Annotated in this window: 116 protein-coding genes, 1 tRNA gene and 2 pseudogenes (2 of these 119 cut by a window edge); 65 read left to right on the top strand and 54 right to left on the bottom strand. The window is 65.9% G+C overall.

Annotated features, from left to right (window positions below; all coding sequences use genetic code 11):
- The 4 genes from OHB26_RS04295 to OHB26_RS04280 form a co-directional block, all read right to left on the bottom strand.
- Positions 1-1,820: the beginning of a type I polyketide synthase gene (locus OHB26_RS04295; RefSeq protein ID WP_330182938.1), read on the bottom strand. The gene continues 4,573 nt to the left of window position 1, outside the view; the window shows 1,820 of its 6,393 coding nt (coding positions 1-1,820); its start codon is at positions 1,818-1,820; the stop codon falls past the left edge of the window.
- A gap of 64 nt (positions 1,821-1,884) precedes the next feature.
- Positions 1,885-2,514 carry a GNAT family N-acetyltransferase gene (locus OHB26_RS04290; protein WP_330182937.1) on the bottom strand — a complete coding sequence of 210 codons (630 nt, stop codon included), beginning with the start codon at positions 2,512-2,514 and terminating at the stop codon, positions 1,885-1,887.
- Between the two features lie 193 nt (positions 2,515-2,707).
- A complete protein-coding gene (gene crcB, locus OHB26_RS04285) occupies positions 2,708-3,067 on the bottom strand; it encodes a fluoride efflux transporter CrcB (protein ID WP_330182936.1) in 360 nt (119 codons plus the stop codon).
- Positions 3,064-3,588, bottom strand: a complete 525-nt coding sequence (locus OHB26_RS04280) for a FluC/FEX family fluoride channel (RefSeq protein WP_330182935.1) — start codon at positions 3,586-3,588, stop codon at positions 3,064-3,066. Before OHB26_RS04280 ends, crcB begins: the two co-directional genes overlap by 4 nt.
- Before the next feature lie 107 nt (positions 3,589-3,695).
- Between OHB26_RS04280 and OHB26_RS04275 the strand changes: the two genes are divergently transcribed.
- Positions 3,696-4,829 carry an LLM class flavin-dependent oxidoreductase gene (locus OHB26_RS04275; RefSeq protein WP_330182934.1) on the top strand — a complete coding sequence of 378 codons (1,134 nt, stop codon included), beginning with the start codon at positions 3,696-3,698 and terminating at the stop codon, positions 4,827-4,829.
- An 8-nt stretch (positions 4,830-4,837) separates the two neighbouring features.
- Positions 4,838-5,503, top strand: coding sequence for an FMN reductase (locus tag OHB26_RS04270; RefSeq protein ID WP_330182933.1), 666 nt, complete (start codon positions 4,838-4,840; stop codon positions 5,501-5,503).
- A 41-nt stretch (positions 5,504-5,544) separates the two neighbouring features.
- On the opposite strand, the gene OHB26_RS04265 is transcribed toward OHB26_RS04270, so the two are convergent.
- The gene (locus OHB26_RS04265) at positions 5,545-6,441 is read right to left on the bottom strand and encodes an alpha/beta fold hydrolase (RefSeq protein ID WP_330182932.1); all 897 of its coding nucleotides are present in this window, start codon (positions 6,439-6,441) and stop codon (positions 5,545-5,547) included.
- Positions 6,442-6,613: 172 nt separating this feature from the next.
- Between OHB26_RS04265 and OHB26_RS04260 the strand changes: the two genes are divergently transcribed.
- Positions 6,614-7,876: a hypothetical protein gene (locus OHB26_RS04260; RefSeq protein ID WP_330182931.1), complete on the top strand. Its 1,263-nt coding sequence runs from the start codon at positions 6,614-6,616 to the stop codon at positions 7,874-7,876.
- Positions 7,877-7,886: 10 nt separating this feature from the next.
- On the opposite strand, the gene OHB26_RS04255 is transcribed toward OHB26_RS04260, so the two are convergent.
- Entirely contained in the window at positions 7,887-8,318 is a 432-nt protein-coding gene (locus tag OHB26_RS04255; RefSeq protein WP_330182930.1) for a hypothetical protein, read from the bottom strand.
- A 126-nt stretch (positions 8,319-8,444) separates the two neighbouring features.
- Between OHB26_RS04255 and OHB26_RS04250 the strand changes: the two genes are divergently transcribed.
- From OHB26_RS04250 to OHB26_RS04240, 3 genes are all read left to right on the top strand, one after another.
- Positions 8,445-9,185 carry a glutamine amidotransferase gene (locus tag OHB26_RS04250; RefSeq protein ID WP_330182929.1) on the top strand — a complete coding sequence of 247 codons (741 nt, stop codon included), beginning with the start codon at positions 8,445-8,447 and terminating at the stop codon, positions 9,183-9,185.
- Between the two features lie 44 nt (positions 9,186-9,229).
- Positions 9,230-10,765 carry a bifunctional phosphatase PAP2/diacylglycerol kinase family protein gene (locus OHB26_RS04245; RefSeq protein ID WP_330182928.1) on the top strand — a complete coding sequence of 512 codons (1,536 nt, stop codon included), beginning with the start codon at positions 9,230-9,232 and terminating at the stop codon, positions 10,763-10,765.
- Between the two features lie 176 nt (positions 10,766-10,941).
- Complete coding sequence (locus OHB26_RS04240) at positions 10,942-13,206, top strand: terpene synthase family protein (protein ID WP_330182927.1); 2,265 nt, start codon at positions 10,942-10,944, stop codon at positions 13,204-13,206.
- Positions 13,207-13,215: 9 nt separating this feature from the next.
- Here OHB26_RS04240 and OHB26_RS04235 read toward each other — a convergent pair whose 3' ends face one another.
- The 3 genes from OHB26_RS04235 to OHB26_RS04225 all read right to left on the bottom strand — a co-directional run bounded on the left by OHB26_RS04235 (position 13,216) and on the right by OHB26_RS04225 (position 15,580).
- Positions 13,216-13,560, bottom strand: coding sequence for a hypothetical protein (locus tag OHB26_RS04235; RefSeq protein ID WP_330182926.1), 345 nt, complete (start codon positions 13,558-13,560; stop codon positions 13,216-13,218).
- Between the two features lie 84 nt (positions 13,561-13,644).
- Positions 13,645-14,646 (bottom strand): LppU/SCO3897 family protein, encoded by a 1,002-nt coding sequence (locus tag OHB26_RS04230; RefSeq protein ID WP_330182925.1) that lies wholly within the window; start codon positions 14,644-14,646, stop codon positions 13,645-13,647.
- A gap of 322 nt (positions 14,647-14,968) precedes the next feature.
- A complete protein-coding gene (locus tag OHB26_RS04225) occupies positions 14,969-15,580 on the bottom strand; it encodes a dihydrofolate reductase family protein (protein WP_330182924.1) in 612 nt (203 codons plus the stop codon).
- Positions 15,581-15,673: 93 nt separating this feature from the next.
- Here OHB26_RS04225 and OHB26_RS04220 point away from each other — a divergent pair.
- A pseudogene (locus tag OHB26_RS04220) lies at positions 15,674-16,543 on the top strand (bile acid:sodium symporter family protein); the annotation flags it as partial.
- Here the strand turns inward: OHB26_RS04220 and OHB26_RS04215 are convergent.
- Complete coding sequence (locus OHB26_RS04215) at positions 16,506-17,501, bottom strand: polysaccharide deacetylase family protein (protein ID WP_330182923.1); 996 nt, start codon at positions 17,499-17,501, stop codon at positions 16,506-16,508. The pseudogene OHB26_RS04220 and the gene OHB26_RS04215 overlap by 38 nt on opposite strands.
- A 112-nt stretch (positions 17,502-17,613) precedes the next feature.
- On the opposite strand from OHB26_RS04215, the gene OHB26_RS04210 reads away from it, so the two are divergent.
- From OHB26_RS04210 to OHB26_RS04200, 3 genes are all read left to right on the top strand, one after another.
- The gene (locus tag OHB26_RS04210) at positions 17,614-18,936 is read left to right on the top strand and encodes a putative glycoside hydrolase (RefSeq protein WP_330182922.1); all 1,323 of its coding nucleotides are present in this window, start codon (positions 17,614-17,616) and stop codon (positions 18,934-18,936) included.
- A 103-nt stretch (positions 18,937-19,039) separates the two neighbouring features.
- Entirely contained in the window at positions 19,040-19,267 is a 228-nt protein-coding gene (locus OHB26_RS04205) for a hypothetical protein (protein ID WP_330182921.1), read from the top strand.
- 193 nt (positions 19,268-19,460) lie between these two features.
- Complete coding sequence (locus OHB26_RS04200; RefSeq protein WP_330182920.1) at positions 19,461-19,769, top strand: hypothetical protein; 309 nt, start codon at positions 19,461-19,463, stop codon at positions 19,767-19,769.
- A gap of 11 nt (positions 19,770-19,780) precedes the next feature.
- Here the strand turns inward: OHB26_RS04200 and OHB26_RS04195 are convergent, their stop codons facing one another.
- On the bottom strand, positions 19,781-20,422 hold the full coding sequence (locus OHB26_RS04195; protein ID WP_330182919.1) for a cysteine hydrolase family protein: 642 nt from the start codon (positions 20,420-20,422) through the stop codon (positions 19,781-19,783).
- Between the two features lie 6 nt (positions 20,423-20,428).
- A complete protein-coding gene (locus OHB26_RS04190; protein ID WP_330182918.1) occupies positions 20,429-20,755 on the bottom strand; it encodes a hypothetical protein in 327 nt (108 codons plus the stop codon).
- Positions 20,756-20,864: 109 nt separating this feature from the next.
- Between OHB26_RS04190 and OHB26_RS04185 the strand changes: the two genes are divergently transcribed.
- Positions 20,865-21,218 (top strand): winged helix-turn-helix transcriptional regulator, encoded by a 354-nt coding sequence (locus OHB26_RS04185; protein ID WP_330182917.1) that lies wholly within the window; start codon positions 20,865-20,867, stop codon positions 21,216-21,218.
- A gap of 36 nt (positions 21,219-21,254) precedes the next feature.
- Here OHB26_RS04185 and OHB26_RS04180 read toward each other — a convergent pair whose 3' ends face one another.
- The 4 genes from OHB26_RS04180 to OHB26_RS04165 form a co-directional block, all read right to left on the bottom strand.
- Positions 21,255-22,190, bottom strand: a complete 936-nt coding sequence (locus OHB26_RS04180) for a sigma-70 family RNA polymerase sigma factor (protein WP_330182916.1) — start codon at positions 22,188-22,190, stop codon at positions 21,255-21,257.
- 10 nt (positions 22,191-22,200) lie between these two features.
- Positions 22,201-23,391, bottom strand: coding sequence for an NAD(P)/FAD-dependent oxidoreductase (locus OHB26_RS04175; protein WP_330182915.1), 1,191 nt, complete (start codon positions 23,389-23,391; stop codon positions 22,201-22,203).
- 95 nt (positions 23,392-23,486) lie between these two features.
- Positions 23,487-24,860 carry a cutinase family protein gene (locus OHB26_RS04170; RefSeq protein WP_330182914.1) on the bottom strand — a complete coding sequence of 458 codons (1,374 nt, stop codon included), beginning with the start codon at positions 24,858-24,860 and terminating at the stop codon, positions 23,487-23,489.
- Between the two features lie 174 nt (positions 24,861-25,034).
- On the bottom strand, positions 25,035-25,838 hold the full coding sequence (locus tag OHB26_RS04165; RefSeq protein WP_330182913.1) for a DUF1460 domain-containing protein: 804 nt from the start codon (positions 25,836-25,838) through the stop codon (positions 25,035-25,037).
- Positions 25,839-25,954: 116 nt separating this feature from the next.
- Here OHB26_RS04165 and OHB26_RS04160 point away from each other — a divergent pair, with 116 nt between their 5' ends.
- The 8 genes from OHB26_RS04160 (at position 25,955) to OHB26_RS04125 (ending at position 34,241) form a co-directional block, all read left to right on the top strand.
- Positions 25,955-26,572: an NADPH-dependent F420 reductase gene (locus tag OHB26_RS04160; RefSeq protein ID WP_330182912.1), complete on the top strand. Its 618-nt coding sequence runs from the start codon at positions 25,955-25,957 to the stop codon at positions 26,570-26,572.
- A 54-nt stretch (positions 26,573-26,626) separates the two neighbouring features.
- Positions 26,627-27,379, top strand: coding sequence for a hypothetical protein (locus OHB26_RS04155; RefSeq protein WP_330182911.1), 753 nt, complete (start codon positions 26,627-26,629; stop codon positions 27,377-27,379).
- A gap of 47 nt (positions 27,380-27,426) precedes the next feature.
- Positions 27,427-28,617, top strand: coding sequence for a cytochrome P450 (locus OHB26_RS04150; RefSeq protein ID WP_330182910.1), 1,191 nt, complete (start codon positions 27,427-27,429; stop codon positions 28,615-28,617).
- A gap of 164 nt (positions 28,618-28,781) precedes the next feature.
- On the top strand, positions 28,782-29,237 hold the full coding sequence (locus OHB26_RS04145) for a hypothetical protein (RefSeq protein ID WP_330182909.1): 456 nt from the start codon (positions 28,782-28,784) through the stop codon (positions 29,235-29,237).
- Between the two features lie 3 nt (positions 29,238-29,240).
- Positions 29,241-29,798 carry a hypothetical protein gene (locus OHB26_RS04140; protein ID WP_330182908.1) on the top strand — a complete coding sequence of 186 codons (558 nt, stop codon included), beginning with the start codon at positions 29,241-29,243 and terminating at the stop codon, positions 29,796-29,798.
- A 4-nt stretch (positions 29,799-29,802) separates the two neighbouring features.
- Positions 29,803-31,041, top strand: coding sequence for an MAB_1171c family putative transporter (locus OHB26_RS04135; RefSeq protein WP_330182907.1), 1,239 nt, complete (start codon positions 29,803-29,805; stop codon positions 31,039-31,041).
- Positions 31,042-31,302: 261 nt separating this feature from the next.
- Positions 31,303-32,928, top strand: coding sequence for a hypothetical protein (locus OHB26_RS04130; protein WP_330182906.1), 1,626 nt, complete (start codon positions 31,303-31,305; stop codon positions 32,926-32,928).
- 287 nt (positions 32,929-33,215) lie between these two features.
- Positions 33,216-34,241: an alpha/beta hydrolase gene (locus OHB26_RS04125; protein ID WP_330182905.1), complete on the top strand. Its 1,026-nt coding sequence runs from the start codon at positions 33,216-33,218 to the stop codon at positions 34,239-34,241.
- On the opposite strand, the gene OHB26_RS04120 is transcribed toward OHB26_RS04125, so the two are convergent.
- Positions 34,181-35,581 (bottom strand): MFS transporter, encoded by a 1,401-nt coding sequence (locus OHB26_RS04120; protein WP_330182904.1) that lies wholly within the window; start codon positions 35,579-35,581, stop codon positions 34,181-34,183. The genes OHB26_RS04125 and OHB26_RS04120 overlap by 61 nt on opposite strands.
- A 96-nt stretch (positions 35,582-35,677) precedes the next feature.
- Here OHB26_RS04120 and OHB26_RS04115 point away from each other — a divergent pair, with 96 nt between their 5' ends.
- Positions 35,678-36,709, top strand: coding sequence for an Lrp/AsnC family transcriptional regulator (locus tag OHB26_RS04115; RefSeq protein WP_330182903.1), 1,032 nt, complete (start codon positions 35,678-35,680; stop codon positions 36,707-36,709).
- Between the two features lie 77 nt (positions 36,710-36,786).
- Positions 36,787-37,386, top strand: coding sequence for a TetR/AcrR family transcriptional regulator (locus OHB26_RS04110; protein ID WP_330182902.1), 600 nt, complete (start codon positions 36,787-36,789; stop codon positions 37,384-37,386).
- Positions 37,387-37,404: 18 nt separating this feature from the next.
- Here the strand turns inward: OHB26_RS04110 and OHB26_RS04105 are convergent, their stop codons facing one another.
- Entirely contained in the window at positions 37,405-37,566 is a 162-nt protein-coding gene (locus OHB26_RS04105) for a hypothetical protein (RefSeq protein ID WP_330182901.1), read from the bottom strand.
- Between the two features lie 108 nt (positions 37,567-37,674).
- Here OHB26_RS04105 and OHB26_RS04100 point away from each other — a divergent pair, with 108 nt between their 5' ends.
- Positions 37,675-38,487 carry an enoyl-CoA hydratase/isomerase family protein gene (locus tag OHB26_RS04100; protein ID WP_330182900.1) on the top strand — a complete coding sequence of 271 codons (813 nt, stop codon included), beginning with the start codon at positions 37,675-37,677 and terminating at the stop codon, positions 38,485-38,487.
- A gap of 226 nt (positions 38,488-38,713) precedes the next feature.
- On the opposite strand, the gene OHB26_RS04095 is transcribed toward OHB26_RS04100, so the two are convergent.
- Entirely contained in the window at positions 38,714-38,947 is a 234-nt protein-coding gene (locus OHB26_RS04095) for a hypothetical protein (RefSeq protein ID WP_330182899.1), read from the bottom strand.
- Between the two features lie 253 nt (positions 38,948-39,200).
- On the opposite strand from OHB26_RS04095, the gene OHB26_RS04090 reads away from it, so the two are divergent.
- From OHB26_RS04090 to OHB26_RS04080, 3 genes are read left to right on the top strand one after another with little or no spacing between them, the layout of a single operon-like run.
- The gene (locus OHB26_RS04090; protein ID WP_330182898.1) at positions 39,201-39,416 is read left to right on the top strand and encodes a hypothetical protein; all 216 of its coding nucleotides are present in this window, start codon (positions 39,201-39,203) and stop codon (positions 39,414-39,416) included.
- Positions 39,417-39,429: 13 nt separating this feature from the next.
- Positions 39,430-40,323, top strand: coding sequence for a helix-turn-helix domain-containing protein (locus OHB26_RS04085; protein WP_330182897.1), 894 nt, complete (start codon positions 39,430-39,432; stop codon positions 40,321-40,323).
- A complete protein-coding gene (locus tag OHB26_RS04080) occupies positions 40,320-40,511 on the top strand; it encodes a DUF397 domain-containing protein (protein WP_330182896.1) in 192 nt (63 codons plus the stop codon). Before OHB26_RS04085 ends, OHB26_RS04080 begins: the two co-directional genes overlap by 4 nt.
- 58 nt (positions 40,512-40,569) lie before the next feature.
- On the opposite strand, the gene OHB26_RS04075 is transcribed toward OHB26_RS04080, so the two are convergent.
- The 3 genes from OHB26_RS04075 to OHB26_RS04065 all read right to left on the bottom strand — a co-directional run bounded on the left by OHB26_RS04075 (position 40,570) and on the right by OHB26_RS04065 (position 43,119).
- The gene (locus tag OHB26_RS04075) at positions 40,570-41,844 is read right to left on the bottom strand and encodes a flavin monoamine oxidase family protein (protein ID WP_330182895.1); all 1,275 of its coding nucleotides are present in this window, start codon (positions 41,842-41,844) and stop codon (positions 40,570-40,572) included.
- A 108-nt stretch (positions 41,845-41,952) separates the two neighbouring features.
- Positions 41,953-42,489: a TetR/AcrR family transcriptional regulator gene (locus OHB26_RS04070; RefSeq protein ID WP_330185488.1), complete on the bottom strand. Its 537-nt coding sequence runs from the start codon at positions 42,487-42,489 to the stop codon at positions 41,953-41,955.
- A 96-nt stretch (positions 42,490-42,585) separates the two neighbouring features.
- Positions 42,586-43,119, bottom strand: coding sequence for a phenolic acid decarboxylase (locus tag OHB26_RS04065; RefSeq protein ID WP_330182894.1), 534 nt, complete (start codon positions 43,117-43,119; stop codon positions 42,586-42,588).
- 103 nt (positions 43,120-43,222) lie between these two features.
- Between OHB26_RS04065 and OHB26_RS04060 the strand changes: the two genes are divergently transcribed.
- Both OHB26_RS04060 and OHB26_RS04055 read left to right on the top strand, forming a co-directional pair.
- Positions 43,223-44,116 (top strand): MurR/RpiR family transcriptional regulator, encoded by an 894-nt coding sequence (locus OHB26_RS04060; protein ID WP_330182893.1) that lies wholly within the window; start codon positions 43,223-43,225, stop codon positions 44,114-44,116.
- A gap of 114 nt (positions 44,117-44,230) precedes the next feature.
- Positions 44,231-44,986 carry a tyrosine-protein phosphatase gene (locus tag OHB26_RS04055; RefSeq protein WP_330182892.1) on the top strand — a complete coding sequence of 252 codons (756 nt, stop codon included), beginning with the start codon at positions 44,231-44,233 and terminating at the stop codon, positions 44,984-44,986.
- A gap of 41 nt (positions 44,987-45,027) precedes the next feature.
- Here OHB26_RS04055 and OHB26_RS04050 read toward each other — a convergent pair whose 3' ends face one another.
- Complete coding sequence (locus tag OHB26_RS04050) at positions 45,028-45,618, bottom strand: phosphoribosylanthranilate isomerase (protein WP_330182891.1); 591 nt, start codon at positions 45,616-45,618, stop codon at positions 45,028-45,030.
- A 178-nt stretch (positions 45,619-45,796) separates the two neighbouring features.
- On the opposite strand from OHB26_RS04050, the gene OHB26_RS04045 reads away from it, so the two are divergent.
- The 5 genes from OHB26_RS04045 (at position 45,797) to OHB26_RS04025 (ending at position 49,995) form a co-directional block, all read left to right on the top strand.
- The gene (locus tag OHB26_RS04045) at positions 45,797-46,981 is read left to right on the top strand and encodes a lipid-transfer protein (protein ID WP_330182890.1); all 1,185 of its coding nucleotides are present in this window, start codon (positions 45,797-45,799) and stop codon (positions 46,979-46,981) included.
- A gap of 1 nt (position 46,982) precedes the next feature.
- Entirely contained in the window at positions 46,983-47,441 is a 459-nt protein-coding gene (locus OHB26_RS04040) for a MaoC family dehydratase N-terminal domain-containing protein (RefSeq protein WP_330182889.1), read from the top strand.
- On the top strand, positions 47,438-47,848 hold the full coding sequence (locus OHB26_RS04035; RefSeq protein ID WP_330182888.1) for a MaoC/PaaZ C-terminal domain-containing protein: 411 nt from the start codon (positions 47,438-47,440) through the stop codon (positions 47,846-47,848). The genes OHB26_RS04040 and OHB26_RS04035 overlap by 4 nt, the downstream gene beginning before the upstream one ends.
- Positions 47,849-47,884: 36 nt before the next feature.
- Positions 47,885-48,715 carry an SDR family NAD(P)-dependent oxidoreductase gene (locus OHB26_RS04030; RefSeq protein ID WP_330182887.1) on the top strand — a complete coding sequence of 277 codons (831 nt, stop codon included), beginning with the start codon at positions 47,885-47,887 and terminating at the stop codon, positions 48,713-48,715.
- A gap of 89 nt (positions 48,716-48,804) precedes the next feature.
- Positions 48,805-49,995: a TetR/AcrR family transcriptional regulator gene (locus tag OHB26_RS04025; protein WP_330182886.1), complete on the top strand. Its 1,191-nt coding sequence runs from the start codon at positions 48,805-48,807 to the stop codon at positions 49,993-49,995.
- 52 nt (positions 49,996-50,047) lie between these two features.
- Here the strand turns inward: OHB26_RS04025 and OHB26_RS04020 are convergent, their stop codons facing one another.
- From OHB26_RS04020 to OHB26_RS04010, 3 genes are read right to left on the bottom strand one after another with little or no spacing between them, the layout of a single operon-like run.
- Positions 50,048-50,707 (bottom strand): GntR family transcriptional regulator, encoded by a 660-nt coding sequence (locus OHB26_RS04020; RefSeq protein WP_330182885.1) that lies wholly within the window; start codon positions 50,705-50,707, stop codon positions 50,048-50,050.
- The gene (locus OHB26_RS04015; RefSeq protein WP_330182884.1) at positions 50,694-51,437 is read right to left on the bottom strand and encodes a maleate cis-trans isomerase family protein; all 744 of its coding nucleotides are present in this window, start codon (positions 51,435-51,437) and stop codon (positions 50,694-50,696) included. Before OHB26_RS04015 ends, OHB26_RS04020 begins: the two co-directional genes overlap by 14 nt.
- Positions 51,438-51,453: 16 nt before the next feature.
- Positions 51,454-52,194, bottom strand: coding sequence for a maleate cis-trans isomerase family protein (locus OHB26_RS04010; RefSeq protein WP_330182883.1), 741 nt, complete (start codon positions 52,192-52,194; stop codon positions 51,454-51,456).
- A gap of 133 nt (positions 52,195-52,327) precedes the next feature.
- Here OHB26_RS04010 and OHB26_RS04005 point away from each other — a divergent pair, with 133 nt between their 5' ends.
- Together OHB26_RS04005 and OHB26_RS04000 are read left to right on the top strand one after the other, a co-directional pair.
- Complete coding sequence (locus OHB26_RS04005; protein ID WP_330182882.1) at positions 52,328-53,293, top strand: D-2-hydroxyacid dehydrogenase; 966 nt, start codon at positions 52,328-52,330, stop codon at positions 53,291-53,293.
- Positions 53,294-53,305: 12 nt separating this feature from the next.
- Positions 53,306-54,700, top strand: coding sequence for an amidase (locus OHB26_RS04000; RefSeq protein ID WP_330182881.1), 1,395 nt, complete (start codon positions 53,306-53,308; stop codon positions 54,698-54,700).
- Between the two features lie 9 nt (positions 54,701-54,709).
- Here OHB26_RS04000 and OHB26_RS03995 read toward each other — a convergent pair whose 3' ends face one another.
- Entirely contained in the window at positions 54,710-55,207 is a 498-nt protein-coding gene (locus OHB26_RS03995; RefSeq protein WP_330182880.1) for a DUF3830 family protein, read from the bottom strand.
- Between the two features lie 34 nt (positions 55,208-55,241).
- Positions 55,242-56,483 carry an aspartate aminotransferase family protein gene (locus OHB26_RS03990; protein WP_330182879.1) on the bottom strand — a complete coding sequence of 414 codons (1,242 nt, stop codon included), beginning with the start codon at positions 56,481-56,483 and terminating at the stop codon, positions 55,242-55,244.
- A gap of 266 nt (positions 56,484-56,749) precedes the next feature.
- On the opposite strand from OHB26_RS03990, the gene OHB26_RS03985 reads away from it, so the two are divergent.
- The 6 genes from OHB26_RS03985 to OHB26_RS03960 all read left to right on the top strand — a co-directional run bounded on the left by OHB26_RS03985 (position 56,750) and on the right by OHB26_RS03960 (position 63,595).
- The gene (locus OHB26_RS03985) at positions 56,750-58,120 is read left to right on the top strand and encodes an NAD-dependent succinate-semialdehyde dehydrogenase (RefSeq protein WP_330185487.1); all 1,371 of its coding nucleotides are present in this window, start codon (positions 56,750-56,752) and stop codon (positions 58,118-58,120) included.
- 10 nt (positions 58,121-58,130) lie between these two features.
- Positions 58,131-59,210, top strand: a complete 1,080-nt coding sequence (locus OHB26_RS03980; RefSeq protein ID WP_330182878.1) for a tartrate dehydrogenase — start codon at positions 58,131-58,133, stop codon at positions 59,208-59,210.
- A 174-nt stretch (positions 59,211-59,384) separates the two neighbouring features.
- The gene (locus tag OHB26_RS03975; RefSeq protein ID WP_330182877.1) at positions 59,385-60,554 is read left to right on the top strand and encodes a glycosyltransferase family 4 protein; all 1,170 of its coding nucleotides are present in this window, start codon (positions 59,385-59,387) and stop codon (positions 60,552-60,554) included.
- 119 nt (positions 60,555-60,673) lie between these two features.
- Positions 60,674-62,425, top strand: a complete 1,752-nt coding sequence (locus OHB26_RS03970; RefSeq protein WP_330182876.1) for a hypothetical protein — start codon at positions 60,674-60,676, stop codon at positions 62,423-62,425.
- Positions 62,426-62,473: 48 nt separating this feature from the next.
- Complete coding sequence (locus OHB26_RS03965) at positions 62,474-62,740, top strand: hypothetical protein (RefSeq protein ID WP_330182875.1); 267 nt, start codon at positions 62,474-62,476, stop codon at positions 62,738-62,740.
- 12 nt (positions 62,741-62,752) lie between these two features.
- Positions 62,753-63,595 carry a class I SAM-dependent methyltransferase gene (locus OHB26_RS03960; protein ID WP_330182874.1) on the top strand — a complete coding sequence of 281 codons (843 nt, stop codon included), beginning with the start codon at positions 62,753-62,755 and terminating at the stop codon, positions 63,593-63,595.
- A gap of 10 nt (positions 63,596-63,605) precedes the next feature.
- On the opposite strand, the gene OHB26_RS03955 is transcribed toward OHB26_RS03960, so the two are convergent.
- The 4 genes from OHB26_RS03955 to OHB26_RS03940 form a co-directional block, all read right to left on the bottom strand.
- On the bottom strand, positions 63,606-64,562 hold the full coding sequence (locus tag OHB26_RS03955) for an acyl-ACP desaturase (protein ID WP_330182873.1): 957 nt from the start codon (positions 64,560-64,562) through the stop codon (positions 63,606-63,608).
- A gap of 137 nt (positions 64,563-64,699) precedes the next feature.
- The gene (locus OHB26_RS03950; RefSeq protein WP_330182872.1) at positions 64,700-65,089 is read right to left on the bottom strand and encodes a hypothetical protein; all 390 of its coding nucleotides are present in this window, start codon (positions 65,087-65,089) and stop codon (positions 64,700-64,702) included.
- A 343-nt stretch (positions 65,090-65,432) separates the two neighbouring features.
- Positions 65,433-65,678, bottom strand: coding sequence for a hypothetical protein (locus OHB26_RS03945; RefSeq protein WP_330182871.1), 246 nt, complete (start codon positions 65,676-65,678; stop codon positions 65,433-65,435).
- Between the two features lie 299 nt (positions 65,679-65,977).
- Positions 65,978-66,059 (bottom strand) — tRNA-Leu (locus tag OHB26_RS03940).
- Positions 66,060-66,448: 389 nt separating this feature from the next.
- On the opposite strand from OHB26_RS03940, the gene OHB26_RS03935 reads away from it, so the two are divergent.
- From OHB26_RS03935 to OHB26_RS03925, 3 genes are all read left to right on the top strand, one after another.
- Positions 66,449-75,778: a fatty acid synthase subunit beta domain-containing protein gene (locus OHB26_RS03935; protein ID WP_330182870.1), complete on the top strand. Its 9,330-nt coding sequence runs from the start codon at positions 66,449-66,451 to the stop codon at positions 75,776-75,778.
- A 116-nt stretch (positions 75,779-75,894) separates the two neighbouring features.
- On the top strand, positions 75,895-76,317 hold the full coding sequence (acpS, locus tag OHB26_RS03930) for a holo-ACP synthase AcpS (protein WP_330182869.1): 423 nt from the start codon (positions 75,895-75,897) through the stop codon (positions 76,315-76,317).
- A 168-nt stretch (positions 76,318-76,485) separates the two neighbouring features.
- Positions 76,486-77,802 (top strand): IS4 family transposase, encoded by a 1,317-nt coding sequence (locus OHB26_RS03925; protein WP_330182832.1) that lies wholly within the window; start codon positions 76,486-76,488, stop codon positions 77,800-77,802.
- Positions 77,803-77,914: 112 nt separating this feature from the next.
- Here the strand turns inward: OHB26_RS03925 and OHB26_RS03920 are convergent, their stop codons facing one another.
- On the bottom strand, positions 77,915-78,592 hold the full coding sequence (locus OHB26_RS03920) for a Uma2 family endonuclease (RefSeq protein WP_330182868.1): 678 nt from the start codon (positions 78,590-78,592) through the stop codon (positions 77,915-77,917).
- Positions 78,593-78,627: 35 nt separating this feature from the next.
- Complete coding sequence (locus OHB26_RS03915) at positions 78,628-79,272, bottom strand: TetR/AcrR family transcriptional regulator (protein ID WP_330185486.1); 645 nt, start codon at positions 79,270-79,272, stop codon at positions 78,628-78,630.
- Positions 79,273-79,599: 327 nt separating this feature from the next.
- On the opposite strand from OHB26_RS03915, the gene OHB26_RS03910 reads away from it, so the two are divergent.
- Entirely contained in the window at positions 79,600-80,889 is a 1,290-nt protein-coding gene (locus tag OHB26_RS03910) for a hypothetical protein (protein WP_330182867.1), read from the top strand.
- Between the two features lie 118 nt (positions 80,890-81,007).
- Here OHB26_RS03910 and OHB26_RS03905 read toward each other — a convergent pair.
- Positions 81,008-81,070: pseudogene (locus OHB26_RS03905) on the bottom strand (peroxiredoxin); the annotation flags it as partial.
- A 15-nt stretch (positions 81,071-81,085) separates the two neighbouring features.
- Here OHB26_RS03905 and OHB26_RS03900 point away from each other — a divergent pair.
- Complete coding sequence (locus OHB26_RS03900) at positions 81,086-82,639, top strand: recombinase family protein (RefSeq protein ID WP_330185485.1); 1,554 nt, start codon at positions 81,086-81,088, stop codon at positions 82,637-82,639.
- A 44-nt stretch (positions 82,640-82,683) separates the two neighbouring features.
- Positions 82,684-83,721, top strand: coding sequence for an AAA family ATPase (locus OHB26_RS03895; RefSeq protein ID WP_330182866.1), 1,038 nt, complete (start codon positions 82,684-82,686; stop codon positions 83,719-83,721).
- 669 nt (positions 83,722-84,390) lie between these two features.
- On the opposite strand, the gene OHB26_RS03890 is transcribed toward OHB26_RS03895, so the two are convergent.
- Complete coding sequence (locus OHB26_RS03890; protein WP_330182865.1) at positions 84,391-84,951, bottom strand: hypothetical protein; 561 nt, start codon at positions 84,949-84,951, stop codon at positions 84,391-84,393.
- Positions 84,952-85,054: 103 nt separating this feature from the next.
- Complete coding sequence (locus tag OHB26_RS03885; RefSeq protein ID WP_330182864.1) at positions 85,055-85,483, bottom strand: hypothetical protein; 429 nt, start codon at positions 85,481-85,483, stop codon at positions 85,055-85,057.
- A gap of 214 nt (positions 85,484-85,697) precedes the next feature.
- Here OHB26_RS03885 and OHB26_RS03880 point away from each other — a divergent pair, with 214 nt between their 5' ends.
- Genes OHB26_RS03880 through OHB26_RS03870 form a run of 3 tightly spaced genes read left to right on the top strand, consistent with a single transcriptional unit; the run spans position 85,698 to position 87,350 of the window.
- Entirely contained in the window at positions 85,698-86,024 is a 327-nt protein-coding gene (locus OHB26_RS03880) for a hypothetical protein (protein WP_330182863.1), read from the top strand.
- The gene (locus OHB26_RS03875; RefSeq protein WP_330182862.1) at positions 86,011-86,529 is read left to right on the top strand and encodes a DUF6879 family protein; all 519 of its coding nucleotides are present in this window, start codon (positions 86,011-86,013) and stop codon (positions 86,527-86,529) included. The genes OHB26_RS03880 and OHB26_RS03875 overlap by 14 nt, the downstream gene beginning before the upstream one ends.
- Positions 86,526-87,350 (top strand): helix-turn-helix domain-containing protein, encoded by an 825-nt coding sequence (locus tag OHB26_RS03870; protein ID WP_330182861.1) that lies wholly within the window; start codon positions 86,526-86,528, stop codon positions 87,348-87,350. Before OHB26_RS03875 ends, OHB26_RS03870 begins: the two co-directional genes overlap by 4 nt.
- 460 nt (positions 87,351-87,810) lie before the next feature.
- Here the strand turns inward: OHB26_RS03870 and OHB26_RS03865 are convergent, their stop codons facing one another.
- Complete coding sequence (locus tag OHB26_RS03865; protein WP_330182860.1) at positions 87,811-88,365, bottom strand: recombinase family protein; 555 nt, start codon at positions 88,363-88,365, stop codon at positions 87,811-87,813.
- A 187-nt stretch (positions 88,366-88,552) separates the two neighbouring features.
- On the opposite strand from OHB26_RS03865, the gene OHB26_RS03860 reads away from it, so the two are divergent.
- Complete coding sequence (locus tag OHB26_RS03860; protein ID WP_330182859.1) at positions 88,553-88,723, top strand: hypothetical protein; 171 nt, start codon at positions 88,553-88,555, stop codon at positions 88,721-88,723.
- Between the two features lie 112 nt (positions 88,724-88,835).
- On the opposite strand, the gene OHB26_RS03855 is transcribed toward OHB26_RS03860, so the two are convergent.
- Positions 88,836-89,135 (bottom strand): hypothetical protein, encoded by a 300-nt coding sequence (locus OHB26_RS03855; protein ID WP_330182858.1) that lies wholly within the window; start codon positions 89,133-89,135, stop codon positions 88,836-88,838.
- A 134-nt stretch (positions 89,136-89,269) separates the two neighbouring features.
- Positions 89,270-89,749 carry a thioredoxin-dependent thiol peroxidase gene (bcp, locus tag OHB26_RS03850; RefSeq protein ID WP_330182857.1) on the bottom strand — a complete coding sequence of 160 codons (480 nt, stop codon included), beginning with the start codon at positions 89,747-89,749 and terminating at the stop codon, positions 89,270-89,272.
- A 132-nt stretch (positions 89,750-89,881) separates the two neighbouring features.
- Here bcp and OHB26_RS03845 point away from each other — a divergent pair, with 132 nt between their 5' ends.
- Positions 89,882-90,103 carry a DUF3618 domain-containing protein gene (locus tag OHB26_RS03845; RefSeq protein WP_067574554.1) on the top strand — a complete coding sequence of 74 codons (222 nt, stop codon included), beginning with the start codon at positions 89,882-89,884 and terminating at the stop codon, positions 90,101-90,103.
- Positions 90,104-90,176: 73 nt separating this feature from the next.
- Here OHB26_RS03845 and OHB26_RS03840 read toward each other — a convergent pair whose 3' ends face one another.
- The gene (locus tag OHB26_RS03840; protein WP_330182856.1) at positions 90,177-90,479 is read right to left on the bottom strand and encodes an excalibur calcium-binding domain-containing protein; all 303 of its coding nucleotides are present in this window, start codon (positions 90,477-90,479) and stop codon (positions 90,177-90,179) included.
- Between the two features lie 449 nt (positions 90,480-90,928).
- On the opposite strand from OHB26_RS03840, the gene OHB26_RS03835 reads away from it, so the two are divergent.
- A complete protein-coding gene (locus OHB26_RS03835) occupies positions 90,929-91,393 on the top strand; it encodes a MarR family winged helix-turn-helix transcriptional regulator (protein ID WP_330182855.1) in 465 nt (154 codons plus the stop codon).
- 58 nt (positions 91,394-91,451) lie between these two features.
- Here the strand turns inward: OHB26_RS03835 and OHB26_RS03830 are convergent, their stop codons facing one another.
- Together OHB26_RS03830 and OHB26_RS03825 are read right to left on the bottom strand one after the other, a co-directional pair.
- Positions 91,452-92,507 carry a crotonase/enoyl-CoA hydratase family protein gene (locus OHB26_RS03830; RefSeq protein ID WP_330182854.1) on the bottom strand — a complete coding sequence of 352 codons (1,056 nt, stop codon included), beginning with the start codon at positions 92,505-92,507 and terminating at the stop codon, positions 91,452-91,454.
- A gap of 41 nt (positions 92,508-92,548) precedes the next feature.
- Complete coding sequence (locus tag OHB26_RS03825) at positions 92,549-92,866, bottom strand: hypothetical protein (protein ID WP_330182853.1); 318 nt, start codon at positions 92,864-92,866, stop codon at positions 92,549-92,551.
- A gap of 147 nt (positions 92,867-93,013) precedes the next feature.
- On the opposite strand from OHB26_RS03825, the gene OHB26_RS03820 reads away from it, so the two are divergent.
- The gene (locus OHB26_RS03820; protein ID WP_330182852.1) at positions 93,014-93,853 is read left to right on the top strand and encodes a GNAT family N-acetyltransferase; all 840 of its coding nucleotides are present in this window, start codon (positions 93,014-93,016) and stop codon (positions 93,851-93,853) included.
- Here OHB26_RS03820 and OHB26_RS03815 read toward each other — a convergent pair whose 3' ends face one another.
- Together OHB26_RS03815 and OHB26_RS03810 are read right to left on the bottom strand one after the other, a co-directional pair.
- A complete protein-coding gene (locus tag OHB26_RS03815) occupies positions 93,854-94,474 on the bottom strand; it encodes an APA family fibronectin-binding glycoprotein (RefSeq protein WP_330182851.1) in 621 nt (206 codons plus the stop codon).
- Positions 94,475-94,550: 76 nt separating this feature from the next.
- A complete protein-coding gene (locus tag OHB26_RS03810; RefSeq protein ID WP_330182850.1) occupies positions 94,551-94,997 on the bottom strand; it encodes a MarR family winged helix-turn-helix transcriptional regulator in 447 nt (148 codons plus the stop codon).
- Positions 94,998-95,076: 79 nt separating this feature from the next.
- Here OHB26_RS03810 and OHB26_RS03805 point away from each other — a divergent pair, with 79 nt between their 5' ends.
- Positions 95,077-95,451 (top strand): cupin domain-containing protein, encoded by a 375-nt coding sequence (locus OHB26_RS03805; protein WP_330182849.1) that lies wholly within the window; start codon positions 95,077-95,079, stop codon positions 95,449-95,451.
- On the opposite strand, the gene OHB26_RS03800 is transcribed toward OHB26_RS03805, so the two are convergent.
- A complete protein-coding gene (locus tag OHB26_RS03800) occupies positions 95,448-96,044 on the bottom strand; it encodes a TetR/AcrR family transcriptional regulator (protein ID WP_330182848.1) in 597 nt (198 codons plus the stop codon). The genes OHB26_RS03805 and OHB26_RS03800 overlap by 4 nt on opposite strands.
- A 136-nt stretch (positions 96,045-96,180) precedes the next feature.
- Here OHB26_RS03800 and OHB26_RS03795 point away from each other — a divergent pair, with 136 nt between their 5' ends.
- Together OHB26_RS03795 and OHB26_RS03790 are read left to right on the top strand one after the other, a co-directional pair.
- Positions 96,181-97,350 carry a hypothetical protein gene (locus OHB26_RS03795; protein ID WP_330182847.1) on the top strand — a complete coding sequence of 390 codons (1,170 nt, stop codon included), beginning with the start codon at positions 96,181-96,183 and terminating at the stop codon, positions 97,348-97,350.
- A 182-nt stretch (positions 97,351-97,532) separates the two neighbouring features.
- Complete coding sequence (locus OHB26_RS03790; protein ID WP_330182846.1) at positions 97,533-97,919, top strand: hypothetical protein; 387 nt, start codon at positions 97,533-97,535, stop codon at positions 97,917-97,919.
- Positions 97,920-98,011: 92 nt separating this feature from the next.
- Here OHB26_RS03790 and OHB26_RS03785 read toward each other — a convergent pair whose 3' ends face one another.
- Together OHB26_RS03785 and OHB26_RS03780 are read right to left on the bottom strand one after the other, a co-directional pair.
- The gene (locus OHB26_RS03785; RefSeq protein ID WP_330182845.1) at positions 98,012-99,238 is read right to left on the bottom strand and encodes a sensor histidine kinase; all 1,227 of its coding nucleotides are present in this window, start codon (positions 99,236-99,238) and stop codon (positions 98,012-98,014) included.
- Positions 99,235-99,918 carry a response regulator transcription factor gene (locus tag OHB26_RS03780; protein ID WP_330182844.1) on the bottom strand — a complete coding sequence of 228 codons (684 nt, stop codon included), beginning with the start codon at positions 99,916-99,918 and terminating at the stop codon, positions 99,235-99,237. The genes OHB26_RS03785 and OHB26_RS03780 overlap by 4 nt, the downstream gene beginning before the upstream one ends.
- A 397-nt stretch (positions 99,919-100,315) precedes the next feature.
- Between OHB26_RS03780 and OHB26_RS03775 the strand changes: the two genes are divergently transcribed.
- The 6 genes from OHB26_RS03775 (at position 100,316) to OHB26_RS03750 (ending at position 104,401) form a co-directional block, all read left to right on the top strand.
- Complete coding sequence (locus OHB26_RS03775; RefSeq protein ID WP_330182843.1) at positions 100,316-101,278, top strand: FAD:protein FMN transferase; 963 nt, start codon at positions 100,316-100,318, stop codon at positions 101,276-101,278.
- Positions 101,279-101,283: 5 nt separating this feature from the next.
- A complete protein-coding gene (locus tag OHB26_RS03770; RefSeq protein ID WP_330182842.1) occupies positions 101,284-101,850 on the top strand; it encodes a ferric reductase-like transmembrane domain-containing protein in 567 nt (188 codons plus the stop codon).
- Positions 101,847-103,118: an NADH-ubiquinone oxidoreductase-F iron-sulfur binding region domain-containing protein gene (locus OHB26_RS03765; protein ID WP_330182841.1), complete on the top strand. Its 1,272-nt coding sequence runs from the start codon at positions 101,847-101,849 to the stop codon at positions 103,116-103,118. Before OHB26_RS03770 ends, OHB26_RS03765 begins: the two co-directional genes overlap by 4 nt.
- The gene (locus OHB26_RS03760; RefSeq protein WP_330182840.1) at positions 103,115-103,339 is read left to right on the top strand and encodes a ferredoxin; all 225 of its coding nucleotides are present in this window, start codon (positions 103,115-103,117) and stop codon (positions 103,337-103,339) included. The genes OHB26_RS03765 and OHB26_RS03760 overlap by 4 nt, the downstream gene beginning before the upstream one ends.
- Before the next feature lie 101 nt (positions 103,340-103,440).
- Positions 103,441-103,839: an avidin/streptavidin family protein gene (locus OHB26_RS03755; protein ID WP_330182839.1), complete on the top strand. Its 399-nt coding sequence runs from the start codon at positions 103,441-103,443 to the stop codon at positions 103,837-103,839.
- 94 nt (positions 103,840-103,933) lie between these two features.
- Positions 103,934-104,401, top strand: a complete 468-nt coding sequence (locus OHB26_RS03750; RefSeq protein ID WP_330182838.1) for a LapA family protein — start codon at positions 103,934-103,936, stop codon at positions 104,399-104,401.
- A gap of 124 nt (positions 104,402-104,525) precedes the next feature.
- Here the strand turns inward: OHB26_RS03750 and OHB26_RS03745 are convergent, their stop codons facing one another.
- Entirely contained in the window at positions 104,526-104,990 is a 465-nt protein-coding gene (locus OHB26_RS03745) for a YybH family protein (protein WP_330182837.1), read from the bottom strand.
- 676 nt (positions 104,991-105,666) lie between these two features.
- Between OHB26_RS03745 and OHB26_RS03740 the strand changes: the two genes are divergently transcribed.
- A complete protein-coding gene (locus OHB26_RS03740) occupies positions 105,667-106,146 on the top strand; it encodes an Imm42 family immunity protein (RefSeq protein ID WP_330182836.1) in 480 nt (159 codons plus the stop codon).
- A gap of 152 nt (positions 106,147-106,298) precedes the next feature.
- Positions 106,299-107,249, top strand: a complete 951-nt coding sequence (locus OHB26_RS03735) for an EamA family transporter (protein ID WP_330182835.1) — start codon at positions 106,299-106,301, stop codon at positions 107,247-107,249.
- A 392-nt stretch (positions 107,250-107,641) separates the two neighbouring features.
- Here OHB26_RS03735 and OHB26_RS03730 read toward each other — a convergent pair whose 3' ends face one another.
- The 3 genes from OHB26_RS03730 to OHB26_RS03720 all read right to left on the bottom strand — a co-directional run bounded on the left by OHB26_RS03730 (position 107,642) and on the right by OHB26_RS03720 (position 110,889).
- The gene (locus OHB26_RS03730; RefSeq protein WP_330182834.1) at positions 107,642-108,790 is read right to left on the bottom strand and encodes a type II toxin-antitoxin system HipA family toxin; all 1,149 of its coding nucleotides are present in this window, start codon (positions 108,788-108,790) and stop codon (positions 107,642-107,644) included.
- A gap of 38 nt (positions 108,791-108,828) precedes the next feature.
- Positions 108,829-109,029 carry a helix-turn-helix domain-containing protein gene (locus OHB26_RS03725; RefSeq protein WP_330182833.1) on the bottom strand — a complete coding sequence of 67 codons (201 nt, stop codon included), beginning with the start codon at positions 109,027-109,029 and terminating at the stop codon, positions 108,829-108,831.
- 543 nt (positions 109,030-109,572) lie between these two features.
- Positions 109,573-110,889, bottom strand: a complete 1,317-nt coding sequence (locus OHB26_RS03720; RefSeq protein WP_330182832.1) for an IS4 family transposase — start codon at positions 110,887-110,889, stop codon at positions 109,573-109,575.
- A 274-nt stretch (positions 110,890-111,163) separates the two neighbouring features.
- Between OHB26_RS03720 and OHB26_RS03715 the strand changes: the two genes are divergently transcribed.
- Positions 111,164-112,051 carry a tyrosine-type recombinase/integrase gene (locus OHB26_RS03715; protein WP_330182831.1) on the top strand — a complete coding sequence of 296 codons (888 nt, stop codon included), beginning with the start codon at positions 111,164-111,166 and terminating at the stop codon, positions 112,049-112,051.
- Here OHB26_RS03715 and OHB26_RS03710 read toward each other — a convergent pair.
- Positions 112,042-112,380, bottom strand: coding sequence for a hypothetical protein (locus tag OHB26_RS03710; RefSeq protein ID WP_330182830.1), 339 nt, complete (start codon positions 112,378-112,380; stop codon positions 112,042-112,044). The genes OHB26_RS03715 and OHB26_RS03710 overlap by 10 nt on opposite strands.
- Positions 112,359-112,769 carry the 3' portion of a helix-turn-helix domain-containing protein gene (locus OHB26_RS03705; protein ID WP_330182829.1) on the bottom strand. Its footprint extends 276 nt past the window's final position, so only the last 411 of its 687 coding nucleotides appear in the window; the start codon falls outside the window, past its right edge; it ends in the stop codon at positions 112,359-112,361. Before OHB26_RS03705 ends, OHB26_RS03710 begins: the two co-directional genes overlap by 22 nt.

Here is a 112,769-nt window from a genome sequence, read left to right as displayed (position 1 = left end):
AGCTCGCCGAGCATGGCGAAGAGCGCCACCTGCACCAGGAAGTTCGCGGGCTGCGCGACCGCGGTGGTGGTGACCCGGGACTCCTCCTCGGGTCGCAGCAGCTCCTCGATGATCGACCAGCCGGAGATGCGCTGGAACCCGTCGTCGATGCGCTGCGCCTCGGCGGCGAAAGTGCCACCGGCGGTCAGCAATTCGCGGCCCATGGCCCACCATTGCGGTCCCATGCCGGTGAAGACGAAGACCGGTTCGGCGATCTTGCGCGGTACCACCTTGGTGGCCGCGCGCCCGCCACCGGTGGCGTACTCGATCAGGGCGCGCACCAGTTCGGTGTCATCGCCGAAGCTCAGGCCGGTGCGGAACTGGTGGTGCTGACGGCGGGTCCAGGCGGCCTCGGCCAGCAGACCCGGATTCGCGCCCTCGGCAATGAGTTCGGCATAGCCGCGCGCCAGCTCACGCGCGGCCTGATCGGTGCGCGCGGACAGCGGCAGCACCCCGTAATGCCGTGGCTCCCGGTCGATTCCGGCCGCGGGCAGGTACTCCTGAAGAATCGCATGCGCATTGGTGCCGCCGTATCCGAAACCATTGACCGCGACGGTCATTCGCTCGACCTCGGGGCCGACCGGCTCCGCCTCGAGCTGGAGTTTGATACCCAGCTCAGCGAAGGGAATCTCCGGATTCGGCGTATCCAGCCAACCCTGCGGGGCGATGGTGCGCTTGGAGATGGCCAGCGCCGATTTGATGATGCTGGCGATACCCGAGGCCGCCTCGGTATGCCCGAGCTGCGCCTTCACCGAGCCGACGCCCACGGGTGCGGTGCGCCCCTCGACCTGCCCGTAAGCCCGTCCGATGGCCCGCAATTCGAGTGGATCGCCGACCGGGGTGCCGGTGCCGTGCGCCTCCACGTAGGTGATCTCGTGCGGAGCTATCCCCGCGCGCCGCGAGACCGATTTGGCCAGCGCCTCCTGTAGATCCGCGTTCGGCACGGTGATGGCCGAGGTGCGCCCGTCCTGATTGGAGCCGGTGGCCTTGATGACCGCGTAGACCCGATCCCCGTCGCGCTCGGCGTCTTCCAGCCGCTTGAGCACGACCATGCCCGAGCCCTCACCGCGGCCGTACCCGTCGGCCGCGGCATCGAAGGGTTTGCTGCGGCCGTCCGCGGCCAGGAAGCCGCCCTTGCACATGGAGACGAAGGCCTCGGGCTGCATGAGCATGGTGACGCCACCGGCGATGGCGACCGCGCAGTCGCCGTTGGCCAGTCCCTGACAGGCCAGATGCAGCGCGACCAGCGAGGAGGAGCACGCGGTATCCACGGTGAGCGCGGGGCCGACCAAATTGAGCGCGAACGCGATTCGGTTCGACAGCATGGTGTACGACGCACCCGCGGCGGTGTGCATATCGACGTACGGCAGTGCGGTGCTGGTACCGGAGACCGCGAGCTGATCCAGGGTGAACGCGCCGACGTACACCCCGATCGGGGCCCCGGAGATCTGTCCGGCGATACCGGCGTCGTCCAGCGCCTCCCAGGCGACCTCGAGCACCAGGCGCTGCTGCGGATCCATGGCGGCGGCCTCGCGCGGCGAGATGCCGAAGAAATCCGGATCGAAGGCCCAGGGATCGCCGGTCATGAAGGCGGCGCGTTTGGTGTACATCCGGCCCGGTGTGCGGCGGTCCGGATCGTAGTAGCGGCGGTAGTCCCAGCGCTGTTCGGGTATCTCGGTGACGCCGTCACCCTTGTTGATGATGAAGTCCCAGAAGGATTCCGGTGAATCGATACCTCCCGCGTATCGGCACCCGATTCCGACAATGGCAATGTCAGACACTACGACTCCTCGGCAAAACTCAGATCGACATGTGTGATCCCCCCCGAGAAGGCTGTTGCCGGAATTACTCCGACGGCACCGGAACCGGTTGCCGCAGAACGAAGTTCATCTCAGGTCCGGTACTCCCGATACGGACCCGGCGAACCAGTTCATAGCCGAAGGTGGCGTAGTACGGCATATTGCCGTCCTTGCAGATACCGCCGACGGTCTCGGAGCGCTCATCGGCCAGGGCGTCGAGCCAATTGACCAGTGAGCGGCCGACTCCCGAACGCTGCACCGTGGGGTCCGCGCCCAGGTAGACCATGAAGTGATGCCCCTGTACGGGCCGCACCTCGGCGATGGCATCGTCCACATGTATGCCCCGGGCGGTCCCCGCGCCCATGGCCCACAGCAGCAGCGGTCCCGAAATCGCCTCGCGCCACAGTGATTTGCGATATCCCGCCGGATACCAGAGCAGTGCGCCCACTATTTTGCCGTCGACCGTGGAGACCGCCGCGCCGCCCGCGGGCAGGAAGCGATACCGAATCATGATGCGCAGCATGCGCGGTGATCTGCGGTGCCGATTCCCCACGTCTGGGAAGACGTACTCCTCGATGGGATCATCGGACGCGAACGCCCTGGCGATGATCCGTGCCATATCCGCTATGTCGTGCTCGGTAGCCCGGCGGATTACCGGTACACCCGACTGATCCAAGATTTTTCCCTCTGCCCTTGTAATGCTACTGACCAGTAGGTTACATGCCGGGGATTATCCCGCACCTTGTTCGCGTTGTGGCATAAAACAATTCATCACACCATTGCCGGGGGTGCGGTTTTGATTTAAGGTGTCGCGCTCAAAAGGCTTGGCGCACAACAGAATTGACTGAGACAGTGGTGATGTCCCAAGGTCAGGACATTGCCTGAAAAGCGCTGTAACTCAACAGGGTTGCGCCCAGTCCCGCGATCACGCTCACGGTGATATTCATGGCGGCGTACAGGTACGCGCGCTGCTCGGTCAGCCGCACGGTTTCGAAACTGAAGGTGCTGTATGTGGTGAGCGCGCCGCAGAACCCGGTGCCCGCGAGGGCGTAGACGGGTGAGGACACCGCGGCCCCGGTGAGTCCGCCCAGGATCAGGCAGCCGATCAGATTCACCGTGAAGGTGCCCCACGGAAAGATGCTGTCGTGCTTGGTCTGGACCGCGCGATCGGTGAGATAGCGCAGTGGCGCGCCGACCATCGCGCCGAGAGCGATGAGTAGGGCGGTCATCGCACGGCCTCCCGGCGGAGCGTCGCGTGCAGGCCGCGGGTGAGCGCGACCGCCGCGAGGGTGGCCAGCAGTGCGCACAGCAGGGTCGCGGCCAGGTAGGCGAAGGCCAGTGGAACCGTGTCCGGTTGCAGCAGTCCGCGCGTCTCATTGGCATAGGTGGAGAAGGTGGTGAAACCGCCGAGAATGCCCACGCCGAGGAACGGTCGCGTCAATGGATGCACCGGGCGGATCTCGGTGATCGTCACCATGAGCACGCCGATCAGGAAGCAGCCGAGCGCATTGGTGGCGAAGGTGGCCCAGGGGAAGCCGCCCGCCGGGGTCGGCCACAGCCGCGCCAGCCCGTAGCGGCTGAGCGCACCGAGCGCGCCGCCGACGGCGATTACGGTGAGTACGGTGACCGGATGGTCGTGCAGTTCGCGGCGCTGTGCGGGGGAGTGCACATCGATATCGGAATCGATCGACCCGCCGAGGGGTTCGATCGATTCGGGTACGGCGTTCTCATCCGCTACTTCGCTGCTCATCGTGGTCTCCGCATCGATCGACCAGCCTAGTGGAATAACCCGCCGGGGCTCCTGGTTCATTTGGTTGCCATATCCACTAACATGGCCTTTCGATCCGAGGAGGACTCGTGCAGTTCGGAATCTTCACCGTCGGGGACGTCACCGCCGACCCCACCAACGGTCGCACCCCGACCGAGGCGGAGCGGATCAAGGCCATGGTCGCCATCGGCGAGAAGGCCGAAGAGGTCGGCCTCGATGTCTTCGCCACCGGCGAGCACCACAATCCGCCCTTCGTACCGTCCTCGCCGACCACCATGCTCGGCTACCTCGCCGCCCGCACCGAACGGCTGATCCTGTCCACCGCGACCACGCTGATCACCACCAATGATCCGGTCAAGATCGCCGAAGACTTCGCCATGTTGCAGCACCTGGCCGACGGGCGTGTCGACCTCATGCTCGGGCGCGGCAATACCGGACCGGTGTACCCCTGGTTCGGCAAGGATATTCGCGACGGCATTCCGCTGGCGGTGGAGAACTACCACCTGCTGCGGCGGCTCTGGCGTGAAGAGCGCATCGACTGGCAGGGCAACTTCCGCGGGCCGCTGCAGGGCTTCACCTCGACCCCCGCACCGCTGGACCACACCGCGCCGTTCGTCTGGCACGGGTCGATCCGTTCACCCGAGATCGCCGAACAGGCCGCGTACTACGGCGACGGCTTCTTCCACAACAACATCTTCTGGAACAAGGAGCACACCGAGCAGATCGTGCGCCTGTACCGGCAGCGCTTCGAACACTATGGCCACGGCAGTGCCGACCAGGCCTTTGTCGGACTCGGCGGACAGGTGTTCATGGCCGAGACCGAGGCCGAGGCGAAGAAGCGGTTCCGGCCGTACTTCGACAATGCGCCGGTCTACGGGCACGGGCCGTCGCTGGAGGATTTCTCGGAGATGACGCCGCTGACCGTCGGTACGCCGGAGCAGGTCATCGAACGCACCCTCGGTTTCGCCGATTACGCGGGTGACTACCAGCGTCAGCTGTTCCTGATGGACCACGCCGGACTCCCCATCGACGTGGTGCTCGAGCAGATCGAGATTCTGGGCCGCGAGGTTGTTCCGGTGCTGCGCAAGGAGTTCGAGCTGCGCCGCCCCGAACATGTGCCCAGTGATCCGCCCACCCACGGCAGCCTGGTCGCCGCCGGACCGGACGCACCGCACCGCCTGGTCGATCCCGCCCGTGACCGGCTCCCCGTCGAATCGAATTGAGGCACAAGATGAGTCGTAAAGTCGTGGTTCTCACCGCTGGGCTGTCCCAGCCGTCCTCGACTCGACTGCTCGCCGATCAGCTCGCCGCCGCCGTATCCGCGGCGGTCGGCGGGCGCGGGGAGAGCGTCGAGCTCGAGGTGATCGAACTCCGGGAACTGGCAACCGAACTCGCCGCCACCATGGCCACCGGTGGGATACCCACGCCCGCCATTACGGCGGTGCGGGAGCGAATCTCGCAGGCGGACGGGCTGATCGCGGTGACGCCGGTCTTCGCCGCCAGCTACAGCGGGCTGTTCAAGATGTTCTTCGACATCCTCGACCCGGATGCCTTGAACGCCATGCCGGTTCTGATCGCCGCGACCGCGGGCACCCCCCGCCACTCCCTGGTGCTCGACTACGCCATGCGCCCACTCTTCACCTACCTGCGCGCGGTCATCGTCCCCACCGGCGTCTTCGCCGCCACCGAGGATTTCGGCTCCACCGGTCTGAACGACCGAATCCACCGCGCCGCAGCCGAATTCGCCACCCTGGTAGTAGCCGAACCCACCGCCGTAGCGGGCTTCCTCCAGGACACCGAACCCCGCAAACGCACCTCCGGAAACTCCCTCGGCGCGGTGACCCCCTTCAGCAGCCTGCTCGCCGGACACACCGGAAATGGTGCGGCACACCGCTGATTCGCCGACGATAGCCTCGCACAGCACTGACCTGTGCGGGGTTATTCGGTGCGGTCGGCCAGTTCGATCAGGCGGGCGCGGACCAGGTCGGGGCGTTCGTCGATGATGAAATGTCCGCAGCCGCTGACGCCTTCGAAGGTGTAGTCGTCGGCCCGCGCGGATGCGGGATCGGCCATGGAGTGGTGCACCGCCGCGTCGTCGAGGCCGAAGAGGGCGTGGATCGGGACGGTGCCGCGGCGGCGTTCGGGATTGCGCGCGGCCTGCGGAATCTCTTTGAGCCAGAAGGTTCGGTAGGTGTCGGTGGCCGCCTGCGCACAGACCGGATCGCGGAAGCGCTCGGAGAAGCTGCGCACCACCTCACGGGTGACGGCGGTGCGATCGGTCATGGCGCTGCTGATCAGCCACTCCAGGAAGCCGGTGCGCCGCTGCACCGGTTTACCCGCGATCGCGATCAGTGGCTGATAGGTCAGGAATCGCCAAAGATTGCGTGTGACAACGGATGTGGGAACCCAGGGGTGTGCCATATTCATGGCGAGGTAGCCGGAGAAGCGCTCCGGTTCGCGCAGGATCATGCGGTATCCGATGAACCCGCCCCAATCGTGCCCGGCGAGCAATACCCGGTCGATACCCAGCTCATCGAGCAGGGCGAACAGATCCGAGGCCACATCATCCTTGGCCCATTTGTGCGGTGCGGGTCCGGACCAGCCGTACCCGGGCAGATCCGGTGCGATAATCCGCAGCCCCGCAGGCGGATTCGCCAGCAGATCCCGATACGTGTAGTGATGCTGCGGCCAGCCGTGCAACAGCAGTACCGGCCGCCCCTCCGCGGACCCGGCCTCGGTCACATGGAATCGCACTCCGCGAGCGGTGACGAACGACCGCCGTACCCCATCGATCGCGGGTGGTCGGGATGCGGCGGCACTGCCGAATTCAGCCATGGGATCACGATATCCGGCAGTACTTCGGCCCGCCCCGGGGCGATTGCGCGCCGAACCTACGCGTGCTCCTCGGCTACCCTCCGGCATCCTGTCGGCGAGGCCGACGGCGCGCACCGGCCCGAAGGGTGAAAATCGCCCATATGCACGTGCTCGGGGCCGTACTCTCTGGGGTGTGTGGCTCGAGCTGATCACCATTCCGCTGTTTACCGGGGTCATCGGCTATGTCACGAACTGGACCGGCATCCTGATGCTGTTCGAGCCGATCCGTTTCCACGGGTTCCGATTGCCCGGATTACGTTGGGTCTTCCCGTATCTGCCGCGGCGCATCCAGGTGCTGCCGCTGCTGTCGGACGACGGCCGCGTCGGCTGGCAGGGGATCGTGCCCTCGCGGGCGGAGAAGATGTCCAGCATCGCCGTCGACAAGGGGCTCTCCAAATTGGGGAGCATGTCCGACTTCTATCGGGAGCTCGATCCGGACAGTATCGCCGAACAGCTGGTCACGCTCACCCGGCCGCAGATTCCGGTGATGGTGGCGCGCATTCTGGAGCGCCGGAATCCGCAATTGTGGTTCAACCTGCCCGAATCCGCGCGCGAGCTGGTGTATCGCCGGGTCGCCGAGCAGTTGCCCGCCAGTGCCCGCGCCATCACCGATGCCATCGGCGAGCATATCGAGGAATTGATCGACCCCAAGTGGATGACCATCCGGCATCTCACCGCCAACCCGCGCCTGATCAATCGCATCTTCCGCGAAATCGCCGCGTCCGAACTGCGTTTCATGCAGAACTTCGGCTTCTACTTCGGCTTCCCGATGGGTTTCGTGCTGGTCGCCGTACTGCATTTCTTCCCGTACTGGTGGGTGCTGCCGCTGGGCGGGGTGGTGATCGGCTACATCGTGAACTGGGTCGGCATCACCATGATCTATGAACCGCTGCACCCGAAATGGTGGGTGCCGTGGCGGCAGGGCCTGATGCTCGAGCGTCGCGACGAGATCGCCGACGGGTACGCGGAAATCATCGCGGGCGAGGTCATGACGCCCCAGAACCTCGCCCGCGAACTGCTGGCCGGTCCGCGTGCCGACCGCACCACCACCATGCTGGACTCGATTCTGGGCGCGTCGATCGATCAGGCGGTGGGGCAGGCCAAACCGGCCCTGCGCTTCTCCCTGGGCCGCTCCGGTTATGACCGGCTCAAATCCGATGCCACCCCGGAGATACTGTCCCTGGCCCACACCGCCTTCTCGGATCCCTCATTCCTCTCGTCGCAGACCGCGCGCATCCGGGACTTCGTGGCCACCCAGATGCGCGCCCTGGACCGCCGCGATTTCGTGGATCTGCTGCGCTCGGCCACCCGCCAGGACGAATGGCTGCTGTTCGTGCACGGTGCCGCCCTGGGTGTGGTCGGCGGTCTGATCCACCTGGCGATCTTCGGCGTGTGAGCGTCTGGAACTACGTGGGTGTGATGGTGGCGACGATGGTGTGGATGGCGCCGTCGGTCATGGCGAAGGTTTCGGCGATGTCGACGGTCATGAGGCGGATTCCGGCGACGCCGGAGTCGAGCAGGTAGCGGGCGGTGACCACATCACCGGATTCGGAGAGTCGGACCTCGCGAATGCGCTGGACGACCCGGTATTGGACCCCGTGTTCGAGGTCGTTGCTGAGCTGGGGTCCGGAGTAGCCGGTCTGCATTCCGGCTTCGACGCGGGTGGCGTCGGGGGTGAAGCGGACGGCGCTGGCATCGTGCGAGACCAGTGCGTCGAGGTAGGCCATGGCCATGGCCTCGTTGCGGCTGAGCGTCGGATCCGCCGCTGCCCCAGCGCTTCCCGAGCCCGCGGTGAGCGCCGCCGCCGCGACGGCGGAGGCAACTGCAACCTGTTTCATTCTCATGCGCACATCCTGACCTACTACCGGGCGGTAGGAGCGGCGATCCGCAGGTCCGGTTGTGCGGAATGCTCGCTAAAGGGACTTCTCAGTTTTCCGGCGGCCGGGTATTCCATAATCGAATCCATGCCCAAGCCCTGCTTACTACTGCAGTTGCGCCCGGAGACCGCCGCCGCGGATGACGAATACGACGCCATACTGCGCATGGGCGGACTCGTCCCGGCCGATCTGGTGCGGGTGCAGATGAATCTGGGGTTTCCGGATCTGCTGCTGGACGACTACTCCGCCGTCATCGTGGGCGGCGGTCCCAGCAATGTCAGCAATCCGGACGATCGCAAATACGACTACCAGCGCAAATTCGAGCCCCGGCTGCGGGAACTCCTGAATGAGATTGTGGCGCGGGACTTTCCGTATCTCGGAGCCTGCTACGGCCTGAGTATTCTCGCCGATGTGCTCGGCGGACAGGTCAGCGAGGAGCGCTACGGCGAGACCGCGGGGGCCACGACAATCGAACTCACCCCGCAGGCCGGGCAGGATCCGCTGGTCGCGGGCCTGCCGCAATCCTTTCGCGCCTTCGTCGGACATAAGGAAGCCTGCCAACAGGTACCGCCCGGTGCGGTGCTGCTGGCGGATTCGGCCGACTGCCCGGTGCAGATGGTGCGGGTCGGCGAGCATGTGTACGCCACCCAATTCCATCCCGAACTCGACGGCAAAGGGCTCGCCTTGCGCATCGAAACCTATCGCGACGCAGGCTATTTCGATCCAGAGGAGGCCGATCTGCTGACCGAGCTCGGCCATCGCGAATCGGTGCCGGTGCCCGCGGAGATCCTGCGCCGCTTCATGAACCGCTACTACCTCGGCCGATGAGTGTGCCGCTGGCACAAGACCGTTCACCCGGTAGGTTCGATGGGGTGAGTGCGTGGTTCGGGCGAAAGTTCCATCGGGTAGGCAATTTCGACAAAGCGGTGAATGGCGCGGTGGCGCGGATTCCGGTGACGGGGGTCGATCGCGGCTTGCTGCACCTGACCCATACCGCCGATCGTGGAGTGTTGTGGGCGGGTATCGCGCTGCTGCTCGCCGCTCGTCAGGGCTCCACCCGCCGGGCGGCGCTGCGCGGGGTCATCTCCGTCGGTGGTGCCAGCCTCACGGTCAATGTGCTGCTCAAGACCGTGTTCGCCCGTCGCCGACCGGCCGCCGAGGCGTTGCCCTCGGAGCGGCGGGCCATCCGATTCCCCACTTCGTCGTCCTTCCCATCGGGGCACAGCGCCTCGGCCGCGGCGTTCGCGACCGCGGTCGCGCTGGAGAGCCCGCGCACCGCGTTGATCGTGGCCCCACTCGCCGCGACGGTCGCGTACTCGCGCGTGCACACCGGCGTGCACTGGCCCTCGGACGTATTCGTCGGTGCCGCGGTCGGTTCCGGTGTCGCGCTGGCCACGCAGCGCTGGTGGCCGGTGCGCGCCTCGGATGAGGCCGCGGCGCACCCGGTTCGCGAAGCGCCCACCATGGTGGATGGCAAAGGTCTTGTGGTGCTGGTGAATCCGGTCTCCGGTGCGGCCGACTACGACCCGTACGACGATGTGGTCGCGGCCCTGCCCGCCGCCATCGTGCATCGCACCGAGCCGGGACGGGACTGTGTCGAACATCTGCGGACCTTACTGACCGAGCTTTCCGGTGGTACCGAGGTGCTGGCGGTCGGTGCTGCGGGCGGTGACGGCACCATTGCCGCGGCCGCCACCGTGGCGCTCACCAATGGTCTTCCGCTGGTGGTCATTCCGACCGGCACCCTCAATCATTTCGCCCGCGATCTGGGTGTCTACGACCTGCGGGAGGTGGTGGACTCCACCGGTGCGGGTGAGGCCGTCGCGGTCGATATCGCGCGTGTGGAGCTGGAGACCGCCACCGGATCGCGTACCCATCACCTGATCAATACCGCGAGCCTGGGCGCGTACCCGGAGCTGGTTCGGCTGCGCGAGAAGTGGCAGGGCCGCTGGGGTAAATGGCCCGCCTTCGCGGCCGCGCTGATCACCATGCTGCGGCGCGCGGAGCCGATTCGCATTCGCTTCGAGGGCCGCTGGCACGATGTGTGGTTCGTCTTCATCGGTAATGGCCCGTATCACCCGCACGGCGCGGTCCCGGCCTTCCGCTCCCGGCTCGATGCCGGACTCCTGGATGTGCGCTGGCTGCGCGCCGATATCCGCTTCTCCCGCAGCCGGGCGGTGCTCGCGCTGTTGCTGGCCGCGATCGGCCGCAGCAAGGTCTACGGCGAGACCCAGGTGCCGGAGTTGACGGTGCATCTGAACGAGCCCGAGGCCGTCGCCGCCGACGGTGAGGTGCTGTCCGAGGCGATTCGCGTGCACTTCTCGATAGCGGGTCAGGTCACCGCCTACCGTCGTGACGAATCCAATCCGCGCTGGGTGAATCGACCCCGCCCGCACCACCGCGGCTAGATCCCGCGCACTCCACAATCGCTGATTCTCGTGAAAGTCGGCCGCGCTGGTCGTACCGTAGACGGGGGCAGAAATCCTGCCGCACAGGAACTTCCGCTGGTCGTCAGTCCAGTGCTCTTCGCTCCGCCCGCAATTGGAACAATAGCGTTTTGGTCGAGGATCCAGGGGGTTGTGCCATGCAGCCGTTCGAACTTCCCGATTTCTACATGCCCTATCCGGCGCGGCTCAATCCACATTTGGAGCGGGCTCGCGGCCATACCCGCGAATGGGCCGCGGACATGGGGTTCTTCGAACCACAGCAGGGTCATCACATCTGGGATGAGAGCGATCTGGAGCGCCATGACTACGGATTGCTCTGTGCCTATACGCATCCCGACTGTGACGGTGCCGAGCTCGATCTCATAACCGACTGGTACGTCTGGGTCTTCTACTTCGACGACCATTTCCTCGAGCTGTACAAGCGCACCCGGGATATGCGGGGCGCGCGCGAATACCTGGAGCGGCTGCGCGAATTCATGCCGCTCGAGGGTATCGATATGCCCGAACCGACCAATCCGGTGGAGCGCGGACTGGCCGATCTGTGGCCGCGCACCGTGCCCAGCATGTCGCTGGATTGGCGGCGGCGCTTCGCCACCACCACCCAGGCGCTGCTGGAGGAGTCGCGCTGGGAGTTGAACAATATCGCCGAGGGCCGCGTAGCCAATCCCATCGAGTACATCGAGATGCGGCGCAAGGTCGGTGGCGCGCCCTGGTCGGCCAATCTGGTCGAGCATGCCGTGCACGCCCAGGTGCCCGCGCAGCTCGCGCCCACCCGGCCGCTGCGAGTGCTCTGCGATACCTTCTCCGACGCCGTTCACCTGCGCAATGACATCTTCTCCTATGAGCGCGAGGTGCGGCAGGAGGGCGAGAACGCCAATGGCATTCTGGTCATGGAGCGTTTCCTCGAGGTGGATACGCAGACGGCCGCGGAGATCGTGAACGATCTGCTCACCTCGCGGGTGCAGCAGTTCGAGTACACCGCGCTCACCGAATTACCGCTGCTGTTCGCCGAATACGGGGTGAGCCCGGCCGAACAGGCCGATGTTTCGCTGTACGCCAAGGGATTACAGGATTGGCAGTCCGGCGGGCACGAATGGCATCTGCGCTCCAGCCGGTATATGAACAAGGGCAGTCGTAAGAGCGCGACTCATCCACTGCTGGCGGCCTTCGCGCCCGCGGGGCTGGGTATGTCAGCCCTGCGGATAACGCCGAGTAGCTTGGGGCTCAAGCGATTCGCGCGGTTCGCTCACCAACCGTATGAGGCGGTCGGCGCGACTCCGCTGCCGGAGATCTACATGCCGTTCGAATTGCGGCTCAATCCACTGCTGGACAGCGCGCGCGAGAATGTGGTCGCGTGGGCGCGCGAGATGGGCATGCTCGAACCGACGCCCGGTCTCCCGGCGAATATCTGGACCGAACAGGATCTGCGCGACTTCGACTTCGCGCTCTGCTCCGCGGGATTGGATCCCGACGCCACCGCCGCCGAACTGGATCTGGCGACCTCCTGGCTCACCTGGGGCACCTATGTGGACGACTACTACCCGGCCGTCTACTTCCCCACCCGGAATCTGATCGCCGCCAAGGTACAGGGCCGCCGGTTACAGGAGTTCATGCCGATCGACGGGCTCGCCACCGCGACCCCGGCCAATCCGCTCGAACTCGGTCTGCTCGATCTGTGGACCCGCACCACCGCCCCGATGGACTCCGAGCAGCGACACGAATTCCGCAGGGCCGTACAGAGTTTCCTCACCGCGTGTGAGTGGGAAGTGCTCAATCACACCCTGCACCGCATCCCCGATCCCATCGACTATGTGGAGATGCGCCGCGACACCTTCGGCTCCGATCTCACCAAGGCGCTGTCGCGCCTCTCACACGGCAATCTCGTTCCGCCGCAGATCTATCGGACCCAGACCCTCGCGAATCTGGAGAACACCGCCGCCGACTACGCCATCCTGCTCAACGACCTGTTCTCCTATCAGAAGGAGACCGAGTTCGAAGGCGACTTCCACAATGGCGTCAGTGTCATCCGCAATTTCCTCGACTGCGATCGCGATCGCGCCGTCACCCTGGTCAACGACCTCATGACGGCCCGCATGCAGCAGTTCGAGCATGTGGTCTCGGTCGAACTCCCCACTCTCTACGAGGAGTACGACCTCGACGAATCCGTTCGCCGCGTCCTGAACCAGCGCGCCGTCGAACTCCAGGACTGGATGGCCGCAATCCTGAACTGGCACATCAACTGTCGCCGCTACCGGGAGCCCCAACTGCTCCACCGCTTCCGCCCGCAACCGCCCGCCACCGAATCCCGCCCGACCCTGCCCTTCCTCCGGCCGACCGGCCTGGGCACCCTCGGACTGCGAATCGGCGCGGGCCGCAACGTATCCCAGGTCACCTCCGGCTGAGGCAGATGGTCAGCGCGGGCGCGACATCGGGCTCGATGTGGATGGCATCGCCGGATCGGACATATTGAGCCTGGTGGGAGCCAGACACAGCGCTGTCTCGGAGTCGCCGGTCGAGGCGATCGCCCGGGTGGCATCGGCGTACTTCAGGCAGGCCGAGTCGATCGGATTCCGCATCGCCTCCCGACCCACGATGCGGTACAGCGCACTGCTGTCCGCGCAGTCGTATGCGACGGGTACCTGGGACTGGATCGAGACGCAGGCGTCGACGGCGAAGCGCTCCGGCTCCCGATCGATCACCTGGAAGGCGACCACGACCGCCGTCACCGCGACCACGATCCCCAGCGCGAAGGACAACCACACCAAAGGTCTTCGCGCCCAACGCCGTTTCAGGGGGTACAGGCGTATCGGCCACATTCTCGGCCCGCTCGGTCATTTCGATCATCTTCTCGCGACGCAGATGGTTCCGCCATTGGAGATGCCGGGATCGATGGTGATGTAGGGATTGCCGGGTGGGCATTTGCCGTCATTGGGCTGGTGTACGTCGGTCACGCGGTATTTGGCGGCCGGGTCGGCGCAGTCCAGGTGTCGGGTGTGGGCCGAGTTGCCGGTGCCGTCGACGCCGATGCAGTCGCCGATCTTCGCGTACGCGGAATCGCTTTGATCGGCGGGGCCGAGGCACATGGCGAGCACCAGATCGGTTTTGTCATTGGTGGTTTGGGAGAAGGAGGTGGCGGCGATGAGATCCGGGCACTGCGGGCGGGCCAGCTGCTGGTACGCGGTGGTGACGGTGAGTACCCGCTTGTTGGCCTCGGGGGAGGTACAGGCCACGATCTTCATGACATTGCGGTCGACGCAGTCACCGACCACGGCGGTGCCGAGATAGCTGGGATCGGTGGCGGTCACGCACAGCACAATGGCTCTGCCGCCGAGCGAGGTCTGCGCGTACGCCTGTCGGGTCGCGGCCTCGTTCTTACAGGCTTTATCGGTGACCGGGACCGCCATGTGCATTTCGACGGCCAGTACCTTGGATCCGTAAGCCGGTGTGCCGCAGGCGATTCGGATTATGGTTTCACCCGCACCCTTCACATCGACGCAATCGCCGACCTGAACCGCGCCCGGATCGCTCATATTCAGCCGGGTCGGCGCGAGGCACAGCACCGTATCCCAGGTCTCGCCCGGAGATACCGGTTCGGGCTTGGCCTTGGTCACGTCGGAGTATTTGGTGCAGGCCGACTCGACCGGGTACTTGATCTCCTCGCGGCCCGCGATGCGGTACAGCGCCTCGGGATGCGCGCAGTCGAACTCGACCGGAACCTCGGTCTTGATCGATACGCAGGCATTGAAGGCGAAGCGCTGCACCGGATCCGGTCGCGTCAGGATATATCCGGCCACCGAGCCCGCAATGGCCACGATCAGCGTCACCGCGACCGCAATCCACACCAAAGGTCTTTTGGCCCAATGTCTTCCGGGTGAAATGGGCGGCGGTCCATCCGGGGGCCGGGGTCCCGGTGGGACGGCGCTCCACCCGGTCTGGGCCGCTGCCCACTGGGCATCCGTCGGCGGGGTGACTCCCCGATCCCGGCCCTGCGCATACCCCGGCATGATCGCCGGGGGAGTATCAACGGATTCGTCGACAGAATTGTCCGACCGGTCGTGCACGATCTATCCCCCACCAGCTGTAATGCGATATCCATGTCCCGCGTGGCGCGCGGGAAGATGATCTTAGCCTGGTTCGGAGACATTGCCGCCCAGTCGGTCTCGACTACGGGGCCGTGGGCTGATTCTTCAGCGCCTGCTCGTAACCGCCCTCGGGGGCGTGGTCATCGGAGGTGTACACCAGGTGCAGCACGCCGGTGGTGAAGGTCTTGGACGACAGCAGCTTCAGGGGGATGGGGGTGCTCTCGTCCCACAGGCGCAGGCCCTGGCGCAGGGCGATGGGGTGCACCAGCAGGTGGAGTTCGTCGAGCAGGCCCGCGGCCAGCAGTTGGCGGACGATGGAGGGGGAGCCGCTCATACCGATATCGGTCGCGCCGGGCTCGGCCTTGAGAGCCTTGACCGCTTCGATCAGGTCGCCCCGCAGCAGCTCGGAGTTGCGCCAGGGCAGGTCGAGATCCTGGTGTGAGACGACGATCTTGCGGGCGTCGCCCAGTGTCTTGGCCATTGCGGCATCCTCGCCGCCGGCGTTCTCGCGCTCCGGCCAGGCGGCGGCGAAGCCCTCGTAGGTGACGCGGCCGAGTAGCAGGGTATCGGCGGTCATGAGCTGGGAGCCGACGGCCTCACCCATCTCGTCGTTGAAGTAGGGGAAGTGCCAGTCCTGGGGATCGCCGATGACGCCGTCGAGTGAAATGAAAAGGCCCGCAGTGATTTTCCGCATTCCAGTGCTCCTAGCGTAGGTGGTGTTACCCGTATAGACGGGGCGTGTCGCCGGAATTAATCGCCACGGTTCGAGCGCGGGCTCTACGGCACCCGGCTCTCACCCGCGCAAGCGTGGGCGGGGCTCAAACATTGGCGACTGCACCTGACCGTGCTGTCGGTGACCTTCGTGATCTTCCCGCTGCTCGGGCTCGGTATCCGGCTGCTCGGGCACGATCTGCTCCCCGCCGATCTGCGCACCGGGATCCTGTTCCTGTGCCTGGTGCCGTCCACGGTGCAGAGCTCGATCGCCTTCACCTCCATCGCGCGCGGCAATGTGGCCGCGGCCATGGTGAGCGCCTCGGCCTCGAATGTGCTCGGGGTGGTGCTCACGCCGCTGCTGGTGGTGCTGCTCATGACCACCGGTGGAGGGGTGCGGATCGGTGCGGGCGCGATTATCGCGATCATGACCCAATTGCTGCTGCCGTTCCTGGTCGGGCAGCTGCTGCGCCCACTCATCGGTGCTTGGCTGGCTCGGCATCAGCCGGTGGTCAAGCATGTCGATCGCGGTTCGGTGCTGCTCGTGGTCTACACGGCCTTCAGCGCGGGCACGGTCGAAGGGATCTGGCGGGCGATGCCGCCGCTGCGCATTGCCGAGGTGGCGCTGTGCTGCGCCGTATTGCTGGCGGCGGTGCTGGTGATCACCGGTGGTCTGGGCAAACTCCTGAACTTCGCGCCGGTGGACCGGATCGTGATCACCTTCGCGGGCTCGAAGAAGAGTCTCGCCTCCGGACTGCCCATGGCGGCGGTGCTGTTCGGCGGTCAGCAGACCGCGCTGATCGTGCTGCCGCTCATGATCTTTCACCAGATCCAGTTGATCGTCTGCGCGTTCCTGGCGCCGCGTTTCGCTCGCCGTCCGCGCACCGAGGACGAAGCCGCGGCGGCGCTCAGTACGGAGCCGACCGCGGCGACCAGCGCGCGGTGAGCTCGGCGGAGAGGTTGCGCGGGAAGGAGATTCGGGCCGGATCGCCGTCGCAGGTGTAACGCTGATCGGGATGTTCGGCGAGCTGATCGAGCCAGTAGCCGGAGTCGAACGGAACCGGAGTGCGGCCCGAGCGGATGCGGGGGATCGCGGTGGGATCCAGCGCCCCGAACGGGGAGGGCGCCGGTTCCGCGCCGACCAGCAGCACCGCGTCGAAGGTGTACGGGGTGCCGTCCCAGTTGCCCGCGCTGGCCAAGGTGCGGTCGTTCGGTGAAATGCCCAGGGGCAGAGCCATTGTCCGCACCGGCTGATTCGGCACGGCGGCGGCGATGGCCCGCAGATTCTGTACGAACTCCCGCTGCACGCCGGTGCCGTCCAGTCGCCCCAGATTGGCGTGGGTGGCGGTGTGCGAGCCGATCTCGTAGCCGTGCGCGGTCAACCAGGGCAGGGCCCGCTGATCATTCGCGAAAGGCTCGTTGTTGACGAAGAATGTTGCGGTGGAGACGAATTCAGGATGCGCGGCGTGGAACTCCTCGAGAATCGCGAGAGCGGTATCCGGGGCCGGGGCGCCTTCGGTGGTGAAGGACACCTGGCTGGTGGTCGAATCATCGAAGGTCAGCACCACCGGATGAGTACCGGCGGGCAGATCGATGGCGCCGGAGGTGAAGCGGGACACCGTGATCGGCCGATAGTTCTCCCGCAGCAGCCGCTCCAACTCGGCGCGGAACTTCTCCGGGGTCTGATCGTAATCACCCGCCGGTGACCGGGAGAGCTGGTGATACATCAGGATCGGCACCATACCGAGTTCATTCGCGCCGACGGCGGCGGGATCGGGCGGCGGGACGGTCGTACTCGCGGGCGATGCGCCGGGCGCGGCGGTCTGCTGCTCTGGTGCGGCGCAGGCGGCGGCGAGTACAAGCAGTGCCGCGGTGATCACCCGCAGGCCCGCGATCTTGGCCATTGTCGAACTCTACTGTCCGCCAAGCCGTCTCGGGCGAGAGTCGGAAATCCCACGCGCGGCGTCCACGGACAGCGGATAGTTTGGGGTACCCAGAGTGAGAGTTGGTGTGTGCGTGCTGAAGCGGGTCCCGGCTGCCGGGCGACGACGACTGGCGGTAGTCGGCACGGTGGTGGTGATTGTCGTGGCCGGTGTGATCATCGGTCTCCTGCGAACCGATCCCGCGGCGGCGGTGATACCGCTCGCACTGGAGGTGAATCAGCCCGAGCCGGTCACCTCGCTGCACGCGCCGATCACCGTGCGCGGCACCGCGACCGGGGCCAAGAGTCTCACCGTCGCCGGACAGCCGGTGACACCCGCCGCCGATGGCAGCTTCCAGGTCACGCTGCCGCACTCGACCGCAGGTGCCGCGGTGGTGGCCACCGACGCCGACGGTAAGATCGTGACCCAGCCGATCACCACCCGCGCCGAGGTGCCGCGGATTCGCGCAGTCCATGTCACCGCGTACGCCTGGGCCTATGAGCCCATGCGCGAGGATGTGCTGAATATGGCGCGCGAGGGGCGGATCGACACCGTTGAACTCGATATCAAGGATGAGGACGGTGTCGTCGGCTACGACTCGCAGGTGCCCCTGGCCCGGGAGTCCGGGGCCTCGGCGGGCATCTACAACGCCGCCGATGCGTTGCAGACCCTGCACGACATGGGAATTCGAGTCGTCGGCCGGATCGTCGCCTTCCGCGATCGCACCATGGCCGAATGGGCCTGGCATGCGGGGCATCCCGACTGGGTGATCCAGAATCCGGGTGGCGGACCGTACGCGAGCCACTACGGCTCGATCGCCTTCACCAATTTCGCCAGCCCCGAGATGCGCCGCTACAACATCGATCTCGCGACCGAGGCGGCCGGATTGGGCTTCGACGAGATCATGTACGACTACATCCGGCGGCCGGACGGTCCGCTCTCCGGCATGGTGTTCCCCGGGCTGACCGATACGCCGACCAACTCCATCGCCGAATTCCTGCGCGAGAGCCGCGATCCCGTGCGCGCTGCGGGGGCCTTCCAGAGCGCGGCGGTTTTCGGAATCGCCGCCACCCGCCCCGACGAGATCGCCCAGGACATTCCGCTCATGGCCCGGCATCTCGACTACGTCGCGCCCATGCTCTACCCCTCGCATTGGAACGCGGGGGAATACGATGTGGCCAGCCCGAATTCGCAGCCCTACGACATCGTCTTCCGGTCACTACAGGACTTCCAGCGCCAGGTGGAGGGCACCGGGGCCAAGGTGATTCCGTGGTTGCAGGACTTCAGCCTCGGGGTGAACTACGGCGACGCCCAGGTGCGGGCGCAGGTGGATGCGGCCGCGGCGGTGGGTATTCCGAGTTTCTTCCTGTGGAATGCGGCGGTGCACTATCACTCGGGGGCGCTGGATCCGGCCTGAGGGCTCGACTCGCCCGGGCGGGTTATCGGGTTTTCCCATGTCGCGGGGGATAGTTGGACGGTAGCTTCACCGACCGGTCGGCATCGTCCTGCGAGGAGTGTGCATGAGCAGCCCCGAAAAGCGATCCCTACTGTCCCGCATCACCCCCACCCAGTGGGTAGCCCTGGCCCTCACTGTCCTGGCCATCCTCTTCGTGGTCGAGAACCGCACCAAGGTCTCCATCGAATTCCTGCTCATCACCATCCGCTCCCCGATGTGGCTGGTACTCCTGGTCATGTTCGTGGTGGGCTGGCTGGCCGGCCTGCTCACCGCCCGCCAGCGCCGCCACTGACGGGTCTGTCCGAGGCCCGGCGCGCCACCGCGGCAGCCCTCCCGCCCCGGGCCATGGAATCCCGCAACCTCCCAGCTGTTCTCGCGATTCCGACAAAAGTGAGCTTCAGGACGAAGGCTGTAATTGTCGGTCGCGGGTGCTGTACTTGGAGCCTGATTGTTATGGAATCGTTTTCGGGCTGCGAGGTAGCGCGATGGTTCGCATGGTCAACAGGTCGATTCCCGCACAGCCGCGGTGGCGCAGGGGCCGACCGCCGCTCGGGTACGTTCCGCCGCGCTCTGCCCCGTACTACACGGTGCCGATCCGGCCCTCGCAAACCCCCCGCGCCGATTATGTGACGCCCGGCGGGGAGATCTTGCTACTGCTGCTCGGACTGCTCTGCTTCGGTGCCGGAGTTGTGCTGGCGGTACACGGGGTGGTGGTCATCGCCATGGTGCTGATCGTGGTCGGTGGTTTTCCCGTGTACTTCGCGCGAGTAGTCCGAGCGCAGCGGCGACTATGACGAAGGAATCGTCAGCCGCGATTCATCAATTCGATCAGCGAGGCGGTATCGGTGGTACGCGAGCCGCCGGCGAAAGCCAAAGTGGCATAGGCACGTTCGGCGGCCTCCTGATGTCCGGCGCCGCAGGCGTCGGTGACCATGATCGGAAGGTAGCCGAGGTCGGTGGCGTGCCGCACGGTGGGTTCGATACCGATCTCCAGGGCGATGCCCGCGACGGCGAACGAGTCGATTCCCAAGTCCCGCAGCGCGATATCGAGTGGGGTGCCGGTGAAGGCGGACATGGAGATCTTGTCGAAGACGACCTCGTCCGGTCCGGGCTCCAGTTCGGGTACCAGTTGATAGGCCGGTGAGCCCTGCAGGAACGGCGCGTGCACCTGATGCGGATCGTCGACGTGCTGCCACTCCATGGCGGTGCGCAGTTGCGAAACACCCGCCGCCGCTACCGGAATCGACATGTGCCGGGTGTAGAACACCCGAAACCCCTTCTCCCGGGCGGCATCCCGGAGCTGTACACAGGCTTCGGTGATGCGTTCGCCATCCGGTATCTGCCGCACGATTCCGACCTGCATGTCATAGATCAGCAGTGCCATCCGTTTCGGATCGCACGCATCCTCGATGGTCTGCGGAATGGTCAGTCCGTACGCGTATCGCATATCGCCTCACTTGGTCCGGTCGTAGGGTTCGGCGACGTCGACGGTGTCGGCCATCAGCGCCTCCAGTGGTAGCGGTGCCGTCACCGGCACATACGTCCACTCCAGGAAACCCTTCTTGGTCAGTGGAAAGTCCTCGATGTATCGCTTGGCCTCATCGACGCTCTCCACCTCGAACACGATCACCACACCCGGCTCGTCGGCCCGCGCGTAGTTCTCCCGCACGATCCCGGCCTTCCACAGCCGCCACACATTGGCCACTTCCTCGGGTAGGAAGGGTGTGATGGTCTCCAGTGTGACACCCGGCTTGAATCGATCAAAAGTAATGACCTTCATGAACTTTCGACTCCGTATCAACGTTCCGACGTATCCGTGCGGAGTCCATGCAAACCCGATGATTACAGTCTTACAAGTACTCACTTTCCGGTAAGCACCCGAGGTGATCATGCCCCCCAAGCGCTACCACTGCCCCGTAGAGGTAACCGTCGACCTCATCGGCGGCAAATGGAAACCGGTAATCCTGGCCCACCTCAAAGAGGGCACCCACCGCTACGGCGAACTCCGCCGCCGCATGCCCACCACCAGTGAAAAGATGCTCATCCAACAACTCCGAGACCTGGAGTCCGCCGGCCTCATCCGCCGTACCATCACCCCCACCACCCCACCCCAGGTCGACTACGCCCTGACCGAAGAAGGCTGGACCCTGGTCCCCGTCCTCACCGCCCTTTACGAATGGGGCCAATCCCGCAGCACCAGAACCGGTCTCACCATCGAGCCCATCGCTCCGATCGTCAATTGATCAGGGCGGGTTCGAAAAACGTTTCAGCGCGGTCGATTACCAGGATTCGATCAGCGCGGCATCGTGCTCGTGCCGCTGCCATTGCGCGGTGAGCCGGGCGAGGCGGTGCGGGGCGGAGATGCCGCGTACGCCCGCGATCCTGTCGTCGCGGATCTCCAGGATCGCGACGCTCACGACCCGATCGTCGACGGTGGCGAGCATGGCCGGGCAGCCGTTGACCACCGCGGCGTGGATCATGGGCGAACCCCCGGCGAATCTGCGTTTGGCGGCGGTGGGTTTGAACGCGCGCAGGGCGGTGGCGAGCCGCTGCGGGGTCGAGTAGTGGATCAGCTTCTCGGCCAACCCGCCGAAGCCGTCGGAGGTACCGGTGGCATCGGCGGTCAGCAGTGTCACCAGTCGCTCGGTCCGGCCGGAGGCGGCGGCCTCGACGAATGCCTCGACGATTCGCCGCGCGGCGGCGGGATCGAGTTCGGTTCTGTTGCCGGCGGCGGCAATTCGATGCCGGGCGCGGTGCAGGTGCTGCTGACTCGCGGAGACCGTGAGGTCGAGAATCTCCGCGATCTCGGCGTGGCTGTACGAAAACGCCTCGTACAGCACGTAAACGGCGCGCTCGGTCGGTGAGAGCTTCTCCATCATGGTCAGCACCGCCATTGTCACCGACTCGCGCTGCTCGACGGTATCGGCCGGGCCGAGCATCGGATCGCCCCGCAGCAGCGGTTCGGGCATCCACGCCCCGACCGCGCGTTCATGCCGCATCTTCGCCGACCGCAGCCGATCGAGCGCGAGGTTGGTGACGATCTTGGTCAGCCAGGCCTCGGGCACCTCGACGTACTCCCGGTCGGCGGCCTGCCACCGCAGGAATGCGTCCTGCACCGTGTCCTCGGCATCGGCGGCGGAGCCGAGCAGACGGTAGGCGAGTGCGGCCAGCCGATTCCGGCTGGCCTCGAAACGCGCCGCGGTGGCAGTGTCCATGAGCGCCAATCTAAGTGGTGACCGTGTCGGCCGAGTGCGCGCGTGCGGTCGCCAGGCGGTACCGGTGACTCGGCATCCCGAAGGTCGGGTGGCTGATACTCCAGCCGCTACCGGCCACGATCGCCGCCTTGACGTGCGCCGCCGACCGCCCGCACAGTGCCCCGGACTTGGCGCGAGCATCCCCGTCGACCAGCTGGAAGATGCCGTCCTCGCGTCCGAGGCTGATGTGGTTGCCGAAGTAGGCCAGCGCGGTGCCCTTGATCTTGCGTCCGGTCCGGTCCCCGATGATCGCGGCCGCCGCCTGCATCCCGGTGAATCCCGCCGAGGCGCAGGACATCGGCAGCGGGTGACCGTTCTTGCCGATGACGAAGGCGCTGTCACCGGCGACATAGACCTCCGGATGCGAGACCGACCGCAGCCGCCGATCGACGGTGATCTGACCGTTGGCCCGCACCGCGAGCCCGCTCGACGCGGCGAGCGGGGTGACGGCGAAGCCCGCGGCCCATACGGTCGCGTCCGAGGCGAGGAAGGTGCCGTCGGTGGCGACCGCTCCGGTCGGCTCGACGCGTTCGATTTCGGTGCGCTCGTGGATCGAGATGCCCAGCCGGTCGAAGCTGCGCAGCAGATGACGACGAGCCTTCGGTCCCAGCCAGCCGCCGAGTTCGCCGCTGGTGGCGAGGTCGACGCGAAGCCCCGGACGGGCTTCGGCGATCTCGGTGACGGCTTCGATCGCGGTCAGATTTCCGCCGACCACCAGCACCGTCCCGTTCTCCTCCAGCTCGTCGAGGCGGGCGCGTAGCCGCAGCGCGGAAGGGCGTCCGGCGACGTGGAAGGTGTGCTCGGCGACCCCCGGAACACCGTGATCGGCGGCGGTGCTGCCGAGCGCGTACAGCAGGGTGTCGTATTCGAGCCGGTCGATGCCATCGCCATCGACGATGGTGACACCGCGGTGTTCGGCATCGACCGCGGTCACCCGCGCTACGCGCAGCCGAATGCCGGTACCCGCGAACACCTCTGCCAGCGGCCGGTGCGGAAGCTCGTGCCCGGCGGCCAGCTGATGCAGCCGCAACCGCTCGACGAAATCGGGTTCGGCATTGACCACGGTGATCTCGAAGTCGTCGGCATGCAGTTGGCGGGCCAGGTATCCGGCGGTGAAGGCTCCGGCGTATCCGGCACCGAGGACGACGATGCGATGCTTCATGATTCGCTCCTGTCTGGTTCGCGTGCACTCTGAACGAGACAGCTCGTGAATTCCTGACAGCCGCTGCCTGTGATGTGGAACACCGGCGGGATGCGCTATGAATCGGCTTGGGCGCCCAGGAAGTTCAGCAGGATCTGGGCGTCGTCGCCGTAGTCGAGGTGGGCGTTGGAGGCGTAGAAGTTGGCCATGGCCACGCCCTGACGACTGAGCTGGACCAGATCGTTGACCGAGTCGGGGCCACCGATATCGAGCAGGGTTTGGGCGGCCACTCGGAGATCGCCGCGGACGGCGGTGGCGAAGGGGCCGATGACCGAGCTCGCCAGATTCACGGCGGTGGGCGCCAGGGACGCCACATCGGACGCGGCGGCCAGCGGATCATTGCGGTTCAGGGATTCGACCGCGCGCCAGAGGGTTTCCTGTACCTGGCCGACATTCGCGGCTATGCCCAGGATGTCGATGCCGGTGAGGGCGTCGGCGACGACGCTCAGGGCGGAGGTGAAGCCGGAGGGGTCGACGGCGGTGGCGGCGCGGACGACCGATGCGATCAGGGAGAGATCGACACCGGCGGCGGCTTGGACCATCGGGGCGAGGGCGATATTCAGGTTGCTCGCGATCTCGTGCGCGGTGCGGACATCGCCGGTTTGGATGATGGTCGGGAGGCTGGTGAGGTCGTCGAGGATGGTGGGGAGGTTGGCCGCGGTCGCCGCCCAGCCCGCGCCCACCTTGACGACCTGCTCGATGAGCGTGCTCGGGTCGGTGGTGGTGGGGACCAGCGCGGCGATGGGCGCGGGATCACCGCTCAGCACCCGGCCGAGTGCGGCGAGGAAGGGGGATGCGTTCGCATTGAGTGAGCAGTACAGGTCACCGTCGGCGCAGAGGGTGCGCACGCGGTCGGTGAGTGCGCCGAAATCCTGGCTCCGGGTGCCGGCGATACCGTGGCCTGGCTGCGGATTGCCCAGGGAGAGTGTGGTGTTCGGGTCGCGGTGGGGATCGGCCAGCAAACCGACGCCGATAACGCGCTCGGGGCCGATCGGGCCTTCGCCATTGCCGATCTCGGTGGCGAAATCGCCGATGCCGTCCGCGCCTTGGCTGTATCCGGCGAGCAGGACCCGGGTCGAGGCGCAGAGACCGCCGACCATGGTGCGCAGTCGGGATTCGAGGGTGCTCAAGGACTCGGCGTAGCTCAGTCCCTGGTCGAAAGCGCTTGCGGCGTAGGGGGTGTAGCGCACGGTGATCTGGCTGCCGAACTGCCGCTGCAATCCGTCACCGACCGGCCTGAGCATGCCCACCGGGACGGCCGGATCCGCGTCGGGGCGCGTCTCCCAGGTTCCCGGCGCGAGAATCGCGGTGTAGGGGGTGCAGGGTGCGGTGCCGCGGATATCCGCGTGCGCGCCGCCGACCGCCACGGTCCCGACCATGACGGCCGCGGCGACCGAGATCGCCCCGCACGAGGTCGCCAGCCTGCTCATTGTCCAATCCCTCTGTCGCCGATGGAGTTTCGGGCGGGGGTTGCCGCCCGGCAGATAGTCCTGGCCAATTGTTGATCATCGGCCCTCGGCTTCGCAGGGTTTTCAGACACATAGTTGTTTCAGATGCCGGGCGGGCGGGTGGCGGCACCGCATCGGTCACGGCATCGGCGGGGCTCAGTGCGGGCGCAGCACCACCAAACCCGGAGTGCTCGCGACGTAATCATTGAGCGGGGTGTCCACCACCCGATAGGCCGCCAGCGAGGTGGCATTGCGGAATACCGGGCCATTGGGTGTGGCGACGAAGATGCCCACGTGGGTCACATCGAGCCCGGGCTGATCGGCATAGGCGGCAAGGTAATCGCCGGTGTGCAGCTGGGAGATCACCGCGTTGTCGACCGCGGTGGCGGGGATATAGGTGATGTCGCGCTCCACGGCGGGCAGCCCGGGCAGGTAGGAGGTTCCGTCGGCTTTGGTGTTGAGATGTTTGCGCACCGTCACGGCCGCGGGCGTGAGCGTGCCGGTGACGTCATCGGCCGCGGTGCGCGGGGTGACCGCCCAGTCCGTGAAGAAGTGTTTGCGGTGCAGGAAGTCGACGGTCCCATTGGTGTAGCGCGTCTCGGCGAGATTGGCGATGAAGCCGGCGCGGTCCGTCGAGCGGGAGGCCGCCTCGACATAGTCCAGGAGGGTGAAGCAGTCGACCCGGCGCAGATCGACGATCAACTCCTCGGGCACGGTAGCGGAGCCGACCAGCATGTTCGCCCCGTACGGCGTACCGAGCAGCCGCGCCGAGATCTGATTGATCAACTCGCCCTTGCCCGCACTCCCGGCGGCCATGCGCACCCCGAGCAGCTCATCGAGCTTGTTCGCGGTGGTGTCATCGATCGACGGGCTCGCGGGCGTGGCGAGCGCGGTGGCGCCCGGCAATCCGATCCCGGCCAGGGTGAGCAGGACGAGCAGTATGCGAGCGATGATGCGCAAAGTCGCCTCCACGAAACGGCCGAGCGGTGAACGGGTTCGGATACCACCGTAGCGGGCACCGGACCGGTCAGGAATCGAGAAGCGCCCGATACCCGCTCCGACCTAGCGTTATCGCCATGTGCAGCATTCATTTACAGGGTCCGAGATTCCGGGCCGAAGGCGGACCGAAGGCGAATGTCGCGGTCATCGGAACCGGGCGGGTCGGCCGGGCGGTGGGGCTCGCGCTCGCGAAGGCGGGGCACTGCGTGGTCTACGGCTCGCGGACGCCCGGCCGGGAGAGCTTCGGTGTCGCCGCCGCCGTGGCAGGTGGGGATGCCGTACTGGTCGCGATTCCACCGCGGGCCGTCGCGGATTTCGCGCGCGACAATGCGGATGCCTTGGCGGGCAAACTGGTCCTCGATGCCACCAACGATGTGCTGGGCTCACCCGCGAACGCCGCGGCCCTCTTCGCCGAATTCGCGCCGCAGTGCCGATATGCGCGGGCCTTCAACAGTCTCGGCGCGGAGATCTTCGAGAATCCGATGGTCGACGGCGCACCGGCGGACATGTTCTTCTCCTGCGCGGAGGCCGATCGGGAGCAGGTCGAGGAGCTCATCACCGATGTCGGCCTCAGGCCGATCTATGTCGGCCCGGAAAACTATGAACTCGTCGACGGGGTGATGCGCCTGTGGCTCACCCTCGCCATGGCCCGAAACTTCGGCCGTGACCTGGCATTTCGGGTGGTAACCCGCTGACCTGCGGTGATCCCGCCCGGCGTGCATGCGGCGCTGCGCCGAACATAATGCATCATGGGTATTTTCCGGCCGACCTGTCCGGTAGGCGCACTGGAACGGCTCTGGGTCGAGGAGATGATGGGCTGGTGTGCGGCGCAATTCGGTCCGCGAACGCTGCGCGCACCCGTTGTACTGCCGACCGCCGACTTCTTCCCGGACCCGTACTCCGGGACGAAGCCGCAGGTCCGCGCATTGGTCGACACCGTCGGCGGCTATATGGGCGTGGGCGCGGATCGCCTTGTGGTGGAGGTGAATTCGGGCGACGACCCGCTGCCCGAGGGGGTGGCCTTCCTGGAGGGCGCCACGCACGGTGAGGCCGGGCACTATCGGGTGGAGCACGGGCGGGCGGTGGTCTCGCTCGATATGGGGCGGCTGCGCTCGCAGGTCACCCTGGTCGCCGCCATCGCACACGAACTCGCACACGAGCGACTATTGGGTGAGCGGCGCATAGACCACGATCGGCACGATGGTGAGCAGCTCACCGATCTCGCCACCGTGTACCTCGGCCTCGGCATCTTCAATGCCAATGCCGCACTCCAGTTCTCGCAGAATCAACGCGGTTGGCGGTCTTCGCGCCTGGGCTACCTGTCCCAGCCCATGTACGGATACGCGCTCGCCTGCTGGGCCGTCATGCGCGGTGATCCGAAACCGGCGTGGGCCGGGCACCTGGACACCAATCCGCGCGTGTACATGAGACAGAGCCTGCGCTACCTGCGCGCCAATCCCGACTCGCTGCCCGAATGGCGCGCCACGACGCGCGAACCCTGAGCGTTTCCGGTCGAGACCCATTGGGCCGCTTGGGTGATGATGGTCGGGTGCTGAATATCTTCGATGAGGAGTTCGCGCGCGACCCGTGGCCGGTGCTGCGTTCGCTGCGCGAGGCCGGTGGCGCGCATCGAGTGGCGACCCCCGATGGTCCACCCGCCTGGCTGATCACCCGGTACGCGGATGTGCGGGCCGGACTCCTGGACGAGCGGCTCTCGGTCAATCTGCGATACAGCGGGGGGAGTGACTACGAGGGCTTCGCCGTCCCGGCCCCGCTGGACGTATTCCAGTCCGCCGAACCCGCGCGCTTGGCGCGGCTGCGCAGCCTGGTCGTCGGTGAGCTGCGACTGGCGGGCGACTGGGCCGATCGGGCCGCCGAGCTGATCGGCAAGAGCCTGGCCGGACTGGACGGGGTGGAAGAATTCGACTTCGTCGAGCGGGTGGCCCTGCCACTGCCGACGGTGATTCTCGGCGAACTGCTGGGATTGCCGGAGTCCGAACAGGATTCACTCGCCGCCTGGGCGCAGGCCACCCTGGCCCCGGATGCTCGCCCGCGAGCTCGCGACACGCTCGGCGCGATGCGGCAGATCATCACCGCCGTCATCGAACGCGGCCGGGACGGCGCCGACGACACCATGCTCGGCCGTCTGGTGCGCTCCGGAATCGGCGGTGGGGCAGCGGATTCCGATGAGCTCCCCGGCCTGCTCTTCTACCTGCTCTTCGTCTGGTACGAGGTGCTGATGGATATGCTCGCCGGTGCGGTCCTGACCTTCTCCGCCCGCCCCGACCAGCTCGCGGCCATGCTGTCCGGCGCGGATCACGCTGTCGCCGTTGATGAACTGCTGCGCTATCTGTCCCCACAGGTCCTGGCGGCTCCCCGCTTCGCCGTCACCGATCTGGAGATCGCCGGGCAGCGGATCGAGGCCGGGCAGACGGTGCTGTGCTGCCTCGCCGCCGCCAATCACGATCCGGAACGCTTCACCGGCCCGGCGGAATCGAACGGCGCGTTGGAGTTGGATGTGCGGCGCAGCCCCAATCCGCATGTGGCACTGGGGTATGGCGCGCACGCCTGTGTGGGAACCGGACTGCTGCGCCCGGTCCTCGCCTCGATCCTGGGGGAGCTCTACACCCGCTGGCCGAATCTGCGTGCGGCCATTGCCGATTCCGCGGTGCCGTGGCGTTCGGGATTCCGGCATCGTGGCCCGCTCACGCTGCCGGTGCGACCGCACGGCGCCGAGTGAATGGGGCGAACATCTTCGGTCGCCCCATCCTGACTTCGCGGTCCGAACCCGAACGGCCGATGTCCTCCCCTTCGGGGACAGCGATTTCCAGGTACGGTCACGAAGTAGGGATGAGTATATGATCAGGATCACCTCGACTGTCAACTGCAGGAGACAAGATCAGAATGGTTGCCGCACAACAGCATCCGTTCACCAGCGCGCTCAATGCGCTGATCGCCGGTATGCATCCGCCCTTGACCAGGGACGGTCGGGAGGTGGAGATCACCCACCGGGCGCTGGCCGAGAGTATTCAAAGCACCACCGGGGCCTGTCTTTCGGCGAACTATCTGTGGAAGCTGCGCACCGGCCAGACGGTGAACCCCTCCTTCGAAACCCTGGAAGCCCTGCGCGGCTACTTCGGGCTGGACAGTCTCGACCCGCTCACCAATCCCGAACTCGCGGTGGCGCGCGGCCGGGAACTCGCACTGGTCAACGCGCTCAAGGGAACCGCCGACAATCCCGCTCTGGAACTCGTCCTGCGTGACGGCCTGGCGCACGGTACCGTGCGGGCCGAGACCGTAGCCGCCATGCTCGATGTGCTGCGGCGGCTCGAGGCCGAGCACAACGGGGAAGACTTGTGAGCCATGCGGATCGCGGTCTGGGAGGGGTCGGGTGATGGGCATCCGATGATGGAGCATCGACGGCTGCGGCGCGAACTGCGCGCGCTCGGGCTACCGGGCCGGTTCACGGTGGCCGAACTGGCCGAGGCGCTGGCCCGACGCCGTGGGCGGCCGCTGCGACTGCGTCCCGAGCCCTTCGCGGTGGCCGGACTCTCCGGCGGACTGCTGGTGACCCGGGATATCGATTTCCTGGCGTACCAGAGCAATACCAGTGAACTGCATCAGGATCACATCGTCTGTCATGAGTTCGGACATCTGCTCGCCGGGCACGAACCGGTCACGGTGACCGGTCAGGACGCGCTGCGACTGCTCGCGCCGAATATCGATCCCGCCGTGGTGCGACGCATGCTGGGCCGCAGCTGTTCGGCCGAGCATGAGGAGCAGGAGGCCGAGCACATCGCGGATCTGCTGATGGCACACCACATTACGCGCTGGACGCCGCGCGCCGAATGGGTGCTGCCCGCGAATGCCCCCGCCGATATCCGCAGTCTGCTGGATACGCTCGGACCCGGAATCGACTGATCGCGTGCAGTTCGCCCTGGTTTACGGAAGTGTCGGCATACTCGCCGTGCTGGTGTTCGGGTGGCGGCTCATGCTCGCCCTGCGCGGCACCCGGTTCGCCGCGCGCTGGGCGGTCGCGGTCGCCATTGCCTGTGCGGCAATAGGTTTCGAGGCCGCGGTACCTCAGGTGTACGAGTGGATCGGCCGCGTCGGCGGCAGCCCGAACCTGGCCACCCTGATCGTCTACTCGGCCATCACCACCGCCACCCTGGCGCAGCTGGTGTGGACGACCTACCTGGTCGAACCGAATGCGGTGGACGCCCCTGAGCCGAGCGCGCCCGCGACCATCGCCAACTCGACGGTGACGGGGCCGAATATCAACGGCCGCATAGTGATCCTGATCAACCTGGTCGTCGTGCTGGTGCTGGTCGCGCTCTTCTTCGCCGCACCTGTGCACGGCGAGTCGCATGCGACCGACTTCGACTACCACTACGCGACCGTCCCGCTGGTGGACCTCTTCCTGGGTATCTACCTCTGCGCCTACACCCTCGCGCTGCTGCGCATCGTGCTGCTGTGTCGCACCTGGATTCCGCACGTGCGCGAACAACCCTGGCTACGAAGGGGTTTGGTACTGCTGGTCGCGGGATCGGTGATCGCGATCGGTTACAGCATCGGTAAAACCGTCGCTCTCATCGCGGCCTGGGCCGGATACTCACCGCGCACCCTGAATATGGAGATCGCTCCCGCCTTCGCCAGCGCGGGCGCCGCCATCATGCTGTTCGGATATCTGTGCCCCTCGCTGCTGCCGCAGGCGATGGCAACCGTCCAGCGCGCCCGTGCGCTGCCCAGACTGCGTCCACTCTGGCTCGCACTGCGCGAGGCGACGCCCGAGGTGGGCACGGCCGCCCCGGCGGCTCGGCGGATGGGCCGGGACCGGTTGTACCGTCGCGTCATCGAAATCCGTGACGCCCTACTGCTGTTGCAACCTCACCTCACTCCCGAAATCTACTCGCGGGCAGTGGAAATCGCGGATCGACTGGGTGTTCCAGCGGCCGATCGCGAAGCGGCCATCGAGGCGGTGCGTATCGCCCTCGCCCTGCGCGCACATCGTGCCGGAGTGACTCCGGTCGATCACGGGGAAACTTTTCGTCGCCCCGACCGACCCACCTTCCTCGGCGAACTCACCTGGTTGGGAGCGGTTTCCAGCGCCTACCGCAAGTATCTTGCGACCGATCGAGCGGTGCTGGACCCAACTCGAACCTGACGAAATCGCTTGTTACCGCTATCCTTTCCGATGCGGGGGTGGTGTTCGATATCCCCTTCATCGAACACCACGCCCGTCCAAATCCGGTGGCCCGCAGTATCTTCCGATCTCATCGGGCCGATCCGAGTCGCTCCGGCCGCGGTCTCCCTCTTGTGCAACAGGCCCGGCCGCACCCCGTTTCTCCTGGCACTTTGCCCGATGACGGCCCCGCTCCGGCCTGGCAGCGTGCATGGCACTGTCGCGCCACACCCACGGAGCATCATGAAATACAGCACCGCGGCTCGCCGCGCCTGCGCGTTCGCACTGCTCGTCTGCGTCCCACAGGTGGCTGGAGTCGCACAGGCACAACCGGATTCGACGACCTGGTACGTCAGTGCGGCGGCCGGACCGGGCGGAACGGGCACCCCGGATGCCCCGTTCGATACGCTCGCGGCCGTCGAGGCGGCCTCGCGGCCCGGAGACACCATTGTGGTGCAGCCGGTGCCGACGACCGTGCGAGCTCTCGATGGGGGTATCGCGCTCAAACCCGGGCAGCAGCTCATCGGCGGCGGCCCGGAGGTGATCGGCGCGGCCGCCGATGCCGCGCTGCCGCGCATTACCAACAGCACCGGAGACCACGACGGTGACGCGGTGCGACTGGCGACGGGCGCGCAGGTGCGCAATCTGGTCATCGACGGCGCGCGCCGGGGCGGTATCTACGGCGACGATGCCGCCGACGCGGTGATCACCGGCAACCGGGTGTCGGCGACCAATCAGAACTGCGCCGACGGCTTCATGATCGGCCCGTTCGGCCTGCCGCCGACGATTGTGGCGGGCCTGGCCACGGATCCGATGCCCGATTTCATCACCCTCAACAATGGGTGGGCCGCCATCATGACGGACTTCTCCACGGCCACCGGCGGTGTGCGCATCGACGGAAATATCGTGCACGACACCGCCTGTGGTGACGGCATCGATATTCGCGCACACGGGAGCAGCCGGGTGACCGCGCGGGTCAACGGCAATACGACCCGGGATATCAATCTGGGGCTGGCGAAACTGTCGGTACTAGCGATGGGATTGCAGGCCGGGGACGACGCACAGCTCACCGCGGAGCTGGTCGGCAATTCGCAGTTCGATATCGCCCCGCCCAGCTCACCGCTGAACGCGCTCGCCGACAGCGAGGGCGTCTTCATCAATCCGCTCGGCCGCGCACGGGTGGAGGTGCGGGTGGATCGCGATGAATTCCGGGACGGGCACGGCAATTTCTCCGCCAATGGGCTGGAGTACGTCACCACCAGCGGGACTCCCGAGAGCCGGGTCACGGTCACCGACAGCACCTTCGACAATGTCAGCGGCGATGTCATCGAGAACTACAACCTCAGCACCGGCGGTGCGCGGCAGTCGCTCACGCTCGACAAGGTGCGGGCCCGGCATTCGTCGTTCCCGGGTGCGGTGCTCAATCCGCCGGTTCCCGCGAATCTCGGAACCTGCCTGGTCAATACGAATTTCGGCCGCACCGCGCACACCGACCTCACCGTCACCGATTCGGAGTTCGGCGATTGCAGCGCCGACGGTATCGGGCTGGTCAGCTACACCCCGACCGGATCGGGCCCGGCCACCGCGGAGCTGGTCTTCGATATTCGCGACTCCTCGATCACCGGGACCGCCGCCAATGGCATAGCCGTCATCAATGTCGGCGATACCGCGGTCGTGCGCGGGTCGATCACCCGCACCGACATTTCCGGAGCCGGGAGGTCTCTCATCAGTACCCGCAATAGCGGTGGGAATGCCCGGCCCATCCTCGAATTCGGTCCCGGCACCCTCGACGGTGTCGCCCGGGACTGCCTCGCCACCGCGGACCCGCGCGTCGACCTGAGCGCGATTCCGGGAATCTGCCGCCCCTGACCCATGTCTTCGAGGCGATTCCATCCCGAGCGGCCGAGTGCCGTTCGCAGGCCCCCTGCACGTCAGTCCGCCGAAACCTGCCGTTAGCCCGGGGCTGCCATGCTCGCCGCGCCACCGCCCGCGCCGCTCCCATCGCGGCGTGGGCGGCGGCGGCAATCGGTGGTTTCACCGCGGTGCGGTAAGCACGGCGGCGCAGTGAGGAATAGGGCTCGAACGTGCGTTTTCGCTCGACTTGGCGTGGCGCGGCGGCGGTCGCTTCGCATGGCGCGGCAGTAGCTTCGCAAGGTATGGCAATTACTGTGCGCGGCGCGGCGGTATTGCTGGCCGCCGGTGTCTTGGCTCTCGTCCCGGTCTCCACACCATTCCCGTCGACCGCGGCCGCCGAACCCGAGACGGGTGAATCCGACGGTTCGCGAATCGTGAATATCCATACCGACGATGCCCGGCACTGGGTCATCACCGTCTACTCCGCCGCCATGAACGGCGAATTCACCGTCGAGGTGCAGCGCCCTTCCGACACCTCGGTACCGCGACCCGTCCTGTATCTGTTGAGCGGCGGTAGCGGCGGCAAGGGCCCCGGCTCCTGGGACCGGCAGACGCATGCGACCGATTTCCTCGCGGACAAACAGGTCAATGTCGTTCAGCCGATCGGCGGCGCGGCCTCCTACTATGCCGACTGGCGTGCACCCGATCCTCGCCTCGGCGTCGTGAAGTGGAAGACGTACCTCACCGAGGAGCTCCCTCCACTCCTCGATGAGGCACTGGGTTCGAACGGTCGCAATGCCATTGCCGGAGTATCGATGTCGGGCACCTCGGTGCTGCAACTCCCCATCGCCAAACCCGGCCTCTACCGGGCGGTGGCGGCCTACAGCGGTTGTGCGCAGATCGCCGACCCGCTCGGCCAGGCGTATGTCCGCCTGACCGTCGCCTACAGCGCGGGCGATGCCGCCAATATGTACGGCCCGCCCGGTGACCCCATGTGGGCCGCCAACGACCCGTACCTGCACGCGGAATCCCTACGCGGACTCGACCTCTACCTCTCCAGCGGCAACGGCCTGCCCGGCCCCTACGACAAATCCGGCGGGCGCGGCCTGGTCGGCGCGGGCATCGGCGCCCTCGCCAACCAACTGCTGGTCGGCGGCGTCATCGAAGCCGCCACCGACCAGTGCACCCGAACCATGGCCGCCCGCCTGACCGACCTCGGCATCCCCGCCACGGTCAACCTCCGCCCCTACGGCACCCACTCCTGGGGCTACTGGGACGACGAACTCGCCGCCTCCTGGCCCGTCCTCGCCCACGGCCTCGGCTTGTAACCCGCCCTCGGGCGCATCAGCATCGGTACGAGGATCGCGCCGACCAATCCGACCACGCCGCTGACCCCGAGGGTGAGTTGGACGCCCGCAATGGGGGTGTCGGGGTGCGTGAAAAGTCCTCCGAGAGTGGCTATTCCGAGGGCGAAGGTGAGTTGCTGGGCGGTATTCAGTGCGCCGGTGGCCATTCCGGCGCGCTCCCAGGGAACCGCGGCGACCGCCGCGGAGCTGAGGGTGGCGGTGGCGAGGCCGACGCCCGCGCCGACCATCAGGAAGCCGGGAATCAGGGCGGGCCAGCTCGCTTCGCCGTGAACCAGGAGGGCGCCGATGATCCCGCCGAAGCCGACGGCGGCCAGGCCGGTGCCGATAACGCGGGCGGGGCGGTCGCCGTGCAGATACCTGCCGAGCAGGCCGGAGACCAGGAATGCCATGAGGGACAGGGGAAGTCCCACCGCACCGGCGGCGATCGGGCTCAGGCCGAGCGCCGATTGCATCCAGATCTGGGTGTACATGAGAGCGGCGAAGGCGGCGAAGAACAGCATCGCGCCCGCGGCGAGCACACCTACGAAGGAGCGGTCGCGCAGTAGTGCCAGGTCGAGTATCGGTTGGCGCGACCGCTTTTCGATGAGTAAGAAGGCCGCGAGTGCGACCACCGCACCGAGCAGCAGCCACCGGGTGGCCGCGTTCGACCAACCGTGTTCATTGGCGTGGATGAGTGCGTAGGTGGCCGTGGCCGCACTCGCGGTGAACACCACCATGCCCGGTACGTCGATCCGATTGCGCTGGGCGCGTTCATCTTCGGTGAGCACCCACAGGCACAGCGCGATGGCCAGCACGCTGAACGGCAGATTGACGAAGAAGATCCAGCGCCAGGACGCGACCTCGGTGAGAATGCCGCCGACAATCGGGCCGATGGCGGATGACGCCCCCGCGACCGCACCCCAGATGCCGTACGCGGTACCGCGATCGCGGCCGGAGTAGGCGGCATTCAACAGCGCGAACGTGGTGCAGGACATGGTCGCCGCGCCCACCCCCTGCACAATGCGGGCGGCGATCAGCACCTGTGGATTCGGTGCCAGACCGCAGACCAGCGAGGCCGTCGCGAACAAGCCCAGACCGGTCAGATAGGTGCGCCGATGCCCGACCAGATCGGCGATCGAGCCAGCGCCGAGCATGAGCGCGGCCATGGCGAGTGCGTAACCGTCGACGACCCATTGCAGCGCGCCGAACGACGCGTCCAATTCGGTGCGCATTTCGGGTAGTGCGACGTTCACGATGGTGACATCGATCAGCAGCATGAAGGTGCCCAGACACACCGTCAGCAGCGGTAACCATTTACGCAATGCCGTTGTCCTCTCGAAGCGAATGTGAGGCGTCGAGTATCGAAAGTGGAAGCGGCACCGGTCGCCTGGAAGCGAGCTCGGCGTAGATTTCCTCTTGTGCCAGCCGATTCCGTGCAAGAAACCGCCATGCTGGATCCCCTGGATACGCAGATCATGCACCGGCTCCAATTGGAGCCACGTCGCCCGTTCGCGCATATCGCAACCGAACTGGGTGTCGCGGAGCAGACGATCGCGCGCCGCTATCGGCGTTTACGGCGCGACGGCATAGTGCGGGTGATCGGCGCGGTCGATGCCCGCGCCCTGGGCGAGAACGACTGGATCATTCGCCTGCACTGCCGTCCGGACGGTGCGGTCTCGGTCGCGCAGGCGCTGGCCAAACGTGATGACGCGGCCTGGATCAGCATCGCCGCCGCGGGCGCGGAGATCATCTTCTCGCTGCATCCGCGCAGCCGGCAGGACCGGGATGATCTGCTGGTGCAGCGATTACAGCGCAGCGCGCCCGTGCACGATATCGCCGCCGCGATGATCCTGCACCGCTTCGTACCCCGTGACGTCATCGACTGGCGCGGTCGGCAGTTCGTATCGGGCAGCGAATCCGACGCTGTCACAAGCGATTACTCAGAGTCGGAGCTAACCATCGGCGATGCGGACCGCATGCTGCTGGACCTGCTGGCCCGCGACGGCCGCACCAGCTACACGGTCCTGGCCAGATCGGCGGGTATGAGCATCGGCCGCGTCACCCGCCGGATAGCCGCGCTGCAAGCCGGTGGCATCCTCTACTTCGATCTCGATATCGCCCCCGCCGCAATGGGTTCCGGTACCGCGGCCTTCCTCTGGCTCCGCGTCGCCCCCGCGCACCTGGAATCGGTCGGCCGCGCCCTCGCCGAACATGACGAAATCAACTACGCCGCGGCGATATCCGGCCCCTTCAATATCTTCGCCGTACTCATCGCCACCGATACCAATGCCCTCTATCGGTATGTGACCACCAAAATGTCTGCCCTGGAGGGTATTCACAGTTTCGAGCTCTCCCCGGTCCTGCACCGCCTGAAGCAGGCCGGATCCCGCACCACCGGCGGGCGACTGGATCACCCCGCGCCACTGGCCCCGCGCTCATCGAAGAAGTGACCGTGGGGCCAGGCCGTTTCGGGAATAGCGCTCCCCCTTTGCCTGGGTGAAATAACGTAACAAGCTACTATGTAATTGTGAATCCGGATGCCACGCCCCGACCCGGACGCCCCCGCGACGCCGATAAGGACCTGGCGGTCCTCGTTGCCGCGCGGCACCTGCTCGGCGAGGTCGGTTACCAGGGGGCCACCGTGGTGGCCATCGCCAAGCGAGCGGGTGTGAACACGCCGGCCATCTACCGTCGCTGGCCGACCCGGCAAGCCTTGTTGGAGGAGGCGATTCACGGTCCGGGCGGGCACAACCTACCCGATTCGACCGGAGATCTGCGCGCCGATCTGGCGACCTGGGTGCGCATCTTCCTGGCCCGCGCCGACAGTCCCGCGGCCCGCGCCGGGGTGCCCGGCCTGCTCGCGGATTCGCAAACCGATCAGGCGCGGCGCAGGTTGCTGGCCATCGGCGCGCCGGTGCGCAAGGCGTTCGCCGAACTACTCGATGGCGCGGTGGACGACGGTCGCATTCCGCCGGGCGTGGACGTCGATCTGCTGTTCGAAATCCTCTCCGGTACCACCACATTCCACGCGCTGGCGCGCGGCGGTGATCCGGAGCCGTTCGTCTCGGGCTTCTCCGAGGCCCTGTATGTGATGGCGGCGCAGGGAAAGCCGTCGCAGCGCGGCTGAATGTCCTGTCCGCCAGCGCTATCCGCCCACTGCGATACCGACCGAAGTCAGCGTGCGGTCGATGAGGGCTTCGATGCGCTCGCGCGGCCAGCCGTGGGGATCCTCGACCGTGGCCGCGGTAATGCCGTACACGGTGACCAGCAATTGATCCACCACGGCCGGGGATTGCGCCGCCGCCATCGTGGCGCGCTTCGGGGCGTACGCCGACCGGATCTGCTGCTATTTCCCGGGATACGACGTCTCGGCACAGCATGTGACCGATCTGATCACCGTACTGAAGGGCATCTCATGAGTGACTTGCGCGTCGAAATCGACGGCGGTGTAGCCATTTTGACGCTCAATCGGCCCGAGCGCCGCAATGCCTTCACCGGTGCGATGGGCCGGGCACTCGGACAGGCGTACCGCGAACTCGACGCCGACGATTCGGTGCGGGTGCTCGTGTTGACCGGCGCGGGGTCGGCGTTCTGTGCCGGAGCGGATCTGGGTGGCGGTGCGGACACGTTCGAAAAGCCGGACAGCGCTGAGTTTTCGGCCTCGCCGGTGAATCCCGCGGCCTTCGAATTGCGTAAACCGGTGATCGCCGCGGTCAACGGCCATGCGATCGGGATCGGTATGACCCTGGCCATGCAGACCGATATCCGGATCATCGCTGCCGACGCCCGCTATGCCATTCCACAGGTGCGGCTCGGCGTACTGCCCGATGCCATGGCGCATTGGACGGTGGCCCGGGTCGCCGGTATTGCGGTGGCGGCCGACATTCTGCTCTCCGGACGCAGATTCGACGGTATTGAGGCGTGCCGACTCGGACTGGCCAGCCGGGCACTGCCCGCCGCACAGGTGCTTCCGGTAGCACTGGAACAGGCTCGGGACATGGCCGCCAATGTGGCCCCCATGTCGGCGGCACTGTGCAAAAGACTGTTGTGGGACACCGCGGTTCGCGGCTACCAGCCCGGCCGCGTGGCCGAACTCGAGACCGAACTGCACCTGCGGGTGATGGGCGGTCCCGACGCCGCCGAGGGCGTGCGCGCATTGCTGGAACACCGCGCACCGATCTGGTCGGCGCGACTGTCCGAAGAATGGAAGGACCTGCCCGAATCATGACCCACCCCGACTTCGACGGCGTACTCCGCGCCCGCCGACCGTAACTACCCTCTGGACATACGATCACCAGGAACTGATGGTGGCGACACACCGGGTGCCGACCCTCGGTTCCCGGTGATCACTCGTCCAGAATTCGGGGCGGCACCGCGGGGGCTTTCGCGGATACGCATGTGGCGGCGTAGGCGAAGGTTGAATGGATGCCCGGGTGATTTTGTGTGACGACGGGTCATGATGGCTCGTTGTCGTTGTGGCGTGCGGTCTGCAATTCGAGGAGATAGGTGCGCAGTTCGCAGCCGTCGGCCGCGCATCGAGGACCGTGCAACTCCAGTAGTGCGGCAATATCCTGATCCGAAAGTGGCAGGTGGACAGTCGGTTTCGCATGCCGGGCCGGACCTTGATCGATATTGTCCGTAGGTGTCCGCCTGGGCAGGCTCGCCGGGGCGATATAGGGATTGGTCATCGCTTACTCACCACCCTGCGTGGGCGAAATGTCGGGCTCGGTGCTGCCCTCGGTGCAGCCGTCCCATTCGTCGCCTGCTCGCGACGGGGACGGTGAGGTATCCGCCTGTCCCGAGTTGGAGTCGGAGAAACTGGGCATCGCGGCGACCCTCCTGATAGAAACCCCAAGCGGCCCAACAGATGACCGCAATACACAATCCCGTTATTCCGAGCAGAATCCATGTGTCCCAAGGCATCTCGGCCATCCTTTGCGAATGCTCGACTTCATCGGGTTGGAAGCGCCGACGGTAATCCCAATGGCGCTATCTGGTGCTATTGCTCAAGTAGACAACAGAATTGGTCTGCTGGAACGTCCATCAACCTTGATTCCAGGAATTATGATGGATCCGCACAGTGGACCGGATTTCTGTACGGCCGTCCACTGTGGGGCCGTCACCAAACTGCGGTCCACCATGGCGATCCCCAGATAGTGAGGCTAATGAAATGGCCGGAACTACGGTCCCTCGCAGGGCATTCGGGCGATTCCTCCGCGCCCTTCGGAACGAGAGATCCCTTCTCTCGGCCGGGTTGCATGCGGACACCTCGAAGCAGACGGTGATGCGCATGGAGGAAGGGCTACCAACCAAGCTGTCGACGCCGCAATTGGAGCGGCTACTCGACTTCTATGCGGCCAGCCCGTCCGAACGCGCTGAGGCTTTGGAGCTTTGGGACGAGGTTCGCCGACTTGCCAAAGCCGCCAAGGAACAAGGAACCCACAAAGGCTGGTGGCAGTCCTACGCGGGGCAATACGGCACATGGTTCGACCACTATTTGAAGCTCGAGACCGGTGCTCGTCGCATGACTTCGCACCAACTCGTCCTCATGCCCGGCATCTTGCAGACTTCGGAGTACCGGCGGGCGATCATCAATGCGACGGTCTCCGGTCTATCCGCTGTCGATATCGAGCGCAGGCTGGAATTGGCCGCCCGCCGGCAGGCCCGCCTGACCGACGACGACTTGCATTTGGACGCGTTCGTGTCCGAGTCGGTTTTGCTCCACCAGCCCGGTGGGGCGCATGTAATGGCTGGCCAACTGCAACGTCTCGCGGAGCTGAGTGAACGATCGAATGTCTCGATCCGAGCCGTTCCCCATGGGGTTGGTATGTACCCGGGACTGGTGGTGCAATCGTTCACCTTGCTCGACTTCCCGCCGACGACAAGCCGTTTGGTAGAGCCCCCTGTCATCTATACCGAAGGGCCGGAGGGCGCGCTCTACCTGGAACGTGACGATGTGATCGCCCGGTACAGGCAGGCGATCGACGGCATTCAGCAGGTAGCGTTGACCGAAGACGACACCAGGAAACTGGTGCTGAAAATTGCGAAGGAGTACGCGGCGTGACCAATAACCCGCCCATCCGCACTTGGTTCAAGTCCAGCCGGTCCGCGCAAGGGAACGAGTGCGTGGAGGTCTATCTCGACACGACTCGCGTCGGTGTGCGCGACTCGAAGAATCCGGGTGGCCCGGAACTGTTCTTCACCGGCGACCAGTGGGACCGCTTCCTCGCCAGTGGCGTCTGGGACCGCTGAGCCGCAATGGATTAGCGGGTTTGTCCCCGGCTGGGCGGTTGCGCCGGGGACATCCATCTCAGCCGAGGGCGTTGATGCGGGCGGCTTCGCGGCGGCCCGAGAGCAGTGCGCCGTGGACCGTGGTGGCGTCGGTGTCGTGGGTGGCCTCACCGGCGAAGAAGACTCGGTGGTCGATGGGGGCGGCGAGGGTGTCGCGGTCGGCGGGGACGGCGTTTACGCCGGGATAGGAGTAGGAGCCGCGGGCGTAGGGGTCCTTCGACCAGCGAGTTATCTTGTAGCCCAGGGGTTCCGGGATATCCGCGCCGTACATTCGGCGTAGTGAATCCATGCCCTCGGCGACGGTGGTCGGGTCGTCGAGTCGCTCGATGCGGCGCGCGACCGAACCGCCGCGCAGGGCGACGATCACCGGCAGCCCGCTGACCTTGTGGAGCGGGAACCAGCCGGTGGCCGAGCCGCGGTCGGGGGCGAACTCCATGATCCAGTCGGCGTCATCCCAGAAGTGACGGTCGAAGCGCAGGTACAGCTTGTTGTAGACACCCATGCCCAGGGCGCGGATGGCGTGCTGTTTGGCGGCGGGCAGCGGCGGATCGAACGAGATCGCATCGGCCTTCAGGACGCCCAATGGCACGGTGACCAGGACTCGGTCGGCGTGGAACGGGCCACGGTCGGTCTCGACTCGAACTCCGTTGTCGGAGTGCGTGATATGGCCGACGACATGGCGCAGGCGCACGTCGAGACCATCGGCCAGGCGGGTGGTGAGCTGGTCGTAGCCGCCGGGGAACACCTCCTGATCGCCGCTGTGGATCTCATCGGTGTCCATCACCCACAACGCGACCTGTTCGGCGTCCGCGCCGGAGTCGTCCTGAGCGAACATGCGCATGATATTCCGCATGCGCTCGGCCGAATCGCCGGTCAACGGCACCTGGTCCAGGGCCAGTTCGGTTCCGGCGGCCATCGAGCGCTGCGCGAATTCCGGCTGTGCCGCAAGCTCTTCCATCGCGGACTCGACAGCGGTGAGCTGAGTCTCGAACTCGCGCAACGCGATCGGGTCCAGTCGCCGTCCGCCGCTGTACGCGGTGATGACGTCCTGGTTGAGCACCACCGTCGGCAGCGCGAATTCATCGCGCAGTTCGGTGAGCGGATTGTCGTCGATGCCGTGAATCCAGGACGCGCCCAGATCCACCGGTGCGTCCGGCCAGCCGCGATCGGTCCACAGCCGGCCGCCCACCCGATCGCGGGCCTCCAGCACGGTGACCTGATGACCCGCTCGGGTCAGATCGCGGGCCGCGGTGAGTCCGGCCATTCCGGCCCCGATCACCAGCACTGTCGACACGACAAATATCCTTCCGGTACATACTCAACTCTAATGGGACAATGTTGTACCAAAAGTAGCGGACCTGTATCCGGAATGGCAATGACTCGAGTCACTCGTAGGGGCTGGTCAGCGGGCTTTGCCGGAGCCGTTCAACAGCATCGAAACCAGGAAATCCGGCGCCTGACGTGCGCCCATCTGCTCATCCAGCACCAGATACCAGGCCGTCTCGGACAACCCGAACAGTGTGAACGACAACCAGCGCGGCGACAGCTCCGCGCGCAACAGTCCCGCACGCTGGCCGCGTGCGAAGAACTCATCCAGCCGATGAATCAAATCGTCTGCGCGCGTGGTGTATTCGGGCTGACGCAGCAGATGCGGCTCCACCGACAGCACACCCCAGAACTGGGCCAGCGGCAGAAACTTGGTGGTCAGCGTGGTCAGCGCCGTCTCGAATGGCGTATCGACCAACTCGGCGGCATCGAGCGCCGCGGACGCCGCCGCATGCACCTGCTCGGACAGGGCCGTCATCAAGGCGTCGCGAGTCGGGAACAGTCGCGTCAATGTCGTCCGGCTGACCCCGGCGGCCTGCGCGATCACCTGCATGGACGCGCCCCGATCCCGGGCCAGCACGGGCGTCGCGGCAGCCAGAATCTGCTCTTTCATTGCGGACACCCGCTCATCCTAGGGTGACGGCGATGTCCCGCCCGGGACACGTTTGCCCCGAAGCGGATGGTGCCCCGGGCAATCCGAGCGCCCGGCTCAGCCGGTCCGATTGGCGTAATCCACCGGCAGCTTGCTCGGTGAGCAATCGATGACGGTGTCGTCATCCGCCGGCCGGGATTCCAGGAAGGTGATCAAGCCGGTGGAGGCCACCAGCGTGAGCGGATAGGTCGGCCCGGCATCGCGGGCGGCCACGATCGCGTCCAGATCGTCCTCGTAGCGCCCGAGTGTGATCTCCGGAAAATCGAGCATCCACTGCGGATAGCAGATGGTGGTGTGCACTCGGAGTTCGCTCAACCAGGCGATGACCACGGTGGTTGTGCCGGTCGGCTCGACCCAGGCCAGCTTGTACATATCGCCGTCCAGCTGCACGATCTTCGCCCTCTGATGCGTGGACCACCGCCCGAACATCGGCCCGATCAGACAGCGGAAGCTGACCGTCACCGAATCGCGTACGTACAGTTCGTACTTCCAGCCGTTCTCATACGCGTAGATCAGATGTTTACCGACCAGTCCGGTCAGATCACCGGGTGCGGCTGCGGGTGCGGCGGTGGCGGAACGATCTACGTCCATGTGGAAATGCTATTACCGATACCCGTCGGCGGGTGTGCCCGGGGTGCGTTGCGTCGCTCATCCGTCACTCTGTTCGCAATCGGCGTCGTGATACACACGACCTATGAGCACCAGTCCCAGTGATCCGCCGATCGGCGGCACCCTCGGCGTCGTGCGTTCACTGCTGCCCTCGCTGATCCCCAGTGAGCAGCGGGTCGCCGTGCAGTTCGTGGAACATCCGGACGAGGTGGCGCTGCTGTCGGCCGCCGATGTGGCGGCCCGGGCCGGGACCTCGCCCGCGACCGTGATCCGGACCTGTAAGAGCCTAGGGTTCAAAGGATTTCAGCATCTGCGCATGCTGCTCATCCGGGATGCGGGGGTGGGGCGGCCGCGCGATCCCCAGTTGGACGCGGCGGCGAGCCGAGAGTGGGTTCCGGCATACTTCGACGCATCGGTACGGCAGCTCTCCGATGCGCTGGGCGCGCTGGACTACGCGGAATTCGATACCGCCGCAACGGCTATCGCGCGAGCTCGGCGGGTGTTGATCATCGGCAATGGCGGATCCGGGCCAGCGGCGCAGGCCCTGGCGCTGCTGCTGGTGACCGGTGGGCGGGGGTGCGAGGTCCCCGCCGATGCGGTGATTCAACAGCTCAGCGCGCGTGCCCTGGGTGCGGGCGATGTGGTGGTCGGTATCAGCAGCACCGGCGAGAACTCGGTCACGGTGGGTTCGGTGGCGGCGGCGCGGTCGTCGGGCGCGACCATTATCGGGATCAGCGGGTACGCGCGGTCACGGCTGTGCGCGCAGAGCGATGTGGTGCTGGTGGCGGGCGCCGGGCAGCCGCGTGCGGACGCCTATACCGCCGTCGCCGGGCAGGCGGTGCAGCTACTGCTGCTGTCGGCGTTGAGCTCGGCGGTATCGCGGGTCATCGGTTCGGCCCCGGCGGAGGTGTTCGACCAGTTGATGGACCTGGTGAGTGCGGGTGAGGCGCAGGTGAATCCACCCGATTGCCCGGAGTGAGGATGTCTTGTCGGCGGCTGTTCACCCACCGTATCCGAGCTCTCTGTATCGTAATTCCATAAAATCTTCTGATCATGGAATTTCGTTTCACAACCAGGTAGTGAGGGGCACGGCATGCACGCCGACGTCGAACAGCGTCACATCCCGATCGAAGGCACCTACAACTTCCGGGATATCGGCGGCTACCGCGCCGGAGCCGGGACCACCCGCTGGGGTGTGCTGTACCGCTCCGATGCCCTGCACAATCTGACCGATACCGGCGTCGCCGCCCTGCGCGGACGCGGCATCGGCACCGTGATCGACCTGCGCACGATCGAGGAGCGCGGTAAATCACCCAACCGGGTCGCCGAGCTGTCGCTCACCGATGTGCACGCGCCGATCTTCGAATCCACCGGCGGCTCCAACACCATGGGCATCGAGCTCGGCCTCGAGCTGGTCTACGACTTCATCGTCGATGATCGCGGCGAATCCCTGGCCAAGGCGGTCGGACTCATCGCCGCCGCCTCCGGCCCGATCGTGTTGCACTGCACCGCCGGTAAGGATCGCACCGGCATGGTGATCGCGCTGGCGCTCGCCGCGGCCGGGGTGAGCGACGATGACGTGGTCGCCGATTACGCCGCGTCCCAACAGTATCTGTACGGCGAATGGGCCGATCAGACCATGAGTCGGTTGGCGGCGCACGGCATCGAACCCACCGAGGCCGCCCGGCTGTTCCTGGCGGGCACCCCGCCGGAGCTGATGGTGCGCAGCCTCGACCGGATCCGGCAGCGCTGGGGTTCGGTCGCCGAGTACCTGGGCGCGCACGGGCTGGGCAGCACCGAATTGGCCGCGCTCACAGCACTTCTCGTCACGGATGACGAGGGCGCCTGACAGTTCGGCTACAGGTTGAATATGCCTGTTGCGCGGTGCCGTCACTCCCGGGCGCGTGCGACGAATTCGCGCATCAGCCCGTGATCCTTGACGCCGCGACTGGACTCCACACCGCTGGAGACATCCACGCCCCAGGGCCGCGCGGCCGCGATGGCCTCGCGGATATTCGCCGGTGACAGACCGCCCGCGAGCATCCACCGGCCGGTCGGCCGCGCACGCTCGAGTCCGGTGAGATCCCAGCGGTCGCCCGATCCGGCGACGGGGGAGTCCAGCAGCAGCCACTCCTCGCCGTAGGCGCCGGTGCGCACATCGGTCTCGGCGGTGAGCGAGGTCGCGCGGAGCAGGCGCGATCCGGCCAGTTCATCGAAGGCCGAGCGTGGGTAGTCGCCGTGCAGTTGCAGCGCGTCCACCCCGGCGGCCTTGGCCAGTTCACCGGCTTCGGCCGCCGAAACCCCGTGCACCACACCGACGGACAGCACCTGCGGCGGCACGCCGGCGAGCAGTTCTCGCACCGCTTCGACCGAGATCTGCCGTGGGCTCGTGGTGAAGACGAAGCCCACCGCATCGGCCCCCGCCGCCACGGCGGTGGCCACATCCTCCTCGGTCCGCAGACCGCACAGCTTCACGAACATGAATCGACCCTAGGCGACACCGATTCGCCGCGGTCTCGCGGCGCGCGGGCTGCCCCGCTCTTTCCGATCGATGTGAATCACCGGTACCGTAACTCCGGTCACAGAAGTCTGGGTATTGCGTTGCCACATACAGTGCGCTTCACTAAGTGAACTGCTGCTAGTTTTCAGTGAGGACGCCATGAGTAGACGCGTTGTCGTCGCGGGGGTCGGGATGATCCCATTCACCACTCCCGGCAAGACCCAGCCATACGACGTCATGGGCGAGACCGCCGCCCGCAAGGCCATCGCCGATGCCGGCATCGACTACGGCCGCGTAGAGCAGGCGTACGCCGGATACGTCTACGGCGACTCGACCGCGGGCCAGGCGGTGCTCTACGGCCTCGGGCAGACCGGCATCCCGGTGGTCAACGTGAACAACAACTGCTCGACCGGATCGACCGCACTCTGGCTGGCCCGCCAGGCCATCGAGACCGGTGCGGCCGAATGCGTCATCGCCGTCGGCTTCGAGCAGATGATGCGCGGTGCGCTGGGTTCCATGTGGAGTGACCGGCCCACCCCGTTCGGCCGATTCGACGAGGCCACCAAGGCATTACAGGGCTGGGACGACCAAGCGCCCATGGCCGCACAGTATTTCGGCGGTGCGGGCCAGGCGTACGCCGACAAGTACGGTACGGATCCGAAGGTGTTCGCCCGGATCGCGGTCAAGGCGCGCAAACACGCCGCCAATAATCCGTACGCGGTATTCCGTGATCCGGTGACCGTCGAGCAGGTGCTCGAGTCGCCGCGAATCTTCGGACCGCTGACCCGATTGCAGTGCTGTCCGCCCACCTGCGGTGCGGCCGCGGCCGTACTGGTCAGCGAGGAGTTCGCGCGCGCCAATGGCATCGAGGTCACCGTCGCCATCAAGGCACAGGCCATGACCACCGACTACCCCTCCACCTTCAGCGGCGATATGACCCGGGTGGTCGGCTATGACATGGCGCAGGCCGCCGCAGATCAGGTGTACGAGGCGGCCGGGGTGAGCCCGGGCGATATTCGGGTGGTGGAGCTGCACGACTGCTTCACCACCAATGAACTGCTCACCTACGAGGGACTGCGGCTCACGCCCGAGGGCACCGCCGAGAAGTTCATCGCCGACGGTGACAACACCTACGGCGGCAAGGTGGTGACCAACCCGTCCGGTGGCCTGCTCTCCAAGGGACATCCTTTGGGCGCAACGGGTTTGGCGCAATGCGCCGAACTGGTATGGCAGCTGCGCGGTCAGGCGCAGGATCGTCAGGTGGACGGCGTGAACCTGGCGCTCCAGCACAATATCGGTCTCGGCGGCGCTGCCGTGGTGACCCTGTACGAGAAGGTGGGCTGATATGGCCGTCGACCGCGCCATCGTCGGAAAAGCGCTACCCGCGACGACGGTGACCGTCGAGGCCGGGCGGCTGCGCATCTTCGCCAAGGCCATCGGCGAGACGGATCCGATCTACACCGACGTCGAGGCCGCGAAAGCCGCCGGGCACCCGGATATTCCGGCCCCGCCGACCTTCCTGTTCAGTATCGAACTCGAACAGCCGGACGCCTTCGCCGACCTCGCCGAGGCCGGGGTGGATCTGCGCTTCGTGCTGCACGGCGAGCAGTCGTTCACCTATCACTCCCTGGCCTATCCGGGTGATGTGCTCACCGCGACGCCGCGCATTACCGATGTGTACAGCAAAAAGGGTGGGGCACTGGAGTTCATCGTCAAGGAGACCGCGGTGACGCGGCCCGACGGGTCGGCCGTGGCCGATCTGAAGGCCGTTGTCGTGGTACGCAATCCGGGAGCGGGCAAATGAGCACACCCACCGTCGTCGAAGTGGGAACAGAGCTGCCGCCCTTGCGGATTCGGCCCATCTCGCGCACCACCCTCGCACTCTTCGCCGGAGCCTCCGGGGACCACAATCCGATTCATATCGATATCGACTTCGCCAAGCTGGCCGGGGTCGGCGATGTCTTCGCGCACGGCATGCTCTCCATGGCGTATCTGGGCCGACTGCTCACGAATTGGGTTCCGCAGCAGTCGATCCGGTCGTACCGGGTGCGCTTCGCCGCCATTACGCCCGTACACGCGGAACCCACCGCCACCGGCAAGGTCGTCGCCATCGACGAGGTGGACGGTGAGCGGCGCGCCACCCTCGAACTCCTCGTCACCCTCGCCGACGGCACTGTCACACTGACCGGCGACGCTGTAATCGCGCTCTGAGTACACCGTCGTCGCAGATCGAAAGGAAATATCCCCATGGGAACTCTGGATGGCAAGGTCGCCATTGTCTCGGGCTCCGGCCGCGGTATCGGCCGTGAGATCGCGCTGAAACTCGCCTCCGAAGGTGCGAAGGTGGTGGTCAACGACCTCGACGCCGAACCGGCCAAGGAGACCCTCGCGGCCATCGAAGCCGCGGGCGGACAGGCGGTTTCGTGTGTCGGCAGCGTCACCGAGGAGGGCTTCGCCGAGCGCTTCGTCCAGACCGCCGTCGACGAATTCGGCGGGCTGGACATCATTATCAACAATGCCGGATACACCTGGGATTCGGTCATCCAGAAGATGACCGACGAGCAGTGGGACGCCATTCTCGACGTGCACCTCAAGGCCCCGTTCCGGATTCTGCGGGCCGCACAGCCGGTCATCTCGGCGGCGGTGAAGAAGGCGCGCGAGGCGGGGGAGCCGGTGCCCTGCCGCAAGGTCGTCAATATCTCCTCGCTCGCGGGCACCGGAGGTAATGCGGGACAGGCGAACTACTCCTCGGGCAAGGCCGGCATTCTCGGTCTGACCAGGACCATCGCCAAGGAGTGGGGTCGCTACAACGTCACCGTGAACGCGGTCGCGTTCGGCGTGATCAAGACCCGGCTCACCGAGGCCCCGGCCGGGACCGGCGGCACCATCGATATGCAGGGTAAGGAGATCAAGGTCGGGGTGAACCCGAACCTGCTCACGGCCATGGAGCAGATGATCCCGCTCGGCCGCTCCGGTACGCCCGCCGAGGCCGCCGGTGCGGTCTACCTGCTCTGCCTGCCCGAATCCGATTACGTCAGCGCGCAGACCCTCATCTGCGGCGGCGGCTTCAATATGTAGGACGAGCCGCTCGTTCGTGCCGGTGGGCGGATGCGGTAGACACTAGGCAACCGACCGCCCCACCGGCGGTGCGCGATGAAGGAGAACAGATGGTGAGCGGGCCGGAGAGGCAGACGCTGCCCGGCCCGGTCCGCGGGACCAGGCCGGCCAATCGGCGCGAGCTGATCGTGCTGGCCGCGAGCGATCTGTTCTATCGCAAGGGGTACACCACGGTCGGGATGGGGGAGGTCGCCGAGGCGGTCGCCATCGGCCCCTCCGCGCTGTACCGGCACTTTCGCGGCAAACAGGACATGCTCGCCACGGTGGTGGCCGATGCGCTCGCCACCGTCGAGGGGGCACTCGGCGCCGCCACCCCCGCCGATGTCGGTACCGGATTGGCGACGGCCGCGCTGGCCCATCGCAGGATCGGTGTGCTGTGGCGGCGCGAGGCCCGGCATCTGTCCGCCGACAATCGCGCCGAATTGCGCGCGGCGAGCCGCCGAATCATCGCGCGGCTCACCGAATTGGTGCGCGAACGCCGCCCCGCCTCGAGCACCGACGAGGCGGATCTGCTCGCACGCTGTGCGCTGGCGGTCGTCAATAGTGTTTCCTTCCACAGCCTTTCGCTCCCGGAGCCCGGATTCACCACGCTGCTGGGCGAACTCGTCTCGGCCACCATCGACGCCCCGATCTCGCTGCCCGAGCCGACCGCGCCGGTGGCCCGCGCGGGTGTGCTCTCGACGCGTTCGCGCCGTGAGGCGATTCTCACCGAGGCGGCGAAACTCTTCGCCCGCAAGGGTTTCGCCGGGGTGGGCATCGAGGATATCGGCGCGGCCGTCGGTATCGCCGGCCCCAGCGTCTACAACCACTTCACCACCAAGGCCGAGATTCTCACCGCCGCCGTCCTCCGCGGTGACGAATGGCTGCGCATGGATATGAACCGCGCCTTCGCCCAGGCCACCGATCCGCGCGACGGACTGCACCGCCTGTTGCGCAGCTACCGCGCCTTCACCTTCGAGAACCCGGATCTGGTGCAGATCCTGCTCTCCGAGGCCATGCACCTGCCCGAGCCCGACCGGCAGCGCGGCCGCGCCGCCCAGCACGCGTATATCGCCGAATGGGTGCACCTGGCCGTCGAAGTGCACCCGCGATGGGATCCGATCGCCGCCCGCATCCGCGTCCAGGCCGCCCAAACCCTGTGCAACGAAATAGCTTTGACCCCCCACCTGGCTGCCCGCTCCGGTATCGAAGCCCCACTGCTGGCCATCGGCGACGAACTCCTCGGAATAGCCGACCGCTGACCCGCCGATCAGGGGTCCGGCCGGACAGCGAATCGTGCGCGGCCGGACGACTTCAGAAACGGGTGCGCAGGCGCGCGATGGCGTCCTCCATATGTTCGGCGAGCAGGGCGCGCGCGTGGTCGGCCGGACCGTCACTGATCGCCGCCCGCAGTGTCTCATGCTCGGTCACCTGCTCGGCGAGGTCGGCGTAGGTGCTCTCCAACGCGCCTATGCACATGCGAGTCTCGATGAGCAGGGTGTCCGCCGCGCGCATCAGGCGGAGACTGCCGCAGCAGGCCACCAGCGCCTTGTGGAAGGCGTGATCGGCATCGGAGACGCCGGCCGCGTCACCTCGCGCCGCGGCGGCTCGCATATCGGCGACGACGGGGGCCAGCGCGACGGCGGCCGCGCTTCGACCGTTGTCCAGAATGAGATCGAGCGCACCACCTTCGATGGCCGCCCGCGCCCGATAGATATCGAGCACATCGTCGAGAGTCAGTTCGATGACGAAGATGCCGCGGTGACGCATGCTGTAGGCCAGCCCCTCGGATACCAAGCGCTGCATGGCTTCCCGCACCGGGCCGCGGGAAACGTCGAACTGCGCGGCGAGCTCGGCCTCCACCAGTTGGGTACCGGGACGCAGCGCACCGTTCATGATGGCCGCCCGCAGTCGGTCGGCGATCATCTCGGCTGTCGACCGACGGTCCACCGGTTGGAATTCAGCGATCGGCATCTGTCGTAATCTCCGTGAATAGGGCACCCAGGCTCGGGCGCTCGGGTAGTCGGTCCAGCAGGCCCGCCAGTCGCAGGCCCTCCCAAACGGTGACCTGATTGGCGGTCAGCACCGGTTTGCCCAGTGCCGCCTCGAGTTCGGGCAATACCGCCAGGGTGTGCATGGCGGTATCGGGTATCAGCACGGCGGCGGCGTCGGGATGGTCGTTGGCCACGGCCAAATCCAGCACCTGAGCCGGGCTGAGGGTGCCCACCTCGGCCGCGGTGTCGATATCCGCGCTCGACATCGACACCACCTCGATGCCCGCCGCGGCCAGGAAATCGAGGAAGAGCCGCGCGATCTCGTCCGGATAGCTCGCCACTACCGCCACCTGCTGTACGCCGAGTGCCCGTGCGGCATTGGCGAAGCCGAAGCTGGTGCTCGATGCCGGGACGCCCGCGACGCGCGTCAGCCCCTCGGCCTGGGCGCGCGCACCCGCCGGGCCATACACGAAACTGCCGGAGGTGCATGCCCATACGACGGCTTCCGGCTGATGTGGGGCCAGCAACTCCACGCCGTGCGCCAGCTTCGCCGGACTGCCCAGCTCCAGCAATTCGGGCACGGCGTGCAGGTCGGTGCCGTAGATATGGGCCACCGGCAGGTCCACGCCCAAAAGCGCGGCGGCGTGCGGATAGTCGTCCTCGGCGGCGTGATCGGGGTAGATCAACCCGACTGTCGCGGTATTCAGCATGGGTCGCCTCGCATGGTCAGAAGACATCCTGGAGCCATTTGCCCGGCCCCATCATGGGTAATTTCATGCGGCCCAGACAGGCCCACATGGTGAGCTGGTTGGCGGTCAGCACCGGTTTGCCGAGCGCCCGTTCGAGCGGTTCGATTATGTCGTAGGTGGGCAGGTTGGTGCAGCTGACGAAGATGGCCTCCGCGTCCGGGTCGTCGGCGAACATGATGCGCTCGGCGATCGTCCGGTAGCTGACCCGCCAGATACCGCCACCGAGCCCGAGATGATCCGAACGCACTACATCGCAATGCGTTTCGGTCAGAAAGTCGTGCAGTTTGTTGGTGAGGATCTCGTCGTACGGGGTGATCACCGAGATCCGGCTCAGGCCGAGTTTGGCTATCGCTTCGACGAGCGCCCCGGAGGTGGTGACCGCGTCGCGCGCGCCCGCTTGGCAAATGGTCTGGCGCAATGACTTCTCGTACGCCAGACCCTTGATGAAGCTGCCCGAGGTGCACAGGTAGGCGACCACCTCGGGCTCCACGTGCAGCACATTCCTGGTCGCCGACGTCAGATGGACGGCGTCGGAGACCAGTTCGGCCATCTCCAACGAGACCGGTACGGGTTCGTACGGTGTACGGGCAAGATGCAGACTTACCTCCAGCGGCACCCAGCGCCACAGCTCACGTTCCAACGCGAGATCGAAGGGGGCGATGATCCCGATGCCGCGTTGCGCGACAGGCCCCTCGAACTCGGGGAGAAACAGTTCCACGACGGCCCCTCTCGCCCGCGGTGCAGAACTCTCTCTGCCGGAAACTTCGCCTCCGGCAAACCCCGAGCGAGAATCCAGGGATGTGCGCACTCGGATTGTTGACAATCGTACGATGACTTTCTAGCCTGTCAACGTGGAAAAGGGGCCAATTGTGACTGTTCTTCACGACGGCAAGCTACCGGACCCACATCTCATGACTCCGGTGGCCGAGCGCGCCACCGTGCGCTACACCGAAGCGGATCGCCTCGCCGATGCCCTGCGCGGGGCCGACGTACTGTTCGTCTACGACTTTCTCAGCCGGGCGATTCCGGGCGCCTGGCCCGCCGCGGATCGGCTGCGCTGGGTGCACATGGCGGCGACCGGCGTGGACCCGGTCATGTTCGACGAGTTGATCGCGAGCGACGTGCTGGTCACCAACACTCGCGGCGTCTTCGATCGGCCCATCGCCGAATACGTTCTCGCGCAGATACTCAACTTCGCCAAGGGGTTGCCGGAGTCGCGGCGGCTGCAAGCGCGGCGGCAATGGCGGCACCGTGACGGCGAGCTGATCTCCGGAGCCACCGCGCTCGTGGTCGGCACCGGGTCCATCGGCCGTGCCATCGCCCGGCTGCTGCGGGCCGTGGGCATGACCGTGCGCGCGGTCGGTCGCCGCGCCCGCGCCCAGGACCCCGACTTCGGTGTCGTCAGCGACGATCTGTACGCCGAACTCGGTCGCGCGGACTACGTCATCGCCATCGCGCCGTTGACGCCCGCGACCCGTCATATGTTCGGTGCGCGCGCCTTCGCTGCCATGGCGCCGCGGGCACGTTTCATCAACGTCGGTCGTGGGGAATTAGTGGTGACAGACGATCTGGTTGCCGCGGTGCGGTCCGGGACGATCGCGGGCGCCGCACTCGATGTGGTCGACCCCGAACCGTTGCCCTCCGGACACCCGCTGTGGGATCTGCCCGAGGTTCTGATCACGCCGCACAACTCCGGTGATACCGCCGGGTGGCGAGAGGAACTGGTGGCGGCCTTCACGGGCAACTTCGCCAACTGGATCGAGGGTCGGCCGCTGGACAATGTGGTCGACAAGGAGCTCGGGTACGTGCCCGCCTGAAGGAGGCCAGCGATGTCGAATCCCGACATTCCCACCGATCCGTCCACCATGACCGCGGTGGAACTCGTCTCCGCCTACACCGCCGGCGCGCTGTCGCCGGTGGAGGCCACCCAGGCGATTCTCGACGCCATCGCCGAACGAGACGACGCGGTCAACGCCTATTGCCTGGTGGACCCGGAGCGGGCCCTGGTACAGGCCAAGGAGTCCGAACAGCGCTGGCACAGCGGCCATGTCAGGGGCTTGCTCGACGGCGTCCCCATCTCCATCAAGGATGTGTTCCTGACCGAGGGCTGGCCCACCCGCCGCGGGTCGAGGGCCATCGCCGCCGATGTGCCATGGCCGGTGGACAGCCCGGTGGCCGCGCATCTGCGCGCCGACGGCATGGTGTTCCTCGGCAAGACCGCCACACCGGAATTGGCGTGGAAGGCCACCACCGACAGTGCGCTCAACGGAGTCACCCGCAATCCGGTCGATCCCACTCGCACCGCCGGCGGCTCCTCCGGGGGCAGCGCGGCGGCGGTGGCCGCCGGTATGGGACCGGTCTCGGTGGGCACCGACGGCGGCGGCAGCATCCGGATTCCGGCGGCCTTCTGCGGCATTGTCGGATTCAAACCGACACACGGCCGGATACCGTTGTACCCCGCCAGTCCGTTCGGGCCGCTCGCGCATGCCGGGCCGATGACCCGCACGGTCGAGGACGCGGCGCTGCTCATGGACATCCTGTCGCTGCCGGACCCGCGCGACCCGACCGCGCAGCCGCCCACCATCACCACGTTCCGCGGGGAACTGCATCGCGATGTCCGCGGGCTCACCGTCGCGTACTCGCCCACTCTCGGTTTCGTCGATGTCGATCCGGAGGTGTCGAGCGTGGTCGGGAACGCGGTGGAGCGACTGGCCGGGGCCGGATTACGCGTGGTGAACGCGGATCCCGGTTTCACCGACCCGCTCGCGGCCTTCGAGGACCTGTGGGCGGCGGGCGCGGCCACCCTGCTGTCCAAGTTCCCGGCGGGCAGCCGCGAATTGGTGGACCCGGGGCTGGGCGAGGTCTGGGACCGTGGCGCGAATCTCGGTGCCGTCGCCTATCTCGACGCTCGTGCCACCGCCGCGGATATCGGCATCGTCATGGGTGCGTTCCACACCGCCCACGATGTGCTGATCACCCCGACCGTGCCGATTCCCGCCTTCGCCGCCGGATACGACGTCCCGCCCGGCAGCGGCCTGCGGAGCTGGCCGCAGTGGACGCCGTTCACCTACCCGTTCAATCTCACCCAGCAGCCCGCCATCAGCATTCCCGCCGGAGTGACCTCCGGCGGTCTGCCGGTGGGAATGCAGATCGTCGGTCCGCGGCACTCCGATGATCTGGTGCTGGCCCTGGCTCGCTACGCCGAAGCCATCCTGGCGGACTGAGCGCCCCGGTCAGATCGCGCGCGCGAAGGCGAGGGTCTCGCCTTCGACGCCGCGCAACCACAGCGCGTTGCAGGCCGCCGCCATCTCGGCCAGGCCGTCCTCGATGGTCGCGAACACGCTGCCCGGCACCCAACCGAGGTCGCCATTGATGAGCAGATTGTTGCGGCCGTAGAACAGGGCCAGGTCGGTCGCTCCCCGCGCATGGTGGGCGTTCGAGCCCGGTTCGTACCCGTAGGCCGGGTTGCCGATCTCCCACGGTTCGAAATCGAACAGGCATACATCACCGGGAATCGGTGTGACGGTGGGGTTTTCGCGATGTGGGGCGGCGGTGATCCGCGGCAGCAGGGTGTACACCTCATTGCGCGCGTACTTGGCGTGAAAGGCATCACCCTCCTGCGGCAGTGCGTTCCACACCGCCTCGCAGGTGTGCGGTGCTTCGGCGTCGAGGAGACGGGCGCGGCAGCTGACTCCGGCCTTGGCGAGGGTGACGGTCAGGTATCGGCTCATGGTTCTGCCTTCCGGTTCGGTCGGTCCGTGACGGCTACAGCTCGGCGAGTACCTCGGTCCAGATATCGAGCCCATCGCTGATCTGTTCGGCGGTCGCGATCAGCGGTGGGATCATCCGTACCACGTTCATGTGTGCGCCGCAGGCCAGCAGCAACAGGCCCTTCTCGACCGCCAGTCGGCGCGCCTCGGTGGCGGCCGCGGTATCGGGTTCCCCTGTCGCGGTGGTGAATTCGGCGCCAACCAGGAGGCCGAGGCCGCGTACGTCACCAATGCCCGCGGTGGCGGTGGCACGAACGCCGTCGAGCAGTTCCCGTCCGCGCAGCGCCGCGTTCTGGACCAGACCCTGCTTCTCGATCACCTCGAGGGTGGCGATGGCGGCCGCGCAGGCGACGGCGTTGCCGCCGTAGGTGCCGCCCTGGGATCCGGGCCAGGCGCGTGCCATGAGGTCGGTCGGCGCGGCGATACCCGACAGCGGGAAGCCGCTGGCGAGGCCCTTCGCGATGGTGATGACGTCGGGCCGGATGCCGAAGTGCTGATGGCCGAAGAACTCTCCGGTCCGCCCGAATCCGGTCTGGATCTCGTCGAGGATGAGCAGGATGCCGTGCTGGTCGGCGCGTTCGCGCAAGCCCCGCAGGAATTCGGTGGTGGCCGGTATGTAGCCCCCTTCCCCGAGGACGGGTTCGACGATGAAGGCGGCTGTTTCACGGGGGGCGGTCAGGGTGGCGAGGATGTAGTCCAGTTCCCGCAACGCGAAGTCGGTGGCCTGTTCCTGGGTCCAGCCGTATCGGAAGGCGGTGGGGAAGGGTGCGACGTGCACCCCGCCCATGAGGGGACTGAATCCGGCGGAGAAGCGGGTGCCCGAGGTGGTCATGGTGGCCGCGGCGACGGTGCGACCGTGAAAGCCGCCGTGGAAGACGATGATGTTGGGCCGTCCGGTCGCCTGGCGGGCCAGCCGTAAAGCGGCCTCGACGGCTTCGCTGCCGGAATTGGCGAAGAACACCGAATCCAATCCCTCGGGCAGCACATCGCCCAGCCGCTCGGTGAGCTCGAGCAGGGGCCGGTGCATGACCGTGGTGTATTGGCCGTGGATCAGTCGCGCGACCTGCGCCTGGGCCGCCTCCACCACGCGCGGATGGCAGTGGCCTGTGCTGGTGACGCCGATCCCGGCGGTGAAGTCCAGGTAGCGGCGGCCGTCGGTGTCGTAGAGGTAGCAGCCCGCGCCGTGGTCCACGGTGACGGAGGTGGCCTGCTGGAGGACGGGGGACAGGGCAGTCATGGGTGATCGCCTCCGGAATGGTCCGGCGCGAGACGGCGTCGGCACAGGTCGAATTGTCTATTGTCTATTGTCCGATTGTCGACAATATGCATAACATGGGCGGCAGCACGGCGGCAATGGATTCGGCCGCGGGAACCGGCGGCCACGGCGGGAGGAACGGTGCGATGCTCACCGGCACGAGCCTGACCCAGGCGGAGCGGGACGCGATCGACAGTGTCCCGGCGGGACTGTTCATCAACGGCGATTGGCGGGATGGTCCCGCTGTCATGCCGGTCACCGATCCGGCCACTGCGGAGCCGCTGTGCGAGGTGGCCGACGCCGGACCAGAGGAGGGAGCCGCGGCACTCACCGCCGCTGCCGTCGCCCAGCGCGACTGGGCGCGCACCTCGGCCAGACAGCGCAGCGACATCCTGATGCGGGCACACCGGCTGCTGCTCGCCGAGGTCGAACGACTTTCCCTGGTGATGACCCTGGAAATGGGTAAACCGCTGGCCGAGGCACGTGGCGAGGTCGCCTACGCCGCGGAATTTCTGCGCTGGTTCGCCGAGGAGGCGGTCCGCTTGGACGGCGGCTATCTGCCCGCGCCCACCGGTGGCTCCCGGTTCCTGGTGGCTCGCCAGCCGGTCGGGCCGAGCCTGCTCATCACTCCGTGGAATTTCCCGATGGCCATGGGCGCCCGCAAGATCGGGCCGGCCCTCGCCGCCGGATGCACCTGTGTGGTCAAGCCCGCCGAGCAGACGCCGTTGTCCATGCTGGCGCTCGCCGACGTGCTGCGGCGCGCCGGTGTGCCCGCGGGGGTGGTGAATGTGGTGACCGCCTCCGATCCGGGGGCGGTCGTCGCACCCATGATCGCCGATGGTCGGGCTCGCAAACTGTCGTTCACCGGATCCACGGCGGTCGGCAAACTGCTTCTGGAGCAGTGCGCGCGTACCGTGCTGCGCACCTCCATGGAACTGGGCGGCAATGCTCCCTTCCTGGTGTTCGACGACGCCGACCTGGAGGCCGCGGTGGCGGGTGCGATGCTGGCCAAGATGCGCAATATCGGCCAGGCGTGCACGGCTGCCAATCGCTTCATGGTGCAGCGCGGTATCGCCGCCGAATTCGCCGCCCGGCTCACCGAGCGCATGGCCGCACTGCCCATGGGCCGTGGAACCGAACCCGGTGTGGTGGTGGGTCCGCTCATCGACGCCGCCGCCGTCGCCAAGGTGACCGCTCTGGTCGCCGATGCCCGCGCCCGGGGCGCGGTCGCGCTCACCGGCGGCGAACCACTCGCGGGGCCCGGGAACTTCTATCCCGCAACGGTTCTCACCGGTGTGCCTGCGGACGCGCGGATCTGTCACACCGAGATCTTCGGCCCGGTGGCAGCGCTGTCGATCTTCGATACCGAGGACGAGGCGATCAACCGCGCCAATGACACGCCTTACGGTCTGGTGTCCTACCTCTACACCGAGAACCTGCGGCGCGGTCTGCGCGTGAGCGAGGCGCTCGACAGTGGGATGGTGGGTTTGAACGAAGGCGTGGTGTCCGATCCGGCCGCGCCCTTCGGCGGGGTGAAGGAGTCCGGGCTGGGGCGCGAAGGCGGCCTGGTTGGTATCGACGAATTCCTGGAGACCAAATACATCCGGGTCGCACTGTGAAGGAGAGCCTGTGACCTATCGCATCGCCACCATTCCCGGTGACGGCATCGGCGTGGACGTGACGGCGGAGGCGGTCGCCGTGGTCGACGCGGTGCTGCCCGGCGTGCGGTGGACCGCCTTCGACTGGTCGTGCGAGAACTATCTGCGCACCGGGGCCATGATGCCGCCGGATGGTCCGGCGCGACTGGCGGGGTTCGACGCCATCCTGCTCGGCGCGGTGGGCTTTCCCGGTGTGCCCGATCATATTTCGCTGTGGGGGTTGTTGATCCCGCTGCGGCGTGCGTTCGCGCAGTTTGTGAATCTGCGGCCGGTGCGCCTGCTGCCCGGCACCGAATCCGCGCTACGTGATCGCACCGCGGCGGATCTGGACATCCTCATTGTCCGGGAAAACTCCGAGGGCGAATACTCCGAGATCGGCGGCAGGCACAATCCCGGGCGGCCGGACGAATTCGTACTCCAGGAGTCGGTTTTCACCAGGGTCGGCTGTGAGCGGATCATCCGCTACGCCTTCGATCGGGCGCGCGAACGCGATCGGCGGCTGTGCTCGGCTACCAAATCCAACGGCCTGATCCACTCGATGCCGTACTGGGACAGCGTCGTCGAGCGGATCGCCGGCGAATATCCCGATGTCGCGGTGCGTTCCATGCACGTCGACGCGCTGGCCGCCGAGATCGTGCTGCATCCCGACCGACTGGATGTGATCGTCGGCTCGAACCTGTTCGGCGACATCCTGTCCGATCTCGCCGCGGCTGTCACCGGCGGTCTCGGTCTCGCGCCTTCGGGCAATATCAACCCCACACGTGAGTTTCCGTCCATGTTCGAGGCGGTCCACGGCAGCGCACCCGATATCGCGGGGCAGGGTATCGCCGATCCGGTGGCGCAGATTCTGGCCGCCGCCATGATGCTGGACCATCTCGGCGAGTCCGCGGCCGCCGCCGCCATCGACGCCGCCGTTCGCGCGGTGCTCGGCGAGGGACTGGTGCGCACGCCAGATCTCGGTGGTACCGCCAGTACCTCGGACCTGGGCAAGGCCATCGCCCAGCGCGCGGCGGATTTGGGATCGCATGCCGGTGGCGTATTGGAGCCATGACCGGTAGCAAGGTTGCGATATGTCCTTTTCTTGATTCGTTATATGTCTGGTTTGTCTTATTTCCGGCATGTTGGTGACAATTGTCTAGTGTGTGGTCTTGATAATCTGCCTCGCTGTTGCCATGGTGGTTGCGAACAATTCCACTTTCGCACCTCAACGGCGAGGAGATTTGCGATGAGTTCCGCACGTTTAAGCAGCGCTATCGAAGCGCGACCACTTCATATCGTGTTGGTCGCGCCACCCTATTTCGATATTCCTCCTGCCGGATACGGTGGCATCGAAGCCATCGTCGCCGAATTGGCGGATGAATTGGTCTGTCGCGGGCATCGGGTAACTTTGCTCGGATCGGGCAGATCGGGTACCAGAGCAGAATTCGTGCAAATCTGGCCGGAGCCCCTGACCGCGCGGCTGGGGGAGCCATATCCGGAGATCGTGCACGCTCTCAAGGTTCAGCAGGTGGTCGCGGAATTGGCCGTGACGGACGCGGTCGATATCGTGCACGACCATACCTTCGCGGGGCCATTGAATGCCCCCTTCTATCGGAGGTTGGGGATACCGACCGTGGTCACCGCGCATGGCCCGGTTGATGACGCCGATATGCTCGACTACTACCGCTCCCTGGAGGGCGGTGCGCAACTCGTGGCGATCAGTGATCGGCAGCGGGAATTGGCGCCGGATTTGAACTGGCTGGGTCGTGTGCATAATGCGCTTCGACCGGAAGAATGGCCCTTTCGCCCGAAAAAGCTCGATTATGCGCTATTTCTCGGGCGCTACGCGCCGTGCAAGGGAGCGCACCTTGCCCTGGAGGCGGCGCACTCCGCGGGTATTCGGCTGGTGCTCGCGGCCAAGTTGAACGAACCCCCGGAGCGCGCGTACTTCGAAGAGCGGATTCGCCCACTGCTCAACCCCTCCGATTCGGTCTTCGGCGAGGCCGATGCGGTGTCCAAGCGTGAACTGCTGGCCTCCGCGCGTTGCCTGCTGTTCCCGATCCAGTGGGAGGAGCCGTTCGGCATGGTGATGATCGAGGCCATGGTCTGCGGTACCCCGGTGGTCGCGTTGCGCGGCGGTGCGGTGGATGAGGTCATCGAGGACGGGGTCACCGGCATCATCTGCGACGATCCGGCGCAGCTGCCGGCGGCCATCGCGCGGGCGGGCGGCCTCGACCCGCACGACTGCCGCGGTCGAGTCGAGCGGCTCTTCGGCACCGACCGGCTCGGCGCGGGTTACGAGGATGCCTACTATCGCGCGCTGGATTCGGTGCGGCAGCCGATATCGCTCCCGATTCGGTTGCCGGACACGTCGTATGGTCGATCCGTCACGTTGCCGTCAACCGCAAGATCCTGACCCCCGCCGCGCGCGTCAGCCGATCGTGCGCGGATTTGGGCACTGTGCCGGGTGATGTCGGCTGATTTTCATGGGATAGACCGTAGTGGATACCCGAATTCGTTGGCAGCGTGCACGATATGAACAAAGTTGTTCGGCGGGTTCGGGTTTCGGCCGGAGTGCTGCTGGCCGTCGTGATTACCGTGACGGGCGCCACCACCGGTGTGGCCGCCGCGGAATCCGAGCCGGTGAGCGCGGCAGGCGATCGGCAGGAACAGGTGCTGTCCACGCGGGACGGAATTATCACCTCATGGGTGAGTTTCGCGCTGCCGCTGCCCGATTCCGCGCCAGCGCATCCGGCGGCGTGCGATCGCGTCGGCTATATGCGATACCGGGCGGTGGATGGCCCGGCCGATCCGGTGGACGTCGCGCACGTGGTGATTCAGCAGCAGGGATTGCACGGTGGGTCGGAGAACTCCGACAGCGTGGCCTTCAATACCGTGCATTCGGCGCGGGCACAGGGGCAGCGGATCGAGTACTGGGCGCTGGCTCGGCGCAGTGCCTGTCTGGACGAGACCCGGGGATTCGACTACGCCCTGCAGACCGGCAACTACCTTGATGCCGTCGACTATTACTTCAATGGGATGCCGATCGACGGTGAACGGTTTCCGGGATTCAAGACCTCCGCGGACCTGCCGGTGCTGGACTTCATGGGACTCGACCGTGTCGTGCGCGATCAGTACGAGGTGATGCTGCACGAAATCCCGAATCAGGCCGACCGGCAGCGCAAGTTCGTCTGCACCGGAATCTCGTTGGGCGGGTTGGTCACCGGATTCTTCTCCGACTGGGACTTCGACGGTCGGCCGGGGGCGGACCAGTGCGCCGCCTTCGCCGCACAGGATTCGATGGTCTCCTCCGATCCGGTCGCCCTGCAGAACACGCCGATTCTGCGCGACATCACCGATGCGCTCGTGGGGCCGCTGGATTCGGTGCTGCAGGGAGGCTTCCGGGTTGATGTATTGCCGCGAATCTTCGGCCCCGCACCGGGTTTGGGGACCCGCGCCTTCATGCTGCTGCGGCTGGCCGGACTCGCCGCGCACCTGGACCCGGACGGCGAAAGCCGACTGCTGTCCCATCTTCCGCACGATCTCGATATCGACGGCACGCTGAATCTGCTGGGTGCGCCCAGCTGGTCAGCCTGGGTCACCAACGGTGCGGATGGCTCAGGCACCCTGCGGGACTACCGCTTCACCAATACCGCGCTGCTCGGTGTTCTCATCGACAACAATTCCTCGAACTTCTCCCTCTTCCAGCAGGGCGTCGGTGCGCTCGACGGCGGTCCGCTGCAGGACAAGACCTTCCCGAATCCCGGTGAGCTGACCCAACTTCCGCTACTGGGCAACCTCCTGCGCATTACCGCCGGGCCGCAGCGTCGGGTGGCACCCACCGACCGCACCGCGCTGTACACCTGGCGCAACTACAACGATGTCAACGGCGTCCCGTTCACCGCCCCCGGTCACGAGGTCGCCGATATCCGGGATGTGGCAAGGCAATTGGCATCCGGCGGGCCCAGCGCCTACTGGGAAACCTACTTCCCGCTCCGCGTGGTCACCGATATCGCCGCGGGCTACGGCGGTGCCCGCAGCGGCGACCGCGCCGCCCTGCGCTACCACGGCATGAGCCGCCTGAAGCCCAATTTCGTAGCCTGGGCGGGCGACAGCCCCGTCCCACCCGCCACCGGCACCTTCTTCCCGACCCCCGCCCTCGCCACGGTCGTCACCCTCCCCGGCTACAACCACGTCGACACCATCGGCGCGGCTCTCGCCCAGAATGACGGCCAGCCCGACCACAGTGCCTGGCAACTCGCCCTATTCCTGCGCGGCCTCGGCTGACTCGGTGAATACCGCGTAGACCTATGCTGTTGACACCTCGCCGAGGTCGTGTTCGAGCAGTTGTCCGTCGATGCCACCGATCCCGACTGGGCTGCTCGACTCCGGGCGGTCGCCCGCGACTTTCCTCGGCTGGCGCTGGCCCATCCGCGGGTGGAGCCGCCGCTGGTCACCCATCCGCTGGGCACGCCACTGGGACTGCGCCCGGCCGCGGTGGTGCGCCCGCTGCAGGCGATCCTCGAATTGCTCACCGCGGAACATTTTTCCAATACAGCGGACCGCTCGCCGATCGATAGTGGGGAACCTGATCCGGAGTGAGAGGAGCCCCCGATGTCGAATGTCGTCGGCCTGAGTGGAATTCCCGAAACGATGCTGTGGACGCTGCACAACCGCGCCGTCGAGGCCAAGCGGAGCGACGGCATCCTGCACGATCCCGACTGTGTCCGCATCTACGATTCGATCGACTACGACTACGAGCGCAGCTTCGGCAAGCCGAGCGGAATCCACGCCGAACGCGCTCGAATATTCGATGCGGCCGTACGCGGCTGGCTGCGCGAGCATCCCGCCGGGACGGTGGTGGAGCTCGGGGCGGGGCTGGAAACCCAGTTCCAGCGGTGCGACAACGGGACAGTGTCGTGGCTATGTGTAGACGTCGAAGAATCCATAGCCGTCCGGGACCGCTACCTGCCCGCCGGACCCCGCTGCCGCCACATCCCATGCAGCGCACTGGATCCCCGCTGGATCGACGAACTCGCCCCCGGCCCGGTCTTCCTCACCGCCCAGGGCCTGTTCATGTATTTCGACGAACCCGATGTGCGCGGATTGATCACCACGATCGCCGAACGCCTCCCCGGCGCGGAGCTGATGTTCGATACGATCCCACCTCTGTTCTCCCGCATGACGATGCGGGGCTTCGCCAAAACCGCGAACTACACCACCCCACCCATGCCGTGGGGCATCACACCCGCCGACCTCCCCGTCCGCCTGCGCGCCTGGACTCCGCGAATCGTCACCGTAGCGGTCCGCAACTATTCGCAACCCCGCGGAGCCTCCGCGCCCCTATTGCGCCTCGTTTCACGAATCCCGTTGCTACGCAATCAATTGCCGGCCATCACGAAGGCTGCTGTCAAGTCGGACGAGTTCCGTCCGACTATGACCGATCAGCTTCGTTGAGGATTCGCGGCTACGGCGTCAGCGCCTTCTCGGCTTTGGCCGCCTCGCGGGCGAGGAGGCGGTCGCGTTGCTCCTCGAACCGGATGACGTCGCGTTCGAGTTGCTCGAGGTATTCGCCGAGTTCTTCGCGACTCTGTTCGCCGCGCGGGGTGAAATCGGTGCGCTCGAAGACATTCCAGATGCGCAGTACCGGCCACAGCACCTCGTCGAGGTGCTGGCGCAGATCGTAGATGCGGTGTTTGACCATCAGTACGCCATTGCGGCGCCAGTTGGGCATGCCGGTGCCGGGCATCGCGAAGTTCTTCACGACCTTGGTGATGGCCTCGATGGTTTGGTCGGGAGCCAGGTCGAACGCGGCGGCGGCGATATTGCGGTAGAAGATCATGTGCAGGTTCTCGTCCGCGGCGATACGCGCGAGCATGCGGTCCGCGATCGGTTCGTCGCACACCCTGCCGGTGCTCCGGTGGCTGACGCGGGTGGCGAGCTCCTGGAAGGTCACGTACACAACCTGATCGAGTACACCGCCGAAACCCTCGGGTGCGTGCACACCCTTGGTCAAATGAACCATCCGGTCGTTCTCCAGTGCCACCGGATCGACACTTCGAGTGACGATCAGATAGTCGCGCATGGCGATGGCGTGCCGGTTCTCCTCGGCGGTCCAGCGGCCCACCCAGGTTCCCCACGCGCCGTCCTGGGAGAAATTCTCGGAGATGGTCCGGTGGTACGAGGGCAGATTGTCCTCGGTGAGCAGATTGGTGATCATCGCAACCCTGGCCACCTCGGACAATCGGGATTGCTCAGGGTCCCAATCGATTCCGTCCAGTGCGGCGAAATTGCGGCCCTCATCCCAGGGCACATAGTCGTGCGGATACCAGTCCTTGGCCATCGACAGATGCCGGTCGATATTCTGGCCGACCACCGGCTCCAACAAGGTCAACATTTCGAGCTGGGTCAAATCCCTTGCCATGCAAAGCCCTCCGATATGTGTGAGAACAACGCAGACCTAGCAACCTGAAAACCGCGATGCGGTCGCGCCCACAATAGGCAAAACAGCCGCTAACCGCAGGCAACCCGTCAGGTTCGCAGTCGGGACAGGGGGTGTCGCTACTGCGACGCGGGGGCGGGCTCCTCGGGACCGAGCTCCACAACCGTGCCGGGGTGCGCGAGTGAGACCACGGTAATGCGCCCGCCCTTGGCCTGATCGATGATCTGGCCCTGCCGGGCGACGAAGCAGGAGGCGGCCTCGCTGTTGTAGATGCCGGTCAGCATCGGGGTCAGCGCCTTGGCGAAGTCACCCTCGGCCTTGATGAGCTGATCGCGGTAGGGGCCGTCGTAGGGCAGGATCTCCTGCGGCACAATGGCTTCCGCGGCAACATGATCGTGCTGGCGGACGGTCAAGGCGGTGACACCGGCCGCGCTGGCGACCATGGTGAGTGCGGCAACGGTTCGAATGGCGCTCGCGAGCGCGGGGCGGGTCGTCGTGCTGGAGGTCATCGTAGAGCGGTCCTTGGAGAGGCTATTTCGGCTGTGCCGCGGTAGAGGTCGACGGCACAGCGCTGGGTGGTGCGGCGGCGTCGGGCTCGAGCAACGTGGTCGCGCCGCCCTGAGCGGGGGAGTCGCCATTGGGCATGTGGGGGACCCCGCTCCGGTGTACCGCCCGGCTGCATCATGCGGAACCAGGTGCCGGACACCGAATTCCCCGCGACCGCACCGGGAGTGAGCCGCAGCAACCCCACCAGCCGTTCCGGTGCGGATGGCTGCGCGGTATCGCTGCTGGAACAACCCGGCAGGATCAGGGTCAGGGCGGCCGCGGCCGCAGCGATCGTCATGCGTGCCCTCATAACCGGCCACCAATCGAACTCGTCGAGCCGGGGATATTCGTGGACGTGCGGTACGCCGAGGCCGCGACGGTCAGCACTCCCGGCAGCAGGTAGCACCAGCCCAGTCCGCGGAACGCGGTGAAGCAAAGCGGGTTCGTCGAATCATTGAGCGCCACAAACGCATCGAAGTTGGCGACGCTGTCGTTCATGGTGCCGATCAGTGCCGCGAACGCGGCGGTGAGCCGATAGATGTTCCGTCCCATGGGTTGTCCTGAGATCAGTGCTGATGAGCGCCGGTCTTCCGGCGGCAAACCCCATAGCAACTCGAGTCCGCACTGATGTCGCGAGTTGAAGTCACGATGAATCGAATCCAGGCAAACTCTCCGCACTCGACGGCGGCGTGTGGCACTACGCGGTTATCGGCATCACGGCCATTCGTGTGACCGGTTCGGCTGCCAAGTTTGCCCGGTGATTGCAGAGGTGCCGCGAAAGGCGTTGGCAAACCTCTGAAATGGGGAATCCCGGCTACTGCCCTGGTGGGCGGTATGCCGGGATTTTGTTGTGCGCGAGGCGGGACTTGAACCCGCACGTCCGTGGACACCAGAACCTAAATCTGGCGCGTATGCCAATTTCGCCACTCGCGCTAACGGTACGACCGTCCAAACTCTACCGGGCTGAACGGCGATCCAGAAGCACCGGGCGGGCGTGGCGTACTGGTCGGTAACCCTACCTGGGATTATAACGATTTGATAAACCGCAATGTGAGGAGCCCTCATATTTCCTACGTGGGTGTAACTGCGCTCACCAGCGAGTTCAAACATGAGGGAGGGTCATGTTTGTGAGCATTCTGGTACGGACGTACGGAAATACTCGGGGGTAGGGGTCGCGGCGGTAACCAAACATGAGGAGAACCTCATGATTTTGTGCAATCCTCGGCGTCTACCAGGGCCAGTTGGCCGGAGGAACACCTGCGCACCGTGAGCGCGGCCCAGTCCTGTGGGGACGGGGACGCCAGGAGAAGGAAGTCGAAGCGTTGACGATCAACGAGAGCACCGGAACCGGGTCGAAGGCCGAACGGGCCAAACAGAACCGGGATAGTGGAGTCAGGTCGTCGCTCTTGGACCGGTTGCTGGGGGGTGCGCCCTACGCGCTGGCGTTCGGCGGACAGGGTGCCGCCTGGCTCACCGAGCTCGAGGAGATCGGGCGGGACAGTGCGCTCGAACCCGAGCTGACCGCACTGGTCAACGAGGCGGCGACCAAGCTGGAACCGATTGCGGCGCAACTGCTCGTGGTGCGGCCCGTCGGTTTCGACCCCATCGGCTGGATGCTCGAGGAAGAGCTCGCCGACCCGGAGCAGGGGGAGGTGTCGGCGGCGCCCTCCGCGCAGGTGTTGCGCTCCGCCGCGGTCTCCATGCCCGGTGTCTTCCTGACCCAGATCGCCGCGCTGCGGGCGCTGCGCCTGCAGGGCCTCGATATCGTCACCAATGCCCCGGCGGCCGTGATCGGGCACTCACAGGGCCGGATCGCCGCCACCGCCGCGCAGGCGCACGGCCAGCGTGACGCCGAATTGCTGGCCATCGCCCAGTTGATCGGCGCGGCAGCCGGATTGGTCGCCCGCCGCAAGAGCCTGATGCCGATCGGCGAGCGCTCGCCCATGGTCGCGGTCTCCCACGTCGACCCGGAGCAGCTGCAGGCCGTGGTCGACGAGGTCTCGGTCGGCGTCGACGCCGACAAGGCCGCGGTGCTGTCCATCCGCAACGGCCGCCGTCGCGCGGTGCTCAGCGGCCCGGTGGCGCAGCTGGATCGAGTTCGCCAGCGCGCGGCCGAGATCCATGAGGAGCAGTCCAAGGAGCGCGACGCCAAGAAGCGTGGCGGTTCGGTCTTCGCCCCGGTCTTCGAGGACATTCCGGTCGAGGTCGCCTTCCATCACCCCGCGCTCCAGGACACCGTGGAGATGGTGCGCGGCTGGGCCGCGCAGTGCGGCCTGGACGCAGAGCTGGCCGCCGCCCTCGCGCAGGAGGTGCTGGTCGATCCGATCGACTGGGTCACCATTGTCGACACCACCGTCGCACAGGGCGCGCAGTGGATTCTGGACCTCGGCCCCGGCGATCTGCTCTCCCGCCTGACCGCCGGTTCGCTCAAGGGCACCGGCGTCGGCGTGCTCGCCGCCTCCACCCGCCCGGGCCAGCGCAGCCTGTTCACCCCGGGCGCCGCGCCCGACATCGCGCCCGCCTGGGCCGAATTCGCACCCAAGCCGGTGCGCCTGCCCAACGGCCGCGTTGTGGTCGAGACCGCGTTCACCAAGCTCACCGGTCGCTCGCCCATCCTGCTGGCGGGCATGACCCCCACCACCGTCGACGCGAAAATCGTTGCGGCTGCGGCCAATGCGGGCCACTGGGCCGAGCTGGCCGGTGGCGGTCAGGTCACCGAGCAGATCTTCGCCGACCGCGTCACCGAGCTGAAGACCCTGCTGCAGCCCGGTCGCTCGGTGCAGTTCAACTCGCTGTTCCTGGATCCGTACCTGTGGAAGCTGCAGCTGGGCGGAAAGCGCCTGGTGCAGAAGGCCCGCACCGCCGGTGCGCCGTTCGACGGCGTCATCGTCACCGCCGGTATTCCGGAGCTGGACGAGGCCGTCGCCCTCATCGAGGAGCTGACCGAGGTCGGCATCACCCATGTCGCGTTCAAGCCCGGCACCGTGGCGCAGATCCGCGCCGTGCTCCGAATCGCCGATGCCGCACCGGATTACGCGGTCATCATGCATATCGAGGGCGGCCGCGCCGGTGGCCACCACTCCTGGGAGGACCTCGACGACCTCCTGCTCGAGACCTACGGTGAACTGCGCAGCCGCGCCAATGTGATCGTCTGCGTCGGCGGCGGCATCGGCACCCCCGAGCGCGCCACCGAATACCTCACCGGCGCCTGGTCGCAGGGCTACGGCTACCCGGTCATGCCGCTGGACGGTGTCCTGGTCGGCACCGCCGCCATGGCCACCCTCGAGGCCACCACCACCCCCGAGGTCAAGCAGCTCCTCGTGGACACCCCCGGCACCCCCGACTGGGTCGCCGCGGGCACCGCCACCGGCGGAATGGCTTCGGGCCGTAGCCAATTGGGCGCGGACATCCACGAGATCGACAACTCGGCCTCACGCACCGGCCGCCTGCTCGACGAGGTCGCCGGTGACGCCGACGCCGTCGCCGAGCGCCGCGCCGAGATCATCACCGCGCTCAACGGCACCGCCAAGCCGTACTTCGGCGATGTCGCCACCATGACCTATCTGGAGTGGCTGGAGCGCTACGTCGAGCTCGCCGTCGGCCTGGACCGGCGCAAGGATTTCGACTGCGGCGGCGACTTCGCCTCGGCCATCGCCGATGCCACCGCCTCGGTGTGGCTGGACATCACCTGGCGCGACCGGTTCGCGGAGATGGTGCGCCGCACCGAATCCCGTCTGAACCCGGCCGACCGCGGGCAGATCGACACCCTCTTCGCGAGCGATGACGACTTCGAGACCCCGGTCAAGGCCATCTGCACGCTCAAGGAGCAGTACCCGGCCGTCGCCGAGGCTGTGCTGCACCCGGCCGACGTCCCGTTCTTCGTCAGCCTCTGCAAGACCCCCGGCAAGCCGGTCAACTTCGTCCCCGTGGTCGATCAGGACGTGCGCCGCTGGTGGCGTTCGGATTCGCTGTGGCAGGCGCATGATCCGCGCTACACCGCCGATCAGGTCTGCGTCATCCCCGGCACCGTCGCCGTCGCGGGCATCACCCGCGTGGACGAGCCGGTCGGTGAACTCCTCGATCGCTTCGAACAGGACACCGCCTACTCGCTGGTGCGCGCGGGCGTCGTCCCGGCCGCCGTCGACGGTCGCCGCCGTGCCGATGTCACCGCCGGTGCCATCGATATCGTGCTGGCCGCACCGGATGTGCAGTGGTCCGGCCGCACCACCGTCAACCCGATCCACCGCCTCGGCGACCTGGCCGAGTGGGCACTGAACGGCCAGGGCGCGACCCATCCGCCGACCGGGGCCACCCTCACCCCGATCACCGGACCCGAGGCCGATCACGCCTACGTGGAATTGGCCGTCCCGCTGCTCGGCCGCGACGCTGTGCGGATCCGCATCACCGTCCCGGTCAGCGTGTACAACGGTGGCGCACCGGTCATTACCGAAGCCGATGCCACCGAGGCCATGTCGGCGCTGCTCGCCGTCGCCGCCGGCCAGTCCCTGCCCGAGGTCAAGACCGCCGAGGGCGGTGCCAAGGTCGCGCATCTCAATGTGGCCTGGAGCCCGGACCTCATCGCCGACCACGCCGGTGTCACCGGCTCCGGTCTGCCGGAGGGCCTGAGCACCCTCGGCCGCAGCGTCCCCGACGTGCTGGTCGGCGCCTGCTGGCCCGCCGTCTTCGCCGTCCTCGGCGCGAGCCGTACCGCCGATGACCGCAGCGTCATCGAGGGCATGCTCGACCTGGTGCACCTGGATCACCAGATCCAGCTGAACGGTGAATTGCCCACCGCCGCAAGCGTGCTCGCGGTGCGAGCGGAGGCCGGCGAGACCGTCGACACCGATATGGGCCGCGTCGTGGAGGTGCACGTGCGCATCTCCGGCATGCTCGACAAGCCCGAGACCGGCATGTCCATGCCGACCGTCGCCACCCTCACCGAGCGCTTCGCCATTCGCGGCCGCACCGGCAATGGTGAACTCACCGATCCGCCGCGCGCCGGTGGCTCGCTCTCGGAGAACGCCAGTGACACCCCGCGCCGTCGCCGCCGCGATGTCACGCTGACCGCACCGCGCGCCATGGCCGCCTTCGCACAGGTCTCGGGCGATCACAACCCGATCCACACCTCCGAGGCCGCCGCCAAACTGGCCGGGCTGGGCAGCCCGATCGTGCACGGCATGTGGCTCAGCGCCGCTGCGCAGCACGCGGTTTCGGCCATCGACCTGAGCGACAAGGTGCCCCCGCGCACCCTCACCGCATGGACCACCCGCTTCCTCGGCATGGTGCGCCCCGGCGCGCAGATCGATGTGCGCGTGGAGCGTGTCGCGGTGGATCAGGGCACGGAAATCATCGAGGTCTCCTGCCGCATCGCGGGTGATCTCGTCATGACCGGCACCGGCCGCGTCGCCGCCCCGAAGACCGTCTACGCCTTCCCGGGCCAGGGCATTCAGACCAAGGGGATGGGTCTGGACGCACGCACCCGCTCCAAGGCAGCCAAGGAGGTCTGGGACGCCGCCGACAAGCACACCCGCGAGGCCCTCGGCTTCTCGATTCTCGCTGTGGTGCGCGACAATCCGACCTACCTCAAGGCGCGCGGTGTCGAGTACCGGCATCCGCAGGGCGTCCTGCACCTGACCCAGTTCACCCAGGTCGCCATGGCGACCCTCGGTGTGGCCCAGGTCGCGGAGCTGCGCGAGGCCGGTGCCTTCATCGAAGGGGCAATGCTCGCCGGGCACTCGGTCGGTGAGTACAACGCGCTCTCGGCCGTGGCCGGGGTGCTGCCGCTGCACGCCGTGCTCGAGGTGGTGTTCCAGCGTGGCTCGGCCATGCACGAGCTGGTGCCGCGTAATGCGCAGGGCCTCAGCGACTATCGGATGGCCGCCATCCGCCCGTCGCAGATCGGCGTCGCCGATCACGAGGTCATCCCGTTCGTGAACCGCATCGGCGAGGAGTCGGGTGAGTTCCTCGAGGTGGTGAACCTCAACCTGCGCGGCTCGCAGTACGCCATCGCGGGCACCGTCGCCGGACTCGAGGCCCTTGAGGTCGAGATCGAGCGGTTGCGCGCCGAAACCGGTGGCAAGCGCGCGTTCGTCGTCATCCCGGGTATCGATGTGCCGTTCCACTCCACCGTGCTGCGCGCCGGTGTGCCGGAGTTCCGCACCAAGCTGGAGGGGCTGCTGCCCGCCGACCTGCACCCGGAACTCCTTGTCGGACGCTACATTCCGAACCTGGTGCCGCGACTGTTCAACCTGGGGCGCGATTTCATCCAGGAGATCGCCGACCTGGTCCCGTCCGAGCCGCTCGCCGAAGTGCTCGCGAATTGGGATGATTGGGCCGCCCGGCCGACCGAACTGTGCCGCGTGGTGCTCGTCGAGCTGTTGGCCTGGCAGTTCGCCAGCCCGGTGCGCTGGATCGAGACCCAGGATCTGCTCTTCACCGATGCCGAGCACGGTGGTCTGGGTGTCGAGCGGTTCGTCGAGGTCGGTTTGGCCGCGACGCCCACCGTCGCGAACCTGGCCTCCAATACGCTGAAGCTGCCCGCGTTCTCGAACACCACGGTCGAGGTGCTCAATATCGAGCGCGAAGCCGCCATCGTGTACTCCACCGACACCGATCCCGCACCGGTGGAGGAGCCCGAGGAGACCCCGGCCGAAAGCGCCGGTGCCGCAACGGCTCCGGCCGCTGCCGCCCCCGCCGCGGCCCCGGTCGCCACCGGTGGCCCGCGCCCGGACGACATCGGTTTCAGCGCCGCCGACGCCACCCGCATCCTGATCGCGCTCTGGACCAAGCTGCGGCTGGACCAGATCGGTCCGGTGGACACCATCGAGGGCCTCTGCGACGGCGTCTCCTCGCGCCGTAATCAGCTGCTCGTCGACCTCGGCGCGGAGCTCTCGCTCGGTGCCATCGACGGTGCCGCCGATGCCGATATGGGTGCGCTCTCCGCGACCGTCGAGCGCCTGGCCCGCACCTACAAGCCGTTCGGCTCGGTGCTCTCCGATGCCATCGGCGATCACCTGCGCAAGGTCTTCGGACCGTCGGGCAAGCGGCCCGCCGCCATTGCCGAGCGCGTCAAGAAGGTCTGGGATCTGGGCGACGGCTGGGCCAGCCATGTCACCGCCGAGGTTTCGCTCGGCACCCGTGAGGGCGCTTCCGTGCGCGGCGGCGATCTGGGCGGACTCGTCTCCGGTGGCCTGAGTGACGGTGCCTCCGTGGATGCCGCCATCGATGCCGCCGTGCAGGCCGTGGCCGCGCGCCGTGGTGTCGCGGTCTCCATGCCGTCCGCAGGTGGCGGTGGCGGTGCGACCGTCGATGCCGCCGCGCTGGGCGAGTTCACCGAGCAGATCACCGGCAGCAATGGCGTGCTCGCCACCGCCGCCCGGGTGGTGCTCGAGCAGCTCGGCCTGACCGAACAGCTCTCCGCACCCGAGGTCTCGGACGACAACCTGGTCGATCTGGTCTCCGCCGAATTGGGCAGTGACTGGCCGCGACTGGTCGCCCCCGCCTTCGATGCGCGCAAGGCGCTGCTCATCGACGACCGCTGGGCAAGTGCGCGTGAGGATCTCGCGCGGCTGTGGCTGGGTAATGACGCGAACAATGCCGAACTGCCGATCGACGGCTACCTGGGTGCGGGCGAAGCCATTGCGACACAGGCCAACTGGTGGCGTGAGCGCGCCAAGAGCGAGGCCCGCTCGGTACTGGCCGGGCTCTACGGCCGGATCGCCGAGGCCGCCCTCGCCAGCGAAGACCCGGGTACCTGGTCGTCCGATATCGCCGTGATCACCGGTGCCAGTAAGGGTTCCATCGCGGCCGCCGCGACCGGACGCCTGCTCGCCGGTGGCGCGACCGTCATCGTCACCACCTCCTCGCTGAACGACGATCGCGTCGCCTTCTACAAGAAGCTGTACCGCGAGAACGCCCGCCACGGCGCCTCGCTGTGGGTCGTCCCCGCGAATATGGCCTCCTACACCGATATCGACGCGCTCATCGAGTGGGTCGGTAACGAGCAGGTCGACAATGCCGGTGGCGCGAAGGTTCTCGTCAAGGAGGCGATGACCCCCACCCTGCTGCTGCCGTTCGCCGCACCCCGCGTCGCCGGTGACCTGGCCGATGCCGGGGCCCGCGCCGAAATGGAGATGCGCGTGCTGCTGTGGTCGGTGGAGCGCCTCATCGGTGGCCTGTCCAAGCTGGGCGCGGACCACGATGTGGACGCGAAACTGCATGTGGTGCTGCCGGGTTCGCCCAACCGCGGCATGTTCGGCGGTGACGGCGCGTACGGCGAGTCCAAGGCCGCGCTCGATGCCATCGTCACCAAGTGGCGGGCCGAGAAGTCCTGGGCCGCTCGCGTCACCCTGGTGCACGCGCTCATCGGCTGGGTGCGCGGCACCGGGCTCATGGGTGGTAACGATCCGCTGGTCGAGGCCGTCGAGAAGGCGGGCGTGCAGACCTGGTCCACCGAGCAGATGGCCAATGAGCTGCTCAAGTGGTGCACCTCGCGGGCCCGCATCGTGACCGCCTCCGGACCGCAGCAGATCGATCTGACCGGCGGCCTGGCCGGCGCGAAGCTGGACCTGCCGGAACTGGCCCGCCAGGCGCGCGAACAGGCCGAGGCCGACGCCGACGCGGAAGACACCGCCGCAGCGACCATTTCGGCGCTGCCCGCACCGCCGACCCTGTCCTCCAAGCTGCCGACCCCCGAATGGGGTTCGGTGACAGCCGATCTCGATGACATGGTCGTCATCGTCGGTGCGGGCGAGCTCGGCCCCTACGGTTCGGCGCGCACCCGCTTCGAGATGGAGGTCTCCGACCAGCTCTCCGCCGCGGGCGTACTGGAGCTGGCCTGGACCACCGGCCTGGTCACCTGGGAGAACGATCCCAAGCCCGGCTGGTACGACACCGAATCCGGTGAGTACGTCGACGAGGCCGAGCTGGCCGACAAGTACCACGACACCGTGGTCGAGCGCTGCGGCGTGCGCCGCTACGCCGATGACGGCCAAATGCTGGATAACACAGCGCCTTTGCTCACCTCGGTGTTCCTGGACAAGGACCTGTCCTTCGTGGTGAACAGCGAATCCGAGGCGCGGGCCTTCTACGCCGCCAACCCGGATCAGACGGTCATCACCCCCGTTGCGGGCACGGGCGACTGGCAGGTGACCCGCAAGGCGGGCACCGAGATTCGCGTACCCCGCAAGGCCAAGCTGTCCCGCGTCGTCGGCGGCCAGATCCCCACCGGCTGGGATCCGACCCGCTTCGGCATCTCCGCCGATATGGCGAGTTCGGTCGACCGCGTGGCGCTCTGGAATATCGTCTGCACCGTGGACGCGTTCCTGGGCTCGGGCTTCAGCCCGGCCGAGCTCATGCAGTGGGTGCATCCGTCGCTGGTGGCCAACACCCAGGGCACCGGTATGGGCGGCATGTCGTCCATGCGCTCGCTGTACATCGACAACCTGCTCGGTGAGCCGCACGCCAACGACATCCTGCAGGAGGCGCTGCCCAACGTCGCACTGGCGCACGTGGTTCAGAGCTACGTGGGCAGCTACGGCGGCATGATCCACCCGGTCGCCGCCTGCGCCACCGCCGCGGTCTCCGTGGAGGAGGGTGTGGACAAGATCAAGCTCGGCAAGGCCGATCTGGTGGTCGCCGGTGGTTACGACGATCTCGGTATCGAGGGCATCGTCGGCTTCGGTGATATGTCCGCCACCGCCGACTCGGCCGTCATGTCCGCCAAGGGCATCAGCGACCGCTACTTCTCCCGGGCCAACGATCGCCGTCGCGGCGGCTTCGTCGAATCCATGGGCGGCGGAACGGTATTGCTCGCCCGCGGCACCGTGGCTCGCGATATGGGCCTGCCGGTGCTCGGTGTGGTCGCGTACGCCCAGTCCTTCGCGGACGGTGTGCACACCTCCATCCCGGCCCCCGGCCTGGGCGCGCTCGGCGCGGGTCGCGGTGGCGCACAGTCCAAGCTGGCCAAGGAGCTCGGCAAGCTGGGCGTGAGCGCGGACGAGGTCGCGGTCATCTCCAAGCACGACACCTCCACCGCCGCCAACGATCCCAACGAGTCCGAGCTGCACGAGCGCCTGGCCACCGCCATCGGCCGCTCGGAAGGCGCTCCGCTGTTCGTGATTTCGCAGAAGACCCTCACCGGTCACGCGAAGGGCGGCGCGGCGGCCTTCCAGATGATCGGCCTGTGCCAGGTGCTGGAGCAGGGCGTCATCCCGCCGAACCGCAGCCTGGACTGCGTCGACGAGAAGATGGCGGCATACCCGCACCTGGTGTGGGTCCGCGAGGCCATGGAGCTCGGAGATCGCTTCCCGCTCAAGGCCGGTCTGGTCACCTCGCTCGGCTTCGGCCACGTCTCGGGCCTGGTCGCCATCGTGCATCCGCAGGCCTTCATCGAGGCCCTGGATCCGGAGCAGCGCGAGGCGTACCAGCGCCAGGCCGAGCAGCGTCAGCTCGCCGGACGTCAGCGCCTCACCGAGGCCATGTGCGGTGGCGCTCCGCTCTACGAGCGCCCCGCCGATCGCCGCCTCGGTGGCGATGGCACCCCGGCCAAGAAGTCGCGGCAGCTCGAGGCCGACATGCTGCTCTCGCAGCAGGCCCGATTGGGTTCGGACGCAACCTATGTCGCCGTCCCGCCCGGACCGGCGTGCCGGTAATAGTCAGCTGGAATAGCTGAACGACCGAACAGCGGAGCCTACGGAACCGTAGGCTCCGCTGTTATGTATGTTGCAGGAATCGACTGCACTCATAAGGAATCGAGGAGTCCCACGCTGTGACAATTCTTGGCATCGGCCTGGATTTGGTTTGCATCTCCGAATTCGCCGAACAGCTGGAACGCACCGGCACCACCATGATCCGGGAGAGTTTCACCGCCGGAGAGCGGCGCTATTGCCAAAGCAAAGGCGCCGATCCGGCCCGCAGCTACGCCGCCCGCTGGGCCGCGAAAGAAGCGGTCATCAAGGCGTGGGCATCTTCCCGCTTCGCCCGCAGCCCGCAGATCGGTGACAACCCCTACCCGCTGATCGAGGTCGTGAATGACGCCTGGGGCCGCCCCAGCATCAAATTGCACGGTCTCGCAGCCGAATTCCTGCCCCGGGTGCGCGTGCACCTGTCGCTGACTCATGACGGCGATACCGCGGCCGCCATGGTGGTGCTGGAAGACCCGGGCGAACTGGCCGACCTCCTGCACGACTAACCCCAATGCCGCGCAGTTAGCGGTTGGGGATGCCTGTCAAGCGAGTGTCGTTGCGGGACTTGACATGTTGTGAAACGAGACAGCGGAACTACTGGTAGAGAGGTTTTGTCCTCCAAGACAAACCGTCCACCGGGAGTTCCGCTGTCTGTTCAGTCTGTCATCAAACATGTGTCGGTGGTAGCGGCGGGGGTGTTCGCGCCGGGTCATCTGGGGGAGTTGACCCAGATCGTGCCATTCGAAATGGTCGACGCCGCAGTGGAATCGGGGCGAGCGAGACAGAGGCGGGTGCGGGATCTACCCTCGCGGGTGGTGGTGTATCTGCTGTTGGCCGGGGCGTTGTTCACCGAGCTCGGCTACACCCAGGTATGGGCCCGGATGGTCGCGGGCCTGGACGAAATCCTCGTGGCCCGCCCCGGTTCCTCGGCCTTGGCCCAGGCCCGCCGCCGAGTCGGTGCCGCACCGTTGCGGGAGTTGTTCGGGCTGCTCGCCGGTCCCGCTGCCGGCGCGGCCCGATGGCGCGGCCTGTTGGTCTGTGCGGTCGACGGCACCACCATGTTCGTGTCCGACTCCGCCGCCAACGCGGGTACCTTCGCCCGTCAGGGCGGCGGCAACGGCGACTCGGGGTATCCGATGCTGCGACTGCTCGCGGTGGTGGCGTGTGGCACCCGCACCGTCATCGACGTCGTGTTCGGCACCTCGGGTGTCTCCGAGATCGCCTATGCCCCAAAGCTTTTCCGATGCCTGCACGAGGGGATGTTGTTGCTGGCGGACCGCAACTTCGCCAGCGCCGCGCTGATCGGACAGATCGCGCAAACCAAAGCCGACCTGCTGATCCGTGACAAGACCAACCGTGTGATGCCGTTGATCGAGCGGCTGCCCGACGGGTCGTGGCTCGCGGTGAAGGGTCCGGTAGTTCTGCGGGTAATCGACGCCGACATCGCGCTCACCCCGAAAGGCGGACCACCCCGCCGCGAACGCTACCGGTTGCTCACCACCTTGACCGACCATCACCGCTACCCGGCGATGGAGCTGGTGCGGCTCTATCACCAGCGCTGGGAGATCGAAACCACCTACGCGGAACTGAAATCGACCATGCTCGGCGGCCGGGTACTGCGCGCCCGCACACCCGCCGGGATCGACCAGGAGGTCTATGCCCTGCTGAGCACTTACCAAGCGCTGCGCATCGCCATCGCCGACGCCACACACCCGCAGGCCATACCCCTGCAAGCCAGCTTCTCCATTGCACTCAATACCGCCCGCGACCAGGTCGTGGCTGCCGCCGCGGTCATCGCCGACACCGCCGTCGACCTGGTCGGACGGATCGGCCGCACGGTCTTGGCCGACCTCCTGCCCGCACGCCGACCACGCCAAAGCCCCCGCGTCGTCAAGCGAGCGATCTCCAAACACCGCGCCAAAGGCGCCATCGACCGCACCAATTATCCCACCGTCACCATCACCATCAACCTGCGAAAACACCCGAGTTGACCGCAGACAGGTCGGCCTAACTGCGCGGCATTGCGACTAACCCCGCACCGAGCCCGACGCGAAAAATGGTATGCCGCATTCGAATGCGGCATACCATTGGCGATTCGGTGGCTCAATAGGCCAGGTCCGACCAGGGGATATGGATCGGGAAGGGGTGCAGGGTCCCGACGCCTTCAGCCGCTTCGGGAGTCCACTCACCGGTGAGGATGTATTCGCCCTCCTTCGGCGGGCGAAGCGGCGTCACGCCCTTCGGGAGGTGGAAATCTACTGCGGCCAGCGCATATTGGCGCACTGCCGAGATCCGTCGAGGGTTCGGCGCCAACTCCACCTCCCAATACCACGGGATATGAGCGGCCGCATAGCGCGCTTTTTTGACTTCCATCAGACCTGGGGTGTTCGAGGGAGACAGCACTTCTCCAACGAGGATGGTGTCTTCGGCGTGCACCCACGCGAACTCGTCGTCCAGGCAGTGATAGATCATGAAATCCGGTGTTACGAAGCTGGACCTGTCCCGGGTGAAGAACAGGTTCGTTTCAAGAGTGGCATCCCAGCATCCGCCGGTGGCGTCCGCGGTTGTTAGCTTGGCTGCGCTCAGCAGCGCGTTCGTCATTCGCAGAGTGAATCGTTGATGCTCAGACGGACCGTGTTTCAGCATGGCCGCGTCGGCGATCCACACCGGTTGGCCGTCGTGTAGCTCAATGCAGCACGAAATCTCCTCGGGCAGCTCCATGAGCTCTTCCCAGGTCATGGTCTCGGGCAGTGGCGGCGGGTCGATATGCGGGATCGACATGAGCCCATGTTAGCGAGCGAGACCGACAGCGAACCTCAGTTGGCTTCGGGTTCCAGCGCGGTGCGCTGGCCGCCCGAACGCGATTCCTTCTCCGCGATCAGCAGATACGCGACCATGAGGCGTTTGAGTTCGGCGACCGCGTCCTCATGGCTGAGGCCGTCCTGCACCGAGAAGTTCAGCATCGAGTAGACGACGTGCACCAGCACCTGGGCCATCATCGAGCGGCGAATGCGCGGGGTGCGCGGCATCAGCGAGCGCAGCATCTGCGCCACCGCTTCGGCGAACTCCTTCTCGTGGATCGCGCCGGTGGCCCGCGTCGAAGGCGTGGACTGCATGGCGAGCCAGACCTCACGCCGCGACGGATCCGTCATCCACAGATCGGCGAGGTGGTCCACCAGCGAGTTCATATGGCGCAGCCAGTCCATCGACGGGATCTCGCCGTGGAAATCCGACAGCTCCTGTGAAACCGCCACCAGGTCTTGGCGATTCAGCTCGCAGACGATCACATACTTGTTCGCGAAGAACTGGTAGAGGGTGCCGATGGGGACCTCAGCGCGGGCCGCGACTTCCTCACAGGTGAACGATTCGAAGCCGACCTCGACGAGCAATTCGCGGGAGGACTGCAACAGGGCGTCGAACTTGCGCTTGCTCCGTTCCTGCGTCGGGCGGCGACGGGGCATCAACTCCTGCGGGTCGTCCTGCAACTCCAACGCAGGGTCCGGTCGTCGCGTCGACCTGGCTCCCGTGCGTGCTTCCACGTGCAACAGCCTAGAGGTAGCGACACTCCGATGACACGCTGCGGTAGTTCGTGTGTCCCTATGTCGTTCCGGAATAACACCCATCCGCACCGGGAGCGGTGACGAACCTTCATCGCAGCTGCTTCCCAGTTGCATGCGTTTGCACTCCTCTCGGGGGCTTCGTCCGAACAAAACCGTGCCTCGGCAAATGCGAGCACGACGACGTTGGAAGGCTGATCTGTGGTTGCTTCTGCTGTTGTTCGTTCCGCGGTGACCATCGGCGTTGCCACCGAGCGCGGCACCGTGCGCGCGGTGGCCCTCGCCGACGACGGCGACAAATTGCAGGAACGCGTGGTGCTGGAGCGCGTCGAGAAGATCACCGGCGATACCAAGGCCGATCTGGCCGCCGCGGTCGAGTTGGTGCTGGAGGAGCTCGCGGGCAAGCTCGGCCCGGATCGCGATATCGTCGGCGCGGCCGTCGCCTACCGCGATGCCGCCGAGCGGCGGGCCATCGTCACCCGGCTGGCCTCCGGCCCGTGGCATGAGGCATCCCTGGTCTCCGCCAAGGCCGCGCACCTGTCCGTCGCCCGCGCCATGACCTGGGTGGACGAATTCGACGATCTCGCCATCTGCGAGGTGGTCCCGGGTTCGCAGGCGTTCTCGCTCATCGATCCCGCCCGCTCCCGCGTGCTGGCCGCGGTCACCCTGAACGGCGGAGCCACCAATGACGAGGCCATGCGCGCCGCCGTCACCGCCGCCTGGGATCAGTTCGACGCCGCCGGAGTGAAGCCGGACGCGGTGGTGCTGATCGGTTCCGCCGCAACCGAACCCGCCGTGATCGCGGCCCTCGAATCGGGCTTCGGCGCACCGGTCATTCCGTGTTCGGTCGCCGCCTCCGCACCCGCCATCGGCGCGGCGCTGGCCGCCATGCCCGAGGCCGAGTACGCCGGTGAGGCCGCCGAGCGTATTCGCCGGGCGCGCGGCACCGCCGCGTTGTTCGCGGCGGCGAGTGTGCTCGCCGGCGGTCTGGTCGCCGGCGGCGTATACGCGGCGAGCAATAACTCCAAGACCGTGCCCGAGCCCATGCTCACCGATTCCCGGGTCTCGGCCGATGCGCGCACCAATGGGGTCGAGCATCCGATCGGCGAGCCCGCCCCCGATACCGGTTCCGGCGGGGGCATGGTTCCGGGTCTGCCCGGTGACGCCACCCCGACCGATGCGGGCGCGCCGCTCATCGAGCAGCCCGCGGCACCCGAACCCGATATGGTGACCATCGATCCGGCCGCCCTGAACTGGGGTCCGGCCAATCCCGATGCGGGACAGTCGCGCTCGTCCAAGCCGCTGGTGAAGTCGCAGCCCGAGGGCGAGCCCGCGAGCAGCAACTCCAATTACATCCTGCCCGCGCCGACCCATTCGGCCGCTCTCACCGATACCGGCCTGTTCGCGGGTGAACTCGCACCGCCCGCCCTGGATTCGCCGGAGTTCGGCAAATGGTGGGACAACCACTTCCGCATGATGATGCAGTGGGCGGCAGCACAATTGGTGCCGCGCGGCGTCTGACGCGGCGCGGACCGATCGAAGGTGAAAGTCCCGGCCCGTTGGGGGCCGGGACTTTCGCTGTCTCAGGGCACCGGCCCCGTCATCCCGGCATGCTTTCGGCCGGGATCCACGTTTCGAATCAGACCGACAGATCGCGCCGCAGCTTGGCCACATGCCCGGTGGCTCGCACGTTGTACTGAGCGCTACTCTGAACAACGTGGTTTTAAGAGCGATCGTCGGCGCACGCGTATCCAAGATGCAGGGGCAAGAGAAGGTCTCGCACCTTGCCCAGAAGGAAGACGGCCTACGGTGGGCCGCAGCCCAGGGGTATGAGGTGGTGGACACCTTCGAAGACCTTGGAGTGTCCGCTGGTAAGACGACCCCGTTCGAGCGTCCCGACCTGGGACAGTGGCTCAATCCGGAACGGTTGCACGAGTGGGACGTGATCGTATTCCAGAAGATCGACCGAGCGTTTCGATCCACGCGTGATTGCGTGGACTTCGCCAAGTTCATCGAAGAGAACAAGAAGGTGCTTGCGTTCTCCGGTGACGGAATGGTGCTGAACTACCGAGACCAGGCATCGACTTCGTTCGAGTCACAGATGGCTGAGTTCTTCATCTACATCGGATCATTCTTCGCTCAGATCGAGTTGAACCGGTTCAAGAGCCGTGCCCAAGATCGCATGAGCCAGCTGAAGATGACCGACCGTGTATCGCACGGTGTAGCCCCCTTCGGATACCGGACGGTTCCGCACGCTTCGGGCAAAGGTAAGGCGCTTGAGCGAGACCCGGAAGCCTATGCGGTGCTTCATGAGATGAAGGACAAGCTTCTCGAAGAGCACTGGTCATTGACCAAGCTGTGTGTCTGGTTGAACGAGGAAGGCAAGAAGACTGCGGTCGCCAAGGCGCGAGGTTCCGGCGCGTGGTCGGTAACCACGGTCCGGCGGGTGTTGTCGTCGCTACGGACTCAGGGGCTGAAGGTCACCCGTCAAGGTGGTGCCGAACATCCCGTGCTGGATGCTCAGGGCAACGTTATCCGGATGGCTGAGCCGACGTTCTCAGACGAGGACTGGCGACGTATCGAGTCCGTCCTAGCCGCCAAGGCTAAGAGCGGTAAGGCTAGGCAGATGACGGACAACCCCATGGCGGGAATCGGCCGGTGCCTGGAGTGCGGGTATTCGTTGAGCCAGCACCGCCGAACCGTGAAGAAGAAAGACGGTTCTGAGAACGTCCACAACTACATCCGGTGTGGTCGTACCCCGGGCGGCTGCAAGGGTGCTGTTCGGCTCGATGAGGTCGAGCGGAAAATATCCGAATTGATCGAGGACTACACCGATTTGGAAGTAACCAAGCAGGTGTTCGTGCCCGGTGCGGATCACACACAGGATCTCGAACTAGCTGAGCAAGCATTGAAGCGGCTTCGTTGGGAATCGGACAACAATCTGGTTGATGATGAAGATCTCTGGCGTAGCCGCATGGCGTCGCTGTCCACCCGGGTTCGGGAACTGGGGACGAACACGGTTGTTCCTGCGCAGTGGGAAACAGTCGGTACAGGAACGACATACGGCGAACTTTGGAGCGATCCGGACACCGACCGCAGGCAGGTACTGAGGGAAGCTGGGGTAGTTGTGGGGTTGCGGGACGGGAAGATTCAGGTCCGCATTCCAGACAACTGGCCGGAGCCCGCCTGGGTTGCCGAGTTGCGGGGCGACGAAGCTTCACCGCCTGAGTTGGCAGGCATCCCCGAAGGTGCGAGGCAAGATCAGGCGTGAGCCTGTTTGTGGATTTTGGATGAGGACTGAGAGCGATAGGCACTGTGAGCGACGAACTAACCCCAGAAGAAGAAGTACAGCTAGAGCGGTGGTGGGAGCTACAGGAAGCGAAAAAGCGGTTCCCCACGTACACGTTGGCGGAGGCTGCTGCGGCAGCCGAGGAACAAGACGATTGGCTGGTCCCTGGGCTGATTGCGTCTACCTCAACCTTGGTGTTCGGCGAAGCAAAGATAGGTAAGTCGTGGTTAATCGCGCACCTGATCGGGGCACTGGTCAGCGGAGGTGAGTTCCTGAATGTCCAAGTGCCACAAGGGAATTACTCCATTGGTGTGTGTTACACCGATGATGCCGGGCACCGCGAGTACGCCCAACGGCTCAGTACGGCCGTTTCTGGCACCGACCACGCGGTGACACTGTACGGGCTGGGAATCATGAAGCGCGCCGATTGGGACGCGCTGCACCACGTAGTGACGGACGCCGGGCACAACGTCCTGATCATTGACAACCTGACGCAGATCCTTGACGGTTCGATCAACGAGGATGACGTAATCCGGCGGTGCTTCGATGGCATCCGCCGCTTCACCCAAGCTGGTATCCCGGTGGTCATTGTCGGTCACTCCTCTGACGCCAAGGGTAAGAGTGGATACAAGCCTGATCGGCCGATGGGATCGGCTGCTATCTCGCAGTCGGTCCGATGGTTGATGCAGGTCCGGCACACCAGGGGCGGGAATCTGTCGGTGAACACCTACGGCAACATCGACCATGGGCGCACGATGAAGATCCGTGCCGACGATGGTGCACGGTTCACGGTGCTAGAAACATCCGAGAAAACCGAGACCGTGACCAACAGCCGGGAACGGTCGACACAGACCCTGGACCGGAATCAGGAACACGCTCAGTTCGTCGTGCGGGAGTGTCAGGGAGTCAGCCTTCGGGAAGCAGGACGGCGGCTGGCCGACAAGTTCAGCGGTGACGCAGATACGTTCAAGAACTCACTTGGCACGAAAGGCAAGCTTTCACCGCTGCTGAATCGGACCAAAGCGGGGAATGGATGGACCTGGGACCTAGTGGAACATCGGTAATCCCGCATTGTTCCACTCGATTGCGTTTGTGCTGGTAGAGGCGTTTACGGGTGGAACATATGCGTGTTTCACGCCGAGACATAACCGCAGTTCAGTGCGGTGGAATAGTGGAACTGGAACCCCCTTATAGGGGTTCGTTTCACTCTCCCCCTTTACCCCACTTGGTTAGTTCATTGATCCCCGGAGACGGGAGAATAAGCAGCCCTTGCGGGGGCTGCGTTTCGACCAGAGACGGAGAACTGAGAGAGGCCATGTGGGGACATGGCCAATCTATCTATTAATAACGGTGAAGGGCAGCAGCATTTTAGAAGGCTGCTGCCGTTTTCCCCTGGATGTGGTCCAAGAACCGATCCATCCCAGGATCGGGGCTTGTGTCCTCTCCTGGTAGCCGCAGTGATCGAGACCGGCCCAAAGCCGGGATCGAGAACTGATGGGTTCTCTCACCGTCCAAAGAGTCGAGGAATCGAGGCTCGTTACAGCCGCCTAATGCGGCTCCTGTCACTTCGGGGCTTTCCGGTGGGGGATTGCCCCTCCCCTCGGTGCCTCCGGCCCATCCTCAGGCATATGGGCCTATCTCCCCCCGACGGTGGGAGATGCCCCTTCCCCGCCCCTGTACGGCCCATTACACAGCCATACGGGCCGTTCACGCTCATGGCTCGGGGACGGGGGTCAGTGTATGAGGCTGTCATGGTTCACCGGGTCAGGGGCCGGTTCCTTGATGTCTCCGTCTTCGCCCCAGTCTTTGCAGTACGGACACCACGGTCTGAGCCGATGGTGGAACCGTTCGGAACTCCCCGCGGCGATGACCCATAGCTCCAGGGGTGCAACTCCGAGACCGCTGTATGCGGCAGGGAGAAGAGCGGTGACGAACAAGGGAACGGTCACCAGGACGAGCAGGACCGGCATGGCACCCCGTCCCGTCCAGGTGTGCCGCACCCGTAATAACCACCGGTGGCGATGCGCCAGCTCGGAAGCGTTCACGGGGACTTCTCGCATACATGCCAGGCAGATTCGGGTGAGCTGACTGTGTAGTGCGGCTACGAGTACCGCTCCGCAGAACGATACGGCCACCACTAGCGCGGGGATGACCAACCAGTTCGTGGCGCTGATCCACGTTCCCACACACAGCCCGGCATACGCCGCGATGAACCAGCCAGAATGGTGGGTGATCCAGTCCAGAACCTGACCTCTGCGGCTGTCCGGGTTATTGAACGCCTCATCAACAATCACGTTGTGCCTCTGCTGTTTTCGGTGCCGATGAATATCGAAAACCCCCGGCGCGGTTGCGAAGGTGCCGGGGGCTTCTCGTGAAGCGCGTTGGTAGACAACGCTTCTAGGTTGTCCTGAGTTCGGCTACGGCCTTCACCTCCTCCCGAGGTTCCCGAGCATCGGGGTGGCTTTGCGGCGGGTTCAACGCCTCGGCAAGGTCGGTCGGAGACAGTCCGAGTCGCCACGTGTACTTTTTCGCCGGGGTGACGGTGTGCAGCTCCGCGAAGGCGGTGACGCGATCCGAATTCCCTCCGAGGTGCCCAAGGTTGGGAGTGATCACACGTGCCGAATCGACGCGTCGGACGGAGTTGTAGAGCGTCTGCATGTGCGATCCGTCCGCGTTGCCGAGTACCAGGATCTCCGCAACCCTCAGGTCCAGTTCTTGAGCACGCTGACGTGCGTAGAACGTCGCCCAGTCAAGATCAGCTTTGCTGGTCAGTACGCCACGGTTTACGTAGATGACCGCCTTGTCTTGCCGCTGGTTGTTGCTCACGTCGGCCCCTGTCCGTCGTTGGTGAGGCAGTCCGGGGACAGGACGACTGCACCGGCCCCGAACGCCTGATTCGACGCTATGGACGTGGGGATGCTCTGGTCTACAGATTTGCAGCTTTTTGCAGCAATCCAGGCGAAGGCATTGACCTGACCAGCGGAGAAGGAACACCATCAGGTTGTTGTGAAAACCGGTCTATCCCAAAGGATTCAGGACGATGCAACTTCGCTTCCTCGGCGTCGATACCCGCAAAGAAGGCTCGCCACAGCTGTACGCCACAGATGAGAGCTATGTAGTAGTTGGCTGGAAGCTTCCCGAAGGAGACAGGCACCGAATCGAGATCCCGCATGGGCTGCTGGCGTACCTTGAGCGCGGCAGCTGCATCGGCACACGCCTGGAGGACACTGGACACGGCACGTTCGAGCTGTCGGGGCAGCCCGTGACGGACCCGGAGACGCTGGCACAGATGAAGATCCTCGACTACGAGCAGAGCATCGTGGTACCGAAAGCGAAGGAGATCCGACCCGACGATGCAGCTTCTTGATATTAGGGAATTCAACGACCTTCTTCGGAATTGCAAATACCGCGCATTCCATCTAGAGACACAGGATGAGTACGCGGTAGACAGTGAGGCGGATGACCTTGCCGAGTATCTGAAAACCGGCACATTCGATGAAACCTGGTCGTCGTGGGAAAACCTCATCAAAGAGGTCACTGACAAGGGAATAGTCGTCCAACGAGCACGTGTCGTGTCGGAACCTCATACCGATTACACGCGATTCCTGCACGCGACTACTCGAATAAATATTGCGTCGGGGGAAGATGTCCGTTGGCTCCCTCGGAGCGATATAGATCCTACCCAGCTGACAACCGATGATTGGTGGACCCTGGATGATGAAGTAGTAGCATTCACGGCTTTCAGAACCGATGGAAATCTCGGAGGATTGGCCGTAACGACCGATCCGGTCATAGTCCAATATTGCAACTCGGTTCGCGAAGTCGTATGGAGTGTCGCCACTCCACATGCGGAGTATTTTCCGAAACAGTGAGTAGCGTCCAGCAAGCACGCGAAACGCTAGGAGCGCGTCTCCGCGAACTTCGAAAGCAAGCCAACCTGACGGGCCTGGAGTTGTCCAGGCTCGCCGGTTGGGACAACTCCAAGGTATCGCGGTATGAGCACGGGAAGCAGACACCGAGCGAAAAGGATATTCGTGTTTGGTGTGCGATAACCGATGCGCCGCTGCATCTTCCCGACTTAATTGCTTCTGTTCGTAATCTTGAAGCCGCATATCTTGAGTGGAAGCGAATTCAGTCGGCACATGCCCAGAAGAAGACTGGACAGGTCGAAACAAGCTCGAAGTTTATACGTGGATACGATCCCGATCTGATCCCGGGGCTGTTGCAGACGAGTGACTACGCTACCGCTGTCCTGCGGGAATGCATCGAGTTCATCGGTATACCCGATGACCTGGAGTCTGCCGTTAAAGAGCGTATTGAGCGTCAGAAGATATTGCGGAAGGGTCCGCGAAGGTTCCATTTTCTAATCGCTGAACAGGCGCTCTATACGACTGTCGGTGATGATCAGATTATGCTGGCGCAGCTTGAGCAGCTTCTTATTTATGTCCGCTCTTCTCGGATGGCATTGGGGATAGTTCCCCGGATGTCTCTGTTTCGTGCGCCGGTAGTGAACTTTCTAATGTATGACCGCAGTTTGGTGAAGATTGAAACAGTCTCCGCAGGGTTGTCGGTGACACAGCCCCGAGAGGTAGAGCTTTATGACAAAGCGTTTCAGATCCTTGCAGGACAATCCGCTAAAGGAGACGCAGCGCGAGAGCTGATTCAGGGAGCGATTGAAGCGCGGAGTGTTTAGGGAATATGCGTGTAGGGATACTAGAATTTCGATCCTTGGAAACAGGAAAACCCCGATCCTTCGAGGGTCGGGGTTCCGGTTTCAATACTTCTCGCGTACTAGTCTCAATATCTCGTACAGTTGCCCGCTCATATCCTCCATCTGACTCCCGATATCATCAAATCCTGTCTTTGTAACCTCTAGCCCTTCCTTGATTTCCCGAAGTCGACCATGAATGATCTCAAACTCGCCACGTATCTCCTCTCGCCTCCGGGCGGACTCCAATTCCAACTTTCTAATGAGTTCGTTGCTGGACAAGTTGCACCCCCATGCAGGTCGGTAGACGGCGAGCCTATCAATACATTCACTGCCCGTGGGAGGATTTAAGACCTCTGGGAGAGTCAAGTACGGGTAGGCGTGTTTTAGTGGCTTAGAAAAGAAAATAGACCCCGGTTTGGCCAGGGTCTAGGTTGCGGCCTGATCATTCTCCGGAGAGGTACCGGTAGACAGTCGCGCGGGAGCATCCGAGCATCTTGCCGATGTCCGGGACGCTGATTCCCTTGCCCTTCAGTTCGCGGGCCTTGGCGGCGTCGGCATCATCCACCTTGCGGGGACGGCCGCCCTTGCGTCCGTTGGCCGCTGCTGCGGCAAGTCCGGCTTTGGTTCGTTCGATCATGACGTTCCGCTCCAGTTCGGCGAACGCCATCATGATCGTGAGCATGGCTTTACCCATGGCCCCCTCGGTGGTCAGTCCATCGGTGACGCTACGGAACTTGATACCGCGTTCGGTCAGTTCTTCAATGAGCTGCAACACGTGAACAGTGTTGCGGCCCAGTCGATCCAGCTTCCAGACCATGAGCACGTCACCTTTGCGGAGGTGATCCAGGCAGGCATCCAGCTCGGGACGTTCGGTCTTCGATCCGGAGACGCCGTGATCGGTGAAGATCCGTTCCGCGCCAGCGGCTTTGAGCGCATCGAGCTGAAGTTGTGGGTCTTGCTCGGTGGTGCTGACTCTGGCGTATCCGATGAGTGCCACTGATTCGATCCTGTCTCATAATCCCGTTGTGCTACCGGTTTTGAGACTAGAGGTTATGAGACGGGTTTTCAAGACAGTTCTGAGCATGATTTCCCCAGCACTGCATCTGACCGGTCGGAAGTTGTATCGGATCTCGACAACCGATCGTTTTCGAGACACCCTGGAAGGCCGTGTCTACTCTCGGTAGATGGGTAGGCGCTACATGTACAGCTATGTCAGCCTCTCGTCTGACCAGAGCGGGGGCGAGATTCAAGCCCACCTAGATGAGTGGAGTGCCGCAGGGTGGAAGCTGGTCGCGGCCACCCTCGATCCGAGCCCGTATCCGAGGCACAACTTCTACTGGCAGCAGGGCACCTAGCGCGTAAGCGCATCGTCTTCGAAACACCTTGGGCTGGAACGAAAAGAACCGGGCCGGGAGCTAGACGGTCCGGTTCCAGCGGTGAATCTATCAGTCCTGCAAGGGTGTTAGGTCAGCCGAGGATCAGCCAGTCACCTACCGCGCGTGGGTCGATGTTGTGGAGTATCAGCCCTGCCACGGTGCCAACACACGCACTGCAGGAATGGACCCGGATGGACTCCAGGTAGTCGTGTTCGTTGCGGATGGCATCGAGTGACTTCCACTGAGCTTCGAGTGTGGGCGTGGCTTTCTTGTCGCATCGGATACAGGGCGCGCCGACCAGGCACGCGCTTGTCTCTACCTTCTTGACGAACGGGGTTCCGTACGGAAGCCCGCGCTCCAGGGCTGCGCCGTGGTCTTCGTATTGCGCCACCGCGAGAGTGGGTGGAGATTCGGTGTGACGCTCGGCACCAGGTCGAGGCGTACCCCAGGGGGTTGCCCCTACCCCCGCACGTCAGGATCGGCTCGTTATGCGGCTCCCCGATCCTGTACGGGTTTAGGGGTTTCCTACTTCCGCTTGCCCAAGATCCGGTCAATGTTGATTGTCGTATGTGCAGCCTTTACGTTGTACTGCGCCACCTCGATCTTGCCGCTCTCGTCGACCAGGAAGGTCGACCGAATCACACCGGTGACGGTCTTGCCGTACATGGTCTTCTCGCCGAAGGCCCCGTACGCCTGCAGTACGGCCCGATCGGGATCGGACAGCAGCGGGAAGGTCAGGCCCTCCGCATCGCGGAACTTGGCCAGCTTGGCGGGCTTATCGGGGGAGATGCCGACGACCTCGAGCCCCGCCTCGTTCAATTCGGCGAGACTGTCCCGAAAATCGCAAGCCTGCTTGGTACATCCGGGCGTACTCGCCGCCGGGTAGAAGTAGATGATCACCTTACGACCGCTGTAATCGCTGAGCGACACCTCCTTGCCATCGGCATCGGGAAGCGTGAAGGCGGGCGCGGTGTCGCCGGGACTGAGTCGATGGTTCTCGGTCATGCCGCCACCGTAGTACGCCGGTCCGACGGCATGCGGACGATACACTCCAGGGCAGGTCGGCTGCCCGTGTGTGGCGAGCCGCCTCGAGACGACGGTGCCGCCCAAGCGCGGCTTTTCAGACAGGAGTGTGACGTGGCGAGAGATACCGAGGCCATCGAGCGGGAGATCGAGGCCGCACGGAGCCGGCTCGCGAACACCCTCGACGAACTCGCGGTGCGGGCCGACCCGCAGCGGTTGGCCGACAACACCAAGCAGGCGCTGGTCGCGAAGGTGAACGAGCCGAAGATCAAGTACAGCCTGATCGGTGCGGGCGTGGTCGTGGTCGGTCTGATCCTGATCAAGGTCTTCCGCTGACGCTGGTGAGTCGAGCATGAAAAAACACCCGATGCCCACTGCGGCACCGGGTGTTTCTCGTTATGGGGATGAATCAGACGGTCGGGCAGGCCATTCCGTCACCATCGGGGTCCAGGTGCGGACCGTAGCCGGGCTCGCCGCGGAACAGCGGGGCGTGCCCGGCGGCGCGGGCCTCATCGCAGTTCTTGTATGCGCCGGTGGCGGAGCCGGTCTGGGCGAGGTTGGCCGAACCGGTCGCGCCGGAGCCGGTGTCGATGGCGGAGGAGCCCGTGCCGGACGAACCGGTCGGCACATTGGCGAGGGCAAGGGCGGAGGGGGCTGCAAGAATCGTCAGTCCCGCGACGCTGGCGGTGACGAGAAGCCGGCGAACGTTCATGTATTCCTCAATGTCGGCGCAGTAGGTTGGCAGCGGCCCGATTCGGCGCGGATGCCACCGCTGTCGCAGGCTGCGACACGGTGGCCGGTACGGGTCCGGCCACTACAGTTACGCCGGAACGTTGCATTGTCAACCGGATGGGCTATTCATCCAGGTAAACAACTATTCGCCGAGCCGGCTTCGAGAGCTGTTCCGCCGGAACGTGTCCCATTCATCCGCTTGGAAATCCGCTTCGAGTGGAGTTCCGAGCGGGCCGAACCGCCGCCAGACACAATATCGGCCATTCCTGTGAAGTTGTTGCGCGCCGTCCGGTGAACTTGTTGTGTACGGACCGGTGAAGTTGTTGCGGGCGAGGGGCTTCCGATTTCCGGCTCGGATCTATCGCGGCATGTGCATATGCGATCGGCGACTTTGTGTCCATGTCAACCAATGCGGGATACTATGCATTCATGACCCGCTGGTTGAGCGACGAGGAACAGGCCACCTGGCAGTCCTATATCCGAATGCGGCAGCGCTTGGAGGCGGCCATCGCGGCGGGGCTCGCCCGGGACGGATTATCGACTTCGGATTACGAGGTGCTGGTCGCGCTCTCCACGGCCGGTGGACAATTGCGCGCCAAGGAATTGGGCGCCGAGATCTGCTGGGACAAGAGCAGACTCTCCAAACACCTTTCGCGGATGGCCGCGCGCGGACTCATCGACCGTTGCCAGGCCGCCGATGACGCACGCGGCCGCGAGGTGCGGCTGACCGAACAGGGCCGCGAGGCCCTGGAAACCGCCGCACCCAATCATGTGGATCTGGTGCGGCAGCTGTTCATCGAGGATATGACCGATGACGAGGCGCGGGCGCTGCGATCACTCTCCGAGCGCGTGGTGCCGCGCGCCGAGCGGACGGATGCGCCCGGAATCGGCTGACACCCCCGTCATCCCGGCATGCTTTCGGCCGGGATCCACCGCCCGTGCTCCAGCCCGGTCAAGCCTCGTCCGCCGGCTTGCGGAACTGCGCGCGCTTCCAGTCGCCGAAGGGTTCGTCGCGTTCGCGTACGGCCTCGCGGAAACCGGCGGTGGCGGCGCGCAATTGGAAGGCGTAACCCTCGCGGGTGTGCCGGGAGATGCCGTCGAAGACGGTGCTGACCATGCCGGAGTTGGCCACGCCCTGGTTCAGCAGCGCGCTGTTGAGGGCGAGCTTCGCCATGATCAGCTGATTGATCGGCACCAGCGAAATGCGTTGCAGCAGTTCCTCGGTGCGCTCGTCGAGATCCTCGGGCGCCGCGGATTCGATGGCCAGGCCCCATTCGGCGGCCTGTTTGCCGCTGAGGCTGTCACCGGTGAAGAGCAGTCGTTTGGCGCGCTGATCGCCGACCCGGTGTGCCCACATACCCGCCGCCGGGATCCCCCAGGTGCGGGTGGGCGGGTAGCCGAAGCGGGCGTCATCGGCGCAGATGATCTGGTCGGCGTAGAGCGCGATATCGGTACCGCCGGCGATGGCGAAGCCGTGCACCTTGGCGACGGTCGGCTTGTTGGCGTACAGCAGGCTGGCGAAGCCGCGGTTGAAGCGCGACATCATGGCGTAGTCGACCATGGGATCCCAAGTGCCCCAGGGATTGTGATTCTTCGCCTGGACGACGGGATCGAGGACCGTGCCCTCGACCGGCTGTGCGCCCTCGGGCGGGGTGAAGCTGTTCTCCGCGAAGATCGACAGGTCGTAGCCACCGCAGAAGCCCTTACCGCGCCCGCTCAGCACGATCACGTGCACGCGCGGGTCCAGATCGGCGCGTTCCACGGCCGCCGCCAATTCGATCGGCGTATCCGAGGTGATCGCATTGCCGTGCTCGGGGCGATTGAAGGTGATGCGCGCGATGCGCCCGGTCACCTCGTAAGTCAGTGTGCGGCCGGTGATTTCGCCCTCGGGCTGGGGGCGGCCCGCGAAGAGCGAGTCATCCCCGCCGGTCAGGTCGTCGCGCCAGGCGGCGGGCCGGGTACCGGCGTGGTCCGTGGCGGGGGAGGGCTGCTCGTGATCTGAGGACACGCAAGCAGTGAACCCCCGTTCATTTCTTGCTGTCAAGAGTCTCAGGCGTTCCAGGGGCGCACGGGCGGCTTCACCCAGAGGATCTTCTCGTCGGCATGCGCGCGCACCGCCGCCGGATGTTCGGGATGGCGCGCGGCCCACGCGTCTTTCTCGGCCAGCAGCTGGGCGACCACCTGCCAGGTCTCATCGGTACTCGGCGGATTGGTATCCGCGGCCCGCGCCAGTTTGCGCCGCTGTGCCTGGGGCAGCTCCAGTAACTCCGGGCCGGTGATTCCGCGAGCCCAGATGTACGCCGCCAATCGCCGGGCCTTGTCCTCCCGGCTGCGGCTCGCGTGATCAGAGTGCGCGTAGTCGGCCATATCGCAACTCCGCAGGTAGTCCACTATGTCCAGGCCGACCCTACCGCAGGGTGGTGACATCCCGGCCGGGTGGCCGAACCCGTCGTGACCCGATCGGATGTCCCGCAACCCGCCGAGCGGGCAGCGGCTTGCGGCTACCGTGAAACCATGCCGGATGCCGATCTCGTCATCGACCGCGCCGACCCGCACGAGTGGGCCACGGTCATCGAATGGGCCGCCGCCGAAGGCTGGAATCCCGGTCTAGAGGATCGGACCGCGTTCTTCGCACAGGATCCGAAGGGGTTCTTCCTCGGACGGCTGGCCGGGGAACCGGCCTCGGCGGTCTCGGTTGTCAACTACGGCAATGATTTCGCGTTCCTGGGGTGCTACCTCGTCCGGCCCGACTTGCGCGGCGCAGGATTCGGTCTGGCCACCTGGAAGGCGGGGCTGGCGCACGCGGGTGCGCGGGTGGTCGGGCTGGACGGTGTGCCCGATCAGCAGGACAACTATCGGCGCAGTGGATTCGAACTCGCCTATCGCAGTGCGCGTTTCACCGGTGTGCCGCGGCTGCCGCCGCCGGACGCGAGTGTGCGCGCCATGGCCACTGGGGATTTCGCCGAGGTGCGCGCCTTCGACTCCGCCTGTCTTCCGGCGGATCGACCCGGATTTCTCGATGCCTGGTTCGGCACTCCCGGTCATCGGACGCTGGTGCGGATTGTCGACGGCAGTTTGACCGGCTACGGAACAATCCGTCCCGCAAGGGATTCCCATCGGGTGGGCCCGCTCTTCGCCGATACCGAGGCCGATGCCCGACAGCTGCTCGCGGGTTTGGCGGCGGGGGTCCAAGCGCTGGCCATCGATATCCCACTCCATAACGAATCCGCGGTGCGCCTGGTGGAGTCCGCGGGGCTGACCCCGAGTTTCGAGACGGCGCGCATGTACACCGCCGCGCCCCGATCGCATTCCCGGGAAAAGGTTTTCGGCGTCACCACCCTCGAACTCGGCTGATCACATCGGCCGTATCGAGGCCGCGAGTCGCTCTGCGGCGGTGCGGTCGACGGGCGCTTCGGTATTGCCGAGCCAGCACACCCACCATCGTCGACTATCGGATTGCACCACGGCGGAGTAGATCTCGGCCTGGGGTGTGCTCGAATCATCGAACCGGACCCGATAGAAGCACGACTTCCCGGTCACCTCACGCCCTTTGACGTCAAGGGTCTCGGTATCCACCCGCTTGCCGGTATCGGGGAAGAAGAATTCCCCCATACCCGAGCCGAGTGAGCAGGCCGCGCGGGTGTCGTCGGGTTCCGCTGCGGCGAAAAGGGATTCGTCGAGTTTGCCGATCAGGATCATCCCGTCCCCGCCGCCCTGCTTCTCCAGCGCGGCCTGCCCGAAGATCAGATGATCGCCCTCGTCCTGCGGCATCTGCTGCCAGCCGTCGGGGGCGACGAAGCTCATTCCGGCCGCCGCACTGGCGATCCGATCCGCCTCGTCCTGTGTGCGCCGCACCTGATCGAAGATCGAATACCCGATGCCCGCCAGCGATCCGATCAGCGTCAGCACGCAGAGGATGATCACCCACCGTGCGGTCCGCGGCGAGACCGGTGTGTCCGTTTCGTTCGGTTCCACTCCGCGACGCTAACAACAGCGCTGGTCAGACCCTATGCGGCTATTGGTGCGGCGCGCCGACGGATTGATCACGATCTCACCACGCGGACGGCCGCACCCGCCCCGGCGTGACCACGCGGGCGAGCATATTGCGGAGCTCGACCACCGCACCCGCTCCGAGCGCCCGTCCCCAATGCTGGGTGAAGCGCGCGATCGCCGCATCGGCCGCCCGGGTGGCCGCCCACCCCCGCGCGGTGAGCGTGATCAATCGGGCCCGCGCGTCACTCGGATGCGGATTGCGTTCCGCGTACCCCTTTTTCACCAGCTCCTCCACCAGTTGACTCGCCGCCTGCTTGGTCACCCCGAGATGTTCGGCGATCTCACCCACGGTGGCCCCATTCGGCGCCATTCGCACGAATGCGAACCCGTGACTCGGCCGGATGTCGTCGAATCCGGCCGCCGCCACCTCCTGGTGAATGGCGTCGGTGACCTCGGCGGCGGCCGCGAGCAGCAGTAGCGGCAGGTCCTGAGCGGTTGCGGGCATGCATGCATCTTGGCACTTGACAGATTAGTCAACAAGATTGACCATATAGACAAGCTGCTTGACCAAATAGGAGTTGCACATGCCAGTCATCCACGCCGCCGACGTCGAATCCCACCAGCTGCACGGCTCCACCTTCACCCCGCTCGTCCGCCCCGCCACCGGCAGTGCCGAACTCTGCGTCTGGCGGCTCGAAATCGCCCCCGGCACCCGGGGTGTCGCCCATCGCATCCTGCGCGAAGAGGCCTTTGTGCTGCTCTCCGGCTCGATCGCCGTCACGATCGAGGGTGAGACCAAATCATTGGCCCCCGGCGATGCCGCGGTAGCCGCCGCGGGTTCCGCCATCCGCCTGGACAATTCGGCCGATGCCCCCGCCATCGTCATGGTCACGGCGCCCGTCGGTTTCACGGGTGAACTCCCCGACGGCACCATCGTCGACCCGCCGTGGGTCAACTAGTTCAGTCGAATATCCAGGGCGCCCGCCACGGCGCGGGTGAGGTGATCGGTGATCTCGGTGGGGGACCAGCCGCGATGCTCGGCGAGGTCGTAGACGACGCGTTCGTCGAAGATGGTGATCCACAGCAGGACGGCGTAGGTGACATCGAATTCGCTGGTCTTACCTTCGCGGGCAAGGGTATTGAGGACGTCGGCGAGGATGTCGTGCATGGCGGTGATGGCTTCGTCGCCCCGGGTGAGGCGTTCGATGAAACCGCTGCTGCTGCGGATGTAACGCACGGCCGGGCCCCACTGCATGGCCTGGTCGACCCAGGTGCGGCAGCACCGGTGGAAGCGTTCGACGGGGTCGGCGCCGGACGCGGTATCGACCTCGGCGAACGCCTCCAGGAGTTGTTCGATGGCGCGGCGGTGGAAAGCCTGCATGGCATCGTGCGGGGTGGCGAAGTGCCGGTACGCGGTGGCCACGCCGACGCCCGCCTCGGCGGCCAGTTCCGGTATCGAAAAGCCGATCCGACCGGCGCGCAGCAGATTGCGGACCGCGTCCACCAGCAGCACTCGGCTGCGCTGGGCATCGCTGCGGGTGTTCACGGGCACGCCTCCATCCTGACCGACGCGGTGCGCCACCGGAGCGGGTAGGTCGAAAACGGTACTCGAATCCGGCCGTCGAGTAGAGAAGTTCTTCTCAGTTGTTTACTCTCTAATCGAGAAGATCTCCTCACTTGGAGGCTCGATGAGGGTAGCGTTTCCGGGCGCGCTATTGGTGCTGATCATGGCGCAGCCCAACCTGGCGACCGGCATGATGCCGTACTACCGGCATGCCTGGGCGTTGGCGCCGCTGCACATCACGGTGATCTTCGCGGCCTATCTGATCGCGCTCACCCCGACGCTCGCACTGCTCGGTACGCCCTCGTCCAGCGCGTCCTGGTGGTGGCGGATCGGAGTCGGCAGCGGCTTCGGTGTGGCGGCGGATATCGCTATGGCACTGGCGCATTCGCCCTGGCTCGCCTGTGTGGCGCGGATCTGTGCCGGACTCTCGGTCGGCCTGGTCACCGGATCGCTGGCGGGATTGATACTGCAGCGCCGGGGTGAGAGCGGGCGCACCGCCATGGCCAGCGCGACCGTATTCGGTTCCGCTCTGGGCACATTCGCGGCGGCGGTGCTGGCGCAGTATCTGCCCGCGCCCGGGGTGACCGTCTACCTGGTGCACGCGGTCGTACTTGGCATCATCGCGCTGCCGGTGCTCTCGGATCGCGCCGTGCGGCCTACCGTAGCGCCGCGCGCGGCGCACTCCGCACCGATATCGCATGAGCCCGTACTCGTCGGATATCTCGTCGGAATCGCGGCCTGGGTATCGGCCGGGCTGGTGGTCGCACTGCTGCCGAGTTACGGTGCGGCGCTGCTGAGTACGACCAACATCATGCTGCTGGCACTGCCGGTCACCCTGTACTTGGTCGCGGCGTGGCTGGCCCAGCGGGCGCTGGCGGCGGGCGCGCTGCCGTCGGAACCGGTTGCGGCACAGCTGGTCATCCTCACGGGTATCGCGATCGCCGCGGCCGTCGCCTGGCTGCCGAGCCTGCCGCTGCTGCTGGCGGGCGCGGTGATCGCGGGCGGCGGACAGGGTATCGCCTACCGCTCCGGACTCCGAATTCTCAGTGCCGCAACAGCTCCCGATCAACACGCCCGGGTCTCCGCTCGCTTCGCCGCCGTCGCCTACCTGTGCGCGGCCCTCGCCACGGTCGGCTTCGGCGTGGTCGCCACCGTCGTATCGATGCGGGCCGCGGTACCGGCCGCGCTCGTCGTCCTGGCCGTCGTCGCGGCGGCCACCACACTCGTCCGCCGGCGCGCAACGGCGCGCGCCGCGGACTCCCTGTTCGCCTCGCAGACCTCGATAATCGAATAATCCGATAATGCGCACGCAATTGCTGGGCGTGCGCTATTCGCATGCCTGAAATGTGCTGTGCCCCAATCAATTCAGTGGATTCGCGAAACGGATTCGTTACCTGCGTTCACCGGGACACAAACTTCGATTGCTTCACTGAATATCGAAGAACCAAATACATTCCCATCGAATGGATTTCAGTCATGGCAGCACCCACTCGGGTCGGACCCACCCCGCCCGCCTGGCTCGCCACCGTCGATCGCGACACCGTCACCACGGCCATGTCATTCTTCCTGCTCCACCAACTGGCCAGCGACGGCGACGGCATAGCCGCGGTCCTGCGCGGCTGGATGGAGTGGTTCCCCAATATGCGCCGCCTGGTGATCGGCGACGGCTACCTCCTGGAAGCCGACCACTGGACCCAACAACCCTGGTTCTCCCCGACCTACGAGATCTACCACACCATCACCGGCGTCCAACTCTGGACGCAGCACGAATACGAACGCGCCTTCGCCGAACTCGGCTGGACCGTCACGCGCCGCATGGAGGACCACACCATGCTGGTGACCACCATCCTCGACCGCGATTGACTCTCCGACGCGGCCACACCGGCACGAAAAAGGTCCCGACAGTCGCACTGCCGGGACCTTTTCGCGCCGTTGGGCTCTCAGCAGCAGCGCGGTCAGCGGTGCGCGGCGATCGGCAGGTGCACGGTGAAGGTCGCGCCGCGGCCGAGCGCGCCGCCGACGGTGATGTACCCGTCGTGCGCCTCGACGACCTCGCGGACCAGCGCGAGCCCGATCCCGTGCGCTCTGACGCCCGCGCTGTGCCCGTCACCGTGCGCGAACCGGCGGAAAAGCTGTTCGGCGTTTCGAGGTTCGAGTCCGGCCCCGGTATCTGAGACGGTGACGCGCGCCTCGGACCCGGATCGGTCGACGCTCAAAGTGACGGTGCCCCCGGCGGTTTCGTGGTTCAACGCGTTGTCGACGAGTGCGAAAACCGCACGCCGGAGCGCCGGGCGGACGCCGTCGACCATGATTTCGCCGGCAGCTGGATCGGCCGTGACGGCGATGCCGATGCCGTGTGAATCCGCCTCCGCGGCAACGCTTTCACGGACTTCTTCGCACAGCTGAACCAGATCTGTGCGCTCCACGCGGCCGGGTTCGTGCCGCGCGGATGCCGCCAGTAGCAGATCGTCGACGACATCGGCGAGTGCGCGGGTGTCGTCGACCAGTCCGCTCAGCTGGGTGCGCGACGTCTCGTCGAGATCGGTGCGGCGGGCCAGCAACTGGGCTCGGGTATGCAATACGGTCAGCGGTGCGCGCAGTTCGTGCGAGGCGTCGGCGACGAAGCGTCGTTGCAGTTCCAGCGCATCGGCCAGGGGACGGATCGCACGGCGCGAAAGCACAACGGCCACACCGGCAGCGGCGGCCAGACCGGCGATCTCGGCCGCCAGCAAAGCCAGCAACAGCCGTTCCCGGCCCCGCTGCCACGGCGTCAAGTCGATCAGCACCGCGATCTTCCCACCGGACTGGTCTGTCACCAGTGCCCGGTAATCCACCTCGTCGGCGTGCATATCGCGGTAGCCGGTCGGTCCGGTCACCGCCGTGACCGTCGGCGCGGGCGCGTGCGGACTGAGGGAGATCCGGCCGTCCGGTGCGGCGATGGCGATCGCCATGCCCGGCGGTGGGTCCTTGACGTCGTCGGCACTCGCGACCACCTGCGAAAGCTGTTCATCGATCTGGCGGCTCTGGATACGCGCATCGGCGACGTAGAGCACCACACCCACCAGCACCAGCACCGCGGCGAGTGCCAGGGCGGCCTGCACGGCCGCCACCCGCGCGGTGCGCCGCAGCAGCGCCGCCTCGGTCGGTATCGCGGCCTGCCCGCCGAGCGGGCGGAGCTTCACCGGCGGCCGAGCTGATAGCCCAGCCCACGCACGGTGTCGATGACCTCGCGGCCGAGTTTGCGGCGCAGATAATGCACATAGGTATCGACGGTGCCGACCGTATCGGCGTGATCGAAGACCAATTCGAGCAGCTGCGGCCGGGTGAACACCTGCCGGGGTGATCGGGCCAGCGCCGCGAGCAACCCGCATTCGCGGTCGGACAATGCCACATCGTCGTGGGCGCCGCTCGGGTCGACGACCGTACGGTCGGACAGAACCAGTAGCCGGCCGCCGACCGGGAGGGACGCCGTGGCGGCGAGATGTCGACGGTGCAGAGCCCGTACCCGCGCGAGTAATTCCGGGATCTCGAACGGTTTGATCAGGTAGTCCTCGGCGCCGGCGTCGAGACCCTCCACCCGATCCGCCAGTGCCCCGCGAGCGGTGAGGACCAGCGCGGGTGTGCTGACGGCGCGCTCGCGCAGTACGCGCAGCAGGTCCAAACCCTCCAGCACCGGCAGACCGCGGTCGATGATCATCACCTCGAACTCCCCGGTCAAACCCTGATGCAGCCCGGCCTGCCCATCCCGGGCAGTCTCCACCCGGTACCCCTCTTCGGTCAGCAGCGTCGAGAGCATCTCGGCGAGTTGCCGGTCGTCTTCGATCAGCAACACCCGAGGTCCGGCGATCGCGGTAGCGAGCATGCTGCCAGCCTGCCACCGAATTTCCCACGGTGGTCCGCTCGGAGCGTTCGCGCGGCGAATTCTCAGAGCGTTCCAAGAGTAGGTGAGCACGATGGTGTTCACCATCGACGAGTAAGACGAATAAGAGGTACGCCATGGCGGTATCGCAGCCCGGGCGCCGGGCCGGGCGCAATGCCACCCGGGCGCTGTTGGCGCTCGGGGTGGCAGGCACGATCGGCGCCTCGGTGACGGCCTACTCGGATACCAGCGCCGCACACGTATCGACGCCCGCGGTCGGGACCGGTTCGTCGGCAGGGCAATCGGATTCACCCGGCTCCGACAGCGGAACGACCGGAGGTACCGTTCCGCGGATCCAGTCCGGGCGGGGCGGCTCGCATGCGCGCTCGAGCGGATCGTGATGTCCGGACGCGTCGCGGTCGACCCAGAGATCGATCGATCGCTCGCGGCCGTGGACTGGCCGCTGTGGAGCACCACGGCCCGTCTCGTCGTCACCGATCCCGATGTACTGGACGCGGCCTTCGGTCTGGTCCGCGCGTACTTGGACGCAGTCGATAAGGCATGCAGCCGGTTTCGCGGCGACTCCGAGGTCAGCCGGATCTCCGATCACCGCGGCTGTCCGGTCCGGATCAGTTCGCTGTTCGCCGAGTATCTGCGCGCCGCACTCGAGGTCGCGGAGACAACCGGCGGTGACGTCGATCCGACCGTCGGGGCGGTGCTGGTCGGGTTGGGCTATGACCGTGACTACACCCTGATCGGTGGCACCGCTACCGCGGAAAATGCTGCGCCCATGCGGGTTACGGTTACCCAGCGCGCCGATTGGTCGTCGATCGCCCTCGCGGATCGCACTGTGACAGTGCCCGATGGTGTGCTGCTCGACCTCGGCGCCACGGCAAAGGCTTTCGCCGCGGACCAGTCCGCACGGTTGGTCGCAAGGGAACTCGGCTGCGGCGTGCTGGTCGGTCTCGGTGGCGATATCGCCACCGCCGGACCGGCCCCTGCGGACGGATGGCAGATCGAGGTACAGGACGGGCCCGGCGAACCGCGCTGCCAGATCCGGCTACCGGGCGGGGCCGCGGTGGCGACCTCCAGCACGCTGCGCCGGCAATGGTTCCGCGGCGGTCGGCTCGTGCACCACATCGTCGATCCGCGGACCGGGGTGGCGGCAGAACCGGTGTGGCGCACCGTCTCAGTCGCCGCCGGATCGTGCCTGGCGGCGAATGCGGCCAGCACCGCCAGCATCGTTCGCGGCGCGGACGCACTCGGCTGGCTGCGCCGATCCGGGTTACCCGCCCGGCTTGTCGATCGCGATGGCCGGGCCAGCACCTTGGGTAACTGGCCCACCGATCGGGAAGGGACGTAGGCGTAGTGCAGACAAGCTTGGACCAGGCACTCTGGGCGTTCGGCCGGGGCAGCGGAGCTACCGCCCTCGCCATGCTGACGGTCGCGGTGATCACCGGGATCGGGTCCCGTTCCGGGCGGGCGCTGCTGCTGCCGCGCTCGGGTCTCGCCGAATTGCACCGTGGCGCAGCGCTGATCGCGACCGTGTTGGTCGGGGTCCATGTGCTCAGCCTGCTCGCGGATCCGTACTCCCAGCTGCATTTGCTCGACACCCTGGTGCCCTTCGCGGGAGATTACCGTCCGCTGTGGGTGGGGCTGGGGACCGTCGCCGTCGATCTGCTCGTCGCGATCGCTCTCTCGGCGCTGCTGCGGCACCGCATCGGTCCCCGCGTGTTTCGTGTGATCCATTGGGCCGCATACGCTTTCTGGCCGCTCGCGCTGATCCATGCGCTCGGCGCGGGAACCGACGCGGGGCGGCCGTGGATGCTCGTCATCGCCGCGGCGTGCACGCTCGCCGTGGCCGCCGCGCTGGCCTGGCGGATCAGCGGCGATTTCGCGGAATTCGGCCGAACACGGGAGCGGGGCATCCGATGAACAACCATCACGACCTGATCGTCGCCGAGCCCGCCGTCCGCCCTGCCCCGCCCGCCGGGACCCACCGCCTGCTGGCCGCCGCCGGGCCGGAGTTGGCCGCGCACATCGCGTGTCACGGTCCGCTCGCTCCGGCGGCGAATCCGCGGGCTCTCATCGATCTGATCGCCGCGGCCGGATTGCGCGGTCGCGGTGGTGCCGGCTTCCCCACCGCGCGCAAGATGGCGGCAGCGGGTGCGGAACGCGGGCCGATCCTCATCGCCAACGGCGCCGAGGGGGAACCCGAGAGCTGTAAGGACGCGGTGCTGCTCGCGCGGGCTCCGCACCTGGTGCTCGACGGACTCACCGCTGCCGCCGCGGCCGTCGGTGCGCGCGAGTGCCATCTCTATGCCGCCGAATCGGCGCTCACGCCGGTCCGCCGGGCATTGTCCGAACGCCTCGCCGCCGGATGCCGCGAGCCCCGCGTCCAGCTCACCGTTGCCCCGGACACCTTCCTCTCCGGTGAGAAGTCCGCCGTCGTCAACGGCATCGCAGGACGAGCGGCGCTGCCCAGCGATCAACGGATGAGTCTCTCGCACAAGGGATTACATGGCCGGCCGACATTGGTGCACAATGTCGAGACCCTTGCGCACATAGCCCTGATCGCCCGCTACGGGCCGCACTGGTTTCGTGCCCTGGGCACGGCCGAGGAACCCGGCACCATGCTCGTCACCCTCGGTCGCACCGTGGTCACAGGGGTCGTCGAGGTACCCATCGGCACCCCGCTGCTCGATCTGATCGCAGGCGGCGGACGCACCGATCCCGGCACCGTGCGGGCCGTGCTGATCGGTGGCTACCACGGCACCTGGATTCCCGGCACTGCCCTGCCGCAGTCGGCACTGTCGACAGCCGGGCTGCGCCCGCTGCACGCCACGCCCGGCGCCGGAGTCGTCCGGCTGCTCCCACTGACCGAGTGCGGTCTGCGCGCCAGCGCCGATATCGCCAGCTACCTGGCCGAACAGAGCGCGGGCCAGTGCGGGCCGTGCCGGAACGGGCTGCCACAACTCGCCGCGGATCTCACCGAACTGGCATATGGGCGCGGTGGCGGCGATCCCGCGGAGATCGCGCGCCTGGCCCACCTGGTCGACGGTCGCGGATCCTGCCATCACCCCGACGGCACCGCCCGGATGGTCCGCTCCGCGCTCATCGCGTTCGCCGACGATGTCCGGTTGCACCGGCGCGGCGTCTGTCAGGCCACTCTCCGCGCGGCCGGATACAGGAGCCCACGATGACCCATCTCCTGCTCCACATCGACTGGACCCGATGCGACGGACGCGGACTGTGCAACGAACTGCTCCCCGAAATCCTCGATCGCGACGACTGGGGCTACCCCCTCGCCCGCGACCACTCCGGCGATCCCACCATCACGCGTCGGCACCTCACCGCCGCCCGGGACGCCGTCGCCCTCTGCCCTCGATCGGCCCTCGGTTTGATTCCACCTCGCCAGGGCTGACATGGACACGGGGCCGTCCGGGTCGGTTCGGCGGTCGGCCTACATGCTTGATCAAGACGGCCGCACCGAATATCCCACCCCTGGGCGGGTATTCGCGGACCATGCCGAATATTGATTGGAAAGGCCGGTGGCGCAACGAGTACGGCTCGCGCCTGACCATCACCGACGACTCCGGGGGCCGTCTCCAAGGCGCCTTCGAAACTTCCTTGCCCGACAGCGTTTTCGCGGGCAAGGAAGTTCCCATTCTCGGCCTGCACCAGGGCCCGTGCGCCCAATTCGCCTTCATCGCCCCCGGCGACACCCCCGCCATCTGCTCCTTCACCGGCCTGATACGCGAAGGTCGGCTGCACACTGCCTGGCACCTGGTATCGGATCAGGCCGTCAAACCGCCTCGACCGGGCGCTCCGCCCGACCTGGTCACTCTTCCCTGGGCGCACGCGGTTCAGACCAATAGCGACACCTTCACCCGGGAGCGGGAGGCGATAGCCGACTCCGATTGAGCGGCCGATAAACGGGCATCACCCTGGAAGAGAAGTCTGCAACGAGAACGTATGACGCCAGCTCTCGTTGGTATCGAATCCAGAGGAGAGCGATGTGAATCCCGCAGATCAGGGCAGGCCGCCCATTCCGGCCGGACGAGGTGAGGTGCCGCCCGCCCCGCCCCCGACTCAGCTACCGCCGCAGACCGCACCACCCCGCGAGCCGCCGCGCACCGCACCACCCCCCGAGCCGCCGCCGACTTCGCAACCGCCGTCGGCTCCGCGCGAGTCCAGAATTCGCCGCACCAGAGCGGGCAGCATCTGGGTGAGCCTCACTGTCGGCGGCCTGTTCCTGGTCGCACTGTTGATCTTCGTAGTGCAGAACACCAGTAGCGTGCGCCTGGGCTTCCTGGGCTGGCATTTCATGCTGCCGGTCGGCGTAGCGATCCTGGTAGCCGCCGTAGCCGGCCTCTTGGTGATGGCGGTAGCCGGCAGCATCCGCATCATTCAACTCCGACAGGCATTCTCGAAGCTGAACCGCAAAGCCGCGGCCCCGTCGCAACGTCGCCCGGACGCCCGGTGAGGTCTCGCACACGAAAGTGTCTGCGCCGGTGCCGATCCGGACCGGCCCGTATCCCTTCCGGGGTCACCCTGGCCGATTCGAATCGCCGTCAATGCGGCATCGGAGACGTTTCACGGAGGTCGAGTCAGTCGCTGGCAGCTTCGGCCGTATGCCGTTCCGCTGTGCCCGCCACATTCGTGTTGTGCACCGAGCAGACCCACCAGTTGTCGTCTCGTTCGGTGAAAACCCAGGTTCCGCGGTTGGTGACCGAGAAATCCGGGGTCCGCAGCGTCTGCTCGACATTGACGATCGCATGTCCACCGGCAAGCAGCCGCACCGCGAGAATCGTGTAGTGCGCCTCGGCGTCCGGGCTGTCCCGCATCGCGGTCAGGTGGTAGGCGTGCAGCTCATCCCAGTTCGAGAAAACCGAGCCCGCCGGATTGATGAAGACCACGTCATCGGTGAAGACACTGTCGAACGCAACGGCATCCTTTGCCGCGAGCGCGGTTTCGAGACGTTCGAACACCCTCGCGATCGCGGCTGAAGCGGCGTCCTGATCCGTTGCGACGACGGCGGCCTTCGGCCGCATGGCGCGTGTATCGACAGTCATCGTTCCAACATACGGCCGCCCGCCGTCGTCGACCCGGATCGAATCGGCTTGCCACCAACGCGCACCCGGCGGCGAGACCGCCTGCGGCACAACGGGTCCGCAACTGGAACGCTCTGCGCGGACATTCGCCAACACCCGATCAAGAGAGACGAAGATGGCTCCGACCGGAATCCGGTCGGAGCCATCTTGTGGTGCGCCATCAGGGACTTGAACCCCGAACCCGCTGATCGAGAGTTCTTGTCAATGTGCAGGTAGTGCATGGATTCCCACGTGGGGTTCGTTGTTCGGGGATCAAGTTGAGTAGCCGGTTTTCCTGCGTCAACGTGCGTGAAATCGCGCGTAGCGGCTCTGAGAGTTTGGGGAATTCTTGGTGCCGGGGTTGAATCCCGGCCGCGCTCGGCGCCTGCGGTGGATCGCGGCCAACTGACCTTCCAAGCCCTGATGCCTGACCACCTCTGACCGGTCTCCATGAGCTAGTTCAGTGCGCTCCCTCGGTCGAGATGATCTCGGATTGCGCACCTTCCCGTTCCGCCGCGAGCCGCACGGGTCGCGGTATTTCAGTGCGTTTGGGTGCTCCCAGCGGACTCGGGATTGCCCATCCGGTCGCAGCGAGGCGTTTGGTTCTAAGGGGAATCGCGAAGATACCCTCGGTCTCGGAAAGGGGTGGTGGTCCGCAGTGATTGTTGGTGACCCAGAGAGGTTCGCGGTCGAGTTCGAACTCGACGCCACCAAGATGCCCGAGCCGGACTTCTGGCGCTGGCAGTGGGGCCGTATCCGCTGGTGGTGTGGTGGTCAATCAGTCGGCATCTTCGACCCGCAGGCCCAACTCATCTACACCGTGGTCCGCATGCAGCAACTGGTGGACCGCCCTTCGTACAGGGAGGGCGAGTCGCTGATCAGAGAACCAGCGGAGGCGATCTTTCAAACGGTGATCCCTGCGCTGTATGAAGCGGGCGACGAACAGTCTCGGGATGAGATCAGGGAAAACAAGGCCCGCTATGACGGGATCATGGTCGGTCCGGAAGCGTTCGAGTTCAATCCGTGGCGTTTGATGCTCGTCGAGGACGGATCTCGTGGGCGATTCCTCTGGTCCTCACGCGATCACCTCAAGGACGCCGGACTGGTTCCCGGCGTGCCGTTGCGGAGACCGAGATGATCTCACCCCGTTGATCTTCGGGAGTGCCGTGTGGCCGTTTCGAACAGCGCGCCATGCGGCATGAGCGGACGTCCTGATGGATTGCCGGTTGACGCATCATCATATGCGAATATTCTGTGGCCGGGTCAGCGATGGTTGTTCACACTGCATGCGTGGCGATCGGGGAAGAGCTTGCGGCAGTGCCGATCCGGGTTCGGGCAACCGGCTGGAGTGTGACCTCATGGGTGTTGTTCGCGAGTTCCGGGCCATTGGCCAAGGCTGTGATGGTGGCGGGCGGTTCTGCTGTAGCGGTGACTTCGGTGCGGATCGCGTTGGCCGCGGTACTGCTGGTGCCGGTGGTCGCAGTGGTGCGGGCTCGGGCGCTGCGGTTCCGCCGTGCCGATCTGTGGCTGCTGCTCAGTTACGGAGTGCTCGGTGTCGCCGGCGTGCAACTGACGTTCTTCGTTGCGGTGGACCGGGTTCCGGTGGCAGTGGTGATGGTGCTGGTAAATCTTGCGCCCGCACTGGTGGCATTGTGGGTGCAGACGGTGCGGCGCACTCGGTTGCCGGGGCTGGTGTGGCTGGGCATCGGGTTGGCGGTGGCCGGTTTGGTCATGGTGGCGCAACTCTGGCGAGACGCTCGGTTGGATCTACTCGGTGTTGCCGCGGGTCTGGGCTCTGCGGTCTGCTCGGCCGGATATTTCCTCCTCGGTGAACGCGGCGCGAGTCGGCACGATCCGATCGGGCTGACCGCAGTCGGATTGGCCGTCGGCGCGATTGTGATGGCGGTGTTCGCTCCGCCGTGGACGCTGCCCTCCGAACTACTCACAGCACCGGCTGTGCTGCGCGGTCTGCAGGCACCGGTGTGGCTGGTTTTGCTGACGCTGGCCATAGCCGGGACCGTTCTGCCCTACCTGGCCGGTCTTTTGGCCTTGCGTGACCTGCCCCCGGCACTGGCCAGTGTGCTGGCGGTGGTGGAGCCACTGGTCGCCACCGCACTGGCGTGGCTGCTGCTCGGCCAGTCGCTCGAACTACCTCAGATGGTCGGGGCGGTGATCATGCTGTTCGGCGCGATGTTGGTGCAACTGACCTCGCCCGAAACTGCTCAGGCGATACCAGACTGAATGCAGGACCGCTGATCTGGCGCGGTCATGCACGCTCATCGGCATGAGCGCGCACTTCAGTCCACTAGGGTCAGCGACCAAGCCCCCGTCGACCGCCGCGACAGACGGGGATCTATCGCACCAGCGTCGCGATCGGCCGAACGGCGATCTCCGGCCCAGCGACCGGGATTTCACGGTTCGTCCGCCTGGACGTCAGGAACCCTGACGTCCAGGACCTCTTTCCTCACCCGCGACCCGACAACATCGGTCAGTACTTACTGATGCCAGATCTCACCTCCGGCCAGGTCCCCGAAGGCTGCCAGCGGCGCTTGTCGGCATCGCTCGTAGCTTCGGCGCGAACGTCAGCGCCTGGCCTTGGCGTGGCGGCATTCGGTAATCACTCGTTTCAGCCCTCAGCGGCCGAGTTCGGCGCGCCGCCAACGCAGTTCGCGTTCCGTTTGGTGCAGGGGCGATCCAGAGAACGGCAGGGCGGCATAGTCGACTGCCACGGCCGCTCGGAGTGCGACAGTGCGCGCCGAAACCGCGGCTCGCTCGGTGAGTCCGATCTCTGCGGCGAACGCAGCCCAGTCACGGGCGCGTAACTCGCGGGTTCGGCCGGAGATCGGCAGTGCCATCGAGTCATCTCCGTAGACCAGAGTGCAGGGAATGTCGAATATCGGTGCGACACCCCATTTCCCGCCGGGCCCCTCGACTACACCGACGTTCTTCGCGTGTAGGTCACCGTTTCCGGTGAGCCAGGCAAAGAGAAACTGCAAGTACAGGTTTCGGCGAGCCACGGTCGGAGCCTCTGCGATCTGTGCGAGTGCGTTGACCACGGTGGCCGCATCGGGCTGATACTTCGACGCCGGAGGTAAGCCTAGTACCTGTGTCGCGTCCTCGAACGCCAAGCGTCGCCACGACTGACCCTCGCGCACTCGATCGAAACGCCGCACCAGCAGACCGGTGTCGCCAATGCGGTCAGTCACCAGATTCGCCTCGGCGACAGGGATCTTCATCAACCTCGCCGCTTTCAGATGCTCCGCTTCGTTCTCCACCAGATGGGGATACTCCGGTTGTGAGAGCTTGAGAATGAACCGGCCGTACTGAGCTGAAAACGGCACGCTGATCATCGACGCACTGGCTTTGCGCTGCACTCCCGGCAGCGCATGAGTATCGATTTCGTCTACGAATCGCGCGAATTCGAGTTCGGCGGGCGAGCCTCCCTCGACCAATGGCGGAAACTCGGTGAGCGGCTGATCGGCAGGGATGATCTGCACATCTCCGGGCACATCGCTTCCCACCGCCAGCAGCAGGCTCAATTCATCGTCGATACTGGTCTTGACCGCACGCTGCAACACCGTGAGCCGATGTCCCTCGGGCAGAAGACCTTCGAAGAAGGGCGGCACCGCGCCGGCGATGCTGCGTACCGGATCCGGGCCGAGCGGGAGCGTCGTGGCTACAGGCGCACCGTGGTTGGTGAGGTAGTCCTTCTCGTAGCGAAATTCGGTCCCGCCCTCCGCTGTCCGCTCCAGAACAGCGGCGCACCGACCAGCCTTGTACACATTCGCTCGGGTAACCCGCCGAAGCTCCTCGAGTTCTTTCAACCGACAACACCCAGGGCGAGTCCGACCACGTCGGCCACTGCGGCAACAGTGGCGATACTGGTCGAGCCGCTGCCGTGCTCGATCTCGCGTACCGTGCGAGTGGAGGTGCCCGCCAGCTCCGCCAACTGCTCCTGCGTCAGACGATGACGGCGGCGTGCCGCGTGAATGGCGTCGCCGATGCTCGATACCACGGTCATCGCATCACCTCCATAAACCGGCAATATTCTGCCGATACTGTGCGGATTCCATCAGACTACCCGAACCGATGCCTAAATCAGCAGAATATTGCCGATTTTACAGATATCACCCACGCTCACCGTCGCAAGGAAGGAAATCGGCAAGATATCGCCGAGGGTCAACACGGAGTCTGCCGTCGGCCGCCAGTGGGGGCCGATCTCTGGGCGGCGTCACCTGGGCCGGCGTCAGGCTCATTTGCGGTGCTGGACTGGGGGTTTGGTGGGACTACCGGCCAGCGGAACCGGGCAATGCTGAATTCTTGGGGCTTCTTTGGGAATCGCCCGGCAGGACAGGTAAAACAAATGTGGCCCTTGACCGGAATACCTGGTCAAGGGCCACATTGTGGTGCGCCATCAGGGACTTGAACCCCGAACCCGCTGATTCGGCGACTCGCCATCGGATCACCAGCCGTTTGCATTTCATAGCCTCCCCCCAGGTTAGGGGGAAGCGATTAGGAGGCAGCCTAACCCCAATGCCGCGCAGTTAGGCCGACCTGTCTGCGGTCAACTCGGGTGTTTTCGCAGGTTGATGGTGATGGTGACGGTGGGATAATTGGTGCGGTCGATGGCGCCTTTGGCGCGGTGTTTGGAGATCGCTCGCTTGACGACGCGGGGGCTTTGGCGTGGTCGGCGTGCGGGCAGGAGGTCGGCCAAGACCGTGCGGCCGATCCGTCCGACCAGGTCGACGGCGGTGTCGGCGATGACCGCGGCGGCAGCCACGACCTGGTCGCGGGCGGTATTGAGTGCAATGGAGAAGCTGGCTTGCAGGGGTATGGCCTGCGGGTGTGTGGCGTCGGCGATGGCGATGCGCAGCGCTTGGTAAGTGCTCAGCAGGGCATAGACCTCCTGGTCGATCCCGGCGGGTGTGCGGGCGCGCAGTACCCGGCCGCCGAGCATGGTCGATTTCAGTTCCGCGTAGGTGGTTTCGATCTCCCAGCGCTGGTGATAGAGCCGCACCAGCTCCATCGCCGGGTAGCGGTGATGGTCGGTCAAGGTGGTGAGCAACCGGTAGCGTTCGCGGCGGGGTGGTCCGCCTTTCGGGGTGAGCGCGATGTCGGCGTCGATTACCCGCAGAACTACCGGACCCTTCACCGCGAGCCACGACCCGTCGGGCAGCCGCTCGATCAACGGCATCACACGGTTGGTCTTGTCACGGATCAGCAGGTCGGCTTTGGTTTGCGCGATCTGTCCGATCAGCGCGGCGCTGGCGAAGTTGCGGTCCGCCAGCAACAACATCCCCTCGTGCAGGCATCGGAAAAGCTTTGGGGCATAGGCGATCTCGGAGACACCCGAGGTGCCGAACACGACGTCGATGACGGTGCGGGTGCCACACGCCACCACCGCGAGCAGTCGCAGCATCGGATACCCCGAGTCGCCGTTGCCGCCGCCCTGACGGGCGAAGGTACCCGCGTTGGCGGCGGAGTCGGACACGAACATGGTGGTGCCGTCGACCGCACAGACCAACAGGCCGCGCCATCGGGCCGCGCCGGCAGCGGGACCGGCGAGCAGCCCGAACAACTCCCGCAACGGTGCGGCACCGACTCGGCGGCGGGCCTGGGCCAAGGCCGAGGAACCGGGGCGGGCCACGAGGATTTCGTCCAGGCCCGCGACCATCCGGGCCCATACCTGGGTGTAGCCGAGCTCGGTGAACAACGCCCCGGCCAACAGCAGATACACCACCACCCGCGAGGGTAGATCCCGCACCCGCCTCTGTCTCGCTCGCCCCGATTCCACTGCGGCGTCGACCATTTCGAATGGCACGATCTGGGTCAACTCCCCCAGATGACCCGGCGCGAACACCCCCGCCGCTACCACCGACACATGTTTGATGACAGACTGAACAGACAGCGGAACTCCCGGTGGACGGTTTGTCTTGGAGGACAAAACCTCTCTACCAGTAGTTCCGCTGTCTCGTTTCACAACATGTCAAGTCCCGCAACGACACTCGCTTGACAGGCATCCCCAACCGCTAACTGCGCGGCATTGAGCCTAACCCCGAAGGTCAGCAACCATGATCAGAAACGCGGGCGTGTCCCCGAATCTGGGGTTGTGGCGATTCGACGGGTAGCTGATGAGTCGCCGTAACGTTGAACATATGACCAGGGGCGGATTACCGGCGGTCGAACAGAGTCCAAAATCTCGGGGGTTGAAGGTACTCGGTTCACCGTTACCAGTGGCGTGGGTTCCAGCACTCGACAACTTCTCAATTGCGTTGCGCGCCAGCGGAATTGTGAAGAACTCCGTAGACCTTCACACGTACCACATGCGCAGGCTCGCGCGGTCCATCGGTGTTCCGGTGCCGTGGGACGTGACCGGCCGCCAGCTGATCGACTGGGTTGGGCGGCAGGAATGGCAGGCCGAGACGCGACGCAGCTACTACCAGACCTTTCGCAAGTTCTGGGACTGGGGCCGGGTCGCTGGATATGCCACCGAGAACGCTGCTGCGGAGTTGCCGTCGGTCGCTCCGAGCAAGCCCAACCCCCGGCCGACACCGTATGGGGTCTACCGGCAGGCGCTCGCGGACGCCAGGCCGCGCGAACGGCTGATGCTGCGACTCTCGGCAGAGGCCGGAATGCGGCGCGGCGAAGTGGCGCAGGCACATTCGCGCGACCTGATCGAGGATGACGACGGGTGGTGGATCAGGATTCACGGCAAGGGCGGCAAGGAACGCTTGGTGCCACTGCGCGACGATTTGGCCGAGCAGCTCCGTGCACTTGGGCCGGGCTACTTCTTCCCCGGCCGGTACGGGGTGGGGCACCTGTCGGCCGCCTACGTCGGCAAGCTGGTGCGTCGGCACTTGGATGATGAGAACACCATGCACAAGCTGCGACACATGTTCGGCACCAGGACATATCGCGTGAAGCGGGATGTGTTCGTTGTCCAGGAATTGCTGGGCCACGCGAGTGCCGACACCACGCGGCGGTATGTGAAGACCAGGCACGAAGACCTGCGGTCTACGGTCGAGGCGGCGGCCTACAGCTGATTGACGTTCTTCGTGGCACCGGTTCCCGGCGTGGGGGCCGGTGCCGCTGTTTCTGCCCGTACCCAATCCGCGTAGTCGGGCGCGCATTGAAGCGGATACGCGCGCACCTCTGCCAGGTGCGCGCGTTGGCGAATCGGTTCTATGTGGTCGGCCCGCGTGTGCAGGCGAACCAGCACATCGCCCCCGTTGTCGGGGTGTGCGCGTTCGAACACTGTGCCGGTCGCTGCAAGATGTTCGGCGACCAGGGCGTGCGTGAGCTTGGAAAACCACTCACGCGGCAAGCCAGAGCCGGAGAGGTAAACCGTTGCTACGGAGACGTTTTCGGCCATGTTCGTAGATTCCCGTTCGGTTCCGCGTCGGCAATCGCCAACGCCAATTGCTGTTCTGCAAGGGCTTTCGATCGCGCCATGATCGCCCACCCGTACACGACGATTCCGTCGAAGTCGGGGCCGCACCATTGGCCGACGGCGTGGGTTCCCTGCGGGTGCAGGGTGAAGCAATACGACCCGGAGTAGTCCGTGCCTTCGTCGGCCGACTCGTACCAGCCGATGAGCGTGCGCGTTGCGCGGCGGTGGACCAGCTCGCCGACCCATGCGTAATCGCCTGCCTCGATGGCGTTTTCGCCCTGGGCGCGGTCGCTGTCGAGGGTGAGGTGGTCGCCGTCCTGGAGCACCATGACGGCGTTGGTGTCAACGCGCTCTACGCCGTCCTTCCAGAC

The sequence above is a fragment of the Nocardia sp. NBC_01503 genome, from assembly GCF_036327755.1.
Lineage (GTDB): Bacteria > Actinomycetota > Actinomycetes > Mycobacteriales > Mycobacteriaceae > Nocardia.
Note: the sequence above shows the minus strand (reverse complement) of the source record. Positions and strands in the feature narration are given on the sequence as shown.

Excerpts from the sequence above, each read along its gene's own strand:
- crcB (WP_330182936.1), bottom strand. The coding sequence starts at position 3,067 with ATGACCGCCCTACTCATCGCTCTCGGCGCGATGGTCGGCGCGCCACTG.
- OHB26_RS04280 (WP_330182935.1), bottom strand. The coding sequence starts at position 3,588 with ATGAGCAGCGAAGTAGCGGATGAGAACGCCGTACCCGAATCGATCGAA.
- OHB26_RS04270 (WP_330182933.1), top strand. The coding sequence starts at position 4,838 with ATGAGTCGTAAAGTCGTGGTTCTCACCGCTGGGCTGTCCCAGCCGTCC.
- OHB26_RS04265 (WP_330182932.1), bottom strand. The coding sequence starts at position 6,441 with ATGGCTGAATTCGGCAGTGCCGCCGCATCCCGACCACCCGCGATCGAT.
- OHB26_RS04255 (WP_330182930.1), bottom strand. The coding sequence starts at position 8,318 with ATGAAACAGGTTGCAGTTGCCTCCGCCGTCGCGGCGGCGGCGCTCACC.
- OHB26_RS04250 (WP_330182929.1), top strand. The coding sequence starts at position 8,445 with ATGCCCAAGCCCTGCTTACTACTGCAGTTGCGCCCGGAGACCGCCGCC.
- OHB26_RS04240 (WP_330182927.1), top strand. The coding sequence starts at position 10,942 with ATGCAGCCGTTCGAACTTCCCGATTTCTACATGCCCTATCCGGCGCGG.
- OHB26_RS04225 (WP_330182924.1), bottom strand. The coding sequence starts at position 15,580 with ATGCGGAAAATCACTGCGGGCCTTTTCATTTCACTCGACGGCGTCATC.
- OHB26_RS04215 (WP_330182923.1), bottom strand. The coding sequence starts at position 17,501 with ATGGCCAAGATCGCGGGCCTGCGGGTGATCACCGCGGCACTGCTTGTA.
- OHB26_RS04205 (WP_330182921.1), top strand. The coding sequence starts at position 19,040 with ATGAGCAGCCCCGAAAAGCGATCCCTACTGTCCCGCATCACCCCCACC.
- OHB26_RS04200 (WP_330182920.1), top strand. The coding sequence starts at position 19,461 with ATGGTTCGCATGGTCAACAGGTCGATTCCCGCACAGCCGCGGTGGCGC.
- OHB26_RS04195 (WP_330182919.1), bottom strand. The coding sequence starts at position 20,422 with ATGCGATACGCGTACGGACTGACCATTCCGCAGACCATCGAGGATGCG.
- OHB26_RS04190 (WP_330182918.1), bottom strand. The coding sequence starts at position 20,755 with ATGAAGGTCATTACTTTTGATCGATTCAAGCCGGGTGTCACACTGGAG.
- OHB26_RS04185 (WP_330182917.1), top strand. The coding sequence starts at position 20,865 with ATGCCCCCCAAGCGCTACCACTGCCCCGTAGAGGTAACCGTCGACCTC.
- OHB26_RS04180 (WP_330182916.1), bottom strand. The coding sequence starts at position 22,190 with ATGGACACTGCCACCGCGGCGCGTTTCGAGGCCAGCCGGAATCGGCTG.
- OHB26_RS04175 (WP_330182915.1), bottom strand. The coding sequence starts at position 23,391 with ATGAAGCATCGCATCGTCGTCCTCGGTGCCGGATACGCCGGAGCCTTC.
- OHB26_RS04170 (WP_330182914.1), bottom strand. The coding sequence starts at position 24,860 with ATGAGCAGGCTGGCGACCTCGTGCGGGGCGATCTCGGTCGCCGCGGCC.
- OHB26_RS04160 (WP_330182912.1), top strand. The coding sequence starts at position 25,955 with ATGTGCAGCATTCATTTACAGGGTCCGAGATTCCGGGCCGAAGGCGGA.
- OHB26_RS04155 (WP_330182911.1), top strand. The coding sequence starts at position 26,627 with ATGGGTATTTTCCGGCCGACCTGTCCGGTAGGCGCACTGGAACGGCTC.
- OHB26_RS04145 (WP_330182909.1), top strand. The coding sequence starts at position 28,782 with ATGGTTGCCGCACAACAGCATCCGTTCACCAGCGCGCTCAATGCGCTG.
- OHB26_RS04140 (WP_330182908.1), top strand. The coding sequence starts at position 29,241 with ATGCGGATCGCGGTCTGGGAGGGGTCGGGTGATGGGCATCCGATGATG.
- OHB26_RS04130 (WP_330182906.1), top strand. The coding sequence starts at position 31,303 with ATGAAATACAGCACCGCGGCTCGCCGCGCCTGCGCGTTCGCACTGCTC.
- OHB26_RS04125 (WP_330182905.1), top strand. The coding sequence starts at position 33,216 with ATGGCAATTACTGTGCGCGGCGCGGCGGTATTGCTGGCCGCCGGTGTC.
- OHB26_RS04105 (WP_330182901.1), bottom strand. The coding sequence starts at position 37,566 with ATGGCGGCGGCGCAATCCCCGGCCGTGGTGGATCAATTGCTGGTCACC.
- OHB26_RS04100 (WP_330182900.1), top strand. The coding sequence starts at position 37,675 with ATGAGTGACTTGCGCGTCGAAATCGACGGCGGTGTAGCCATTTTGACG.
- OHB26_RS04095 (WP_330182899.1), bottom strand. The coding sequence starts at position 38,947 with ATGACCAATCCCTATATCGCCCCGGCGAGCCTGCCCAGGCGGACACCT.
- OHB26_RS04090 (WP_330182898.1), top strand. The coding sequence starts at position 39,201 with ATGCTCGACTTCATCGGGTTGGAAGCGCCGACGGTAATCCCAATGGCG.
- OHB26_RS04085 (WP_330182897.1), top strand. The coding sequence starts at position 39,430 with ATGGCCGGAACTACGGTCCCTCGCAGGGCATTCGGGCGATTCCTCCGC.
- OHB26_RS04070 (WP_330185488.1), bottom strand. The coding sequence starts at position 42,489 with ATGAAAGAGCAGATTCTGGCTGCCGCGACGCCCGTGCTGGCCCGGGAT.
- OHB26_RS04065 (WP_330182894.1), bottom strand. The coding sequence starts at position 43,119 with ATGGACGTAGATCGTTCCGCCACCGCCGCACCCGCAGCCGCACCCGGT.
- OHB26_RS04060 (WP_330182893.1), top strand. The coding sequence starts at position 43,223 with ATGAGCACCAGTCCCAGTGATCCGCCGATCGGCGGCACCCTCGGCGTC.
- OHB26_RS04055 (WP_330182892.1), top strand. The coding sequence starts at position 44,231 with ATGCACGCCGACGTCGAACAGCGTCACATCCCGATCGAAGGCACCTAC.
- OHB26_RS04050 (WP_330182891.1), bottom strand. The coding sequence starts at position 45,618 with ATGTTCGTGAAGCTGTGCGGTCTGCGGACCGAGGAGGATGTGGCCACC.
- OHB26_RS04045 (WP_330182890.1), top strand. The coding sequence starts at position 45,797 with ATGAGTAGACGCGTTGTCGTCGCGGGGGTCGGGATGATCCCATTCACC.
- OHB26_RS04040 (WP_330182889.1), top strand. The coding sequence starts at position 46,983 with ATGGCCGTCGACCGCGCCATCGTCGGAAAAGCGCTACCCGCGACGACG.
- OHB26_RS04035 (WP_330182888.1), top strand. The coding sequence starts at position 47,438 with ATGAGCACACCCACCGTCGTCGAAGTGGGAACAGAGCTGCCGCCCTTG.
- OHB26_RS04030 (WP_330182887.1), top strand. The coding sequence starts at position 47,885 with ATGGGAACTCTGGATGGCAAGGTCGCCATTGTCTCGGGCTCCGGCCGC.
- OHB26_RS04025 (WP_330182886.1), top strand. The coding sequence starts at position 48,805 with ATGGTGAGCGGGCCGGAGAGGCAGACGCTGCCCGGCCCGGTCCGCGGG.
- OHB26_RS04020 (WP_330182885.1), bottom strand. The coding sequence starts at position 50,707 with ATGCCGATCGCTGAATTCCAACCGGTGGACCGTCGGTCGACAGCCGAG.
- OHB26_RS04015 (WP_330182884.1), bottom strand. The coding sequence starts at position 51,437 with ATGCTGAATACCGCGACAGTCGGGTTGATCTACCCCGATCACGCCGCC.
- OHB26_RS04000 (WP_330182881.1), top strand. The coding sequence starts at position 53,306 with ATGTCGAATCCCGACATTCCCACCGATCCGTCCACCATGACCGCGGTG.
- OHB26_RS03995 (WP_330182880.1), bottom strand. The coding sequence starts at position 55,207 with ATGAGCCGATACCTGACCGTCACCCTCGCCAAGGCCGGAGTCAGCTGC.
- OHB26_RS03990 (WP_330182879.1), bottom strand. The coding sequence starts at position 56,483 with ATGACTGCCCTGTCCCCCGTCCTCCAGCAGGCCACCTCCGTCACCGTG.
- OHB26_RS03985 (WP_330185487.1), top strand. The coding sequence starts at position 56,750 with ATGCCGGTCACCGATCCGGCCACTGCGGAGCCGCTGTGCGAGGTGGCC.
- OHB26_RS03975 (WP_330182877.1), top strand. The coding sequence starts at position 59,385 with ATGAGTTCCGCACGTTTAAGCAGCGCTATCGAAGCGCGACCACTTCAT.
- OHB26_RS03970 (WP_330182876.1), top strand. The coding sequence starts at position 60,674 with ATGAACAAAGTTGTTCGGCGGGTTCGGGTTTCGGCCGGAGTGCTGCTG.
- OHB26_RS03960 (WP_330182874.1), top strand. The coding sequence starts at position 62,753 with ATGTCGAATGTCGTCGGCCTGAGTGGAATTCCCGAAACGATGCTGTGG.
- OHB26_RS03955 (WP_330182873.1), bottom strand. The coding sequence starts at position 64,562 with ATGGCAAGGGATTTGACCCAGCTCGAAATGTTGACCTTGTTGGAGCCG.
- OHB26_RS03950 (WP_330182872.1), bottom strand. The coding sequence starts at position 65,089 with ATGACCTCCAGCACGACGACCCGCCCCGCGCTCGCGAGCGCCATTCGA.
- OHB26_RS03945 (WP_330182871.1), bottom strand. The coding sequence starts at position 65,678 with ATGGGACGGAACATCTATCGGCTCACCGCCGCGTTCGCGGCACTGATC.
- OHB26_RS03920 (WP_330182868.1), bottom strand. The coding sequence starts at position 78,592 with ATGTCGATCCCGCATATCGACCCGCCGCCACTGCCCGAGACCATGACC.
- OHB26_RS03915 (WP_330185486.1), bottom strand. The coding sequence starts at position 79,272 with ATGCCCCGTCGCCGCCCGACGCAGGAACGGAGCAAGCGCAAGTTCGAC.
- OHB26_RS03880 (WP_330182863.1), top strand. The coding sequence starts at position 85,698 with ATGCAACTTCGCTTCCTCGGCGTCGATACCCGCAAAGAAGGCTCGCCA.
- OHB26_RS03875 (WP_330182862.1), top strand. The coding sequence starts at position 86,011 with ATGCAGCTTCTTGATATTAGGGAATTCAACGACCTTCTTCGGAATTGC.
- OHB26_RS03860 (WP_330182859.1), top strand. The coding sequence starts at position 88,553 with ATGGGTAGGCGCTACATGTACAGCTATGTCAGCCTCTCGTCTGACCAG.
- bcp (WP_330182857.1), bottom strand. The coding sequence starts at position 89,749 with ATGACCGAGAACCATCGACTCAGTCCCGGCGACACCGCGCCCGCCTTC.
- OHB26_RS03840 (WP_330182856.1), bottom strand. The coding sequence starts at position 90,479 with ATGAACGTTCGCCGGCTTCTCGTCACCGCCAGCGTCGCGGGACTGACG.
- OHB26_RS03835 (WP_330182855.1), top strand. The coding sequence starts at position 90,929 with ATGACCCGCTGGTTGAGCGACGAGGAACAGGCCACCTGGCAGTCCTAT.
- OHB26_RS03825 (WP_330182853.1), bottom strand. The coding sequence starts at position 92,866 with ATGGCCGACTACGCGCACTCTGATCACGCGAGCCGCAGCCGGGAGGAC.
- OHB26_RS03820 (WP_330182852.1), top strand. The coding sequence starts at position 93,014 with ATGCCGGATGCCGATCTCGTCATCGACCGCGCCGACCCGCACGAGTGG.
- OHB26_RS03810 (WP_330182850.1), bottom strand. The coding sequence starts at position 94,997 with ATGCCCGCAACCGCTCAGGACCTGCCGCTACTGCTGCTCGCGGCCGCC.
- OHB26_RS03805 (WP_330182849.1), top strand. The coding sequence starts at position 95,077 with ATGCCAGTCATCCACGCCGCCGACGTCGAATCCCACCAGCTGCACGGC.
- OHB26_RS03795 (WP_330182847.1), top strand. The coding sequence starts at position 96,181 with ATGAGGGTAGCGTTTCCGGGCGCGCTATTGGTGCTGATCATGGCGCAG.
- OHB26_RS03790 (WP_330182846.1), top strand. The coding sequence starts at position 97,533 with ATGGCAGCACCCACTCGGGTCGGACCCACCCCGCCCGCCTGGCTCGCC.
- OHB26_RS03780 (WP_330182844.1), bottom strand. The coding sequence starts at position 99,918 with ATGCTCGCTACCGCGATCGCCGGACCTCGGGTGTTGCTGATCGAAGAC.
- OHB26_RS03775 (WP_330182843.1), top strand. The coding sequence starts at position 100,316 with ATGTCCGGACGCGTCGCGGTCGACCCAGAGATCGATCGATCGCTCGCG.
- OHB26_RS03765 (WP_330182841.1), top strand. The coding sequence starts at position 101,847 with ATGAACAACCATCACGACCTGATCGTCGCCGAGCCCGCCGTCCGCCCT.
- OHB26_RS03760 (WP_330182840.1), top strand. The coding sequence starts at position 103,115 with ATGACCCATCTCCTGCTCCACATCGACTGGACCCGATGCGACGGACGC.
- OHB26_RS03755 (WP_330182839.1), top strand. The coding sequence starts at position 103,441 with ATGCCGAATATTGATTGGAAAGGCCGGTGGCGCAACGAGTACGGCTCG.
- OHB26_RS03745 (WP_330182837.1), bottom strand. The coding sequence starts at position 104,990 with ATGACTGTCGATACACGCGCCATGCGGCCGAAGGCCGCCGTCGTCGCA.
- OHB26_RS03725 (WP_330182833.1), bottom strand. The coding sequence starts at position 109,029 with ATGACCGTGGTATCGAGCATCGGCGACGCCATTCACGCGGCACGCCGC.
- OHB26_RS03715 (WP_330182831.1), top strand. The coding sequence starts at position 111,164 with ATGACCAGGGGCGGATTACCGGCGGTCGAACAGAGTCCAAAATCTCGG.
- OHB26_RS03710 (WP_330182830.1), bottom strand. The coding sequence starts at position 112,380 with ATGGCCGAAAACGTCTCCGTAGCAACGGTTTACCTCTCCGGCTCTGGC.